Raw genomic sequence first — 108,839 nt, 5'->3', positions numbered from 1 at the left:
ATCGAGCTGGAGGACATCACGGCGGTCCGGGAGTGGGCCGTGGCCTCGGGCCTCGCGGATCCGGCGCGGCTGGTGCTGTCGGGCGGGTCCTGGGGCGGCTACCTGACGCTGCTCGGCATCGGCATGCGGCCCGACGACTGGGCGGTCGGGCTGGCCGCCGTACCGGTGGCGGACTACGTGACGGCGTACCACGACGAGATGGAGGCGCTGAAGGCCCTGGACCGCACGCTCTTCGGCGGCACCCCGGAGGAGGTCCCGGAGCGGTTCGAGGCGTCCTCGCCGCTCACGTACGTGGACGCGGTGAAGGCGCCGGTGCACATCGCGGCGGGCGTCAACGACCCGCGCTGCCCGATCCGGCAGATCGACAACTACGTCGACCGGCTCGCGGCCCGCGGCGCGGTGCACGAGGTGTACCGCTACGACGCGGGACACGGCTCGCTGGTCGTGGAGGAGCGCATCAAGCAGGTCCGGATGGACCTCGAATTCGCCCTGAAGCACCTGCCTCAGGGCCTTCCGCGCTGACCCGGCCCCGGGCTTCCGGTGCACCCCCCGTACCGTTGGTGGGGTGCACCGGTTTCTCCTGACCCCGCGCTGGTGGGGGATCAACGTCTTCGTCGCGCTCGCCATCCCCTTCTGCCTGTTCATGGGGACCTGGCAGCTCGGCCGGTTCGAGGACCGCGTCGGCAGCCACAAGGAGGCGCAGGCCGAGCGGCCCGCCGACCAGGCGGCCGAACCGCTGGACTCGCTGCTCCCGGTGGACACGAAGACCTCCGGGCGGCCGGCTTCCACGGCCGGCGAGTACGGGCAGCAGCTGCTCGTCCCCGAACGGGACCTCGGCGGGAAGCCCGGCTTCTACGTCCTGACCCTGCTGCGGACCGACTCCGGGAAGACGGTCCCGGTGGTCCGGGGCTGGCTGCCGGGTACGGCCGACGCGGCGAAGGCGCCGGCCCCGCCGACGGGCCGGGTCGAGGTGACGGGGGCCCTCCAGTCCTCGGAGAACTCGGGCACCAAGGGCGTGCACGCGCAGGGCGGCCTGCCGCCGGGCCAGCTCGGGGTGATCGGGGCGGCCACGCTGGTCAACCTGGTGCACGAGCCGCTGTACGACGCCTGGCTGACGGTACAGACGCCGGTGGACGGGATGACCCCGGTGCCGGCGAAGGCGCCGAACAACACCGGGCTGGACCTGAAGGCCTTCCAGAACCTCGGCTACACCGGCGAGTGGTTCGTCTTCGTCGCCTTCGTGCTCTTCATGTGGTTCCGGCTCTACCGGCGCGAGGTGGAGACCCTGCGCGACGCCGAGGCGGGACTGCTGCCCGCCGAGGCCCCCGCGTCCGCGGCCGCGGACGCCACCGGGAAGCCGGAGCCGACGCCGGAGCCGGCTACGGCGCGCCCGGCGGAATGAGGCCCGTGCGGTAGACCGTGCCGCCGCAGGCCGCCGGGATGGTGGTCTGGGTGACGGGGGCGCCGGTGCCCGGGGTGTGGGAGACCTCCACCCCGGTCGCCGCCGGGCTCCGGGAGCCGGTCTGCGGATCCTTGGCCGGGGCCGCGTCGGCACCCGCCGGCTCGGTGGCGCCTGCCGTACCGCCCGCCGCACCGCCCTCCCTGCCGGCCGTGGGCTGCGCCGCACCGCCCTCCTGCTGGGACCCCAGCGAAGGCGCCGGCTTCGCCACCGGGCAGGACTGCCCGGAGGGCACCCAGGCGAACCGCACCTCGTACGCGGTGTTGGGCTGGAGCAGCACGACCGGCGCCTCGGCGGACGGGTCGGGCAGCAGCGCGCTCGCCGGGTCCCCCGCCGTGTGGCCCGTCACCGTCACCGGCGGTGCGGCCGGCTGGGCGGGCGGCGGGCCGACCGAGGCCACCGAGGCGGCGGTCACGGTGTCCGGGCCGGCGACCGTGCAGCCCCGCGCGGAGACGTTGGTGACCTTGAAGCTGCCGAAGACCTTGCCGTCCGTCTCGGGGGCGCGGGCACTGCCCGACACGCCCAGCTGGTCGGCCGTGCACCCCGGCGCCACACCGGGGGCCGCGCCCACCGGGGGCAGAGGTCCGTGGCCGGCGCCGCCCGTGGGGGCGCCCGCCGCGGTACCGGAGGGGCCCGCGGACGTGCCGCCGGACGGGGAACCGCCCGTGCGCGGGGACGGCTGCGTGCCGCCGCCCGTGGTCTGGCCGCCGCCCGGTGACCCCACCGGCCGGGGCCCGGCCACGGCGTCGGAGCCGTTCTGCCGCGGGTCGGAGGCGTCGGCCGCCTTGGGGCCCTGCGACTCCCCGTGGCCGGCCATGGCCGAGTGCCCGGCCACCGCCCCCTCGTCGGCGTTCAGGTGCAGCGCGGCCGGGATCGCGGTGCCGCCCAGCAGCGCCACCGCGGCCGCCGCCAGCAGGGCCTGCCGCTTGCGGGCCCGGCGCGCGGGCACCGCGTGCCGCAGCCGCTCCAGGGCCCCGTCGGAGGGCTCCAGCCCCTGAACGGCTCCGGCCAGCAGGCCGCGCAGCAGCTGCTCGTCGGCCGTGGCCTCGCCGGCCGGGCCGGGCAGGTTCTCGTGGTCGTCCCTCATGACTGCGCAGCCTCCATCGCCACCCGCAGCGCGGCAATGCCCCGCGATCCGTACGCCTTGACCGAGCCGAGCGAAATGCCGAGCGTCTCGGCGACCTGGACCTCCGTCATGTCGGCGAAGTAGCGCAGTACGAGCACCTCGCGCTGACGGCGCTGGAGCCCGCGCATCGCCCTGATCAGGTCGTCGCGCTCCAGCTGGTCGTAGGCCCCCTCCTCCGCGCTGGCCATGTCCGGCATCGGCTTCGACAGCAGCTTCAGACCGAGGATGCGGCGGCGCAGCGCGGAACGCGAGAGGTTCACGACGGTCTGGCGGAGATAGGCCAGGGTCTTGTCCCGGTCCCGTACCCGGTTGCGGGCCGAGTGGACGCGGATGAAGGCCTCCTGGACCACGTCCTCGCAGGAGGCGGTGTCGTCGAGGAGGAGCGCGGCCAGGCCGAGCAGGGAGCGGTAGTGGGCCTGGTAGGTCTCGGTGAGGTGGTCGACGGTGGTGCCGGCCACGACCGGCCGTTCGGCGTCGGCACCGGCTTCGACACCGGAGCCGACAGCGGCGTCGGCACCGGGCTTCAGGGCCCCGGGTGCCGGAGCCTCGGGTATCGCAGCGCCGGGCGCGGGCAGGGCAGCAGAGGGCAGGGCACCGGCGGGCAGGGCACCGGCCGGCTGCGGGCTCGTGGCGGTGTCCGCGCTATCGCGGGGCGAGGGCACTCGGCCGCCCCGGGTCGGTGGTGCGATGTGCGGCACGCTGGCCGGCGGGACGGGAACGATCACAGGGAATCCGCCGCCGGGCGCGCCTGGGCGCCGGCGCGAGGGAAGGATCCCGCTGCGCGCCGGTAGGACGACCGCGTCCAACAGTGCCTCTGCCACGCCCGTTGGACACGCGTCCCCCCGTCAGGGTTGTACGCGCCAGGCAGAGTATTCAGCAATTTCCCCATTGCCTTCATGCGTACCCGCTCTTCCCGATTGCCCCATTCATCCAGGCGGCAGTCGGGCCATCACCTTGATCACGGGATCGATGTCGATCCTACAAAGCGGATTACGCGAATTCACCCGCGATCAGTTCCGAGATCTGGGCGGCATTCAGCGCGGCACCTTTGCGTAGATTGTCCGCGCACACGAAGAATTCCAGGGCCCTCGGGTCGTCGAGCGAGCCCCTCAGCCGTCCCACCCAGGCGGGATCGGTACCGGCCGCGTCCGCCGGCGTCGGGAACTCCCCGGCCGCCGGATCGTCGACGAGGACCACCCCGGGCGCCGCCTCCAGCACCTCCCGGGCGTGCGCCGCGGCCACCTCCCGCTCGAAGCGGGCCCGTACCGTCAGGGAATGCCCGGTCACCACCGGAACCTGGACGCAGGTCACGGCGACCGGCAGCGAGTCCAGGCCCAGGATCCGCCGGGTCTCCGCCCGTACGGCCAGCTCGTGCGAGGACCAGCCGTCCGCGCGCAGCTCCCCGGACCAGGGCACCACGTTCAGCGCGAGCGGCGCCGCGAAGGGTCCGGTGTCCTCGCCCACGGCCCGGCGCACGTCCCCGGGCAGCTCCCCGAGGGGGCTTCCGGCGACCTGGGTCAGCTGCCTGCGCAGCGCCTCCGCGCCCGCGCGGCCCGAGCGGCTCGCGGCCTGGTACGAGGAGACGGCCAGCTCGGCCAGCCCGTACTCGGCGTGCAGCGCGCCCACGGCGGCGATCATCGCGGCGGTCACGCAGTCCGGGCCCGCGACGATCCCGCGCGGGCGGCCGCGTACGGCGTGGCCGTTCACCTCGGGCACCACCAGGGGCACCTCGGGGTCTTCCCGGAAGGCGGCGGACTGGTCCACCACGACGGCACCGCGCGCGGTGGCCACGGGGGCCCAGTGCGCCGACACCTCGGCCGGGGTCAGGAAGAGCACGACGTCGCCCGCGCCGAGGCCCTCGAAGGCGTCCTCGGTGAGGGCGAGCACCTCGGTCTCCTCGCCGCGGACGGCCAGCACGCGGCCGGCCGAGCGCGAGGAGGCGATCAGGCGGATGTCGCCCCAGACGTCCGCCCGCTGGGACAGGATCTGGAGCAGGATCGTTCCGACCGCCCCGGTCGCCCCGACCACGGCGAGCGCCGGGGCCGGGGCCGACCGGTGCGGACTCATCGTCCGGTGCCTCCGTAGACGACGGCTTCGTCGCTGTCGGAGTCGAGGCCGAAGGCCGTGTGGACGGCGATGACGGCCGCGTTGACGTCGTCCTGGCGGGTCACGACCGAGATGCGGATCTCGGAGGTGGAGATCAGCTCGATGTTGACGCCCGCGTCGGACAGCGCCTGGAAGAAGGAGGCGGTGACGCCCGGGTTGGTCTTCATGCCCGCGCCGACCAGGGAGATCTTGCCGATCTGGTCGTCGTAGCGCAGGGAGTCGAAGCCGATCTGCGCCTTCGCCTTCTCCAGGGCGTCGATGGCCTTGTGGCCCTCGGTCTTGGGGAGGGTGAAGGAGATGTCCGTCAGGCCCGTGGAGGCCGCCGACACGTTCTGGACGATCATGTCGATGTTGATCTCGGCGTCCGCGATGGCGCGGAAGATCGCCGCGGCCTCGCCCGGCTTGTCCGGAACGCCGACGACAGTGATCTTGGCTTCGGAGACGTCATGGGCGACTCCGGAGATGATGGCGTGCTCCACCTGCTCGTCCCCTTGCGACTCGGGCTTCTCGTTGCTGACCCAGGTACCCGGCAGTCCGGAGAAGGACGACCGGACGTGGATCGGAATGTTGTAGCGGCGCGCGTACTCGACGCAGCGGTGCAGGAGCACCTTGGAACCGGAGGCCGCGAGCTCCAGCATGTCCTCGGAGGAGATCCAGTCGATCTTCCGGGCCTTCTTCACGACGCGGGGGTCCGCGGTGAAGACGCCGTCGACGTCGGTGTAGATCTCGCAGACCTCGGCGTCCAGCGCCGCGGCGAGCGCGACGGCGGTGGTGTCCGAGCCGCCCCGGCCGAGGGTGGTGATGTCCTTGGAGTCCGCGGACACGCCCTGGAAACCGGCGACGATGGCGATGTTGCCCTCGTCCAGCGCGGTGCGGATGCGGCCCGGCGTCACATCGATGATGCGCGCTTTGTTGTGGACCGAGTCGGTGATCACGCCTGCCTGGCTGCCGGTGAACGACTGGGCCTCGTGGCCCAGGTTTTTGATCGCCATGGCCAGCAGGGCCATGGAGATCCGCTCTCCGGCGGTCAGCAGCATGTCGAATTCACGCCCGGCAGGCATCGGGGATACCTGCTCGGCGAGATCGATCAGCTCGTCCGTCGTGTCGCCCATCGCGGAAACCACGACGACCACCTGGTGGCCGTTCTTCTTGGCATCCACGATCCGCTTGGCGACGCGCTTGATGCCCTCGGCATCGGCTACGGAGGAGCCTCCGTACTTCTGCACGACAAGGCCCACGTGCGCTCCTCGCTCATTCCAGTACTGCGGTCGCCGGTCAGTCTAACGAGCGACCGCGATACGGCCGACGAGTACCACATCGTGAGATGAACAGTTCATCCCGTGATCACCCGTGGTCAGACGCGGTTCGCTAGCCGGTCGCCCGCCTGCCGGCCGCCCGCCTGCCGGCCGCCCGTCTACCGGTCGCCCGCCTGCCGGCCGCCCGTCTACCGGTCGCCCGCCTGCCGGGCGGCCGGACGGCGGCCCAGCCGGCCGAGCTCCTCGGCCATGACCGCGCCGGCCTGCTCCGCGAGTTCGTCCTCCGCCATGTCCTCGTCGGTGTCCAGGCCGTCCAGGGCCGCGAGCGGCTGGTTGAGGCGGACGTGGGCGATCAGCGACTGGAGGGCGCGCAGCATCGCCGAGGCCGTCGGGCCCCAGTTGGTGAAGTACGAGAACTGCCACCACCACAGGGCCTCGGTGACCCGGCCCGCCTGGAGGTGGATCAGCCCGTGCCGCAGGTCGGCGACCACGTCGGCCAGGTCGTCGGAGATCCGGTGCGCGACCGGGGCCTTGCGCGGCTCGTAGGGGTCGAAGACCTCGGAGTAGATGTCGACCGGCTCCAGCATCAGGGCGAACCGCTCGCGCAGGTCGTCCACGTCCGGTTCCGGGCCCAGGTCGGGCTCGTAGCGCTCCTCGGGCAGGACGTCCTGGTACGCGCCCAGCCGGCCGCCCGCCAGCAGCAGCTGGGACACCTCCAGGAGGAGGAAGGGGACGGCGCTGTCCGGGTCCTCGCCCTTGGCCACCTCGGTGACCGCGACGATGAAGGACTCGATCTGGTCCGCGATCGAGGCGGCGAAGTCGTCCGGATCCTGTCCCAGGGCGTGCAGCGTTGCGTCAGACATCAAGAAGTCGCCTTCCTTCAAAGGCCCGCCCGAGCGTGACCTCGTCCGCGTACTCCAGGTCTCCCCCGACGGGGAGCCCGCTGGCCAGGCGGGTGACCTTAAGGCCCATGGGCTTGATCATGCGGGCGAGGTAGGTGGCGGTGGCCTCGCCCTCCAGGTTCGGGTCGGTCGCGAGGATCAGCTCGGTGACCGCACCGTCCGCCAGTCGTGCCAGCAGCTCGCGGATCCGCAGGTCGTCCGGGCCGACGCCCTCGATCGGGCTGATCGCCCCGCCGAGGACGTGGTACTTGCCCCGGAACTCGCGGGTCCGCTCGATCGCGACGACGTCCTTCGGCTCCTCGACCACGCAGATGACCGCCGTGTCGCGGCGCGGGTCACGGCAGATGCCGCACAGCTCCTCCTGCGCCACGTTCCCGCACACCGCGCAGAAGCGGACCCTCTCCTTGACCTCCAGCAGCGCGTGCGCGAGGCGCCGGACGTCGGTGGGCTCGGCCTGCAGGATGTGGAAGGCGATCCGCTGCGCGCTCTTGGGCCCGACGCCGGGCAGCCTGCCCAGTTCGTCGATCAGGTCCTGGACCACGCCTTCGTACAACGGACTGCCTTCTTTCGTTTCTGCGTGCTTCTGGGTGCGGGTGCGGGTGCGGGAGGTGCGGGTGCGGTCCGCCGGAGCGGTCCGCGGGAGCGATTAGAACGGAAGGCCGGGGATGCCGCTGCCGCCGCCCAGGGCCTGGGTCAGCGGTCCCAGCTTCTGCTGCTGGAGCGCCTGCGCGTTCTCGTTGGCCGCCTGGACCGCCGCGACCACCAGGTCGGCGAGGGTCTCGGTGTCCTCCGGGTCCACGGCCTTCGGGTCGATGACGAGGGCGCGCAGTTCACCGGAACCGGTGACGGTCGCCTTCACGAGGCCGCCGCCCGCCTGGCCCTCGACCTCGGCGACGGCCAGCTCCTCCTGGGCCGCGGCGAGGTCCTGCTGCATCTTCTGGGCCTGCTGGAGCAGCTGCTGCATGTTGGGCTGGCCACCACCGGGAATCACAGGTACTCACTCCGTACGTCGAAACGGCTGCGGATCGCCTTCGGGGAAGGCTCGGTCAATCCGAGCCTACGTGCTCCCCGGGCGCCGCGCCCTACGCCGGGAGGACCAACTCTTTCGGGTGAGAGACGGGGCGTGCGCGTACCTGATGGAGCCCTCCTTGTGGGCGGAAAACCCGGGATTCGTTGCCCATCGCGCGTCATTCGAAGGTAGGAAGAGCATGCGCACCATTGCGCACACGCGCACCACACGTCAGCGCAGGCAGAGGGAGTGCCGGGTGAGTCAGCCGGAGATGCAGCCCGAGGGGCCACCCCGGGATCCCGCAGAGGACGGCGACCTTACCGGCCGGCCGTTCCCTCTCGGGGACTGGGGAGAGCCCGCCGAGCGGCTCGACGAGCTCTACCGGCGGGTGGAGGCCGATGCGCTGCGCACGGCCGAGTGGTACCTGTCCGACCGTGCGTGGAAGCGCCGGGGGGCGCGGGCGCTGCGGGCCGGGGCGGCCGTGGGCGCCGTCACGGGCGCGGCCATGCCGCTGCTGGAGCTGACGGGCTCCGCGCCCGGCGCGGCCCCGTACGGCTACCTGTCGCTGCTGCTCGCCGCGGCCTGCATGGCCTGCGACCGCTTCTTCGGGCTGACGTCCGGGTGGATGCGGGACGTGGCGACGGCGCAGGCGGTGCAGCGGCGGCTGCAGACGCTCCAGTTCGACTGGGCCTCGGAGAACGTGCGCGAGGTGCTGGGCCCCACCGAGGGGACGGCCAGTGAGGCCGCCGAGCGGTGCCTGACAGTGCTGCGCCGCTTCTCGGAGGACGTCACGGAACTCGTGCGCTCGGAGACGGCCGACTGGATGGTGGAGTTCCGGGCCGGTCCGGCACCGCTGCTGATGCAGTCCATGGCCGGGGCGCCCGCCCGCCCGGACCCGGGGATCCCCCCGGCCCGTTTCCCGCTGCCGCCGGGCACCCGCCCGAACATGCCGCGCCAGCGGCCGCCGGAGCAGCCGCGCTGAGTCCCCGGGGCGCGCCGCTCACGGGGGTGGCGCGCTCCGGGGGCCGGGCCCGGGGGCCGGGCCTGGGGGATCCCCGGGTCCGGTCAGCATCAGCGTCAGCTGAAGATGATCATCGAGCCCTGGCCGAGGCTGCGGGTCGCCGCCGCGTGCAGGCCCAGCCACACGTGGCGCTCCCGCGCGAAGGGGCTCTCGTCGTACGGAATCGGCCCCGCGGGCTCCTCCAGCGCAGTCGGCCCCCCGGGCGGCGCGGGCGCCGCGGGCGGGTTCGCCGGGTCTATCCCGATCGCGGGGGCCACGAAGGCCAGCTCCCGCAGCAGCCCCTGCGCGGACCCCAGCGGGCCGCCGCCGGCCAGCAGCTCCTCGTTGGCCAGCGGAGCCCCGAAGTCCACCGGGACGTACGCGCCCGCGTGGTCGTAGTGCCACACCAGGTGCGACTGCTGCGCCGTGGCCTCGAACATCTCCAGCAGCTGCTCGTAGTCCCCGCCCAGCTCGTCCACCGGGGTCACCGGCAGCCCGCAGATCTGCAGCAGGTACGCCCGTCGCAGGAAGTGCAGGGCGTCGTAGTCGAAGCCGGCCACCGGGGCCACGTCCCCGCTCAGGCCGGGCATGTACGCGAACACGGGCACCGACGGCAGGCCCGCCTCGCCCAGCGCCTTGTCGTACGAGGCGATCTCTTCCGCGAAGGGGTTGTCGGGGCTGTGGCACAGCACGTCGACAAGGGGGACCAGCCACAGGTCACAGGCCACGCGGGCTCCGATCAGTCGTTGCCGCCGATCGGGCCAGAGTAATGCGCCGGACACGCTCCGCGAAGGGGTGCGCAGAACCCGGGCGGGCGAAGGTGCGGAGTCAGAGGCTCGCGGCCCAGTCCAGCCCGTGCTGGTTGTAGGCGCGCACGAGGCGGCGCACCTCGTCGGCGTCGGCCAGCGTCACCGCGTCCACCAGCTCGTTGTGCCCGTCCCACAGCGCGGCCCGCAGCTCGGGCGCCCCCTGGAGGTGCGGCACGGAGAAGACCCAGCACTGCACGCGGATGCGGTGCAGGAAGTCCGAGATGTAGGCGTTGCCGACCAGCCCGCTGAGCTCCCGCCAGAAGCGCAGGTCGTAGCCGATCAGCACTTCGAGCGAACCGCTGCGCGCGGCCCGCCGCGCCTCCTCCGCGCGGCGGCGCACGGACACCAGCAGTTCACCCGTGCCGGGCGGGGTGCCGCGTTCGGCGAGGCGGCGGAAGATGCCGTCGAGTATCAGCGTCCGGGCCTCGATCATTCCCCGGAAGTCGTCGACGGTGAAGATCCGCACCCGGAAGCCCCGGTGCTGCACCGACTCCAGCAGCCCCTGCGCGGAGAGGTCGACCAGCGCCTCGCGCACCGGGGTCGCGGAGACCTCGTACTGCTCGGCGATCTGTTTGACCGTGAACTCGGTCCCGGGCGGAAGACGCCCCGCGAGCACCTCGTCACGCAGCGCGTCCGCGATCTGCTGCCGAAGGGTGTTGCGGGTGACACCTCCGCTCCGGCTGCCTGGCATAGGGGTCCGTCTCCTCAATAGGTCATCGGACACCTTAGGCCAGGCAGCGCGGCTGAAACCGATCGGTCTACGGCCGGAATGCGGATGTGACGTCCGCTGTCCGGACCGTCAGGCGCCGCTGGTGTGCCGGTCGGCCACCGTGAGCGCCTCGTCGAGCAGGGCCAGGCCCTCCTTGGCCTCGGCCTCCGTGACGGTGCACGGGGGGACGACGTGCGTCCGGTTCATGTTGACGAACGGCCACAGCCCGGACGCCTTGCAGGCCGCCGCGAATTCGGCCATGGGGGCGTTGTCGGCGCCCGCGGCGTTGTACGGGACGAGCGGCTCGCGCGTCTCCTTGTCGCGTACGAGTTCCAGCGCCCAGAAGACGCCGAGGCCGCGGACCTCCCCGACGGAGGGGTGGCGCTCGGCGAGGTCGGCCAGCCCGGGGGCGATGACCTCGGCCCCGATGCGGGCGGCGTTCTCGACGATGCCCTCCTCCTCCATCGCGTTGATCGTCGCGACGGCGGCGGCGCAGGCCAGGGGGTGGCCGGAGTACGTCAGCCCGCCCGGGTAGGGGCGGGTGGCGAAGGTCTCGGCGATGGCGGCGGAGATGGCGACGCCGCCGAGCGGCACGTAACCGCTGTTGACGCCCTTGGCGAAGGTGATCAGGTCGGGGGTGACGTCCCAGTGCTCGGCGGCGAACCACTTGCCGGTGCGGCCGAAGCCCGACATGACCTCGTCGAGGATGAAGACGATGCCGTGGCGGTCGCACAGCTCGCGCACGCCGGCCAGGTAGCCGGGCGGCGGGGTCATGATCCCTGCGGTGCCGGGCACCGACTCCAGGATGATCGCGGCGATGGACTGCGGGCCCTCGAAGGCGATCGTGTCGGCGAGGTGCGCGAGGGCGCGCTCGCACTCCTCCTGCTCGGTGGTCGCGTGGAAGGGCGAGCGGTAGAGGAACGGGCCCCAGAAGTGGACGACACCGGCGGAGGCGGTGTCCGAGGGCCAGCGGCGCGGGTCGCCGGTCAGGTTGATCGCGGCGGCGGTGGCGCCGTGGTACGAGCGGTAGGTGGAGAGCACCTTCTGGCGGCCGGTGTGCAGCCGGGCCATGCGTACGGCGTTCTCCACGGCCTCGGCGCCGCCGTTGGTGAAGAAGATCTTGTCGAGGTCGCCGGGGGTGCGCTCGGCGATGAGGCGTGCGGCCTCGGAGCGGACGTCGACGGCGAAACCGGGCGCCAGGGTGCAGAGCTTCGCGGCCTGCTCCTGGACGGCGGCGACCACCTTGGGGTGCTGGTGGCCGATGTTGGTGTTGACCAGCTGGGAGGAGAAGTCGAGGAAGCGGTTCCCGTCGTAGTCCCAGAAGTACGAGCCCTCGGCGCCGGCGACCGCCAGCGGGTCGATCAGGGCCTGGGCGGACCACGAGTGGAAGACGTGAGCGCGGTCGGCGGCCTTGACGGTCGCGCCGGTGACATGAGGGGTCATGTCGTCACGCTAGAAGTGCGCAGGTGGGAAGGGATATCGGCGGACTGTATGGGGGTGGGGGGCCGCCCTCGGCAGTCTGTCTGCCCGACGCCGCCATTGACAGCACACTGGCATGATGACAGTCTTCTGTCATAGCTTTCGTCCTGCCAACTGGAGGCGAGCACCATGACCGAGACCCCCGCCAAGCCCGTCCACCTCGCGGTCTACGACACGTGGGCGGACTGGGAGACCGGACACACCACCGCGCACCTCACCCAGCACGGCCACCGGATCCGCACGGTCGGCTTCTCCGCCGGCACCCCGGTGACCACGATGGGCGGGCTCCGGGTGCTGCCCGACCTGTCCCTCGGGGACCTGCGCCCCGAGGACTCCTCGATGCTGATCCTCACCGGCGCCGAGCTCTGGGACTCCGGCGACGAACTCGCCCCGTTCGCGGCCAAGGCCCGCGAGTTCCTGGCCGCCGGGGTACCGGTCGCGGCCATCTGCGGAGCCACGGCGGGCCTGGCCCGCGAGGGTCTGCTCGACGACCGCCCGCACACCAGCGCGGTCTCGTTCTACCTCGCCGAGCAGCCGGGGTACGCGGGCGCCGGGCAGTACGTGGAGGCCGACGCCGTGACGGCGGGCGACCTGATCACGGCGGGTCCGACCGAACCGGTGGCCTTCGCCCGGGAGGTCTTCGCCCGGCTCGGCGTCTACAAGCCGGACGTCCTCGACGCGTGGTACCGGCTCTTCCACGACTCCGACGCGAGCGCGTTCCCGGTCCTGATGGCGGCGGCGGAGGCGGGCGATGCCTGACCCCCTGACTGAACCCCTGGCTGAACCCCTGACCGAACCGCTGACCGGGCGGGAGCGGCAGGACCTGCTCAGCCGTACCGCGCTGGGCGTCTTCCACCTCAACGGCCAGTTCCTCTCGGTCTCCGAGGAGCTGGCCCGCCCGGCCGGGCTGACGGCCGCGTGGTGGCAGGTCCTGGGCGCGGTGCTGACGGAGCCGCTGCCCGTGGCGGGCATCGCCAGGACCATGGGCATCACCCGCCAGAGCGTCCAGCGCGTGGCGGACCTGCTGGCCGCCCGGGGCCTCGCCGAGTACGTCCCCAACCCGGCCCACCGCCGCGCGAAGCTGCTCCGCCCGACGGAGGCGGGCCGCGCCGCGGTCGCCCGCATCGATCCGGGGCACGCGGAACTGGCCGACAGGCTGGCGGAGGCCCTCGGCGAAGCCGGCTTCGCCGAGGCGGTCGCGGTCCTGGACCGCCTCTCGGCGGCGCTGTCGGCGATCGCGTCGGAGGCCTGAGGGGGCGGGGACGGGGTGGTACCGGACGGGTGCCGGACAGGTGCCGGACGCCGAAGCCCGTCGCGGACGGCACCCCACCCCGTCCCCGGCACCGGCCCGCACCCCGCGCCGCACCCCGGAACGGACCCGCCGGGACAACGGCCAGAGCACCGGCCAGGGCACCCGCCGGGCCACCCGCCGGGGCCACCGGCCGGGGCAACCCCTCCCCCCGCGGAGCGCCCCGCACTACGCTCGGCCCGTCCGGTCAGCCCAGGGGGAAGGGACCACCCGGCGATGGAGCAGCTCCACCCCACCGACCCGCACCACGTCGGCCCGTACCGCCTCCTGTCCCGCCTCGGGGCCGGCGGCATGGGCCAGGTCTACCTCGCCCGCTCCGACCGCGGCCGTGCCGTCGCCGTCAAGCTCGTCCACCCCGGCCTGGCCCTCCGCGAGGAGTTCCGCTCCAGGTTCCGCCAGGAGGTCTCCGCCGCCCGGCGCGTCGGCGGCGCCTGGACCGCGCCCGTCCTCGACGCCGACACCGAGGCGCCGGCCCCGTGGTTCGCCACCGGCTACGTCGCCGGGCCGAGCCTGCGCCAGGTCGTGGCCCGGGACTTCGGGCCGCTGCCCGCCCGCACGGTACGGATCCTCGCGGCCGGACTCGCGTACGCCCTCCAGGACATCCACCGGGCCGGCCTGATCCACCGCGACCTGAAGCCCTCCAACGTGCTGCTCACCATCGACGGCCCCCGCGTCATCGACTTCGGGATCGCCCGCCCCCTCGACGATCCCGACGGCGGCCTGACGCGGACCGGGCAACTGGTCGGCTCCCCCGGCTTCATGGCCCCCGAGCAGGTGCGCGGCGGGCCGGTCACCCCGGCCTGCGACGTCTTCTGCCTCGGCGCCGTCCTCGCCTACGCGGCCACCGGACGGCTGCCGTTCGGCGACGCGGAACACCCCGGCGGGACCGCCGGGCTGCTGCTGCGCATCGTCGAGGCCGAACCGGACCTGGACGGCGTACCGAACGGGCTGCGCGAGCTCGTCGCGGACTGCCTGCGCAAGGACCCCGCCGCCCGGCCCGACCCGGCGACGGTGCTGGCCCGGGTGGGGGCGGGCGACACGGTGGCCGACGGCCGGGCTCTGGAACCCTGGCTCCCGGCACCGCTCGTGGCCCAGCTGGGGCGGCAGGCCGCACAGCTCCTCGACCGCGAGGACGCCGGCCCGGCGGGGGCGCCCCCGCCCTCGGCCCCGGCGCCGCCCTTCACGCCGACCGCCCCGCCCTTCACGCCGACCGCCCCGCCCGTCGCACCGCCGTCGCCGCCCTTCGCCCCCGTACCGTCCGTGCCGCGCCCCGTCCCCGCCACCCTCGCGGCGCCCGTCACCGCCGGCCCCCCGGTGCCCGTGCCGCCGGTGCCCGTCCAGCCGTACGAGCCGCCTCCCGCGGCGCCCCCGGCCCGCCCCGGCACCGTGTCGACGGCGTTGCTCGCCGTGGTGGCGGTCGTCGTCGCGGCGGCCGCGGGCGGCACGGTGTACGCGGTGATGAGCGGGGGCTCCGCGCCCCGGCCCCCGGTCACGGCGCCCTCCGGGCCCGCGGGCGGCCCCTCCGCGGGCTCCGGATCCGCTTCCGCCCCCGCCTCCGGGAGCCCCGGAAGCGGAACCCGGGCGGGCCGGCTCCCCCAGTCCTACGCCGGCACCTGGCGGGCCACGTCCGGCTCCGCCGACTGGCGCCTGACCCTCACCCCCGGCGCCGTCGGCGACTCCGTCATGACCCTGCGCGTCGAGCACCCCGGGTACGCCTGCTCCTGGCGGGCCGCCCTGCGCAGCGCCCCCGACCCGGTGGAACTCGACGCCTCCGCCGTCACCTCCGGGACCCCTCCCACCTGCACGCCCGGCGGCTGGAGCCGGCTGCGGCTACTGCCCGACGGAAGCCTGGTCCGCGAGCTGAGCGGGGGAGACAGCCCCCCTCTCACGTATTACAGGGAGTAGTCGACGGCCGTTTGTGTCGAAGTCAATAAGCCTGCAAACAGAGCTTGTTGCCTGAGACGGGCCCGCCGCACACTGCCGCACATGGAGCCCTTGAAGGTAGTGGCACGACTGTGGGAGCGGATCGAGGCACGCGACTGGGACGGCGTGGCCGGGCTCGTCGCCGAGGACGCCGTCATCGAATGGCCGGTCAGCGGCGAGCGGATCGTCGGCAGGGCCAACTTCATCGCCGTGCTCCGTGACGAGGAGGACGACACCGGCGGGCGGTCCATCGGCTCCGTCGAGGTCCTGCGCATCCTCGCCGACGGAGACCTCGTCGTCACCGAGGTGGAGATACCCGAGGACCACGTCCTCTACCGGGCCGTATCACTGTGGACGGTGCACGGAGGACAGGTCGTCGGCGCCCGGGAGTACTGGACGAGCCCTGGACAGGACCCTGCGCCCCGCTGGAGAGCCGTTTACGTCGAACCCCTGGTGGCAGACTGAGCCGTGTGCTCACGCAACTCGCCGCGGCGACCGGCGTCCTGGCCCTGCTGACCCTCGTACCCGGCCCCGACATGGCCATCGTGACCCGGCGCGCCGTCTCCCGCGGGCGGGCCGACGGGCTGCGCACGGTGGGCGGGATCGCCGTCGGGCTGCTGCTGTGGGGCGCCCTGACGGCGGCCGGGCTCGCTGCGCTGCTCGCCGCCTCGGCCGAGGTGTTCCTCGTGGTCAAGCTCGCGGGTGCGGCGTACCTCTGCTTCCTCGGCGCGCAGGCCCTGCGCCGCCCGGGTGCCGGGACGGCCCTGGACGGGACGGCCGGTGACCCGGCGGACCGCCCCGCGACCGGCCGCGGCCGCGGCGGCAGTGCCTGGCGCACCGGCCTGGTCGCCAACGCCCTCAACCCGAAGATCGCCGTGTTCTACACCGGCCTGCTGCCCACCCTGGCGCCGCCGGGCCTGCGCCCGGCGGCGGGGATGGCGCTCCTCGTCCTGGTCCACGTCCTGCTGACGCTGGCCTGGCTGAGCACGTACGTCTACGTCCTCTCGCGCGCCCGGCGCTTCTTCACCCGGCCGCGCGTCCGCCGGACGATGGACCGGGTGACGGGCGTCGTCCTGATCGGCTTCGGGGTGCGCGTGGCCACGTCCGCGACGTAGCTCCGAGGTAGGGGGCGGAGCCGGCCCGCTACGGGAGGAGGCGGTCGAGCTCCTCGGTGACGGCGGCCCGTATCCCGTCGTGGCGGGGCGCGAGCGCGTGGCGTTCGCCGCGCCAGCACTCCTCGTCCTCGTAGAGCCAGACCGGCATCCGGACGAGGTCCTCGGGCTCCCAGTCGTAGCGCGGCCAGATGTGGGCGTGCAGGTACGGGTCGGTGTTGCCGAGGATCTCGATGTTCACGCGGCGGAAGGCCGGGTCGAGCCGCGCGCAGGCCCGCTCGACGGCCTCGGCGAGCCGCTCCAGGTCGGTGAGGTAGGCGATCCGGCGCGCCGGGGGCAGGTCCGAGAGCCGGGTCACGGCGGGGTCGTCGGTCAGCAGCACCGAGTACCCGGGCAGGAACTGCCGGTCCCCGATGGCCGCGAATCCGGAGTCGAGGCGGCGCAGGACGGTGGGGTTCAGCCCCCGGTGCGCGCTGCCGATGCGGTCGTGTCGCCAGTCGGTGTCGTTCATCTCCGGACCCTAACGGAGGCCGGTGGAGGGAGATTTGCCGGTGTCGGCCGGGGCGGCCGGGGCGGCCGGGGTCGGCCGGGGTCGGCCGGGCGCACCGATGCCCGCCCGGCGCTCGCGGACCGGTGGAGAACCGCTGTCGGCTGGCTCTCAGGTAGCGGTGGTCATACCTGAGAGCTACCTGCGAAGGCCGCTCCGCAGCGTGACGCCGACGAGGGGGGCCGATTCCTAACTTCGTTACCAGAGCGGGCGCCTGCCCGCCGGACCGAAGGACAGGAAGAGGAATCCGAGATGAGCACTGGCAGCCGCCTCCGCCGCACCCTGCTGGCCGGCCTCGTCGCCGCGGCCGTCGTGCTCCCCGTGTCCGCCGCCGCGTCCCCGCGGATCCCGGCGCCCGTCCCGGAGGCGGTCCCCGAGTCCGCCTCCCTGGAGAGCCGGTACGCGGCCTCCCTCGCGGGCATCGCCGGTGCGGCCCGTACGGCCGAGGCGTCGGGCCACTCCGGCCGGGCCGCGAGACTGCGGGCCATGGCCGGGAGCGGAGCCCGGTTCCTCGCCTTCGACGGCCGCGGCCAGGGCCGCGCCGTGGAGGTGTTCGGCGACCTGGACGGCGCGGACCGGATCGCGGTCCTGGTGCCGGGCTCGGACACGAACCTGGACACCTACCAGCGCTTCCGGGAGGGGGCCCGCTCCCTCCAGCAGCGGCTCCAGGCCGGGCACCCGCGCTCCGCGGTGGTCGCCTGGCTCGGCTACGACACCCCCGGCACGGTCAGCACCACCGTCCTGACCGCCGACCGCGCCGACCGGGCCGCAGCCGAACTCGGGCCGTTCCTCTCCGGGTTGCGGAAGCTGACCCCGGACGGCGCCCGGATCTCCCTGCTCTGCCACTCGTACGGCTCGGTGGTCTGCGGCCGGACCAGAACCGGCCCGGAAGTCACCGACATGGCCCTGTACGGCAGCCCGGGCACGGGAGCGGCGACCGCGGGGGAGCTGCCGACCACCGCCCGGGTGTGGGCCGGCCGGGGCTCCGGGGACTGGATCGGCGGTGTTCCCCATGTCCGGCTCGGCGGGGTCGGGTTCGGTACCGATCCCGTGGATCCCGCCTTCGGCGCCCGCGCCTTCCCGGCCGGCTCCGCCGGGCACAGCGACTACCTCAAGCCCGGCACCGAGTCCCTCGGCAGCCTGGCCCGCATCGTCCTCGGAGCGGAGGCCCCGCATGCGTAGCCCGCTCGCCCGCTGGTCGGCGCTGGCCGACCGCGTCGACGGGGCGACCCCGGCGGACCGGGACCGTTCGGTGGACGCCCTGCGGGCCCTCGCGATCCTCGGCGTGGTGCTCGGGCACTGGCTGGTGACCTCGCTGACCAGTACGGACGGCGGCCTGCGCGGGGTGAGTCCGCTGGCCCACATGCCCTGGCTGGCCCCGGTGTCCTGGGTGTTCCAGACGCTGGCCGTGTTCTTCCTGGTCGGCGGGCACGTCGCGGCCCAGGGGTACGCGTCGGCGCGGGCGCGCGGGGTCGCGTACGGGAGCTGGGTCCGGTTGCGGCTGGGGCGGCTGTTCCGCCCGGTGGCGGCGGTGCTCGCGCTGTGGGCGGTCGTGGCGGGCGGGCTGCTGCTGGGCGGCGCCGAGCTGGACACCGTCCGGACCCTGCTCCGGCTGGTGTGGTCGCCGCTGTGGTTCCTGCTGGTGTTCGCCGCGCTGACCGCCGCCACCCCGCTGGTGGTCCGGCTGAGCCCGCTGTGGCCCGCGCTCGTGGTGGCGGCGGTCGACGTGTGGCGGTTCGGTCTGGGCGGGCCCGAGTGGATCGGCTGGGTCAATGTCGCCGCGGGCTGGCTCGTCCCCTACACCCTGGGGGCCGCGTGGGCTCGGGGTGCGTTCGCCCGGCGCCGTCCGGCCCTGCTCCTGCTGGGCGGGGGCGCGGCCGGTGCGGCCGCGCTGGTCCTGTGGGGCGGGTACCCGGCCTCGATGGTGGGGGTGCCGGGGGCGGCGGTGTCCAACCTGAACCCGCCGACACTGGCCGCCGTCGCCTTCGGGCTGGCCCAGTGCGGGCTGGCGCTGCTGGCGCGCGGGCCGCTGGCGCGGGCCATGCGCCGGCCCCGCACCTGGGCGAAGGTCGCCCTGATGAACCTCTCCGCGATGACGGTGTTCCTCTGGCACCAGACCGCGATGATGTCCGTCACCGCCCTGGGGCTGCTGGTCTCCACCGATCTGCCCGGGCTGCACACCGTGCCCGGTACCGCGGGCTGGATAGCCGCCCGGCTCCTGTGGCTGCCGGTGTTCGCGGCCGCCCTGGCCGTCTGCTGGGCCGCCTTCCACACCTACGAGCGGGCCCCCCGGCCGCGGAAGGCCGCGGGGACACCGCGCGACCGGCGACCGGCATCCACGAGGGAGATCTCCCATGCCTAGGGTGGACGACGTGCACGAGCAGAGAGAGACCGCGGCCGAGGGGCCCGGCCAGGACGTCCCCGCCGCGCGCGGTGTGACCCGGCAGCTGTTCTTCCTCGGGCGGGATCCGCTGCCCCCGATGAAGCGGCCCCGCTGGCTGAACCGGCTGCCGCACGCCCTGGTCGTGTACGTCGCGGTCCTCTTCGGCTTTCTGACGTTGACTCAGGTCCAGGACCACTACCACGTGCGCGATCCGAGCGTCATCGTGCTGTGCCTCTTCACCGGCTTCTCCATCGTGGCCGCGATGTTCCGGCCGGTCGCCGCCTGGTGGCTCGGCCTGGTGACCTACGGCTTCATCGCCGCCGCGATCCACGGCCACGTCGGGCAGGGCCAGACCTGGCCCTGGACGCCGATCGGGCCCTTCGCCTTCGCCCCGCTGGTCCTGCTGGTGGCCCTGCGCGTGCCGCCCAGGGTGACGGCCGCGGTCGTCTCCGTCTCCGTGGCCTGCACCGGAATCGCCGAAATGCTCTTCAAGCCGGAGCACAGCCAGAGCAGCACGGTCGGCGCGCTCCTCGTCTTCGGCTTCGCCGGCCTCCTCGGGTACGCGCTGCGGGCGACGCGGCTGGCCCGCGGCCAGCTCGTCGCGCAGGAGACCCTGACGGAGGAGGAGCGGGCACGGCGGACGCTGCTGGAGGAGCGCAGCCGGATCGCCCGTGAGCTGCACGACGTCGTCGCGCACCACATGTCGGTGATCTCCATCCAGGCCCAGGTGGCCCCGCACCTGGTGGAGAACCCGTCTCCGGAGCTGAAGGAGAACCTCGCCGGCATCCGGCAGAACGCCCTGGAGGCCCTCACCGAACTGCGGCGCGTCCTGGGCGTGCTGCGCTCCGAGCACGCCGACGACCCGGCGAACCCGCACCACCCGCAGCCCACCCTCGCCGAGCTGGACGCCCTCGTGGACAACGTGCGCGCGGCCGGACTGGACGTCACCACCGAGACGGCGGGGATACGGCGGCCGCTGACCCCGGGCGCGGAGCTCACCGCCTACCGGATCGTGCAGGAGGCGCTGAGCAACTGCCTGCGCCACGCCCCCGGTTCCCGTGTGGAGGTCGGCATCGCCTACGGGCCGCGCGAACTGCACCTGTGCGTGGCGAACTCGGCGCCGACCCGGCCGGCCCCGCCGTCGCCCGGTGCGGGGCACGGGCTGCTCGGCATGCGGGAGCGGGCGGGCATGCTGGGGGGAGAGCTGGCGGCCGGCCCGCGCCCTGACGGCGGGTACGAGGTGAGCGCCGTGCTCCCCATGGATCCGCCGGGCGGTTCCGTCTCCGAGAAGAAGAAGGACGCATGAGCACTCCGATCAGGGTCATGATCGCCGACGACCAGATGATGGTCCGGCAGGGCTTCACCGTCCTGCTGAACGCCGAGCCCGACATCGAGGTGGTGGGCCAGGCGATAGACGGCGCCGACGCGGTGGCGAAGACCGGGGAACTCGCGCCGGACGTGGTCCTGATGGACATCCGCATGCCGGGGATGGGCGGCATCGAGGCCACCTCCGTCATCACGGGCACGCCCGGCTCGGCGGTGAAGGTCCTGGTGCTGACCACCTTCGACCTGGACGAGTACGTGTACGAGGCGCTGCGCGCGGGTGCTTCTGGATTCCTCCTGAAGGACGCCTCGGCGGACCAGCTGGCCGAGGCCGTGCGGGTGGTCGCGGCCGGCGAGGCACTGCTGTCGCCGAACATCACGAAGCGCCTGATCACCGAGTTCTCGCGGCTGGGCGCCCCGCGTGCGCCGTCCAGGGCGCGGATCGAGGAGCTGACGGAGCGGGAGACCGAGGTGCTGTCGCTGATCGCCCAGGGCCTGTCGAACGGGGAGATCGCGACGCACCTGGTGGTGGCCGAGCAGACGGTGAAGACCCATGTGGGCCGGATCCTGGTGAAGCTGGGCCTGCGGGACCGGACCCAGGCCGCGGTGTTCGCCTACGAGACGGGTCTGGTCCGTCCGGCGGGCTACTGAGGGCCCCGTGTAGTACCTGAGGGGGACCCCGGGAAATCCCCTTCGGCGGCGACGCGGTCGAGGGAGGCACCGGCCTACGGTTTGGACATGACCGAGACGACCACCGGGGCGACCCCCCGGCCTCCCGAACTGCGGATGGCTTCGGGCCTGCTGCAGAGCCTGCGCGACGAGCTGATCACCGACGCCTTCGCCTACCGGCCGCTGCCGCCGATGCGGACGGACGGGCCGCTGGTGCGCCGGCTTCCCGAGGGCATACGGCCGAAGGCGGCCTACCTGCCGCATGCCGTGGTGGTCGTGACGGCGTTCATCGTGACCATGCTCGCGAGTACCGACAACCAGTTCGGCGGGCCGCCGGTCCAGTTCGTGGTGCTGGGCCTGCTGGCGGCGGGTCCGGTGCTGATGACCCTGGTGCGTCCCGCGGGGGCGTTCTGGGTGGTGCTGGCGCTGACCACGGCCCTGTCGGTGGTCTCCGACCGGACCCTGTCCTGGCCGTGGTCGCCGAGCACGTTCGTGGCGACCCTCGCCGTCATGACCTTCGTGGCGATGCGGCTGAGGCCCCGGGCCGCCGCCTGGATGTGGGTCATCACCCTCGTGTACGGAACGGCCCTGCCGATCCTGGTCGGCGGCGCGGACGGCGGCGCCGTCGCGCCGATGGCCTTCTTCTCGGCGGTGGCCCTGCTGGTGGTGACGGTCCGCAACACGCGCAGGGAGGCCCGGCGCGAGGTGATCGCGGAGCGGGAGGTGACGGCCGTCGAGCGGGACCGGCGGACGCTGCTGGAGGAGCGGACGACGATCGCGCGGGAGCTGCACGACGTGGTCGCGCACCACATGTCGGTGGTGGCGATCCAGGCGGAGGCGGCCCCGTACCGGGTGAAGAATCCGCCGCCGGAGCTGGAGGCGGCCTTCGCGACCATCCGGGAGAACGCGGTGGCGGCCCTGACGGAGCTGCGGCGGGTGCTGGGTGTGGTGCGGTCCGCGGACTACGAGGCCCCGGAGGCCCCGCAGCCGACGCTGGCCGCCCTGGACGGGCTGCTGGCCAATGTGCGGGAGGCCGGTCTGCGCGTGGACAAGACGGTCACGGGTGCGGTGCGCGAGCTGCCGCAGGGCGTGGAGCTGTCGGCGTACCGGATCGTCCAGGAGGCCCTGAGCAACAGCCTGCGGCACGCGCCGGGGGCGCCGGCCGAGGTGGAGGTCTCGTACGTGCTGGGCGGGCTGGGGATACGGGTGGTCAACGGTCCGGCGGACGGGGACGTCCCGCCCTCGCCGGGCGCCGGGCACGGGATCACGGGGATGCGGGAGCGGGTGGCGATGCTGGAGGGGGAGATGACGGCCGGGGAGACCGGTGCGGGCGGGTACGAGGTGGCCGTGTTCATACCGGTGCGCAGCCGGCCGCAGCCCGAGGAGGAGCCGGCATGACGATCCGGGTGCTGATCGTCGACGACCAGATGATGGTCCGCGAGGGGTTCTCCGTCCTGCTGAACGCGATGGAGGGCATCGAGGTCGTCGGGGAGGCCGTCGACGGCAGGCAGGCCATCGCGCAGGTCGCGGCCCTGAGGCCGGACGTGGTGCTGATGGACATCCGGATGCCGGAGATGAACGGTCTGGAGGCGACGCGGCAGATCGTGGCGGCGGACACGGACGCGAAGGTGCTGGTCCTGACGACCTTCGACCTCGACGAGTACGTGTACCAGGCGCTGCGTGCGGGGGCGTCCGGGTTCCTGCTGAAGGACGCCTCCGCCCGGCAGCTGGCGGAGGGGGTGCGGGTGGTGGCGGCCGGGGAGGCGTTGCTCGCCCCGTCGGTGACGAAGCGGCTGATCTCGGAGTTCTCGAAGCTTTCGGAGGTGCAGAGGGCGGCGGACCCTTCGGGGGTGTCGGAGTTGACGGAGCGGGAGACGGAGGTGCTGGTGCTGATCGCGCAGGGCCTGTCCAACGGGGAGATAGCGGACCGGCTTCTGGTGGCGGAGTCGACGATCAAGACGCATGTGAGCCGGATCCTGGTGAAGCTGGGCCTGCGGGACCGGACCCAGGCCGCGGTGTACGCCTACGAGACACGGCTGGTGACGCCTGCTTAGGGAACGCAGCGCCTAGGGTGCTGGGATGCGCTTTGATCCTTGGGATGCCGCGTTCGTAGCCGATCCGTACCCCGCCTACCGGGAGTTGAGGGAGCAGGGGAGGGCGGTGTGGTGTGAGGCGACGGGGCAGTGGCTGGTGCCGCACTACGCCGATGTGAGCGCGCTGCTGCGGGACCGGCGGCTGGGGCGGACCTACCTGCACCGGTTCAGCCACGAGGAGTTCGGGCGGGAGGCTCCGCCGCCGGAGCACGAGCCGTTCCACGTGCTCAACGGGAACGGCCTGCTGGACCTGGAGGATCCCGCGCACGCCCGGGTGCGGCGGCTGGTGTCGAAGGCGTTCACCCCGCGCATGGTGGAGCGGCTCGCGCCGTCGGTCGAGCGGCTGGCGCGGGAGCTGGCGGGCGGGCTGCGGGCCGCCGGGGGCGGGGACCTGCTCACCGCTGTCGCCGAGCCGCTGCCGGTGGCGGTGATCGCGGAGCTGCTGGGGGTCCCGGAGGGGGACCGGGGGCTGCTGAGGCCCTGGTCGGCGGACATCTGCGGGATGTTCGAGCTGCGGCCGGACGCGGAGACCGCGCGGCGGGCGGTGACGGCGAGCGTGGAGTTCAGCGCGTACCTGCGGGAGCTGATCGCCGAGCGCCGCAAGGAGCCCGGCGCGGATTTGATCTCCGCGCTGATCGCCGCCCACGATGAGGAGGGCCGGCTCAGCGAGCAGGAGATGATCTCGACCTGCGTCCTCCTGCTGAACGCCGGGCACGAGGCGACCGTGAACACCACGGTGAACGGCTGGTGGGCCCTGTTCCGCAATCCCGTTCAGCTCGCCGGCCTGCGCGCGCACCCCGGTCCGGCGCGCGCGGAAAAGTTGTCCACAGCTGTGGATGAACTGATGCGCTACGACACGCCCCTCCAGATGTTCGAGCGCTGGGTGCTCGACGACATCGAGATCGGGGACGTGCTGATCCCCCGCGGGGCCGAGGTGGCGCTGCTCTTCGGGTCCGCGAACCGGGACCCCGCGCGTTTCGAGGAACCCGACGTGCTCGACCTGGGGCGGGCCGACAATCCGCACCTGACCTTCGGGGCCGGTATCCACTACTGCCTGGGCGCGCCCCTGGCCCGGCTGGAGCTGGCCGCCTCGTTCGGGGCGCTGCTCGACGCGGACGGGCCGCCGATGCGGCTGGTGAGGGAGCCGCGGTGGCAGGAGGGCTATGTGATCCGGGGGCTGCGGGAGCTCCTGGTGGAGTTCTAGGCGGGCGGCGGGTCCTCCGGTGGCGGGCTGCCGGAGGGCTGCCTAGCGTGAAGCGAAGCCGGCCTCCGCCCACCCCACCCTGCCCCGCCCCGCAGCGAGAAGAGGCACGTCCCCATGCCCGAAAAGCCCGCCATCGTCCTGGTCCACGGTTTCTGGGGCGGCGCCGCCCACTGGTCCAAGGTCATCACCGAGCTGCACCGCCGCGGCTTCCGCGACCTGCACGCCGTGGAGAACCCGCTGACCTCGCTGGCCGACGACGCCGAACGCACCCGCAAGATGGTCCGGCAGATCGACGGGCCCGTGGTCCTGGTGGGCCACTCGTACGGGGGCGCCGTCATCACCGAGGCCGGCGACCTGCCGAACGTCTCCGCGCTGGTCTACGTCGCGGCCTTCGCGCCCGACGCCGGGGAGAGCCCCGGCGCGCTCACCGAGCAGCGCCCTCCGGCGGCCTTCCCCAACATCGCGCCGGACTCGGACGGCTACCTCTGGCTCAAGCAGGACAAGTTCCACGAGAGCTTCGCGCAGGACCTGACGGCCGACGAGGCCCTGGTGATGGCCGTCACCCAGAAGGCCCCGCTGGGGTCCACCTTCGGCGACGCCATCACCGCCCCGGCCTGGCGGGCAAAGCCGTCCTGGTACCAGGTGTCCACCCAGGACCACATGATCCACCCGGACAACCAGCGCATGATGGCCGAGCGGATGAACCCCCGCAAGACGGTCGAGCTGGACAGCTCGCACGCCTCCCTGGCCTCCCAGCCGGGCCCCGTCTGCGACCTGATCGAGGCCGCCGCGAACGAGACGGCCGGCCGCTAGGGCCTGTCGTCCCGGGCGGAGCCCCCGGGACGCCTCACCTCGGCAGCGTCAGCGCCCAGGCCGCCCGCCGCACCGTCCACGTGCGCCGCCGCACCGGGCCGGCCAGGGCGTGGTCCGCCCGGTAGCGGAAGTCCTCACCGGACGCCCCGACCAGCGCGGACACCGTGACCGCCTCCGCGCAGCCCCTCAGCGGCGGCGCGCCCGACAGCCGCACCACCACCTCCGCCGGTCCCGCGCCGCCCCCGGCGGTCCGTACGGCCACGTCCTCCACCGGGCGGTCCCCGTCGGCGACCACGACCCCGTCGACCTCCACCCGCAGCCGGTGCACCGGCCCCACGGGCGGCGCCGGGCTCGGCAGCAGGGTCCGCAGCAGCGAGCGGTAGCCCCCGCCGCGCCGCACGGCCGACACCGGCGGACTGATCCGCAGGCCGCCCAGCACCACCCCACCGCCGTCGTCCACCAGCAGGTCCCGCGGCCGCGCCACCCCGTCCAGTGCCGTCCTCGCCGCCAGCACCGCCGACAGCGGCACGCCGAGCGACCGGGCCAGCACGAGCGACCCCGCGGGCCCCACCGGAATCAGCGACACCACCCGCTCGCCGGGCTCCCGCTCCCGGTGCAGCAGCCCCACGGCCCGCACCAGTGCCCGGTCGTCTCCCACGACCACCGGCCGCCGATGACCGCGGCGGGCGAGGGCCCGCGCAAATTCCTCCTGCGAATCCGGGAGGCAGATTTTCGCCGCTGCTCCCGCTGACAACACATCCTTCGCGATTCGCACGGACTCGCCGTCAAGACGGCGGGCGACCGGGTCGACGAGCACGAGCAGGCCGCCTACCGGCGCGCCCGCATGGCTCATGGCGGGCTCTGGAGCCGACACCTCGGTCCTTCCTCGGGTAGCATCTTTGTGCAAGAGGCCCTTGCGCTATTGCGCCAGGGCCTTCGTCTATTCCGGGGCACCGGTCCGACGGCTCAGCATGCGGTGTACATCGTCGTACGCCCCCTGACCTTGGACATGCCCCATCCGGAAGAGGTGTACGCCTGTGCCCGCTCTTGTGCTGCTCGGAGCTCAGTGGGGTGACGAGGGCAAGGGAAAGGCCACCGACCTGCTCGGTGGATCCGTTGACTATGTGGTGCGCTACCAGGGCGGCAACAACGCCGGCCACACGGTCGTCGTAGGCGACCAGAAGTACGCGCTCCACCTTCTCCCTTCCGGCATCCTCTCCCCCGGATGCACCCCGGTCATCGGCAACGGTGTCGTCGTCGACCCGGCCGTCCTGCTCTCCGAGCTGCGCGGTCTGAACGAGCGCGGCATCGACACCTCCAAGCTGCTCATCAGCGGCAACGCGCACCTGATCACGCCGTACAACGTCACCCTCGACAAGGTCGGCGAGCGCTTCCTCGGCAAGCGCAAGATCGGCACGACCGGCCGCGGCATCGGCCCGACCTACGCGGACAAGATCAACCGCGTCGGCATCCGCGTCCAGGACCTGTACGACGAGTCGATCCTCACCCAGAAGGTCGAAGCGGCCCTGGAGGGCAAGAACCAGCTCCTCGCGAAGCTGTACAACCGCCGCGCGATCGAGGCCTCCGCGATCGTCGAGGAGATGCTCCAGTACGCGGACCAGATCAAGGGCTACGTCGCCGACACCACCCTGATCCTCAACAACGCGCTGGACCAGGACAAGGTCGTGCTCTTCGAGGGCGGCCAGGGCACCCTGCTCGACGTCGACCACGGCACGTACCCCTTCGTCACCTCCTCGAACCCGACCGCCGGCGGCGCCTGCACCGGCACCGGCGTCGGACCGACGAAGATCAGCCGCGTCATCGGCATCCTCAAGGCCTACACGACCCGCGTCGGCGCGGGCCCGTTCCCGACCGAGCTGTTCGACGAGGACGGCGAGGCGCTGCGCCGCATCGGCGGCGAGCGCGGCGTGACCACCGGCCGCGACCGCCGCTGCGGCTGGTTCGACGCCCCGATCGCCCGCTACGCCACCCGCGTGAACGGCCTGACGGACTTCTTCCTCACCAAGCTGGACGTGCTGACCGGCTGGGAGGAGATCCCGGTCTGCGTCGCGTACGAGATCGACGGCAAGCGCGTCGAGGAGCTGCCCTACTCGCAGACCGACTTCCACCACGCGAAGCCGATCTACGAAACCCTCCCGGGCTGGTCCGAGGACATCACCAAGGCCAAGACCTTCGCCGACCTGCCGAAGAACGCGCAGAACTACGTGAAGGCGCTGGAGGAGATGTCGGGCGCCCCGATCTCCGCGATCGGCGTCGGCCCCGGCCGCACCGAGACGATCGAGATCAACTCGTTCCTCTAGGCACCGCCGCCCGAAGGGGCGGGGAGCGCACCGCGCCCCCGCCCCTTCGGCGTATTCGGCCTGGCGCGCGCAGACCCGCGCGAACACGTACCGCGTCCGGTGGATCACGTTCGGTACAGTCGGGGGACCTTCATCCAGGCTGGGGATTGCAGATGCACGACCTCCGCGCGCCGGCGCTCCCGGCCACCCGAGGCGAGGCGCTCGACGCCGACGCCTACGCCGAAGAGCTGCTGGAACGCCGTGCGTCGGTCCGCAACGGCGAGTCCTGGCGGCTGGAGCGGCTCCAGCACTTCGAGGAGGCCGGCAACCCGGCCCGGGACGCGCTGCGCCGCGGCGACTGGCGGGAGGTGCTCCGGCTGATCGAGGCCGAGCGCACCACCGCGCGCCGGGCCGCCGACGACGACAGCCGCACCGGCTCCCCCTTCCGCCGGCTGCGGGTGGTGGAGCAGCCGCTGTCCCCGTACCTGCGCTGGCAGCTGCACTGGCTCCACATGCGCGCCGAGGCCGGGCACCAGACGCGGGTGCTGTCCGCCGAGGAGTTCTCCTTCGCCGAGGCGGCCGGCGGCGGCCGGCTCCCCGAGATCGTGATCGTCGACGGCCGCGTCCTGTACGAGCTCCTCCACACCCCCGCAGGCGTCCACACCGGCAGCCGCCGGTACGAGGACCCGGCGGTCGTCCGGCCCTGGGAGGTGTACGTGAAGCGGGCCTACGCGATGGCCGAGGACCTGCGGAACTACTTCACCCACTCCGTCGCGCACCTGCCGCCGCCCCCGGCTGCCTGAAAAAAACTTTCCCCGGGCCTGTCACATCCGCGCCCTCCCGCGGGTCAGTGCTGTGAAGACACCGACCGAAGGAGAGCAGCAGCCATGACGAACACCCCCTCCTCGATCTCCCGGATGCCCAACCCGGGCGAGTTCGTGCCCGAGCTGAACGACATCAGCGCCGCCCTCTTCCGCGCCACCGGCAACCGCTCGGTCCCGCGCACCACGGTCAGCCTGGTGCACCTGCGCGCCGGCCAGATCGTCCACAACACCTACCTGACCGTCCTGAACACCGCCTTCCTCCGCAAGGCCGGCGAGTCCGAGGAGCGGATCACCGCCGTCTCCTCCTGGCAGGACGCGCCCTACTTCACGCCGGCCGAGCGCGCCGCGCTCGCCCTGGTGGAGGCCACCCTCCAGCCCGCCCCCCGCGGCCAGGAGCGCGTCCCGGACGAGCTGTACGCCGAGGTCGCGGAGCACTACGACGAGAAGGCGCTGGCCACCCTCACCATCGCGATCGGCCAGATCAACTTCTTCATCGCGCTGGCCGTGATCGGCAAGCCCCAGCCGGTCGCCTCCCTCGCCGACCAGCAGTGGGACTGACGGCCGGCGGCCCGCACCGGGTCAGGACACCAGGGTCTGCTCCTCCAGCTCGGTCAGCCGTACCGTGCACAGCCCGCCGCGCTCGGTCCTCACGTCCGTGACCTTCAGCTGCGTTCCCGGGGAGAGGATGAACTCCTCCTCCTCGGTGAACGCGGAGAAGGCCCGGATGCCGACCGCACGGGCGGGCACCACCTCGAAGAGCGTCCGCTTGCCGCGGCTGCCGAGGAACCCCCGCGCGACACCGAGCTTCGGCGTGCAGGAGGACACGCCCCACCAGGTGACGGTGCGGCCCAGCGGGTACTGCGCCCGCAGGTCCAGCGCCACGCCCCGGTACAGCGGCTCGGTACGCGCGGGCAGCCCCGACACAGCCGAGAACAGCAGCCGCAGGTAGGGCAGGTACGGGACGAGCCTGGAGCGGTCCGGGGAACGCAGGACGGCGTTGATCTCCCGGTAGAACGCGGACTCGCAGGTGTAGAGGTAGAGCGCGGAGACCGCGTCGGCGGACAGCCCGGCGGCCGCCCCGTCCGGCCCGGCCGGCCCGTCCGCCCGGGTCTTGCCGAACTCGTACGACCGGTCGACGTGCCGGCCGAGTCCGGACAGCAGCTCGGCGACGGGCGCGACGGCGTCCCGGAAGTCCATGAGCGGGGTGTCGAACACACCGGTGATGGCGTCAAGGACGAGGCCCTCGTCCTTGACGCTGGAGAGGCGCTCCAGATACAGCTGGTGCAGCTCCATCGTGGAGGCGATGAAGGCGCCCATGCGTGCCGCGACGTCCTCGCCGCCCGCACCGCCGGCCTCTTCGGCGGGCTCGTTCCACCCCTTCTCCGGGAGCCAGTCGACGGGGGCCGCGCCCACGGACGCGAGTGCGTCGTTGACCGTCGCGAAGTGGTCGCCGTCGCAGAAGATGTCGCCCTGCGCCGCGGGATTGGCGTGGTCGATGTGCCGGACCTCGACGCCGGGGTACTTCTTCTGGAGTTCGAGGACGACCTTCTTCAGGCTGCGCGCGTGGGCGCCCCACCAGGCGAAGACGACCCCCCGGTCCTCCTCGTCGGCGTCCTGCTTGGCCTTGAGGATCTCCTCGACGATGCGTTCGGCGACCGGCCGCCAGAAGGCGGTGTGCGGATCGGCGCCGCCCCGGGTCCCGTCGCTGCTCGCGGTGAGCGCGGCGTTCAGCAGGAGCACGCCCTGGGTGAGCATCGCCTGGAACCATTCCGGCGGCTGCACGGTGTCCCGCTCCCTGAGGAGCGCGCGTATGTCGGCGATGGGGGTCTTCTTGGGAATTCCGTGCTTCCACATCGCCGCTGCCTTGATGATGCAGCGAATGCTGACGACCCGGCCGAACTGACTGTCCTTCCAGTCGTGGAAAGTGTTGTCGAACATCGCTATGCCGGTGGCGCTTTCCGGCCGCGGATAGGGGTTCTGTCCGAAGACGACGACCTTCCACTTGTGCGGTGGATTCGGCTTGAGCGCCTGGAAGGTCAGCTCGCGGACCGGTACGACTTCCGGCCCGCGGCCCGGTCCGATGAACGCGGCGGCGTTCGACTGGGCCTCGACAACGGGCTTGAGCAGGGGCAACCAGGGCTCGCCACCACCCTTGAACAATTCGGCGAGGGCCAGCGGGTCATTCGGGTCGGACTGGGCGGGATTGGCCGGGGAATTGCTTTCGGGCATGGCAGAACTCCGAATTTCAGAACCGGACTTCGAGTCTTTCCGCAGGCTAGCAGCGGGCACTGACAACGCCTCCGGAAGCACTGATCCACCGTCACCGGCCGCTGCCCCGAAGCCGATTGTCAGTGCCCGCCGCTAGCGTGGTGAGTGGTCGGAAAGACCGGTTCCCGATTGGAGTGGACGATGACCGAGGACCTCGTACAGCCTGCGCTCAGGGTCGTGCTGACCGACGTCAACGCCGAGGTGGTGGAGTCGTGGCGGGCCGCCTTCGCGGACACCCCCGGCATCGAGATCCGTCAGGGCTCGATCCTCGACGAGGACGTCGACGCGTGGGTGAGCCCGACCAACTCCCGCGGCCGGATGGACGGCGGGGTCGACGCCGCCGTGAAGCGGTTCCTGGGAGCGGGGATCCAGCTGCGCGTGCAGCGGGCGATACGCGACCGGTTCGCCGGCAGCCTGCCGGTGGGCAGCGCGGTGTGCGTGCCGTCCGGGGCCGTCACCCCGCGCTTCCTGATCTCGACGCCGACGATGGAGACGTCCGCGCAGAACGTCAGCCAGACGCTCAACGTGGCCCTGGCCTGCGCGGCCGCCTTCCAGGCGGTCCACCGGCAGAACGGCGAGAAGCCCGGCAGCATCCGCTCGGTGGCGCTGGTCGGCATGGGCGCCCGGACCGGCCGGGTGCCGGCGCGGGTCTGCGCGAACCTGATGTGGACCGGCTACACCCTCTTCAACGACCACCGCTTCGAGGACTACGACGACCTGCGCGCCACGATCACGGCGCAGCTGGACGACATAGAGAGCGCACCCGCCGCCAAGCGGGTGCGCATCACCCCGCCGAAGCGGGCCGCGTCCCGGCGCTGACCACCCGGGGGCGGCTACCAGGCGAGTTGGGAGATCTCCTCCGCGACCACCGCGCAGGCGTCCGCGGCCGGGTCGATCAGCGGGAAGTGGCCGACGCCCTCGACCAGGGTCAGGCCGACCATCTCGCCCGCCTTCGCCGCCGCGGCCACGTACGACTCCGCCACCGCGGGCGGGACCACGATGTCCTCGCGCCCGTGCACCACGGTGGTGGCGATGCCCGTCGGGAGGAGCGCCGCCGGGTCGGCGCAGGGCAGCCGGGCCTCCCAGTGCTCCGGCCCGCCCAGCAGCTGTGCCGACGCGCCGCCGCAGACGCCGAGTTCCTCCGCGGCCGCGAAGTCCGCGATCGGGGCCAGCGCCACCACACCGCGCAGCGGCGGCGGGGCGGGCAGCCGCCAGGGGGAGCCGGCCGGGAGCACGTGCCGCGCCGCCGCCCACAGCGCGAGCTGTCCGCCCGCCGAGTGGCCGGTCACCACGGTCCGGCGGAAGTCGGCGGCGGGCAGCGCGGCCGCGGCCAGGGCGGGCAGGGCGTCCATGGCGGCGGCCACGTCGTCGAAGGTCTCGGGCCAGCGGCCGGCCACCGGCCCGTCTCCACCCTGGTGGGGCAGGGAACCGCCGCGCCGGTACTCGACGTTGGCGACGGCGAAACCGCGCCGGGCCAGCAGGTCCGCGAAGGGGGTGACGTGCTGCCGGTCGTAGGGGGCCCGCCAGGCACCGCCGTGCAGGACCACGACCAGCGGCGCGGAGCCCTCGGACTCCCCGCGCGGGGCGTAGAAGTCGATGACCTGGTCGGGGTGGTCCCCGTACGCGGCGCTCGCGTCGGGCGCGACCGGGGGGTGCGCGAAGGCCGAGGCGGCCTCGGCGGCGTCCCGTTCGACTGCGGGGTCCGTCATCGGCTCAACCTCTCGGTAACGCGTGGGACAAGGGGGACAGATGTTCCGGTGTTCCGACTGAGCGGGACCGTACCAGGCCGACACGCGCCGCCGGCCTCCGGAAGGGGGCCGCACGAAGGCGGGCGGAGCCGTAGCCCCGCCCGCCCCGTGGTGTGACGTTTCGCTACCGCGTCACCCGAAAATGTGACCCAGTGTGCGCGCGGCGCGCTCCACGTCGGCGAAACCGACGTAGAGCGGGGTGAACCCGAACCGCAGGACGTCGGGGGCGCGGAAGTCGCCGACGACCCCCCTGGAGATGAGCTCCGCCATCACCTCGCGGGCGCCCTCGGCGCGCAGCGAGACCTGGCTGCCGCGCCGGCCGTGCTCGGCCGGGGTGACCGGCTCGACCCGGCCCTGCGGCACGTACGCCGCCACGCATTCGAGGAAGAAGTCCGTCAGCGCGAGCGACTTGGCGCGCACGGCCTCGACGTCCACGCCCTCCCAGGCGTCCAGGGCCGACTCCAGCGCCAGCATCGACAGGATGTCCGGGGTCCCGACGCGCATCCGGGCCGGCCCCTCGGCGGGGACGTAGTCCGGGGTCATCGCGAAGGGCTCCGCGTGGCCGTTCCAGCCGGGCAGCGGGGAGTCGAAGGCGCCCTGGTGCCGTTCGGCCACGTAGATGTAGGCCGGGGACCCGGGGCCGCCGTTGAGGTACTTGTAGGTGCAGCCCACCGCCAGGTCGACGCCGTGCTCGTCGAGCCCGACGGGCAGGGCCCCGGCGCTGTGGCACAGGTCCCACACGATCAGCGCGCCCGCGGCGTGCGCGGCCGCGGTGAGACCGGGGAGGTCGTGCAGCCGGCCCGTGCGGTAGTCGACGTGGTTGAGCAGCACCACCGCGGTGTCGTCGCCGAGGGCGCCGGCCGCGTCGGAGGGGTCGACCGGGACGAGTTCGAGGCCGGTCATCCGGGCGGCGGACGCGGCGATGTAGCCGTCCGTCGGGAAGGTGGTGGCGTCGACCAGCATCCGGGTCCGGCCGGGCGCCGCCAGGCGGGCGGCGCCGACGAGCGCCTTGAAGAGGTTGACGCTGGTGGAGTCGCCCACGGTGACCTGGCCGGGGGCGGCGCCGATCAGCGGGGCGATGCGGTCGCCGATCCGCTGCGGGGCGGTCCACCAGCCGCTCTCGTCCCAGGAGCGGATGAGGAGCTCGCCCCACTGGCGGTGCACGACGTCGGCCACCGCGCCGGGGACCCCGGCCGGCAGCGCGCCGAGGGAGTTCCCGTCGAGGTAGACGACGCCGTCGGGCAGGGTGAAGCGCTCGCGGAGCTTGCCGAGGCCGTCCTCGGCGTCGAGGCGCGCGGCCCGCTCCCGCAGCTCCGGTATCAGGTTCGGGTTCGGGTTCGGGTTCAGGTTCGGGTCCAGGGCGGCGTCAGACATGGCTGCGGGCCGTCCAGAGCTCGGGGAAGACGTTCTTCGTGGCGCGCTTCTCCAGCCAGGTCACCCCGGCCGAGCCGCCCGTGCCCGTCTTCGCGCCCATCGCCCGGCGCGTCGCGACCAGGTGGTCGTTGCGCCAGCGCCAGACCAGCTCGGCGACGTCCGTGAGCACCTCGCCGAGGCGGTGCAGGTCGGCGTGCCCGCCGGCCGGGTCCGCGTAGAGCTCCGTCCAGACGGCCTCGACCTCGGCGGAGGGCTCGTACCGCAGGGCGAGGTCCCGGTCCAGGACCGCCTTGGGAACCGGAAGGCCGCGGCGGGCCAGCAGGCGCAGCGTCTCGTCGTACACGCTGGGCTCGTGGAGGGCCTTCTCCAGCTCGGCGTGGACCCGCGGGGCGCCCCGGTGGGGGACCAGCATCGACGCGGACTTCTCGCCCAGCAGGAACTCCATCCGGCGGTACATCGCCGACTGGAAACCGGAACCCTCGCCGAGGGCGGCGCGGTACGAGTTGAACTGGCCGGGGGTGAGCTGGGCCAGCGGCCGCCAGGAGGCGTTCAGGGCCTCCAGCTCACGGAGGGATCGTTTCAGCGCATCCATCGCCACCGGGACGTCGTCCTCGCGCAGGGCGCGGGCGGCGGTCTCCCACTCGTGGACGATGACCGTGAACCACAGTTCCATGACCTGGGTGGTCACCAGGAACACCATCTCGCCGGGGTCGTCCGAGCGCAGGTGCTGGAGGTGGGTGAGGACGTCCGCCTGGACGTAGTCCTCGTACGGAGTCGTGCCGGCGAAGTCGAGGTTCGGGGTGTCCGAACCGGCTCCGGAGGCATCAAGGGCGTGCGACATTTCTGTCTCCTCGACACGTGCTTCCGGGTAGCGGTCCGCTCCTTCCGATGAGGTAAGTGGAGCCCCGGTCCCCTGCTCCGCATCATAAGCAGGGGATCCGGAACCCCTCTAGGGCGCTCCTGGAGAGCGTTATGCGAGCGTGTCCGCCGCCGTCTGGGAGGAATCGCGCAGGAACGTCGAGCAGCGCTCGTACTCCTCCTTCTCGCCGATGGCGCCGGCGGCCCGCGCCAGGGCGTGCAGGGCGCGCAGGAAGCCGCGGTTCGGCTCGTGCTCCCACGGCACCGGGCCGTGGCCCTTCCAGCCGGCGCGGCGCAGCGCGTCGAGGCCGCGGTGGTAGCCCGTACGGGCGTACGCGTACGACTCGACCGCGTGGCCGGCCTCGAAGGCCCGGTCGGCGAGGGCGGCCCAGGCGAGGGAGGAGGTGGGGTGCGCGGCGGCCACCTCGGCCGGGTCGGTACCGGCGGCGAGGGCCTCGCGGGGCGCGGGCTCGTCGGGCAGGTGGGTGGGGGCGGGGCCCCCGAGCAGGTTCTGGTGAATCGACATGGCCTCAGTCTGGCCGACGCGACCGCCGCCCGGCGTCCGGGCCCCGGACACGGGCCGGCGCGCCCGGATCACCCGGCCGCGACGCGCCCCGGCCCCGTCGCCGGGTGGCGGGGCCCCGGGGGGACGGACGCCGGGCGGGAGGCGGCCAGCTCCCGGCGCAGGACCGGCACGATCCGCTCGCCCAGCACGTCGACCTGCTCCAGGGCCGCCGCCGCCGGCAGCCCGGCGTGGTCCACGGCGAACAGCTGCCGCTGGTAGTCCCCGTACGCCTCCCGGAAGCCGAGGACCTTCTCGATCACCTGGTCCGGACTGCCCACGGCCAGCGGCGTCCGCGCCACGCACTCCTCCAGCGAGTAGCGCCCCCCGTGGAACCGGGACCGGTCGAAGTACGGGCGGAACTCCCGTACCGCGTCCTGCGAGCGCGCCCGTACGAAGACCTGCCCGCCGAGCCCGACGACGGCCTGCTCGGCGGTGCCGTGGCCGTGCTCCTCGTACCCGGCCCGGTACAGCTCCACCAGCCGGGCGTACTGGTCGACCGTCCCGAGGAGGTTGTCCGCGAAGAAGCCGTCGCCGTAGTACGCGGCCTGCTCCGCGGTCTCCGCCGAGCGCACCGACCCGTGCCACACGAAGGGCGGTACGCCGTCCAGCGGGCGGGGCACGGAGGTGAAGCCGTCCAGGCGGGCCCGGAAGCGGCCCTGCCAGTCGACGTCCTCCTCCCGCCACAGGCGGTGCAGCAGGGCGTAGTTCTCCCGGGCCAGCGCGCTGCCCTGGCGCAGGTCCTGGCCGAACCACGGGTAGCAGTTCGGGGTGTTGCCCCGGCCCGTGATCAGGTCCAGGCGCCCGCCCGCCAGGTGCTGGAGCAGCGCGTACTCCTCCGCGACGCGGACCGGGTCGTTGGTGGTGACCAGGGTGGTGGCGGTGGACAGGATCAGCCGCCGGGTGCGCGCCGCGAGGTAGCCGAGCAGGACCGGCGGCGCGGAGGTCACGTAGGGCGGGTTGTGGTGCTCGCCGGTGGCGAACACGTCGAGCCCGGCGTCCTCCGCCCGCAGGGCGAGCGCGGTCATGGCCAGGATCCGGTCGTGATCGGTCGGCATGCGCCCCGTCGACGGGTCGGGCACGACCTCGCCGATCGAGAAGACGCCGAACTGCACCCCGCCCCTCCCGTGTCGACACCGCCGCCGCGCGGAGAGCGGCGCCGGGGGGCAGGCCCCGGCCCGCGGCTCGCGGCCCCACCGGCAGACCGTGCCCGATTCGCGGCGGTCCGGCCAGGTCCGCCCCGGCAGTCCGTCAAGTCACCCGGGGTGGTGGCGCCCCCACCACGATCCGGCCGAGTGCGGTGACCGGCACACCTCCCCGGAAGAGGGGTGCTCGGCCGACGGTAGAGGTGCAGTGGACGCACGCCGAGGGGGCATGTCGTGAAAGCGGTCATGAGCAGCATCAGCAGCATCAGCGGGGGCACCGGCACGGGTACGGTGGCGCCGGTCCGGCGGGACCCGGCCCGGGAGGCGGCCGACGACCTGTGTTCCGCCGTCCTGTCCTCCCTGCGCCGCAAGGACCAGCGGGAGAAGGGCCGGCAGTACGTGCGGGGGCTCCTCGCACTGCCCGGCCGCAAGTCGATGCGGGGCATCGCGGGGCAGGTCGGGGGCGGGGCGGCCGAGCAGAGCATGCACCACTTCATCTCCGGCTCCACCTGGGACTGGGAGCCGATCCGGGCCTCGCTCGCGGGGTTCCTCCAGGCGTCCACCCCGCTGACCGCGTGGGTGGCGCAGCCGATGGCCATCCCGAAGGGCGGGGAGCACTCGGTGGGGGTGGCGCACCGCTTCGACCCGCACCAGGGGCAGATGTTCCGGGGGCAGCAGGCCTTCGGGACCTGGTTCGCCTCGGCGGGCCTGGTCAATCCGGTCGGCTGGCGGATGCACCTGCCGGAGGACCACGCCCCGGGCGCACCCGGCGCCTTCGACGCCTTCGACGCCGCCGACGCGCAGGCCGCGTACGAGGAGTCCGCGGCGGACGCCGTCATCGGGACGGTGCGGCGCAGCGGCAACCGGCGGCCGGTGGTGCTGGACATCCAGCGGATCGGCACCCGGTCCACGATGAACCGCTTCGCCGAGGCCGGACTGCCCGTCATCGCCCGCGTCGCGCCGTCGACGCCGCTGCTCGTCACCGACCCCGCGCTGCCCGGCCACGGCGCCGGGGCGCGCCCCGCGCGGGAGATCCTGCAGTCGGTGAAGGGGCTGTGCACCCCGGTGGAGTGGACCGACCCGGACCCCGCGCTCCCGGGCGGCCGCCACCGCAGCACCCTGTCGGTCGCGGTGCGGGTGATGATGCCCGACCCGTCCCCGGCCCGCCGCCGCCACCTGCTGCTGGTCGGGGAGTGGACGGACCCGCGCCGCCCGCCGGCGCAGCTGTGGGTGACGGACCTGGTGCGGCTGCCCGTGGGCCCGCTGCTGCGGCTGACCAAACAGGGCCGGCGGGTCGCCTTCGCCGCCGAGCACAGCGGCCGGGAGGCGGGGCTGCGCGATTTCGCCGGGCGGGCCCTGCCCGGCTGGCACCGGCACGTCACGCTGGCCTCGGTCGCGCACGCGGCCCGCGCGCTGACCGGTACGGAGCACTGCGCGGCGGCGTAGGCCGGGGGGCCCGCTACACCGCGTCCGAGCGGTCGGCGGCCGTGCGGCGGTCGTGCAGGACGGTGCGGGCCTTGCGCAGCCGCAGGGCCATCTGGATCTCCAGCGCCCCGGCGGGCTTCTGCCAGTCGGGGCCGAGGAGTTCGGCGATGCGGTCCAGCCGGCGGGAAACGGTGTTGGGGTGCACGTGCAGGGCCTCGGCTGCGTGGGTGGGGCTGGCGCCCGAGGCGAAGTACGCCTCCAGGGTGCGGGTCAGCTCCGTCAGCCGGTCCGCGTCGTACTCCAGGACGGGGCCGATGGTCGCCGCGACGAACGACTCCACGTCGTGGTCGGCGGACAGCAGCATGCCGAGGAAGCCCAGTTCGCGCAGGGAGGCGGTGCCGCCCACCCCGTCGAGCGCGGTCAGCGCGTCCAGGCAGCGCACGGCCTCGGCGTAGACGCGGGCCACCTCGCCCGGGCTCCCGGTGGGGCCCGCGGCGCCGGTGGACACGGCGTGGCCCAGCAGCGGCGACAGCTCGCCGGAGACCCGGTGCGCGGCGGCGGAGGCGTCGGTGCCGGGCAGGACGAGGACGATGCAGCCGCGGCGGACGCCCTTGAGCCCGCCCATCCGGTACGCGTACGAGGACGCCCAGGCCACGGCCCTGCCCAGCTCGCCGCCCTCCGGCCGGGCGACGACCACCACGTGCGGCCCGTCCAGGTCGATGCCGAGGCGGCGGGTGCGTTCCAGCAGGTGGAGGTCGACGGAGTGCGGGCGGTCCAGCAGGTCGGCGAGGAGTTCGTCGTGCACGGGGCCCTCGGCGGCGACCGTGCCGCGCTGGATCAGCATCAGGGAGGCCACGGACTGCGCGGCCAGCTGGAGCAGTCGTACGTCCTCCTCGGCGAGGGGTTCGGAGGCGCTCAGCAGCAGCACCCCGAGGTCCTCGGCCCCCGCCAGTACCGGGGCGAGCCACAGGTCGCCGGGCAGGCGCACCGGGCGGCGGTCGGTGAGGGCCTGGAGGGCGCCCTTGGTCACCGCGTCCTCGTCCAGGCCGGGCAGTTCCCCGGTCGCGGTCAGCGGCCGCCCGCCCGGGTCCCGCACCTGGAGCACGCCGTCCAGCGCGTCGGCGGTGGCCCGGGCGAGGGTGGCGAGGCCGGCCCCGTCCAGGACCAGCCCGGCCAGCCGGGCGTGGCACTCCCACAGGTAGCGGACCCGGGTGAGGGCGGTGTTGGTGCGCGAGCCGAAGGCCGCCAGTTCGGTGACCTCGTCGCGGGTCTGCTCCAGCAGCCGGGCCTTCTCGATGGCGACGGCGGCCAGGTCGGCGAGGGAGAGCATGATGCCGATCTCGTCCGGGGTGAACTCCCGTACGGCGCGGTCGGATCCGTAGAGCGCGCCGAGGGTGGAGTTCCCGCGCCGCAGCGGGACCGCGATGATCGCGTGCAGTCCCTCCGCCCGGACCACGGCGTCGATGCCGGGGGCGTGCGCGATGGAGGAGTCGGCGAGGTAGTCGGGGGTCCACACCGGGGAGCGGCGGGCCTGCGCGATGCTGCCGAGGCCCCGGCCGGTGCCGAGTTCGAGGCCGACGTTGAGGGCGGTGGTCTCGCCCTCCGAGGTGCGCACGTACGCCGAGCCGTCCGGGCGGCTCAGCGACAGCCAGGCCATGTCGAAGCCGAGGAGCCGCCTGGCCCGGCGGGTGATCAGGCGCAGCAGGCCGTCGATGTCGTACGGGGAGGTGAGGTCGTGGGCGGTGTCGACGAGGGCGGTGAGGGCGGCCTCGCGCTGCTTGCCGCTGCTCGCGCGGGCCCGTACCGAGGCGGCCAGGTCCACGGCCCGGGTGAGGTCGGCGAGTTCGGCTCCCGAGGCGCCCGCGGCGCGGGCCTCGACGAGGAGGGTCTCGTACCGGCTCTGCGGGGCGTCCTGCGCGAGCAGCTCCAGTACGGCCAGCGGGCCGCTCCCGTCCCCGCGTCGCATACCGCCGCTCCCCCCACCCCGACCAGCTGCTTTACGTCCCCGGCACCGAACCTAGGTTCCGTCGGGCGAGGGGTCAAGCAGGGGGCCGGGCGCGGGCGCGGCCCGGGCGGGGGCCCGGGCCCCGGGTCAGCCGCGGGCGGCGCCGGTCAGGGAGGGGCCGGGGGCCGGGCGGGTCCTGCGGGCGGCCTCGACGCGGGCCTCGGCCCGGCGCAGCGCCGCGAGGTAGGCGCCGCCGGGGCGGCCGGCGCCGGAGCCGCGCAGGACCGCGAGTGCGAGGCGCAGCTCGCGGTGGCGTCCGAGGGCGAGTTCGGCCTCGGCCCACTGGCCGAGCACGGAGACCCGGTCGGCGTCCAGGCAGGCGATGCGGCCGCGGAGCCACGTCCCGGCGTCGATGCCGTCCAGGGCGGGGCCGGTCCACAGGTCCAGCGCCCGGCGGAGCCGCGCGGCGGCCTGCCCGTAGTCGCCGCGTCCCATGGCCCGGTATCCGGCGCCGGCCTCGCGTTCGAAATCGCGGACGTCGCAGCGGCCGCCGGCGGTGTCGAGAAGATACCCGCCGGGCCGGGTGGAGAGCACGGCTTCGGGAGTTCGTACCGAGCCGGCCCCCAGGGCTTCCGCGAAACGCTCGCGCAGCCGGCGTACGGCGGTGTGCAGGGCGGCGTGGGCGTGCTCGGGCGGGACGCGGCGGACCAGTTCGTCCGCGAGCACGGAAACGGGGACGACCCGGTCGGGACAGGCCGCGAGGACCGCCAGGACGTGCCGGGACTCCGGCGTGGGGGCGGTGATGGGCACGCCGTTCTCGGTGACCCGCGGTGTGCCGAGTACCTCAATGTCCACAGTGATCTCCCTGGGCAGGCCAGCGAAAAAATAATACCCGGGAGGATCTTTTTGGGAAGAGGGAGGGGCCGGTCGGGTCAGGCGGGGCCGGCCGGGGTCAGGCCCCGTCCAGCGGGGCCACCCCGCCCGCGCAGCCGTGCCGGCACCCGTGCGTGGCCTGCGGCCCGTACAGCGCCCGCGCGCCCCGGCCGGGGGCGGTGTCCAGCCGGATCGCCACGGCCGGGACCACCACACTGGGCATCACGTGCGTGTAGAGCTCCGAGACCTGGACGTCCATGTCCAGCCCGAGCGTGTACGACATGGTGTTCATGCCCGCGTACGCGCCCACGATCAGGCGCGCCGGCACCCACGGGTCCACGTTCGGCAGCAGTTCCCCGCGCCGCTGGGCCTCTTCCAGCAGCGGGACGTGCAGCTCGATCCAGGTCTGGTACGGGGTCACCCGGTCGAGGCCCCGGCCCGCGTGGTCCAGCGTGAGCCGGGTGCTGGCCCGCATCAGGGCGTCGTGCCGCAGCTGGTGCGAGAAGACCATGCCGATGTCCACGAACTCCTGCGCCTTGAACTGCTGCGGCAGCATCTGCGGCTGCGCCTCGTTCTGCGCGTCGATGACGGCCTGGGCCAGGCCTTCCTTGGACTCGAAGTGGAAGTACAGCGCGCCCTTGGTGACGTTGGCGATCTTGACGATGTCCGAGAGTTTGGCCGTGTCGTAGCCGTGCTCCTCGAAGACCAGCGCGGCCGCCTCCAGGATGGCCCGGCGCGTGCGCACCGCCCTCTCCTGCTTGACCTGGGGTCGCTCTGTCCTCATCGCTGGCGTCGCCTCTCCTGGCCCGCCGGTCTTACATCCCCACGGGTACGTTTCTCTGGGTAGTAGATTCCACACCATCGCGACGCCGCGCGTCCACCGGCGTATGTCACCTCGGGCGAATTCACCCCGAATCCACCCCGCCGCACGCAGAGAGGGGTCCGCCGGTCCGTGACGGACCGGCGGACCCCTCTCTCGGGTCCCGGCGGACCCTTCCGGGTCCTGGGTGCCTACTTCAGCTTGGTACCCGTGGAGCGCAGGTCGGCGCAGGCCTGGGTGACGCGCTTGGCCATGCTCGCCTCGGCCAGCTTGCCCCAGGTGCGCGGGTCGTAGGTGGACTTCTTGCCGACCTCGCCGTCGACCTTCAGGACGCCGTCGTAGTTGCGGAACATGTGGTCCGCGACCGGGCGGGTGAAGGCGTACTGGGTGTCGGTGTCGAGGTTCATCTTCACGACGCCGTTCTCCAGCGCGGTGGCGATCTCCTCGGGCGTGGAGCCCGAACCGCCGTGGAAGACGAAGTCGAACGGCGAGGCCTTGCCGAACTTCTCGGCGACGCCGGCCTGCAGGTCCTTGAGCAGCTCGGGACGCAGGACGACGTTGCCCGGCTTGTAGACGCCGTGCACGTTGCCGAAGGAGGCGGCCAGCAGGTAGCGGCCCTTCTCGCCCAGGCCCAGGGCCTCGGCGGTGCGGATCGCGTCCTCGACGGTGGTGTACAGCTCGTCGTTGATCTCGTGGCTGACGCCGTCCTCCTCGCCGCCGGTCGGGGTGATCTCGACCTCAAGGATGATCTTCGCGGCGGCGGCCTTGGCGAGCAGCTCCTGGCCGATGGCCAGGTTGTCGGCCAGGGTCTCGGCGGAGCCGTCCCACATGTGCGACTGGAAGAGGGGGTTCAGGCCGCGGGCGACGCGCTCGGCGGAGACCTCCAGGAGCGGACGTACGTAGCCGTCCAGCTTGTCCTTGGGGCAGTGGTCCGTGTGCAGCGCGACCGTGACGTCGTACTTGGCGGCGACGACGTGCGCGAACTCGGCCAGGGCGACCGCGCCGGTCACCATGTCCTTGCTGTACTGGCCGCCCAGGAACTCGGCACCGCCGGTGGAGATCTGGATGATGCCGTCGCTCTCGGCCTCCGCGAAGCCGCGCAGCGCGGCGTGCAGGGTCTGGGTCGAGGTGACGTTGATGGCCGGGTAGGCGAACTTGCCTGCCTTCGCCCGGTCGAGCATCTCGTTGTAGACCTCGGGGGTTGCGATGGGCATCTGTCCGCTCCTTGGATGTGCGGGGAGTGTGCTTATTGCTGGCCCTGACCTGGGGGCGACGTCGCCGTCGCGCCTATCTTTCCAGACTCGGCGCAACACTCCACCCCGCCTGTCACCCCCCGGTCACCGAAGCGGGCGGAGTGTTTCACGTGAAACACCCCGCCCGTCCGGAAAGCCGCAGGTCAGGACCGGAGCAAAGGCTTCCGGGACCTTGGTCACCAGTTGTCCCGCACCCGCTCCCCGGCCCGCCCGTCACCCCCGCGCGACCACGATCCGAGACGACCGGGCCGGAGCGGGAGGGCTCAGGCGAGGCCCAGGTCCCCGAGCTGGTAGCCGGTGAGGTAGGGCAGGCCGGCGGCGGCGATCGCGTCGGACGCGCCGCGGTCCACGATGGTGGCGACGGCGACGACCTCGCCGCCGGCCTCGCGGACCGCCTCGACGGCGGTCAGCGGGGAGCCGCCGGTGGTCGAGGTGTCCTCGACGACCAGGCAGCGCTTGCCCTTCACGTCGGTGCCCTCGATGCGGCGCTGCATGCCGTGGGCCTTCTGCGCCTTGCGGACGACGAAGGCGTCCAGGCGCGCGCCGCGCGCGGCGGAGGCGTGCAGCATCGAGGTGGCGACCGGGTCGGCGCCCAGGGTCAGGCCGCCGACGCAGTCGAACTCCAGGTCGGCGGTGAGGTCCAGCATGACCTGCCCGACCAGCGGGGCGGCCTCGCCGTCGAGGGTGATCCGGCGGAGGTCGATGTAGTAGTCGGCTTCCTTGCCGGAGGAGAGCGTCACCTTGCCGTGCACGACGGCCTTGTCCTTGATCTGCTGCAGAAGCGCATCGCGTACGTCAGTCATGGCGTCGAGCTTAGTTGCGCCCTAGCCCAGCCGCCGCCAGGTCCAGGTGGTGGAGATCTCCAGCGGGTCCACCGGCGTGACCAGGCGCGGGAGGGTGTTGAGGCCGTTCGGCGGGCCGGACTGCGGCTCGACGCAGACGGCCTCGGGCTGCTCGTCGTACACGACCACCCATTCGGCGGGGCTGGTGACCTTCAGCTCCAGCTGACCGGGCCAGGTGAGGGTGACGTCGACCCCGTAGGGCATGCCGAAGCAGTCGTCCCACGGGCCGGGCTTCGGGTCGGTGCGGCGGCCGGTGGGGATGTGGTCCTCGTCCCGCTCCTCCTGCCAGGCCGGGTCGAAGCCGATCCGGGCCGGCTCGCCGCCCTCGGTCAGGACCCGGTTGAACCAGGGGTGCCAGCCCGCCTGCGCCGGGAAGGAGTCCTGGTACGTCTCCACGCCCAGCCGGATCGTCAGCGCGTCCGGCCCCAGCTCGAAGAGCTGCGTCACCCGGCCGGAGTAGGGCCAGGGGTCGGTGAGGTCGTAGGTGAAGGCCGCGGTGGTCCCGGTCGCCGAGGCCGTCTTCCAGGGTGCGTCCCGGGCGAAGCCGTGGATGGCGTGCGGCGGGTGGTTGAGCGGCAGCTGGTGGACGGCGGCGCCGTCGTGGAAGCGCCCGTTCGCCGTGCGCCCGCACCACGGGACCATGGGGAAGGCCCCGTACTTGGGGCCCTGCCGCAGCAGCTCGATGCCGTCTACGCGCAGACCGCTGACCCGGCAGCCGTTTTCCTGATCGATGGTGATTTCGGCGCCGCCGGCGCTCAGTCGCGTAGTCATACGGTGACCCTACGGCTCGTCAGCGACGGCGGCGCAACGCCCTTCCGACCACGACCGCCGAGGCGAGGGCCAGGGCCGCGGCCGGGGCGATCCAGCGCAGGCCGTTGCCGCCGTCGGAGGCGGAGGGCGCCGGGACCGGGGCGTAACGGCCGCGCGGGGGCGCGTGGTCGACCTCCTCGGCGCTGCGGCCGATCATCGTGCGGCGGGCGTGGGCGGCCTCGGCCGGCGGACGTCCGGGGCCGGCGGGGCCCGCGCCCGGCGTTTCCTCCTCCTCCGGCTCGGCGAAGGCGGCGAAGTCCGCGAACTCGCCCTCCAGGAACGGGTCGAGGGAGGGCGGCGGCACCTCGGCGTCGAACACGGACGGCGCGGACGGCGCGGGCGGCACGGGCGGCACGGCCCCGGCGGGTCCGGCCCCGTCCTGCCCGGTCCCGGCGGCGGCCTCGCCCGCGGTGCCGGCCGCGCCGGCCAGGTTGGCGGCGAAGCGGTCGAGGAGCCGTCCGGCGGCGGTGGCGGTGGCCGCCGGGTCGAAGGCGGCGGCCCGGCCGTCGGCGGTGGCCCCGCCGCTGAACTCCAGCAGGGTCCCGCCGTCGTGCGGGACCAGCCGCAGCACGAGCGCGAGGGTGACGGCGCCGCTGCCCCGCACCTCGGCGCCCTCGCCCTGCGCGGCGAAGTGGTCGGGGTCCCGCTCGGTGAGGGCCAGGGCGCCCCGGTAGGTCACGGTGTGGCCGCCGACCCGCACCTTGAGCCGCCCGGCGAGCGGCCCGGACGCGGTGTCGGCGTCCTGCTGGAGCCCGGGGACGCAGCGGGCCACCCGGGCGGGGTCGCGCAGCACGGCGCGGACGTCTTGTGCCGGTACCGGAACGAACACCTGATGCTCCATGCGGCCGAGCCTACCGAGGCTGCCCGCCCCTGCACACGGACACGACGCCACGGGTCAGTGGTATCGCGGATGCGGCAGCGTGGACGGCGGGAGCCCGGCGGCCGGCCTGCTGCGGGCCGCGTCCCGGGCCGCGTCCTGCAGCCCCCGGGTGGACACGGCCCGCAGGGCGGGGGTGTCGCGGTCCACGCGCAGCTCGGGGACCCGGTCGCGGGCGGCGAGCACGAAGCCCCAGTCCTGCGGCGGCGCGTCGGCCGCGCCCTGGGCGCGGTCGGGCCCGGCGGCGAAGCCGGAGAGCCGGCCGCCCGTGCTGTACGGGGTGGTGAGCAGCCCGGCCGCGCGCAGCGTGGACTCGACGGTCCAGTACGTGCGCGGCCTCGTGGTGAGGGGTCCGGCGTGCACCGCGATGCGCCCGCCCGGCTTCAGGGCCCGGGCGGCGAGCCCGTAGAACTCCTGCGAGTACAGCTTCGTGCTCGGGGTGATGCCCGGGTCGGGCAGGTCGGAGACGATGACGTCGAAGCGGTCCCGTGCGGCGGGCCCCCGCAGCCAGCGGAAGGCGTCCTCGGTGACGACTCCGAGGCGCGGGTCCGCGTACGCCCGGGCGTTGAGCGCGGAGAGCATCGGGTCGGTGCGGGCGAGGCGGACCACGCCGGGGTCGAGCTCGACGACGGTGACGGAGGCCACGTCCCGGTAGCGCAGCACCTCGCGGGCGGCGAGCCCGTCGCCGCCGCCGAGGACCAGGACGCGGGCGTGCGGGCCGGTCATCGCGGGGTGGACCAGGGCCTCGTGGTAGCGGTACTCGTCGTAGCCGCTGACCCGCAGCCGCCCGTCGAGGAAGAGGTCCAGGGAGCGCGGGGAGCCGGTCGACGGCCCGGTCAGCACCAGTTCCTGCACCCCGGTCTGCGTGGCGATCCGCACCTCGGCGCCGTAGACGGCGGTGCGGGCGGCCCGCTCGAAGTCGTCGACGAGGACGGTGGCGGAGGCGAGCAGGGCGAGGACGGTCGCGTTGGCGGTGACGAGCAGCCAGCGGCAGCGCCTGCTGAGGTCGCGGCGGAACAGCCACAGGACGAGTCCGCCGCCGACGACGGCGTTCACGGTGCCGGTCAGCATGGCTCCGGTGAGCTGGCCGAGCACGGGCAGCAGCAGGAAGGGGAAGGCGAGCCCGCCGGCCAGGGCGCCGACGTAGTCGGCGGCGAAGAGGTCGGCGACGGCCCCGCCGGCGTCCTGTCTGCGGATGCGCTGGATGAGGACCATCAGCAGCGGGATCTCCGCGCCGATGAGGACCCCGATGCCGAAGGAGAACGCGACGAGGGCCGGCCGGGACTCCCCCAGCCAGGCGAAGCTGGCGTACAGGGTCATGGCGGAGAAGCCGCCGAGCAGGGCGAGCGCGGCCTCGATGGCGCCGAACCCGAAGGCGGGCCGGTGGCGCAGGCGTTTGGCGAGGAGGGAGCCGACGCCCATGGCGAAGACCATGACGGACAGGACGACCGACGCCTGCGTGACGGAGTCGCCGATGAGGTACGAGCCGAGGGCGAGCAGTTCCAGCTCGTAGACGAGCCCGCAGGCGGCGCAGACGAACACCGTGGCCAGCACGAGGAGTCGGCCGGTCCGGGGGCGTACGGGCAGGGCGGCCTGGACGGTCTGCACGCCCCGCGGCTCCGCCGCCGGGAGCACCCCGCGGGGGGCGGAACGGTCGATCATGCAGCGAACCGTACGTCACCGCCCACCGGCACCCTGTCACCCACATGGGTGCAAGTACCTTGTTGATCAGGCCAGTTGGCGTAATCGCACCGGGTCCCCGGCCGGGGCTGATCCGGAAGAGACCCCTAGACGGGGGCGCCCATGCGTACGCCCACCCGGGTGCGGGTGGCCACCAGCTGCCCCTCCTGCGGATAGGCGTGCCAGGTGCGCCAGCGGACCTGGCCCTCGTGCCGCTGCGCGAGCATCGCGGTGAACGCGTGCGGGTCACCGGGGAAGGTGCCGGCTAGCCCGTTCGGGTGATCCGCGACCAGCGCGAGCAGCTCCTGCGCCCGCCCGGCGAAGGACCCCCGGGAGAGGGTCTCGACCCGCGCGGCGAACTCGTACTCCCAGTCGCCCACCCGCTTCGCCACGCCGAGCGGCAGCGGCGTACTGCTGCCGGGCATACAGGCGACCGTCTCCGAACAGAGCACCTCACCCTCCTCCAGGAGCACCTGGTGAGAGGCCCCGAGCAGGCGCAACTCCACCTTCGCGTCCGCGAGCTGGAGGTTCAGTACGGCCAGGGCGGGCAGCCGGTCGCGTCCCAGGGCCCAGGCGAGATCGGCGGCACGCGTGTCGGTGTAGGTGGTCTGGAGGGTCGTGAGCATGAGTCGGCTCCGCAAACGCGCGAGGGAGATGGGCCGGGGCCCGCCAGCGGTAGTCAACGGGTGGGGGGACACCGGCACGGGTCCACAGGAAGTCCCGGGAGGTCCGGAGACTGGTCTACTCAACCGAGGGAATCATGAAAGGCACGGCACTCACAGCGTTTTTACCCAACTTGACGGGGTTTACATCCCCCCGGGGGCTTCACGGTTCACGTGTTCAACACCACGCCGCCCGTACGCCGTAGTGGCCGTCCGAACAAGAAGACGCCCGAAGGAAGTTGTCCCCGCCGGGCGTCTTGTCCACACGGGGTACGCGCGCCTTCCGCACACGGCGCGGATCGCGGACCTCGGCCCGCGGCGCACGTACCAGTGTCAGCTGGACCCGCAGCCCCCGCCACCGCAGGAGGACGAGGACCCGCACGACGAGGACGAACCGCAGGACGAGGACGAGGACGAGGAGCCCCCGCCGCCGGCCCACCAGCTGCTCCCGGAACCGCCGGACCCGCTGCCGCCCGACCTGGACAAACGCGCCACCAGGACGACGAAGCCCACGACCGCCACCATCACGAGAATCAGGACGAGGGACACGGCCCCGCCTCCTTCCCCACACCCCGGTCGCCCGGGTCGCGGTACCCCCGTGGCCCGCGTGCAGGGGGGATGCCCGCAGGCCAAAGCCTCGAAAGCACACTTGAGCAACTCCAGAGGTTCCCCCGAGGATGACGCCCATGAGCGCACCCGCGGGCAACAGCAGCCGCCCCTACCTCAACCGCAGCCTCGCCGCCTTCGGCACCACGATCTTCGCGGAGATGTCGGCGCTGGCCGCCACCACCGGGTCGATCAACCTGGGCCAGGGCTTCCCCGACACCGACGGCCCCGCCGAGATCGCCGAAGCGGCCGTACGCGCGATCCGCGACGGCCGCGGCAACCAGTACCCGCCCGGCCCGGGCATCCCCGAACTGCGCACCGCGATCACCGCCCACCAGCAGCGCTTCTACGGCCTGTCCTACGACCCGGACACCGAGGTCCTCGTCACCGCCGGCGCCACCGAGGCCATCGCCGCCTCCCTCCTCGCCCTCCTCGAACCGGGCGACGAGGTCATCGCGCTGGAGCCGTTCTACGACTCCTACGCCGCCTGCATCGCCATGGCGGGCGCGGTCCGCGTCCCGCTCACCCTGCGCGCCCCGCACTTCCGCCCCGACCTCGACGCCCTGCGCGATGCGATCACCCCGCGCACCCGGCTGCTCCTGCTCAACACCCCGCACAACCCCACGGGCACCGTCCTGACCCGCGAGGAACTGGCCGTCATCGCCGAACTCGCCGTCGAGCGCGACCTCCTCGTCGTCACCGACGAGGTGTACGAGCACCTCGTCTTCGAGGGCGCGCACGTGCCGCTGGCCTCCCTGCCCGGCATGCGCGAACGCACCGTCACCATCTCCTCCGCCGGCAAGACCTTCTCCTTCACCGGCTGGAAGGTCGGCTGGATCACCGCCCCGCCCGCGCTGGTCTCGGCGGTCCGCTCCGCCAAGCAGTTCCTCACCTACGTCTCCTCCGGCCCCTTCCAGTACGCCGTCGCCGAGGCCCTCGCCCTCCCCGACTCCTACTTCGACGGCTTCCGCGCCGACCTCGCCGCCAAGCGCGACCTCCTCTCCGACGGGCTCGCCGCCGCCGGCTTCGAGGTCTTCCGCCCGCAGGGCACGTACTTCATCACCACCGACGTCTCACCCCTGGGCGAGAAGGACGGCCTCGCCTTCTGCCGCGCCCTGCCCGGGCGGTGCGGGGTCGTCGCCATCCCGAACCAGGTCTTCTACGACGACAAGTCCGCCGGTGCCACCCAGGTCCGCTGGGCCTTCTGCAAGCAGACCGATGTCCTCCAGGAGGCCGTGGACCGCCTCCGCCGGCTCTGAGGCCCGGCATGGACGCGCCGACGAGACAGGTGGCGTCCGCCCCCGGGCGGACCGGACGAAGACGGGGGACGGCCTGGTCGGCCGGGGTCGCGCTCGGGGCGTTCGCCGCCGTGCGCGGGACCGGGGCGCTGGTCGTCGCCCTCGGCGCCTGGTGGGCCGGCAAGGACCCGGTGAAGGTGCTCGGCAGCTCCTGGGACTCCTTCTGGTACCTCTCCATCGCCGCCCGCGGCTACGGCCGCACCCAGATGTGGCCCGCCTCCGACTCCATCCAGAGCGACTACGCCTTCTTCCCGCTGTACCCGCTGCTGGTGGACCTCACCGGCGGCGGCCCCGTAGCCGGACTCGTGGTGTCCTGGACGGCCGCCGCCGCTGCCGCCGTCGGGGTGTACCGGATCGGGGAGCTGCTGCTCGGGGCGCGGGGCGGGGTGCTGCTCGTCGCCCTGTGGGCCTCGCTGCCGCACGCGGTGGTGCTGGGCATCGCCTACACCGAGCCCCTGCTGTGCGCGCTGGCCGCCTGGTCGCTGTACGCGCTGCTGCGCGGGCGCTGGCTGTGGGCGGCCTCCCTGGCCGCCCTCGCCGGGCTGACCCGGCCCACCGGGATCGCCGTCGCCGCCGCCGTGACCGTCCTGGCCCTGCGGGAGCTGCTGGTACGGGGCAACCGCGCGCCCGCGGTGTGGGCGGCCGGGCTGCTCGCGCCCGCGGGCTGGGCCTCGTACGTCGTGGCCGTCGGGGCGCACCGCCACGACCCCCTCGGCTACTTCACCGTCCAGCGGCAGTGGGGCTCGCGCTTCGACTTCGGCGGCGGGACCGTGGAAACGGCCTGGAAGGCCCTGTCCGGCGGGTTCGTGACCATCCCGGTCGCGGTGACGCTGGCCGTGCTCGCCGCCGCCGGGCTGCTCGCGGTGGCGGCCGTCCTGGACCGGACGCCGCTGCCGCTGCTCGTGTACACGGCGACCCTGCTGGTGATCACGTTCGGCGGGGCGGGCTTCTTCGAGTCGAAGCCGCGCTTCCTGCTGCCCGCGTTCCCGCTGCTGCTGCCGGTGGCGGCCGCCATGGCGAGAGCCCGGCCGCGCACGGCGGTCGCGGTGACCGCCGGCCTGGCCGGGCTCTCGTGGGGCTACGGGGCGTACCTGCTGCTCATGGCGGAGGTACCCCTGTAAGGCCGCAGGGGCCGCAGGGGCCGCAGGGGCCGCGGGGCCCCTGGGAGGAGGGGGACGGCTACTCGCCGTCCTCCTCCTTCTTCTCGTCGTCCTCGGAGGAGTCGACGTCCTTCTCCAGGCCGAGCTGCTCCAGCAGCCACTTGTCGAACTCGATCGACGCGCGGACCCAGCTGACCGTGGAGGACACGAAGTGCTCCAGGCTGACGCCGGTGCCGATCAGCATCTGCGCCTCGCCGATCAGGCGGACCGAGCCGTCGTCGTGCGTGTGGCTGTAGACCTTGGGCCACAGGGTGCGGCGGTTCCAGTCGTCGATCGACTCCAGCAGCTGCGGCTTGTCGTCGATGGCGTGCGGGCGGTCGTAGAAGGTCCGCACGGAGAAGACCTGCTGCTCGCCCTCGCCGCGGAACATGAAGTAGGTGCGGAAGTCCTCCCACGGCGCCGCGAGGTCACCCTCGTCGTCGACGACGTACTTCAGCTCCATCTGCTCCAGGAGCTGCTTGACCAGGTCCTGGTCGGGGACGACGGGGCCCGCCGGTCCTTGGCCTTGCGGTTCGGGCTGACCCCCGAAGTTCGGAATCGAGGCCGGGTCGATGCTCACCGTGTACTTCCCTTCGTGCGGATGACGCCATCCTCCCCCATCTCGCCTACCCCGTGTCCAGCCCCGCACCCGCGATCCGCTCCCGGCGGACACGGGGCCGCGGCGGCCCTTACAGGGCCCGGCCGACCAGCAGGTCCTCGCCGGCCACGTCGACCCGTACGGTGTCGCCGTCGCGGACCTCGCCGGAGAGGATCTCCTTGGCGAGCCGGTCGCCCACGGCCGTCTGGATCAGGCGGCGCAGGGGGCGGGCGCCGTACGCCGGGTCGTTGCCCTTGTCCGCCAGCCAGGCCAGGGCCTCGGGGGTGACGTCCAGGGCCAGCCGGCGGTCGGCGAGGCGCTTGGCGAGCCGGGCGATCTGGAGCTCGGCGATGTGCGCCAGCTCGTCGCGGGTCAGCGCCGAGAAGACGACGAGGTCGTCGAGGCGGTTGAGGAACTCGGGCTTGAAGCTCGCCCGGACCACGTCCAGGACCTTGGCCTTCTTGTCCTCGTCCGAGGTGACCGCATCGACCAGGAACTGACTGCCCAGGTTCGAGGTGAGGATCAGGATGGTGTTGCGGAAGTCCACCGTCCGGCCCTGGCCGTCGGTGAGGCGGCCGTCGTCGAGGACCTGGAGCAGGATGTCGAAGACCTCCGGGTGGGCCTTCTCGACCTCGTCCAGCAGCACCACGCTGTACGGGCGGCGGCGGACGGCCTCGGTGAGCTGGCCGCCCTCCTCGTAGCCGACGTAGCCGGGCGGGGCGCCGACGAGCCGGGCCACGCTGTGCTTCTCGGAGTACTCGGACATGTCGATGCGGACCATGGCCCGCTCGTCGTCGAAGAGGAAGTCCGCGAGGGCCTTGGCTAGCTCGGTCTTGCCCACGCCCGTGGGGCCCAGGAAGAGGAACGAGCCGGTGGGGCGGTCCGGGTCGGCGATGCCGGCCCGGGTGCGGCGCACGGCGTCCGCCACGGCCCGTACGGCCTCGCCCTGGCCGATCAGGCGGCGGCCCAGCTCCTCCTCCATGCGCAGCAGCTTCTGGGTCTCCCCTTCGAGGAGCCGGCCGGCCGGGATCCCGGTCCAGGCGCCGACCACGTCGGCGATGTCGTCGGGTCCGACCTCGTCCTTGACCATGGTGCCCTTGGACGCCTCCGCCTCGGCCTCGGTGGCCTCCGCCAGCTCGCGCTCCAGCTGCGGGATCTCCCCGTAGAGCAGCTTGGAGGCGGTGTCGAAGTCGCCGTCGCGCTGGGCGCGCTCGGCCTGGCCGCGCAGGTCGTCCAGGCGCTCCTTGAGCTCGCCGACGCGGTTGAGGGACTGCTTCTCCTTCTCCCAGCGGGCGGTGAGGCCGCGCAGCTCCTCCTCCTTGTCCGCGAGGTCCTTGCGGATCTTGTCGAGGCGTTCGAGGGAGGCCGGGTCGGACTCGTTCTTCAGCGCCAGCTCCTCCATCCGCATCCGGTCCACGGAGCGCTGGAGCTCGTCGATCTCCACGGGCGAGGAGTCGATCTCCATGCGCAGCCGGGAGGCCGCCTCGTCGACGAGGTCGATGGCCTTGTCGGGCAGGAAGCGGGAGGTGATGTAGCGGTCGGAGAGGGTGGCGGCGGCGACGAGGGCGCTGTCGTTGATGACGACCTTGTGGTGGGCCTCGTAGCGGCCCTTGAGCCCGCGCAGGATCGCGATGGTGTCCTCGACGGTGGGCTCGGCGACCAGCACCTGCTGGAAGCGGCGCTCCAGCGCCGGGTCCTTCTCGATGCGCTCGCGGTACTCGTCCAGGGTGGTCGCGCCGACCATGCGCAGCTCGCCGCGGGCCAGCATGGGCTTGAGCATGTTGCCCGCGTCCATGGCGGAGTCCCCGCCGGCCCCGGCGCCGACGACGGTGTGCAGCTCGTCGATGAAGGTGATGATCTGGCCCTCGCTCGACTTGATCTCGGCGAGGACGGTCTTCAGGCGCTCCTCGAACTCGCCGCGGTACTTGGCGCCGGCCACCATCGCGCCGAGGTCGAGGGAGACGAGCCGCTTGCCCTTGAGGGACTCGGGGACGTCGCCCTTGACGATGCGCTGGGCCAGGCCCTCGACGACGGCGGTCTTGCCGACGCCGGGCTCGCCGATGAGCACCGGGTTGTTCTTGGTGCGGCGGGAGAGGACCTGGACGACGCGCCGGATCTCGTGGTCGCGGCCGATGACGGGGTCGAGCTTGCCGTCGCGGGCGGCGGCGGTGAAGTCGGTGCCGAACTTCTCCAGGGCCTTGTACTGGCCCTCGGGGTCGGGGGTGGTCACCCGCCGTGCTCCTCGTGCGTTCTGGAAGGCGTCCAGCAGCTTCTTCGCCGTGGCGCCCTGGGCGGAAAGGACCTCACCGGCCGGTCCGCCCTTGGCGGCGACGGCGATGAGGAGGTGTTCGGTGGAGAGGTACTCGTCGCCGAGGCGGCCGGCCTGGGAGTCGGCCTCGGCCAGTACGGCGAGCAGGTCGCGGCTGGGCTGCGGGGGCGCGACGGTGGAGCCGGTGACGCTGGGCAGGGCGGCGAGCAGGCGCTCCGCGCCGGCGCGGACGGCGGCCTGGTCGGCGTCGGTGGCGACCAGCAGGTCGACGACGTTCTCGTTGTCCTCGCCGGCGAGCAGCGCCAGCAGGAGGTGCGCGGGGGTCAGGTCGGCGTGGCCGTCCTTGACGGCCCTGCTCGTGGCCGCGTTCAGGGCGTCGCGGCTCTTGTTGGTCAGCTCGGCGTCCACTCTCGGGTTCTCCTCTCCGGCGGGCGTACGTGACGCGTCGCACCGGCCGGCTGGCCGGATGCGCACTCTGACAGATTCAGCATCTGCAAAGTTGAGTCTATTCCACTCAAGGCGTCGTTCGGGGCCATTCTCCCGACGGGCCCGCCGGGAGCGCGGGCGTACGCTTCGGCCCATGTCCCATGACGTACTCAACCCGACGCCCGAGTACCTCGCCTTCTGGCGGGAGCGGCACGTCTGCACCCTGACCACCCCGCGCCCGGACGGCACGCCGCACGTGGTGCCCGTCGGCGTGACCTACGACCCGGAGGCCGGGCTGGCACGGGTGATCAGCAACAAGCACAGCAAGAAGGTCCGCAACGTCCTGGCGGCGGCCGGCGGCGGCGCCCGGGTGGCGGTCTGCCAGATGGAGGGCAGGCGCTGGGCCACCCTGGAGGGGCGCGCGGTGATCCGTACGGACGAGGCGTCGGTCGCCGAGGCCGTCGCGCGCTACGCCGAGCGGTACGGGCGGACGCCCTCGCCCAACCCGGACCGGGTGGTCCTGGAGATCACCCTCGACCGGGCCATGGGCCGGGCCTGAGCCGACGGGTGATTGTCCGGTTCAACCACTGGACGCGGACAGCACAACGGCGCCATCGTGGTCAGGTCCACGATGGCGCCGTTGTGTGGGGGTAGCACCTGGAGCGATCTGCAACGACGGGGGAATCGCCTCAGGCACTGCGGGGGGTGGCGGTGGTGATATCGGGCTCGAACAGCTGGTGGTCACGCTGGTCGAGGTTGACGAAGACCATGCCGTACCGCACTTCGCAGCGGACGGGCTGCGGTGCGCCCCGGGGGCGGCGCAGGCAGCGGTAGGCGCGGACATCCTCGTCCTCTTCGCGCACGACGACGATCGGCTGGCCGAAAAGAGTGACCATCAACGAATCGCCGGCGTAGGGGATCGCCGTGGCGAGGTCTATGAACTGCCATCCGGAGCGGTACGCGGAGGCCATTTCGCGACGGAAGTCGCGGTCGTCGGGGGTCATCAGGAGACCTTCGCAGCGGCCGCGTCCCAGCCGAGGTCCGCCGGACTGGAGTCCCAGCCGAGATCGGTCTTGCCCTTGGGCTCGACCTGCGCGGCGCCACCCGCCTGAGCACTTCCCGCGTCGCCGCCGTTGCCGGCTACGACTGCTCCAATGACCGCGACGACGGAGAAAACAACGGCAAGCGCCGAGCGAAGCATTCTCTTATACATGGTCGGCTTCGTCCTCACTTGATGGAATCCTCTCCCCCGCACTGTCAGACGATGGCTCATTCAGGCACGTCAGTGCCACAGGGACGATGCATCATGTTCTTACATGTTCAGGACCCTGGGGGGTGGAGAATTGGTAAGAAGCGAGACAAACCCGACACATCCCCACCCCGTCACGGCGATGTGCGCGGAGGGCGCGCGACTGTACGCGGCGGCCCTGAGCACCGGCCGCGTCGCCCGCGGCGAGGTCCAGAACGCCCCCTGCCTGCTCGAATTCGCGCTCCTGCGACCCGACCCGGATGACGCCAACCAGCTGCGCGCGGTTCCCCCGTCCGTCGCCCTGGCACAGCGGCTCCATCCGCTCGAACGCGAGATCCAGGAACGCCGGCGCACGGCCGTAGATCTCACCGACACATTCGAGCCGTTCCTCACCATCAGCGCCCAGACCCCCTCCAACACCCACGCCATCACGGTCCTGGAGGGGATCGACCAGATCAACGCCGCCCTCGACCTGGCCACCGCCGAGTGCCACACGGAGGCCCTGACCGTCCAACCGGGCGGGGCGCGTTCGACGTTCGTCCTCAGCGAGGCCCTGGAGCGCGCCACTCCGCTGATCGACCGCGGGGTGAGCATCCGCACGCTCTACCAGCACACCGTGCGGCACAGCCAGGGGACGCTCGCCTACGTGGACCGGGTCTCGGCCGGAAAGGTCGAGATCCGCACGCTGGAGGAGCTGATAGAGCGTCTCATGATCTTCGACCGCACGGTGGCCTTCATACCCGCCAGCGACGACCGCCGGGTGGCCCTGGAGCTGCGGCACCCGGGGCTCGTGGACTACCTCATCAAGGTCTTCGAGCAACTCTGGCGCAGGGCCGTGCCGTTGGGCGACGAGGTCACGTACACGCACAACCCGGATGGTATCTCCGGAGTGCAGCGTTCCATCGCACAGCTGCTGATCGAGGGCCACGTCGACGAGGCCATCGCCCGCCGGCTGGGGATGAACGTACGCACCTGCCGCGCGCACATCGCGAAGCTGGCCGCCGCCCTGGGCAGCGGCAGCCGGGCCCAGCTGGGCTACCTCATCGCCCAGTCCGGGATCCTGCACGGCTCGAACCCGGCGCAGCTCCCCGAGGGCTGACAGGGGCCCTCAGACGGCCCCCAGGAGCCCCGGGACACGCCGAAGGCCCCGTCCCGGACCCCTCCTGTGCGGGAGGGGCCCGACGGGGCCTTCACGGCGTGCTCCGCGGGCCGGCCGGTCAGTCGCCCGGGCGCTTGGTGGGGCGCCAGACGACCAGCGCGTTGCCCGGCACCGGCGGCTGGTACGGGACCAGGTCGCGGCGGTACGAGGCGTGCACCTGGGCCTCGCGGGCCTGGAGGGCGGCGGCCGCCCCGTCCACGGCGGCGGACAGCTCGGCGACGCGCTGCTGGAGCGCGGCCACCTGGTTCTCCAGTTCGATGATCCGCTTGATGCCGGCCAGGTTGATGCCCTCGTCCTGGGACAGCTGCTGCACCGTGCGGAGCAGCTCGATGTCCCTGGCCGAATACCGCCGGCCGCGGCCGGCGGTACGGTCCGGCGAGACCAGACCGAGGCGGTCGTACTGGCGCAGGGTCTGCGGATGCAGGCCCGAGAGCTGGGCGGCCACCGAGATCACGTAGACCGGGGTCTCGTCGGTGAGCTGGTAGGCCCCCTCGCCGAAGCGGGGCTGTCGTCGGCGGCCGTCCATGTCATGCTCCCTTCGCGGACTCGAACAGGAGGGCGCGCGGGTCCTCGGACCCGGTCGCGTCGCGGTACATCTCCAGGGCCTCGCGGGCCTTGTCGGACAGCTCCGCCGGCACCGCGACCTCCACCGTGACGAGCAGGTCGCCGCGGGTGCCGTCCTTGCGGACCGCTCCCTTGCCGCGGGCCCGCATCGTACGGCCGGTCGGGGTGCCCGGGGGCAGCTTCAGCGTCACCGCCGGGCCGCCCAGGGTCGGGACCTTGATGTCGGCGCCGAGGGCCGCCTCCGCGATCGTGACGGGCACGGTCACCGTGAGGTTGTCGCCCTTGCGGCCGAACACCGGGTGGCTGCCGACGTGCACGACGACGTACAGGTCGCCGGCCGGGCCGCCGCGCTCGCCCGGGGCGCCCTTGCCGCGCAGCCGGATCCGCTGGCCGTCGGAGACGCCCGCCGGGATCCGGACCTGCATGGTGCGGGAGGACTTGGCGCGCCCGCTGCCCTTGCAGACCTCGCAGGGGTTCTCCGCGATCAGGCCGCGGCCCTTGCAGTCCGCGCAGGGGTCGGTCAGCGAGAAGCCGCCGCCGCTGCCCCGGGAGACCTGGCCGGTGCCGACGCAGGTCGGGCACACGCGGGGCGTGCCGTTCGTGTCGCCGGTGCCCGAACAGGCCTTGCAGGGGGCCTGCGAGGACATCCGCAGCGGCACGGTCGCACCGTCCACGGCCTCCGTGAAGGAGAGCGTGACCTCCGACTCGATGTCCTGGCCGCGGCGCGGCTGGGTGCGGGTGCCCGCACCGGCGCCGGCGCCGCGGTTGAACAGGCCGCCGAAGACGTCGCCCAGGCCGCCGCCGAAGCCGCCCTGGCCGCCGGCCTGGGTGCCCCCGAAGAGGTCGCCCAGGTCGAAGTTGAACGAGCCGCCGCCGCCCGGACCGGCGCGGAAGCCGCCGTTCCCGAACAGCGCGCGGGCCTCGTCGTACTCCTTGCGCTTCTTGGCGTCGCCGAGGACGTCGTTCGCCTCGGAGATCTCCTTGAAGCGCTCCTCGGCCGAGGCGTCGCCCTTGTTGGCGTCCGGGTGGAACTCGCGGGCGAGCTTCCGGTACGCCTTCTTGATCTCGGCCTCGGTGGCGTCCTTCGGGACACCGAGGACCTTGTAGTAGTCCTTCTCGACGAAGTCCTTCGTGCTCATCCCCGGTGTCCCTCCTCTCGGATCCCTACATGGTGTGCGTCAGCCCTTGTCGGGGGCATCCGTGTCCTTGTCGGACGGCGTGTCGCCGTCGCCGGACTCGGACTTGGCGGCGGGTGCCGCGCCCGGCTGGGGCTCGGCCACCGCGACCCGCGCGGGGCGGATCGTGCGCTCGCCGATCCGGTACCCCGGCTGCAGGATCGCCACGCAGGTCGTCTCGGTGACGTCCGGCGCGTACGAGTGCATCAGGGCCTCGTGGATCGTCGGGTCGAAGGGCTCGCCCTCCTTGCCGAACTGCTGCAGCCCCATCTTGGCCGCGGCGGTCTCCAGCGACTCGGCCACCGACTTGAAGCCGCCGACCAGCTCGCCGTGCTCGCGGGCCCGGCCGATGTCGTCCAGCGTCGGGAGGAGCTCCGTCAGCAGGCTCGCGACCGCGATCTCCTTGACGGCGACCCGGTCCCGCTCCACGCGGCGACGGTAGTTCTGGTACTCGGCCTGGAGCCGCTGGAGGTCCGCGGTGCGCTCACCGAGCGCGGTACGGGCCTGGTCCAGCTGCGCCAGCAGCGCAACATCCTGAGCCTTGTCCCCGGCCGGGGCCGCCTCGTCCTCCTTCTTGGAGGAGTCGGCGGCCTTCGGCTCCGCGTCGTCAGCGCCGGCGCCGGTGGGGACTTCGGGCTCCTCGTCGAAACCCGGGGTCTCCTCCGACATCAGGCAGCGCCGCCCTTCGGCTTCTCGTCGTCGACGATCTCGGCGTCGACGACGTCGTCGTCGGCCTTGGCCTGGCCCGCGTCACCCGCGCCGCCGGCGGCCTGGGCGGCCTGGGCGTCGGCGTAGATGGCCTGGCCGAGCTTCTGGCTGACCGCGGCGAGCTTCTCCGTCGCGGTGCGGATCTCGGCGGTGTCCTCGCCCTTGAGCTTGTCCTTCAGCTCGGTGATGGCCGTCTCGACCTCGGTCTTGACCTCGGCCGGGACCTTCTCCGCGTTGTCCGCGAGGAACTTCTCCGTCTGGTAGACGAGCTGCTCGCCCTGGTTGCGGGACTCGGCGGCCTCCTTGCGGCGGAGGTCCTCCTCCGCGTACTGCTCGGCCTCCTGGCGCATGCGGTCGACCTCGTCCTTGCCGAGCGAGGAGCCGCCGGTGACGGTCATCTTCTGCTCCTTGCCCGTGCCAAGGTCCTTGGCCGTGACGTGCATGATGCCGTTGGCGTCGATGTCGAAGGAGACCTCGATCTGCGGGACGCCGCGCGGGGCCGGCGGCAGGCCCGTCAGCTCGAACATGCCGAGCTTCTTGTTGTACGCCGCGATCTCGCGCTCGCCCTGGTAGACCTGGATCTGCACGGACGGCTGGTTGTCCTCGGCCGTCGTGAAGATCTCCGACCGCTTGGTCGGGATGGTCGTGTTGCGCTCGATGAGCTTGGTCATGATGCCGCCCTTGGTCTCGATGCCGAGGGACAGCGGGGTCACGTCGAGGAGCAGGACGTCCTTGACCTCACCCTTGAGGACACCGGCCTGGAGGGTGGCGCCGATGGCGACGACCTCGTCCGGGTTGACGCCCTTGTTGGCGTCCTGACCGCCGGTGAGCTCCTTGACGAGCTCGGCGACGGCCGGCATGCGGGTGGAGCCGCCGACCAGGACCACGTGGTCGATCTCGGACAGCGCGATGCCGGCGTCCTTGATGACGTTGTGGAACGGGGTCTTGCAGCGGTCGAGCAGGTCCGCGGTGAGCTGCTGGAACTGCGAGCGCGTGAGCTTCTCGTCCAGGTGCAGCGGGCCCTCGGCGGAGGCCGTGATGTAGGGCAGGTTGATCGAGGTCTCCGTGGAGGAGGACAGCTCGATCTTCGCCTTCTCGGCGGCCTCGCGCAGGCGCTGGAGCGCCATCTTGTCCTTGGACAGGTCGACGCCGTGGCCGTTGGCGAACTGCTTCACCAGGTAGTCGACGACGCGCTGGTCCCAGTCGTCGCCACCGAGGTGGTTGTCACCGTTGGTGGCCTTGACCTCGACGACACCGTCGCCGATCTCCAGGAGCGACACGTCGAAGGTGCCGCCACCGAGGTCGAAGACGAGAATGGTCTGGTCGTCCTTGTCGAGGCCGTACGCCAGGGCGGCGGCGGTCGGCTCGTTGACGATGCGCAGGACGTTCAGACCGGCGATCTCGCCGGCCTCCTTCGTCGCCTGGCGCTCGGAGTCGTTGAAGTAGGCAGGAACGGTGATGACCGCGTCCGTGACCTTCTCGCCCAGGTACGCCTCGGCGTCGCGCTTCAGCTTCTGCAGGATGAAGGCGCTCATCTGCTGCGGGTTGAAGTCCTTGCCATCCAGGTTGATCTTCCAGTCAGTGCCCATGTGGCGCTTGACGGAGCGGATGGTCCGGTCGACGTTCGTGACCGCCTGGCGCTTGGCCACCTCGCCGACGAGGACCTCGCCGTTCTTGGCGAAGGCGACGACGGACGGCGTGGTCCTGGCACCCTCGGCGTTGGTGATGACGGTGGGCTCGCCGCCTTCGAGAACGCTGACGACGGAGTTAGTGGTGCCCAGGTCGATGCCGACCGCACGTGCCATTTCGATTCCTCCAGCTGACTTGAGTGGAACAGGCTCAAGAATGCCGTAACGCCGCGCTGGCGTCAACAGAGGTGAGTCTGGGCGACTCAACCTTTAGGCTGCCCTTACGCTCAGGGCGACACCGCGGGCGGCGAGATCCGGCCCCACCTGGGGGCACGTCCCAGCGGTAGCCGGGGGAGATTGCGGCGCGGAGGTCCGGGGGTCCGGGGGCGGCCGTCCGGGGGTCCGGGCGCGGAGCCCCGGGGGGGGGGGGGCGGGGGGGGGGGGGGGGGGGGGGGGGGGGGGGGGCGGGGGGGGGGGGGGCGGGGGCGCCCCCGCCCGCCCCCCCCCCCCCCCCCCCCCCCACGGCCGGGCCGCACCCGAACGGGTTCCCGGCGGGGCCCGCGGCCGCGCGGCGCGGCGGGGGCGCCGGAGGCCTCCGGCACGGTGCTGGCATGCCTCTGCTGACCACCCCCACCACCCGGCCGGGGCCCCGGATCCGGCCGTTCGGGATCCGGGGCCGGGTCCGGGTCCGGATGCCGGCGCGATGGCCGGCCAGGCCCCCGGCCAAGCGGGTCTTCGACCTCGTCGGAGCCGCGGTCCTGCTGCCCCTGTGCGCCGCCCCGGCACTGGCTGCGGCCGCCGCGCTGTACGCGGCGACCCGCGCGCGGGTCCTCGTACGCGAACCCGCGCTCGGCCTCGGCGGACGCCCCTTCCTCGCCTGGCGGCTGCGCACCGAGGGCGCGGGGCGGGCCGGCGCGCTGGTGCGGCGGTGCGCACTGGAGGGGCTGCCGCGGCTGCTCAACGTGGCGCGCGGCGAGATGTCGCTGGTCGGGCCGCGCCCCGAGGCCCGTACCGACCACCCGGAACGGCTGCTCGTACGCCCCGGTATGACCGGATTGTGGCAGGTCAGCGCGCGTTCCGACCTCCCCTGGGAGGAGATGGCCCTGCTGGACCGGCACTATGTGGAGAGCCATTGGCTGGGGATGGATCTCGCGATCCTCGCGCAGACCCCTCGGGCGGCCTACCGACAGAGGCATGCCTGAGCGACACAGATCACCGCACGCTCACCTACAGTGCGGCGCGGGAACTGGGTAACCTCAAGCCTTGACTCAATAAGTTACCGCTTAGTAAGTCCCGCCCGAGGAGCCCTCCCATGCAACTCGCCGCGATCATCGTGTCGCTGGTCCTGACCGTGGTCGGCGTCGCGCTGATCGCCCGAGCCGTGGCGCAGATCTACCGGTTCGTGAAGCTCGGCCAACCCGTACCGGCAGGCAGCCGCACGGACCGCCCGAAGGACCGAACGATCACCCTGGTCCGGGAGTTCCTCGGCCACTCCCGGATGAACCGGTGGGGGATCGTCGGCTTCGCGCACTGGTTCGTCGCGATCGGCTTCCTGACGCTGCCGCCCACCCTGGTGCAGGCCTTCGGCCAGCTCTTCCAGGCCGACTGGCTGCTGCCGATCGTCGGCGACTTCCTGCCCTTCGAGCTCTACACCGAGTTCATCGGCGTGATGACCGTCGTCGGCATCGTCGTCCTGATGGCGATCCGCCTGCTCAACCTCCCCTCGCGGGCCGGTCGCAAGTCCCGCTTCGCCGGCTCGAAGGCCTGGCAGGCGTACTTCGTCGAGTACGTGATCCTCACCATCGGCCTCGCGATCCTCGCGCTGCGCGGCCTGGAAGGCGCCATCCACGGCGTCGAGTCGTACGAGCCCGCGTACTTCGCCTCGTACCCGCTGGTGCTGGCCTTCAAGGGGCTCTCGATCAGCGGCATCCAGAACGCCATCTACTTCACCGCGATGGTGAAGATCAGCGTCTCCTTCATCTGGATGATCACGGTCTCGCTCAACACCAACATGGGTGTGGCCTGGCACCGCTTCCTCGGCTTCCCGAACATCTGGTTCAAGCGCAACGCCGACGGTTCGACGGCGCTCGGCGCCCTCCAGCCGATGACGAGCGGCGGCAAGGAGATCGACTTCGAGGAGCCCGGCGAGGACGACGTCTTCGGCGTCTCCCAGGTCGAGCAGTTCTCCTGGAAGGGCATCCTCGACTTCTCCACCTGCACCGAGTGCGGCCGCTGCCAGTCGCAGTGCCCCGCCTGGAACACCGGCAAGCCGCTGTCCCCGAAGCTCCTGATCATGTCGCTGCGCGACCACGCGCACGCCAAGGCCCCGTACCTGCTCGCGGGCGGCGGCAAGGACATGGAGGGCAACGAGAAGGCCACGGCGGAGCAGCTGAAGGACGTCCCGGCGGCGGCCCTGGCCGAGGCGGAGCGTCCGCTGATCGGCACGGTCGAGGAGAACGGCGTCATCGACCCGGACGTGCTGTGGTCCTGCACCACCTGCGGTGCGTGCGTGGAGCAGTGCCCGGTCGACATCGAGCACATCGACCACATCGTCGACATGCGCCGCTACCAGGTGATGATCGAGAGCGCGTTCCCGTCGGAGGCGGGCACGATGCTCAAGAACCTGGAGAAGAAGGGCAACCCCTGGGGCCTGGCCAAGAAGCAGCGCGTGGAGTGGACGAAGGAGGTCGACTTCGAGGTCCCGATCATCGGGAAGGACGCGGAGGACCTCTCGGAGTTCGACTACCTGTACTGGGTCGGCTGCGCCGGCGCCCTGGAGGACCGGGCGAAGAAGACCACGAAGGCCTTCGCGGAGCTCCTCAACATCGCGGGCGTCAAGTTCGCGATCATGGGCGGCGACGAGAAGTGCACCGGTGACTCGCCGCGCCGCCTGGGCAACGAGCCGCTGTTCCAGCAGCTGGGCCAGGAGAACGTGGCCATGCTGAACATGGCGTTCGGCGAGGACGACGAGGACCCGTCGACGAAGAAGCCGAAGTCGGCGAAGCGGATCGTCTCCACCTGCCCGCACTGCTTCAACACCATCGCGAACGAGTACCCGCAGCTGGGCGGCGAGTACGAGGTCATCCACCACACGCAGCTGCTCCAGCACCTGATCGACGAGGGCCGGCTGACGCCGGTGACGCCGGTCGACGGCCTGATCACGTACCACGACCCCTGCTACCTGGGCCGGCACAACAAGGTCTACACGCCGCCGCGCGAGATCATGTCCGCCGTGCCGGGCCTGCGGCAGCAGGAGATGCACCGCCACAAGGAGCGCGGCTTCTGCTGTGGCGCCGGTGGTGCGCGGATGTGGATGGAGGAGCGGATCGGCAAGCGCATCAACAACGAGCGCGTCGACGAGGCCCTGTCCCTGAACCCGGACATCGTCTCGACGGCCTGCCCGTTCTGCCTGGTGATGCTGACCGACTCGGTGAACGGCAAGAAGAACGACGGCCAGGCGAAGGAATCCGTCCAGGTCGTGGACGTGGCGCAGCTGCTGCTGGAGTCGGTGAAGGCCCCGGAGCCGACGGAGGAGGAGCTGGCGGCACTGGCGCAGGCCGAGGCCGAGGCCGCTGCCGCCGCGGAGGCCGAAGCCGCTGCCGCTGCCGCTGCCGCTGCGGAGGCGAAGGCCAAGGCGGAGGCCGAAGCCAAGGCCAAGGCGGAGGCCGAGGTGGCTGCCGCCGCGGAGGCGAAGGCCAAGGCGGAAGCGGAGGCCGAGGCTGCCGCCGAGGCCGAGGCCGCCGCCGCCGAGGTGGAGGCGAAGCCGGAAGCCGACGCCGAGGCGCCCGAGGCGGAGGCGGAGGCCGACGACAAGGCCGAGGCGGAGCCGAAGGCCGAAGAGGAGCCCGCGGCCGCCGACGAGGCGCCCGCGGCGAAGCCGGAGACCGAGACGGACGCCGAGGCCGACGCGGAGCCGAAGGCCGAAGACAAGCCCGCCGCGGCGGCCGAGGCCGAGCCCAAGGCTGAGGCGGAGGCCGAGGCGGCGGACGCGGCCAAGCCGGAGGCCGGGGCCGACGAGGCCAAGCCGGAGGCCGGGGCCGACGCGGCCAAGCCGGAGGCCGGGGCCGAGGCGGCTGAGGACGGCAAGGGCGAGGCGAAGCCCGAGCCGGCCAAGTAGCACCGGCCCAGGCCGGACGGCACGCACAGAACGGCCGGTCCCCTCACGGGGGCCGGCCGTTCGGCGTGTGCGTGTCAGTCGTTGGTGCGGTTCCGGCGGAGCATCGCGAAGCCGAGGCCCGCCGCGCCCGTCGCGGCCATGCCGCCGCCCGCGGCCAGCAGCAGCGGGGTGTCGGCCTGCGCCCCGGAGCCCCCGGCGCCGGCGTTCACGCCGCCCTTCGGCACCACCCGCTCGATCTTCGACGGCTCCGTCTTCACACCCGCGTTCGTCGCCGGCTTCGCCGGCCCGGCCGGCTTCTCCGCCCTGTACCGCTCGATCAGCTTTCCGGTGGAGAAGTCGTACACCCAGCTGTCCCCGCCCCCCTTGCCGTCGATGACGACGAACTTCACGCGCTTCCCGTCCTGGACGAGCTTGTACGTCCAGCCGTCGTTCAGCGCGCTGCGGTGCTTCATGTCGATCGTGCCGAGCAGGTTCCCGTTCGGCATGGAGATCTCGGCGCGCTTGCCCTGCGGGCCGTCGACCAGTCGCGCGATGCGCCCGTCCGGCATGGTGATCCGTACCCAGGTCTCCTTCTTGACCTGCGGCTTCGGCTTCTCGACGGGCTTCTCGACGGGCTTCTCGACCGGCTTGCGGGAGCCGCCCTCGACCCACGAGGTCACGGTGCCGTTCGGCTGGAGGACGACGTGCAGGCCGTTGTTCTGCCCGTACGCCGGCTTTCCGTCCTTGCTGACCAGGGTGTCCAGCTTGACGCCCCGGGCGAAGACGTCGGCCTCGAAGTGGCGGTCGCCGAGCTTGTAGACCTTGGCGACCGACCCGTCGGCCAGCCTCACGGTGGTGACGTACGCCCGCCCCTTCGACGGCTTCTCGACGGGCTTCTCGACCGGCTTCTCGACCGGCTTCACGGGCGGCTCGACCGACGGCTCGACCGACGGCTCCACCGACGGGTCCACCACCGGCTGCTCGACCCCCGGCAGCACCTCGGGCTCCGGCACCGTCGGCGAGTCCGCGAAGGCGGATCCGACGGGCAGCGCCAGCACGGCGGCGGCGCCGGTGAGGACTGCGGCGGTACGAAGGGTGGTGCTGCGGCGGGTACGGCGCATGACTGGGTTTCCGTTCTGGTTCGTGACTCCGTGGCGGCGACATTCACGAAGCTACGGACCCGATACGTACGCATTCCGTCGGCCGCGTAACGAACCACCACAGAAGCCCCCGCAACCGTGTAAATCACCCTCCCCGGGCTCCCCCTAGGGGATGTCACAGGTCAGCCGCAAAGGCCGCCCGTTCCGGCGGCCCGGCCACGGCCACCCGGCGGAGCAGGTACTTTCGATCACGTGGCTGGATTCAGGATCGGACGCGGCAGGGACGACAACCACCCTCCGCAGCAACCCCCGCACACCCCGCGGCAGCAGCCGTACGGTCAGCAGCAGCAAGCGTCGCAGGCACCGTACGGTCATCAGCCCTACCCGCCCGCAGGCCCGCCGCCGCAGCAGCACTGGCCGGCCCAGGGCGGCGCGGGCGACCAGGGCGAGCCGGAGTACTTCGACCCGTACTCCCAGCAGCCGCACCCGCACGCGCACCCGCAGCCCCCGCAGGACCCGTACGCGGGCCGGCAAGGGGCCTCGTACGCGAACGACCCGGGGTACACCCAGGCCTTCTCGGTCGGCGAGGACCCGTACGGCCAGGGCGCGACGTACCAGGCGGGCGCGGCCCCCGTCGGACCGCGGCTGCACTGGAAGGACCTGCTGCGCGGCATCGTGCTGCGCCCGGGACCGACCTTCCTGCAGATGCGGGACTACCCCGTCTGGGGCCCGGCGCTGGTCGTGACCTTCGTCTACGGCATGCTCGCGGTCTTCGGCTTCGACAAGGCCCGCGAGGACGCCATCAAGGCGACCCTCACCCAGGTGATCCCGATCATCCTCAGCGCCGGCGTGGCCTTCGTCCTGTGCGGCCTGATCCTCGGCGCGGTGACCCACACCCTGGCCCGCCAGCTGGGCGGCGACGGCGCGTGGCAGCCGACCGTGGGCCTGTCGATGCTGGTCATGTCCATCACGGACGCGCCGCGCCTGCTGGTGGCGGTGTTCCTGGGCGGCGACAACATGTTCGTGCAGGTGCTGGGCTGGGTGACCTGGCTGGCGGCCGGCGCGCTGTTCACCTCGATGGTGAGCAAGTCGCACGACCTGCCCTGGCAGAAGGCGCTGGGCGCGTCCGCGATCCAGCTGGTCGCGCTGCTCTCGATGATCAAGCTGGGCACGCTCTAGCCGCCCCGTACAGGGACGACACACACGGGAAGGGCCCGCCGCGCATGCGCGGCGGGCCCTTCCGACATCCGTTCCCACATCCGTCAGGCGTCGAGGACCTGGCCCTCGCGCTTCACCACGGGCGGCTGGACCGACCAGGGGAACTCGATCCAGTCGTCGGTGCGCTTCCACACGTACTCGCACTGGACGAGCGAGTGGGACTTCTCGTAGATGACGGCGGAGCGCACCTCGGCGACGTGGCCGAGGCAGAAGTCGTGGACGAGCTTGAGCGTCTTGCCCGTGTCGGCCACGTCGTCGGCGATCAGGACCTTCTTGTCCGTGAAGTCGATCGCCTCGGGGACGGGCGCCAGCATGACCGGCATCTCCAGCGTGGTGCCGACGCCGGTGTAGAACTCCACGTTCACCAGGTGGATGTTCTTGCAGTCGAGCGCGTACGCCAGACCGCCGGCGACGAAGACGCCGCCGCGGGCGATGCTCAGGATGATGTCCGGCTCGTAGCCGTCGTCGGCGATGGTCTGCGCCAGCTCGCGGACGGCGCGCCCGAAGCCCTCGTAGGAGAGGTTCTCGCGTACTGCGTCACTCATGCTTCGTGCCTCACCTGGGTACGGTGGAAGTTCTGGAAGGAGCGCGAGGCGGTCGGCCCGCGCTGCCCCTGGTACCTGGAGCCGTACCGCTCGCTGCCGTACGGGAACTCCGCGGGCGAGCTGAGGCGGAACATGCACAGCTGCCCGATCTTCATGCCCGGCCAGAGCTTGATCGGAAGGGTGGCCAGGTTCGACAGCTCCAGGGTCACGTGCCCCGAGAACCCGGGGTCGATGAATCCGGCGGTCGAATGCGTCACCAGACCCAGGCGCCCCAGGCTGGACTTCCCCTCCAGTCTGGAGGCGATGTCCTCGGGGAGCGAGATGACCTCGTACGTCGAGGCGAGCACGAACTCACCCGGATGCAGGATGAACGCCTCGTCGCCCTCGGGCTCGACCATGCGGGTCAGGTCGGGCTGCTCGATGGCGGGGTCGATGTGCGCGTAGCGGTGGTTCTCGAAGACCCGGAAGAACCGGTCGAGGCGTACGTCGATGCTGGAGGGCTGCACCATCGACTCGTCGAACGGGTCAATGCGAACCCGTCCGCTGTCGATCTCGGCCCGGATGTCTTTGTCGGAGAGAAGCACGTCCCGAGGATACGCAGAGCGCGCGGGCCACCCCCAATCGAGAAGGCCCCCGCGCGCCCGCACGGCCACCGGGTCGCCCCGCGCCCTACCGCTTGACGCCGCCGACGGGCACCGCGTGCCTCAGCCGCGCGCACCGCGGACACCGCAGCAGCCGCCCGGGCCCGATCCGTCCGGCACCGAGGTGCTGCAACGGGAACGAAGCGGTGTTGAAAACATGCCCTTCGGCACAACGGACGACTGTGTGCTCCATCGAGTCCCTTTCCCCAACGAGCCGTAACGCGATGAATCGCCACATTAGGGGATGATCGGGACCCACTCCAGCCGCCGCTCCGCACCCCAACGGTACGCCCCAACTCCCGCCCCCACGAACCCTCCTGCACCGCGGACACGGCGACGACCCCGACGGGAGAATTCACCGGGGGTCGATCATGGGGTACAGTGTGCAACGGTAGGGATCCAGGCAACTGGACCACTGCGCGGATGTAGTTTAATGGTAGAACATGAGCTTCCCAAGCTTATAGCGCGGGTTCGATTCCCGTCATCCGCTCTTGAACGAAGGCCCAGGTCACAGACCTGGGCCTTCGTCGTTGCCGGGACCTGTCTTCCGATCTCGCCGCGCCCTCCGCGTGCCGCAAGTCGCCGCTCACCGCAACGAGTTCAGCCGGGCTGCCGGAACTGGTCCTACCGGAAGGCCGGCAGGTTGCGCGCGACCCAGTCGCCGAAGGACCCGGCCGGACGGTGGAGGACCCTCTCCACATCGGGGCTGATCTCCCGCTCGGCCGGCAGCGGGACGCCGAGGACGTCCAGCGTGCCGCCGATGACTTCCTCGGGCATGAACTGCGCCATGTGGGCGTGCGCGTCCTCGCGGGACAGTTCCACGAAGGCCACGTCCTCGCCCAAGGCCCTGGAGATCACCGCGGCCTGCCGCCGGGGGCTGATCGCCTCGGGGCCGGTCAGCTCGTAGGTACGGCCCGCGTGGCCGTCCTCGCGCAGCGCGGCAGCAGCGACCCCGGCGATGTCCGCCGGGTCGATGACGGGCAGCGCCACGTCCCCGAACGGGGCGAAGACCGCGCGCTTCGTGCGGACCGACTCGGCCCAGGCGGAGGCATTGGAGGCGAAGCCGCCCGGGCGCAGGATGGTGAAGTCGGGCCCGGACGCGCGCACGGCGGCCTCGAACTCGCGAAGGCGGGTGTGCGAGAGGACCTCGGGGCGGGTGGAGTTGATCTGGGAGGAGAGCAGGACGACCCGCTTGACCCCGGCCTCCTCGGCCGCGTCCAGCAGGGCCTCCGGGCTCTCGCCGTGGCCGTTGAGCTCGCCGCCCAGCAGGATGAAGAAGGCGTCGGCGCCATCGAGGACCGGCCTCATGCCCGCGGCATCTCCGACGTCGGCCTGAGCGTGCCGAACGCCGGCCCGGAGCCCAGCGGGATGCGGCTGCCGCGAGACGGCCACGACCTCCTCGCCGGCCTCGGCCAGCAGCGGCACCAGCGTCCGCCCGATGTTGCCCGTCGCACCCGTGACCACGATCATCGGAATCCCCCGAGTTAGTTAGTTGGCTGACTTGACTGGACCCTAACACGGCCATCCCGGGCGCTGTCTATAGTTGGTTAGGTGACTGACTCAGTGAAGCCCCGAGCGCGGGCCACCGACAAACGCCGACGGCTCACGGCCGCGGCGGCTCAGGTCCTGCACGAGCAGGGTGTCGAACGGACCACTCTCGCCGACATCGCGCGGGTGGCCGACGTCCCCGTCGGGAACGTCTACTACTACTTCAAGACCAAGGACGAACTGATCCAGGCCGCATTGTCCGAGCACAGCGCCCACCTGGACGGACTCACCGGTCGGCTGGACCGACTGCCCGACCCGCTCGACCGCCTCAAGGCCCTGATCGAAGCCTGGGTCGGCCAGCGCGACATCGCCGCCCGCTACGGCTGCCCCACCGGGACCCTGGCCGTCGAACTCGACAAACGCGCGGACGGCAGCCTCGACGCGGAGGCCGGCGCAGTGATCCGACGCCTGCTCGACTGGACCGGACAGCAGTTCCGCGCCCTGGGCCTGCCCGACCCGGACGACCTCGCCGTCACCCTCGTTTCCGGCTACCAGGGCATGTCGCTCCTGGCCAACGCCCTGCGCGACCCGGACATCATGACCCGCGAGGGAGCCCGCCTGCTCAGCTGGCTCGACTCCCTGAAGGCTCCCCGCCAGCCCCTCTGACCAGCGAGCACGACGGACACATCCCGGTCCGCCGTGCGACTGCCGGCTGCCGGCTGCCGGCTGCCGCATCGGACCGTGGTCTGATGCGGCAGCCCGGACAACGGCCGGGTCGGACCTGGGGCTGACGGCGGGAAGTGGACCGTACTCCGACGCGGCGGGCCCCTCCCGCGCGGGACCGTTCACGGCATGACGACAACCCCGAGCACACCCCTCGCCCATGGCACCCCCACCCTGGCGGCGGCCCGGCTGCTGCCGGTGGAGTGGTCCGGCGACGCGCCCTTCCCCGGCCGGTGGACCGGCGGGGTCTCGCTGGTGGCCGGCCCCCTGCTGCTGGGAACCGGCGTCCTGCTGCGGCTGCCTTTCCACTTCTTCTTCCCGGACCAGCTCGCCGCCCGCGTCGAACACCCCGGCCTCATGGCCTGGGCCTATGGCGCCTTCGCCGCCGGCACCGTCCTGCTGTGGCCCGCCCTCGTCACCCTCGCGTCCCGCATCGGCCGCCGCAGCCCCGGACTGGCCCTGTGGGGCGGGATCCTCGCCGCCCTCGGGCTCTTCGCCCGGACGTTCCACGCGGGGGTGGACCACCTCGCCTTCCAACTCGCCGACCGGCAGGGCGCGGCGACCGCCACCCGGTTCGTCGGCGAGACGTACGGCGCCTTCCACGTCTTCAGCGCCCTCAACCTCGCCATCACGGGCGGCTGGCTGCTCCTCGCGGTCGGCGCCTGGCGGGCCCGGGTGGTCGGCCCGGTGCGCGCCCTCGCCCTCGCGGCGACCGCCGCGCTGCCGCTCGGCGTGCTCAAGGGCACCACGCCGCTGTCGGTCGTGGCCGTCGCCGGACTCTGCCTCGCACTCGTCCCGCTGGGCGTCACCGTGCTCCGCGACGGCCCCGCGCCCCGCCGGGCCACGGTCCTGCGCTGGACCGCCACGATCACCGCCACGGCAATGCTCATGACCCTGATCGGGCAGGTCGGTTGACGATGTACGGTCGGATGATGCGTCTTCTGCGGCGGCCCCACGACGGGCACCTGCTCGCCCTCGACCTGGCCGCCGCGTTCCTCATCACCGCCGCGTACACCGGTTTCGCCCGGATGTCCGGCAGCGAGGGCCAGCCCGCCTACACGGGACCGGCGTGGGCGGGCGTGCTCGTGGCCGCGCTGGTCGGGCTCCCGGTCGCCGCCCGCAGGCGGTGGCCCGTACCGGCGGCGCTGACGGCCCTCGCCGGATCCGTCGCCGCCGGCCTCCTGGACATCACGCGCGAGCCTTACGCCGCCGTCGGCCTCACCCTGTACCTGGTCGCCCTCGCCGAACTCCCGCGCCGGTCCGTCCCCGTACTGGCCGCCGCACTCGCCTTCTCGGCGGCCGCCGTCCTCGCCGGGGAGGCCGCGGTCACTCCTGCCGAGACCTGGCGCGGAGCAGTCGGCGTCGTCGCCGTCGTCTGGCTGGTCGTGGGCGGCGGCTGGGCCGCGGGCTTCGCCGTACGTGCCCGCCGAGCCCGGGAAGCGGACCGCGCCGCCCGCCGCACGGAAGGCGCCATCGCCGGCGAACGGCTGCGGATCGCCCGCGAGTTGCACGACATCGTGTCGCACAGCCTCAGCCTGATCGCCGTGAAGGCGGGCGTCGCCGCGCATGTCGCGCAGCGGCGCCCCGAAGAGGCCGTGGACGCGCTGCGTGTCATCGAGCAGACCAGCCGGGCCGCCATGACCGAGATGCGCCGCACCCTCGGCGCGCTGCGCGCCGACACCGCCGAAGCCCCGCTGGCCCCGGCACCAGGCATCGACGCCCTCCCGCTGCTGGCCGATCAGGCCCGGCAAGCCGGCGTGGCGGTCGACCTGACGGTCCTGGTTCCGGCCGGAGGCCTGTCGGCCGGAATCTCGTTGGCCGTGCACCGGATCGTCCAGGAGTGCCTCACCAACACGGTGAAGCACGCGGCTCCCGCCCGCTGCCGGGTGACGGTCGAAGCGGACCCCCGCGACGTACGGATCGATGTCACGGACGACGGAGTCCGCGGTGGCGGCCGGATGCCGTCCGGCGGGCACGGCCTGATCGGCATGCGGGAACGGGCGACGATGTACGGCGGAACGTTCGACGCGGGCCCGCGTCCCGAGGGGGGCTTCGCGGTCTCCGCCCGCCTCCCCCTGGACGGTACGAGGAGAACCGAATGACCGACACCACCCGGGTGCTGCTCGTCGACGACCAGGTGTTGCTGCGGGGCTCCTTCCGGATCCTCGTGGAGAACGAACCCGGTCTCACCGCTGTCGGAGAGGCGGGGGACGGAGCCGAAGCCGTCGAGCTGGCCCGTCTGAACCGACCGGACCTGGTCCTGATGGACATCCGGATGCCCGGCATGGACGGCATCGAGGCGACCCGACGGATCTGCGGCTCCCCCGAGACCGCCGGCGTACGGGTACTGATCCTGACCACGTTCGACCTCGACGAGTACGTCTACGCGGCTCTGCGGGCCGGCGCGTCGGGCTTCCTCCTCAAGGACGCCCCACCGGCGGAGGTACTGGCCGCGATCCGGGTCGTCGCCGCGGGGGACTCCCTGCTGGCGCCGTCGGTGACCCGCCGCCTCATCGAGGACTTCACCAGCCGCCCCGGCCCTGCGCCGGCCAGGGTCCCGGCCCCTTTGACAGGGGTGACGGAGCGGGAGCGCGAGGTACTGGAGCTGATCGCCCGGGGTCTGTCGAACGCCGAGATCACAGCCCGTCTGCACCTGAGCATGGGCACGGTGAAGACCCACATCGGCCGCCTGCTGGCCAAACTGGCCGCCCGCGACCGCGCCCAACTGGTGATCGCGGCCTACGAGTCCGGAGTCGTGTCGGCATCCGGCGGGGGCCCGGGAGCGTATTGAGGCGGCTCCCCCCAAGTACGGCTGCACCGCGCAGAATGCCGAGCGGCATGGATTCCGCAGCTTGTAGCGCGGGTTCGATCCCTACCGCGTTCCGCGGGTCCGGCGCAGGTAGTAGGAGCGGGTGACCACGGCGAGCAGCGGGCCCCACGCCAGGATCGGGATGTAGCAGGCCCACAGCGCCCAGGCGCCCGGTCCGCTCGTGGGGAACGCCTCGCCGGTGTCGTTCAGCGGCGGGACGAAGTGGAAGAAGTAGTTGAGCGTGGCGTAGGCGGACAGTGCTGTGGCGAGGAAGGCGCCCACCGAAGCCGGCACGACGACGGCGCGGACCGACAGCGCGCGTCCGCCGGCGAACGGGAGCCGGTCGGGGAGCCGTTCGCCCCACGGCTTGACCAGCCCGAGCGTGAGCAGCGCCAGACACTCCGCGATCAGCGACAGCGAAACGACGTAGGGGCGCTCGCCCGGCAGCCATGCGTGGCCCGCGTACCAGTCGGGCCAGCCCGAGACGAGAGCGATGCGCCACAGCCCCGACGGCAGTGCGCAGAGCGGGACCGCGTGCGCCGCCCACACGACGGCGCGGGACACCTGCGGCACGCGCGCCGCGGCGTCCGCGCCGGCCGTGACACCCGCCCTGGCCAGGGTCTCGGTCAGGGTCTTGGTCTCGGTCACGCTCATCGCCGTCTTCCTTACGCCGGGGACATCCCGGGAGCCGGACAGAGCCCGGGAGTTGCTGCCGCCCCCATGCTCCGGCGCCCTACCGCAGCCGGGCGTCCGTCCCCGGTCCCGACCGTCTCCCCCGCACGGGGGAAGAAGCGCCGCTGTTGCGCCAGTACCCGTAGCGCTTGAGGACGTAGTACGGGTTCTCCTGCGCCTGCCGGGAACGCGTGAGGACCGGGTCGTTGACGAAGGGGAACGGGACCAGCGCCGAGCCGACGACCTTCTCGGCGGTCCGGTCCTTGGGCGGCGTGTCTGCGGGTACTGCGGCGGCGGGACGCGCCGGGCCGGTCGTACGCGGGGGCCCGGGTCTGCGACCCGGGCCCCCGGCGCCGTACGGACGTCATGGACCGGCGGCTCCGGTGGGGTGGGCTACCACCAGGCGCTGTTGTTGGGGCCGAGGAGCCAGAGGCGGTCGGTGGAGGGGTAGGAGTAGTCCAGGCGGATGGTGTCCCACTGGTCGTTGTTCGTGTTCTGGATCGTCATGGCCACGTTGACGTTGGCCAACGGACGCCAGATCCACCACCGTTCGGCGTTGCCGCCACCCGTCTCCAGGCGCAGGCTCCACTTCTGCCGGTCGGATCCGTCACAGGAGCGCACGACGACGCGGTTGCCGCGCGCGGCGGCCGAGGTTTCCGGCTCCAGGCAGCGGTTGGAGGCGCGGTTGCGCAGGGTCGCCGTCCACAGCTTCGCGTTGCTGTCGTAGGTGCCCTCGAAGTCCCAGGCCTCGGTGATGTAGGAGTCCCAGCGGGTACCGCGCAGGGCGATCACCTCGGCCCCGTCGGCGGTGCTGTCGCTGCCGAGGGCCAGGCGGCTGCCGTTCATCTTGTTGACCAGGTCCTGGTTGACGGACGTGTCCGCCGCCGCCGGGCCGGATCCGGCGAGGACGAGCGGGACGGCCGCGCAGACGGCGGCCAGCAGGGGGATCAGACGCTTGCGCATGACGGAGCGCTCATTTCCGTGAGGGGGTGCGGGCAGGGCGGCGCAGCCCGGCAGGGGCCGGGGCAGGAGGTTGCCGCTCGGGAAGTCCGACGACCGTCCCACGGCGGACCGGCGCCGGTCACGCCCCTCGGGCCGCCGTCCACCGGAGAAACGATCTTGTGTGGGCCCGTCGGCCCAACTGGTACGCCGACCGGCGCACACAAGATCGTTTCTTCCGGGCGCGTCCCGCCCCGACGCCTCCGCGAGGGGCCGGGCCACCCCGGCCTCCTGGGGGCAGGCCCAGGTCGGTGACCTGGGCCTGCTTCGTCCGTCAGCCGGTGACGGGGATCTTTGCGGGCTGGGGCTGGGGCGGGGCGGGGGTGGGGGTGGTGAGGGATTTGAGGAGTTGGGGGAGGTCCACGCCCGTTGTGGCGGTGAGGAGTTCCATGCCCTGGGCGACGTTGTCGGCCACCGTGCGGGGCAGTCTGCCCGCGCCGTCGGTGGAGATGACGGTCATCTTGTCGATGGCGCCCAGCGGTTCGGCGGCCTTGGCGACCACCTGCGGGAGCGCCTCCACCAGCATCTGGATCACCGCCGCCTCGCCGTAGGCCTCGAAGGCGTCCGCCTTCTTCTGCATCGCCCCGGCCTCCGCCGCGCCCTTCGCCGTGATGGCGGCCGCTTCGGCGTCGCCCTCCATCCGGACGGCGTCGGCGATCGCCGCGCGGCGGGCGCGCTCGGCATCGCCGCGCTTGGCGCCCTCGATCGCCTCGGCCTCGGCGAGGGCGGAGCGGCGCTGCTTCTCGCCCTCGCCGGTCAGCCGGGCCCGCTCGGCTTCCGCCTGGGCGGCGGCGATGGCGGCCAGGCGTTCGGCCTCGGCCTGCTTCACCCGGGCGACCCTCTGGGACTCGGCCTCCTGTTCGGCCTGGTACCGGCGGGCGTCGGCGGGCTTGCGGATCTCGGTGTCGAGCTGGCGGTCGGTCAGCGCGGCCTGCCGTTCGGCGACCTTCTCCTGCTCGGCGAGGATCTGCTGCTGCCGGTCGGCCTCGGCCAGCGGGCCGGCGGCGTTCGCCTGGGCCGTGGCGGCGTCGGTCTCGGCCTTGATCTCGGCCTGACGCAGGTAGAGGGTGCGCTGCGCGACCGCGATCTCCTCCTCGGCCTTCAGCCGGGCCTGCTCGGCGGCCTGGCGGGCATTGGCCTCCGCGATGTCCGCCTCCCGCTTGGCACTGGCGGCTTCGGGGCGGCCGAGGTCCTCCAGGTAGGAGCCCTCGGTGGTGATGTCCTGGATCTGGAAGGCGTCGAGGACCAGGCCCTGGCCGGACAGGCTGGCCTCGGCCTCCTCCGCGACCTGTCCGGCGAACGCGGCCCGGTCGCGGATGATGTCCTCGACGGACATGCGGCCGACGATGGCGCGCAGGGCGCCGGAGAGGACTTCCTGGGTGAAGCCGACGATGCCGTCCTGCTGCTGGAGGAAGCGCTGCGCGGCGGCGCGGATGGCGTCCTCGTTGCCGCCGACCTTGACGATCGCGACGCCTTCGAGGTTGGCCTTGATGCCGCGCAGGGTCACCGCGCCGCGGACGGCGATCGGGATGTGCCGGCTGGACAGGTCGAGGGTGTAGCGCTGCTGGACGAACGGGACGACGAACACCCCGCCGCCGACCACGACCTTCTGGCCGCTGTTGTCGGTGAAGACCTGCCCGGTCGCCGGATCGGTGGACTTCTTGCCGCGCCGGCCCGTGATGATGAACGCCTCGCTGGGGCCGGCGACCTTGTAGCGGGTGACGACGGCGAGGGCGAGCAGGACGAGGAGTACGACCACTCCCACGACCGCGATGACGACTGGACTCATGAGGCATCTCCGCTGCCCGCGCGCAGGGGGGCAGATCTGTGATCGGTGAGCTGGTGGTTCACGGCGCGGACGGTGACCGAGGTGGACGACGGGACCGCCGTCACCCACACCTCCGCGCCCAGGGGCAGCGGGCCGTCGGCCGTGGCCGCGCACTTGACCGGCTGGCCGCCCAGCCGCAGCAGGACTTCGCCGTAGCCGGCGGCCGGGACGGGGGTGACCACGTACCCGGCCGAGCCGACGAGCTCGGTCCGGCGCGGTGCGGCGGCGCCCTGGTCGCGGGCGAGGGCCCGGCCCAGCCGGTACGCCGACCAGCCCGCGCCGGCTCCGGTGGCACCCCCCAGGGCGGCTGCCGCTCCCGGTCCGAGACCCGTGGTCCCGAGCACGATCGCCCCCGTGAAGCCGAGCATCGCGACGAAGCCCGCGATCACCGGAAGCGACAGCCAGCCGTCGAAGAGGCCTTCGAGCACCCCGTCGAACGCCAGCGAGCACACCAGCAGGACGATCCCCCCGCTGCCGAGGCCGAGAAACAGGGCCATGCGCACCTCCCCGCCGAACACGTGTTTCCGCTGGACAGCCGGATCGTGTCAGGGGGAGGGGACGGCGCACATTGCCTGCCGTCGGCAGTCTTTACGCGTCTTTGACGCAGCGGGGGTCGCTCACGCCCGCTACGGGCTCGCCCGCTCATGCCCCCGCGTCGGGCCAGCCCAGCAGCCGTGCGCCGATCGCCGCCGTCTGGAGCGTGTACCGGTGCCGCGGATCCATCGGGTCCGCACCGCAGAGCGTGTGGATGCGCTCCAGCCGGTAGGTCAGGGCCCGTACGCTCAGCGAGAGCCGGCGGGCCGTCTCGGTGGCCACGCAGCCGCTGTCGAAGTAGGCGGTGAGCGTGTCCAGCAGCGGCCGGGGGCCGCCGCGTGCGCCGCGGAGCGGCCCCAGGGCGCTCTCCACGAGATCGGCCATGGCCTGCCGGTCGCGGGTGAGGACGGGGTAGACGAGCAGGTCGGCGGCGTGCAGCACCGGCCCTTCCAGGCCCATCCGCTCGGCGAGGTCGAGGACGCCCAGCGCCTCCTCGTACGAGTGGACGACCCCGCCGGGGCCCGGATGGGAGCGGCCGATCGCGGCCCGGCCGCCGTCGGTGGCGGCGTACGCCTGCTCGGCGAAGAAGGCGAGGACGTCGGGCTGGTCGCCCGGGGCCACGCAGACGAGCCGGCCGTCCTTGGTGGCGAGCAGGATCAGCCGGTTCCCGAACCGGCCCAGCACCGCCTCCTCGATGCGGCGGGCCACGGGATAGCCGTCGCCGTAGGGCTCCGGCCCGACGGCGACCGCCACCGCGTGCGCCTGCGAGAGCCGCAGTCCGTACCGCTCCGCCCGCTCGGCCAGCCGGCCCAGCCCGCCCCGCCCGTACAGCAGGTCGTCGATGAACTCGCGGCGCGCGGCCTCCTCCTGGCGGACGGCCTGGCGCTGGGCCCGCTCGTAGCCCTCGACGAACGCGTCCACCGCCTGCTCCACGGCGGCCAGCAGCGGCCCCGCCGCCCGCGACGCAGGCACGGCCCCCTGGGCCGTGGCCAGGTGGACCCGTATCAGGTCCCGCAGCGGCAGTCCCGCGTCCGCGGCCCGCTCCCCTTCCGCCCGCCGGGCTTCCACCTCGGCACGGGTGAGCCGGCGTCCGGTGGCACTCGCGTCGCGCAGGATGTCGGTGTACCCCGCCAGATGGCCCGCCGCAGCCGCCCTGTCCGCCACGCCACTCCCCCTATATCCGTTTCAGTGCATACATGCCCTTTGCACGAGAACAGGGTGCCATGTACACGCACCCTGGAGGGGTGCCGTGCGGGGGCGGCGGCGGGGCCGCCCGCCGGTCAGGGCGTGGTGCGGGTCACCGGGATCCACAGCTGGGCTTCGGACGGCGTCCCGGGCTCCTGGGGGCGGGCGCGCAGGATCTCCGGGCCCGGGCGGTACTCGTACGGGTTGGACGGCATCCACTGGGCGGCCACGTCGGCCCACAGCTGCTGAAGCGCCTCCGGGAACGGCCCGGTGTTCTCGAACACGGCCCAGGTGCCCGCCGGGCAGTCCAGCACGTCGAGGTCCTCGGGCGGCTCGGCGGCCGTGGTCACCGCGGCCAGGTAGAAGTCGAGCTCTGCGCCCTCCTCGAAGCCGTCCGAGAGGCGCACGGTCGCCGACACCACGCCCTGCGGTTCCTGGTCCGAGAGGCTCGCGATCCGACGCGCCGTCTCGGGCGGGATGCCCTGGACGTGCTCGGCGATGTGCGGGTTGACCCCCTGGTGGATCAGCGGGACGCGGGCTTTCCTGCCGACGACCCTGAACGCTTCCTTCTCCACAATTCGGTACCGCATGGTGCTGTTCCCTTCGACGGTGAGGCGGAAGGAGAGCCGGGGCTGCGACCTCAGAGCGGCGCCGGTGCGCCTGGCCTCGCCGGGACCGACGCCGTGCACCGCGCGGAACGCCCGCGCGAACGCCTCGCCCGAGGCGTAGCCGTAGCGGAACGCGATCTCCAGCAAGGTCGGTTCGCCGGCCAGCACTTCGGCGCCCGCGACGGTGAGCCGCCGGCGTCGGACGTACTCCGACAGCGGCATCCCCGCCAGCGAGGAGAACATCCGCCGGAAGTGGTACTCCGACGTGACCGTGATCCGGGCCAGTTCGGACACGTCGAGGTGCCGGTCGAGGTGGCTCTCGACGTACTCCATGGCCTGGTTCAGCCGATCCAGCAATCCCGGGCTCCTTCCCTTTCGCTCACCCACGCTAGGAGGGGCCAAGCCTGCCGCACCCGACATCCCGTGCCCGCTCCGGTCGGGTCGGGTCGGGTCCGGTCCGGTCCGGTCGGGTCCGCCTGCCGGACGGCCTCGACAGCCGTACCCGTACCCTGAACCAGCCCTGGCCCGCGCCCACTTGACGGAGGACCGACCCCATGACGACCGCACCGCCGCGCGAACGTGACGAGAGGCTCCGGGACACGCGCAAGCGGTTCGAGGAGGACGTCGACCTGTGGCTCGCCTCCTCGGGCGCCCCGGGCGGGGCGCACCTCGTGCCGCTGTCGTTCCTGTGGGACGGTACGGCGTTCCTCGTGTCGACCCCGCGCGCCTCGGTGACCGGCCGGAACCTGCTGGCCGACGGGCGGGTGCGGCTCAGCCTCGGGCCGACGCGGGACGTCGTCATCGTCGAGGGCACCGCCGAGGCGGTGGACCTCGCCGGCCTGCCGCCGGGGACCGGGGAGACGTTCGCCGCCAAGACCGGCTTCGACCCGCGCGACCTGGACGCCTACCAGTACTTCCTCGTCCGGCCGCACCGGATCCAGGCCTGGCGGGAGGCCAACGAGCTGCGCGGGCGCGACCTCATGCGCGACGGCCGCTGGCTGGAGGAGCCCGCATGACCTGGGCGGAGCGCGTTGCCGTCCGGGACGGCGTCCGGCTCTCCTGCCGGGACTGGGGCGACCCGGGCGGCTCGGGGCCGGCCGTGGTCCTGCTGCACGGTCTGGCCGGACACGCGGGGGAATGGGACGCCGTCGCCCGTGCGCTGAGCCCCCGGCACCGGGTCGTGGCCGTGGACCAGCGCGGCCACGGCGCCTCCGAGCGGCGGCCGCGGGACGTGTCCCGGGCCGCGTACGTCGAGGACGCCGTCGCCGTGTGCGAGGGGCTCGGCCTGCGGGAGCCCGTCCTGGTCGGCCAGTCGCTGGGCGGCCACACCGCCATGCTCGCCGCCGCCGCGCACCCCGGGCTCTTCCGCGGGCTCGTCCTGGTGGAGGCCGGGCCGGGCGGGCCCAGCCCCGGCGTGCAGGCGGAGATCGGGGGGTGGCTCGACTCCTGGCCCACCCCGTTCCCGTCGCGGGAGGCCGCCGTCGGGTTCCTCGGCGGCGGCCCGGTCGGCGAGGGCTGGGCGGCCGGCCTGGAGGAACTCGACGGCGGCTGGTGGCCGCGCTTCGAGCCCGACGTGATGGTCGGGTCGCTCGCGGAGAACGCCCGGCGGGCCTTCTGGGACGAGTGGTCGCGGGTGTCCTGCCCGACCCTGGCCGTGCTCGGCCAGTCCGGCACCATCGCGCCCGACGAGGTCGGCGGGATGCTGCGGCTGCGGCCGGAGGCGGTGGCGGTGAGCGTCCCCGGGACGGGGCACGACGTCCACCTCGAACGGCCGGACGTCCTGCTGGACCTGCTCCGCGGATTCCTGCAGGACGTCGGGGACGGGAGGGAGGACCTCAGGGACGGCCGGTACGGCCGGGATTTCAGGGACGGCAGGGGCGTCAGGCCTGCGGCGGGTTCTCCGGAGGCCGGTCCGTCCCAAGCTGCTCGTTGATCTTCTGCTGGGCCATGTCGACCTGGCTCTGGTACTTGTTGCCGGTCTTCGCGTCGAAGGCGTCACCCGCCTTCTCGATTCCCTGCCGGGCCGTGTCCTCGTGGCCCTTCAGCATGCCCTTGAGCTTGTCCAGCATCGACATGGGTTCCTCCTAGCGGACGCCGGCCTGCCGTGAGCACGGCCGGCACCACCAGGATCCGCGCCTTCGCCTGGAGCCGCACCCCGGAGGGGCGTCAGGGCAGGTCGGGGCCGGCCACCCCGCAGGCCGCCTCGACGAAGGCCCGTACGCGGGCGCTCTCGCCGGCCGTCGGCCAGAAGAAGCCGTAGTCGACGGTCGGGGCGTCGCTGAAGGGGATCCACGCCACGTCGGGCCGCGCGTAGTAGTGCTCGGCGCTCCTGCTGGCCGGCGAGACCCCCTTGCCCCGGCCGATCAGGCTCAGCAGCTCCGTCCAGTACGTGACGGCGGGCGCGTGCGGGACGGTCCGGCCCCGCGGGGTGTGCCGGGGGTAGTGGTGGTCCAGCCAGTGCCGCGGCACGGCCTCCCCGGAGACGGCCAGGAGCTGCGCCTCCGCGAGGTCCTCCAGGGACACGGACGCGCGCCGCGCGAAGGGGTGGCCGGCCGGGACCATCAGTACGCGGTGTTCGCGCCGCAGCAGCGGGCCGACGGTGAAGTCGGGCTCCTCCACCGGGAGTTCGCTGACCTGGAGGTGCACCCGGCCGCCGCGCATCGGCCCGAACGGGTCGGAGAGCTGCACCTCGTGGATCTCGACCTCGCAGTCGGGATACCGGGAGCGGAACGCGTCGGCGCCCCTCAGGAGCATCTCGGCGACCATGGGGCTGGAGTACCCGACGCGGAGCACGCCCGTGAAGCCCCGGCCCGCGGCCGTCGCGCGGTCGACGGCCCGCCGCAACTGCTCCTGGACGGGCAGCAGGTCGTCGCGCAGCTGCCGTCCCACCGGGGTGAGGGCGACGCGCCGGCTGGTCCGTTCGAACAGGGCGGTGCCGATGCGCCGCTCCAGCTTCTTGATGGTCTGGCTGACCCGGCCCTGGGCCAGTCCGAGCCGCTCGGAGGTGCGCCTGAAGTGCAACTCCTCGGCCAGCGTGAGGAATGCCTCGATCTCGTGTCGTTCCACCGCCCGGCCTCCATCGGTGAGTTCCGGTCACCGATCGTAGATCAGATCGGTCTTGTTCGGCCCTCCCCTCCGTTCGAAAGTGGGCCCATGACCAGCGTCTTCGACACCTTCCGTCTCGGTGCCCTACAGCTGCCCAACCGCCTGGTGATGGCGCCGATGACCCGTAACCGCGCCGCCTCCGACGGCGTTCCGACGCCGCTGATGGCCACGTACTACGCGCAGCGCGCGTCGGCGGGGCTGATCATCGCCGAGGCGTCGACGCCGAACGCGGTGGGGCAGACGTACCCGGACATCTCCGCGATCCACGACGACGCGCACGTCGCCGGCTGGCGGCGCGTCACGGAGGCGGTGGGCGCCGCCGGCGGGCGGATGTTCCTGCAGATCCAGCACGGCGGCCGGATCGGCCACCCCGACAACAGCGGCGGCCTGGCGCCCGTCGCGCCCTCGCCGGTCGCGCTGCCCGGCACGATCTTCACCCCGGGCGGGCACCGGCCCACCGTGGTGCCGCGCGAGATGACCGCCGCCGAGATCCGCGCCACCGTGGCCGACTTCGCCGCCGCCGCGCGCCGGGCGGTCGACGCCGGGTTCGCCGGGGTGGAGGTGCACGGCGGCAACGGCTACCTGCTGCACCAGTTCCTGGCCACCGGGACCAACCGGCGCACCGACGGCTACGGCGGCTCGGTGGAGGGCCGCACCCGCTTCGTGCGGGAGGTGGTCGAGGCCGTCGCCGCCGCGGTCGGACCGGAGCGGGTGGGCCTGCGCGTCGCCCCCGGGGTCACCGCGAACGGCATGCACGAGGACGACCCCGAGGAGGTGTACCCGGCGCTCGTCGACGCCCTCTCCGACACCGGCCTGGCCTATCTGCACGTCGTCTTCGCCGACCCGGACCAGCCCCTCTTCCAGCGCATCCGCAAGCAGTGGGAGGGCACGCTGATCGCGAACCCGGCGCTGCCGTGGCCCGGCCCGCTGCCCGCCGACGGCGGCCGGCACGAGGCCGAGCGGCTGCTCGCGGCCGGCGCCGACCTGGTCTCCCTCGGCCGCGCCTTCCTCGCCAACCCCGACCTGGTGGAGCGGCTGCGCGCCGGCGCCGCCCTGAACCCCCTGCGGGAAGAGGGCCTGATGTACGTGGGCGGCGCGGACGGGTACACCGACTACCCCGCGCTGTCGGCCTGAGCCCGCCGGTCCGCGTACGTACGGGAGTGCAGGCGGCGGGCCGCCCGGGGCGCGGGGACGACGGCGAAGCCGTGGGTGGCCGCGACGGCCCGGGTGTGGTCCGCCGAGAGGGAGCCGTGCCGTTCGAGGGTGAGGACGGGCAGGCCCGAGCGGCTGCGGCCGGGCGCGTGGTGGAACGACAGCACCGTGGTCGGCATCGGGGCGTGGTGCGGGTGCCGGCGTCGGGCCGCGGGCTCGTCGTCGTGCACGAGGATCCTGACGTCCTCCTCGTGGCCGAAGTCGGCGATCACGCCCTCGGCGCGCCAGTGGGCCGGCTCCTGCTCCGCGCCGGCCAGGTGGCGGGAGCGGCTCACGGAGGTGACGGACAGCAGGGCGTCCCCGGTCCGGTCCAGCGCCTCGGCGAGGAACCCGTTGGACGGGCAGCGGTAGCCCGGGCCGATGAGCTGCACGGTCGCCACCCCGTCCCGGACGGCCGTCAGGTGGTCCGGCACGTGTGCGGCGGCCGGCCCCCGGAAGCCGAACGGGCCGAGCAGGAAGAGCTCTTCGACGAGCTGGCGGAGCTGCCGGCGCGGCAGGGCGGCGGGGAGCAGCGTCCAGTCGAAGAGCGACGGGACCCGGTCGGGGACCGTGGTGACGCTGCCTACCCGCCCGTCGGGGCGGCCCTTCAACCGGTTGACCCGGGCGACGGCGGCCCGGTCGGGGCGCGCGGTGACGGCGTAGGAGTTCCCGAACCCGTGGGCCACCACGCAGCCTTCCGCGAGTGCGCCCGCCGCGGCCCGTACGTCCTCCGCGTCGTCCAGGACCGGATGCCGCCCGCTCGTCCTCGTCCGCTGTCCGTTCACTGCCGGCCCTCCGCAACGTGATCCTTTACGAACGGCAACGAGGGGGCCCCGGACACGTCACCGGCCATCCGGATGTGACGCGGGTCACGGGGAATGTTCCGGTGCTCCGCCCGCTCTTCCTGCCGAGACCTCGTCAAGGAGGAAGCAATGGGGATCCCCTGGAGCAGAGCGGTCCGGCGCGGGTGGTGCGCGGCGGCGGCCGGGGCGGTGCCGGCCGTACCGGAGGCGTACGCGGCGGCGGCCGGGGTGGACGCGGCCGGACCGGCGGGGCGCGACGCCTTCCTCGACGCCCCCGGGCCGTTCCTGACGGGGCTCGGCGAGCGGTGAGCACCACGACCGTGCCGGACACCGACGTCGCCGCGCTCGTGCGCGCCGCCCAGCGGGGCGACCGGATGGCCGTCCAGGACCTGCTCGACCTGCTGACCCCGTACGTGGGCCGGCTGTGCGGGCCCATCGCCCTCCAGGACGGCCCGGACGCCACGCAGGAGGCGCTGATCGCGGTCTTCCGCAAGCTGGGCCAACTGCGCGAGCCCGCCGCCCTGTTCGGCTGGGTGCGGGTGATCGCCGTGCGGGAGGCGGTCCGGGTCGCCCGCGCGGCGGCCCGCGCCGTCCCGGATCCGCTCGACGACGTCCCCGCCGCCGGGGACCCCCAACTCGCCGCCGACGTGCGGGACGTGCTGGAGCGGCTCACCCCGGCCCACCGCGCCGTCCTGGTCCTGCGCGACCTGGAGGGCATGGACGAGCGCTCCGTCAGCGCACTGCTCGGCGTACCCGAGCCCACCGTACGGACCCGGCTGTTCCGGGCCCGCCGCAACTTCCGGAAGGCGTGGGGACGTTGAACGAGGACTGGCCCGTCGCCGAGCTCGACGCGGTCCGCAGGCTGCGGGTCGTCGCCCGCACCACTCCGGCCGCCGGTTACGCGGAGCACCTGGTCCCGGCGCCCTTCGACCGGGTCTGGGGGCTGGCCTCCGATCTGGAGGAGCAGCTGCCCCGGCTGATCACCGACATCAGCGCCTTCACCGTGACCTCGGTGCACGGCGACCGCCTGGAGGCCAGGGCGCGCAGCCCGCTGGGCATGCGGGCGCGCTTCGACGTGGTCCTGCGGCCCGGCTGGTGCCTGATGCAGAGCCGGTTCGTCCTGGGCGGGATGGCCGCCGTGCCCGAGGGGGAGGACACCCGCTTCGCCTTCTTCGGCGCCCTGCGGATCCCGGGCGTCCGGTGGCTGGACCGGGCCCTGCACCCCCTGGTGGACCCGCTGGGCGCCAAGGCCCTCAGGCGGCTGACCGACCAGCTGGACCTCCCCTGAGGGGTGTGGGCGGCGGGAACCGATCCGGTCAGGATTCGAGAAGCGCCCTCCGGGGCCCGCAACTAACGTGGCGGGCATGGACATCACCATTCACACCACGGCCCTCCCGCACGACGACCCGGACGCCTCGGTGGCCTTCTACCGCGACGTCCTCGGCTTCGAGGTCCGCAGCGACGTCGGGCAGGGCAAGATGCGCTGGATCACCGTCGGCCCCGTCGGCCAGCCCGGTACGTCGATCCTGCTGGCGCCGCCGGCCGTCGACCCGGGCATCACCGAGGCCGAGCGCCGGACCATCCTGGAGATGATGGCCAAGGGCACCTACGGCTGGATCCTGCTGGCCACCCCGGACCTGGACGGCACGTTCGAGAAGGTGCAGGCCACCGACGCCGAGGTGGTCCAGGAGCCGACCGACCAGCCGTACGGCGTGCGGGACTGCGCGTTCCGCGACCCGGCGGGGAACCTGGTCCGGATCCAGGAACGGCGCTGATGTGCCGCCCCGGGTGGGCGCGCGCGCTCACCGAGGCCCAGCACCTGAGGACGCTCGAACGGCTGCGCCGGGTGCGTGACCGGATCGACCGGGAGTACGCGCGGCCGCTGGACGTCCTGGCCCTCGCGCGGTCCGCGGGCATGGCGGCCGGGCAGCTCGGCCGCGAGTTCGAGCGCGCCTACGGCAGCTCCCCGTACGCCTACGTGACCGAGCGGCGGGCGGCCGTGCGCCGGGCGGCAGCGGCCGCGGCGGGCTGACGGCGGCGGGCTGAGCGCGCGGCGGGCCGGCCGCGGCGGGCCCGCCGCGCTCTAGAGCGGCGCGGTGTCGTCCGCCGGGAAGGCGGGGCCGTGGCCGGGGACGATCACGTCCGCGGCCGCGAGCACCCGCTCCCGGGAGGCCCGCAGGACGTCGTGGTCCGGGGCGACCGGGTCGTCGACCGGGCCGTTGGGGCGCCACCACAGGTCGCCGACGAAGGCGACGACCCCCTCGTCCGTGCCGGCGAGCAGCGTGATGTCCTCTCGGCTGTGGCCCGGGGTGCGGATCAGCCGGAGCGAGGGGGCCAGTTCGTAGCCCTCGGCGTCGCGGTCGGTCCACTGGTCGTTCTCGTAGATCGCCTTGTGGTCGTGGACCCGGGCGTGGCCGAAGAGGCCGACGTTCATGGTGTTGTCGGGGTGGTGGTGGCTGAGGACCACGTCGGTGATGTCGTCGGGGCCGAGCCCCATCTCCGCCAGCGGGCCGAGGATCCGGTCGCGGCCGGCGACCATGCCGGGGTCCACGATCACGTGGCGGTCGCCGTCGCGGACGTAGGAGACGGTGGCGGCCACACCGGGGCCGGTGGAGAGGGTGTAGCCGGTGGTCAGGATGCGGAAGCGGGCGGTGGCGCCGAGCGGTGCGTTCGTCATGCCCCCAAGTCTTCGGTGTGGCGGGCCCCTTCACGAGTGGCCGTGCTGCCACTGATCGCGGGAATCGTGCCACCGCGGCGGCCGTCCGCGTGCCAGACTGCGCGCATGCCGCCCTTCGTGTCCGTCGCCGCGTACGCCCCTCCCGGGGTCGGGATGCTGGGGGCGGGGATCGTCTCCGAGGTGTTCGACGAGCGCGGACAGGGGCTGCCCCGGTTCGACTTCGCGCTCTGCACGGACCGGCCCGGGGCGGTGCGCAGCGATGTCGGGCTGCCGCTGATGGTGGAGCACGGCCTGGACCGGCTGGCCTGCGCCGACCTGGTGATCGCCCTGCCCTGGGCGGACTTCCGCACGCCGCCGCCCCCGGCCGTGCTGGAGGCCCTGGCCGCCGCACGGGGGCGGGGCGCGCTGGTGGCGGCGCACTGCGTGGGGGCGTTCGCGCTCGCGGCGGCCGGGCTGCTGGACGGGCTCCGGGCCACCACCCACTGGCGGTTCGCCGGGCTGCTGGCCGAGCGCCATCCCGGGGTGCGCGTCGAACCGGACTCCCTGTACGTGGACGAGGGGGCGGTCGTGACGGGCGCGGGCGCCGCCGCCGGCTTCGACCTGTGCCTGCACCTGCTGCGGCGGGAGTACGGGGCCGCGACGGCCAACGCGGTGGCCCGGGACCTGGTGCTGCCCTCCCACCGCGACGGCGGGCAGGCCCAGTACCTGGCGACGCCGGTGCCGGAGGACTGCCGGGACGAGAAGCTGGCCGAGGTGCTGGCGTGGGCGCGGGAGCACCTGGCCGAGCCGCTGCCGGTGGCGGAGCTGGCCCGCCGGGCCCTGATGAGCCGGCGTTCCTTCGCCCGCCGCTTCGCGGCCTCGACCGGCACCACCCCGCACGCGTGGCTGCTGGGGCTGCGGATCAGCCGTGCCGAGGAGCTGCTGGAGACCACCGGCCTGCCGGTCGAGGAGATCGCCCGGCTGGTCGGCTTCGGGAGCGCGGCGGTCCTGCGCGAGCAGTTCGTACGGCGGCGCGGGGTGCCGCCGCGCTCGTACCGCAGGGCGTTCAGCCGCGTCGCGCCGTGAGGGAGTCGGCGTCCTCCATGAAGGAGAGCATCCGGGAGTTGACCACGTCGGGGTGGTCGATCTGCGGGCCGTGGCCGGTCGCGCTGATGATCTCGGCGCGGGCGCCGGGTATCAGCCGGGGGACGCGCTCCAGCTGCCGCTTCGGGTGCACGAGCAGGCTGTGCTTGCCCATGATCAGGTAGAGCGGGGTCCGGATGGTGCGCAGCTCGTCCTCGGCCAGCGGCAGGGGGGGCGGGGCGGCGGATCCGGTAGGCGCGGGCGCCGAGCTGGATCCACGGGCGCATCTCGGGGACGGCGAGGACGGGCTGGTCCAGCCACTTGGCGAGCCGGGGGCGCAGCGCCTTGGGGGCGAAGGTGGCGAACAGGCTCACGAAGACCCAGCCGAAGAAGCGCAGGCCGACCTTCTCCAGGCCGCCGGGGTCGAGGGCGGTGACGGAGGCGAGCCGTCCGGGCCGCAGGTGGGCCTGGTTGAGCACGAGCCAGCCGCCGTAGGAGGAGCCGACGAGGTGGACCCGGTCGAGGCCGAGCGCGTCGAGGGCCTCGTCCATCCACTGCGCGGCGCGCTCGGGCTGCCACATGGGCTCGCGGTGGACGCTGCGGTTCGCGTCGCCGGGGGTGTCGAGGGCGTAGACGGGGCGGTCGAGGCTGAGCCCGGGGGTGTTGGGGTACCACATCGCGGAGCCGTAGCCGGCGCCGTGGATCAGGACGATCGGGGTCCGGGACTCGGCGGCGGGGTCCGCGGGGCCGTACCGGTAGACGTGGGTGGTGCCGAAGCTCGTCTCCACGTCCGTTTCGGAGCGGACCGGCGCGCCCATCGAGAAGAGGACGTCGGCGGCGGCGAAGTAGCGGTCGCGCAGGGTGTCGTTGACGTAGCGGCCGACGTCGCGGCGTACGCGGGTCGTGCTCTGGGTCGCAGCGGTCTCGGGCACGGCGGCACCTCCTGGGAAGATCCGTTCTTCGTGATACGAACGTACCATGTTGTTGGTACAGCGGTACCATCAAGGCGGGGGCAGGCGACGGACGGAGACACGAGGACATGCCGAAACGCGTTGACCACGAGGAACGGCGCGGCCAGATCGCCGAGGCGCTGGTCCGGGTCGCCGGACGGCGCGGGCTGCACGCCGTCGGCATGCGCGACGTCGCCGCAGAGGCCGGGGTCTCCCTCCGGCTCGTGCAGTACTACTTCGAGACCAAGGAGAAGCTGCTCCTGCACGGGCTCCAGCACCTCACCGACCGCTTCACCGCGCGGGTCGGCGCCCGCCTCGCCGCCGCCGGTCCCGCCCCGGGCCCGCGCGCGACCGCCGAGGCGCTGCTGCTGGCGTCGCTGCCCACCGACGAGGAGGGCCGCACCTTCCACCTGCTCTACAGCTCGTACGCGATCCTGTCCGTGACGGACGAGGCGCTGGCCGCGCAGCCGTTCATCGACAACCCCGACGCCGCCGAGGAGGCCCTGGCCGGGCTGCTCGCACAGGCCCGGGAGGCCGGCCTGACCGGCCCGGACATCGACGCGCGCACGGAGGCCATCGGCCTGCTGGCCATGGCGGGCACCCTCGGCACCAGCATCCTGGTGGGCCAGCGCGGACCCGACTCGGCGGTGGCGGTGCTGCGCCACCACCTGGACCGGATCTTCACCCCGCCGCCCGCCGAGGCGGGGCCCCTGTAGCCGGTCGGGTGACCGACTCACCGGGATCCCGAACGGCACGGCCGGCCGCCAAGCGCCGGCGGCTCGGGCCCCGGGGGCCGGGCTCACCGGCGGGCCAGGCCACGGGGAGCGGGCCAAGCTCCCGGCGGCTCAGGCCGCGGGGGCCGCGCCGGGCTCCCCGGCGGGCCAGGCCGGGGGCCGGGCCGGGCTCCCCGGCCGCTCAGGCCGCGCTCCGGCGACGGCCCGCCCGCAGGCCCGTCACCGCCCCCGCCGTCCACAGCACCGCCGCGCAGCCGATGCCCGGCACCGCCTGCCAGACGCCGGCCGGCGCCCCCGGCAGCAGCACGGCGGCCAGGGCCGCGAGGCCGACGGTGGCGATCATCGCCACGCCGACCACCTTCAGCACCGGCGCCCCCAGGATCCGGGCCATCGGGAAGAAGTGCGCCCCGACCACCAGCGCCGACCAGCTCAGCATGAGCTCCGGCCGGTGCAGGGAGCCGCGCACGAAGCCGTTGCCCACGCCGAGCGCGACGGCCTGGACGAGCACCACCGTGAGGAACCTCGGCCCGCCGGCCGGGACGGCGGGCATCGGCAGGCCCGCCTCGTCGGCGGGGGTGCGCCGAGCCAGCACGAAGAGGCGTACGACGGCGGCCGCGCTCGCCGCCAGCAGGAGCAGCCCGGCCCCCAGCACGGCCGGACGGGCCGCACCCTGGACGGCCGGCTGCCCGAGCGCGAACCACATCAGGCCGAAGGACGTACCGATCAGCGCCCCCCTGCCGCCGTTGCGGAGCTGCTGCCGCCGGGTGCGGACGGCAGGGCGGGCGGCAGGGCTGACGCCCGGGCGGGCGAGGGTCTTCTCCACGGATTCGGTCTCCTTGTCTCCGCGTCCACCCTCGCCCACGCGGGGCGCCGGGCGGAAGCGGATCCGCAGGCAGGAAGGACCACCTGGCAGGTCGGTGCCAACCCGCCGCCGCTCCCCTCCCGGAACCGTCCGAACTGGCGACCGGACCACGGCGTCTCATAAATTGGACGCTTCGGCGCGGCTCGGGCAGGAAGAGTGCGCGGGGGACCGGACGGGGAACGCCCATGCTGGAACTACTGGGGCTCGACGCCGGGACGGCCGCGGTCTACGAACTCGTGCTGGCGGACCGCACCTGGGGCGAGGCCGAACTCGCCTCCCGCCTGGCGCTGCCGGCGGCCGCCGTCCGCGCCTCCCTGGCCAAGCTCACCGAGCTGCGGCTCCTGCACCGCTCCCCGCTCGACGACGAACTCCGCCCCAGCGACCCGGCCGTGGGACTGCGCGACCTCTTCGGCCACCACAAGCGCGAACTGGAGCGGCAGCAGGAGGCGATCGCCCGCTGCGAGGCCGACATGGCCGCGGCCCTCGCCACCTACTCCGACCTGTACGCCGGTCAGACCCGGCGCGTGGCACGCCAGTTCCTCGGCATGGCGTCCGTACAGAGCCGGATCCGGGAGCTGTCCGCCGGGACCGGCTCCGAGTGCCTCACCTTCAACCCGGGCGGCGCCCAGTCCCGGGCCAGCCTGGAGGCGAGCAGGGACCTGGACCGCGAAACGCTCGGCCGGGGCGTCCGGATGCGGACGGTCTACCTCGACAGCGTCCGCAACGACGCCGTGACCCGCGAGTACGCGGAGTGGCTCACCGGCCTCGGCGGCGAGGTCCGCACCGTTCCCACGCTGCCCGTGCGGATGCTGCTCTTCGACCGGAGGACCGTGATCGTGCCGGCCGACCCGGACAACACCCGCAAGGGCGCGGTGGAGCTGTCCGAACCGGGCGTGGTCGCCGGGCTCGCCGGACTCTTCGACCGGGTCTGGGAGTCGGCCGCCCCCCTGGGCACGAGCCCGGACCGCGACGACCAGGGCCTGACCGGGCAGGAGCGGGAGCTGCTGAAGCTGCTGGGCCGCGGCCTCACCGACGAGGCCGCCGGCCGCCAACTGGGGCTGTCCCTGCGCACGGTGCGCCGGATGATGGCCGAGCTGATGAAGCGCCTCGGCGCCGGCAGCCGCTTCGAGGCGGGCCTGCGGGCCGCGCAGCGCGAATGGATCTGACGGCGGCCCGCGGCCGAGGCGCTCCCGGGTCAGGGGCGCTCGTACTCCTCGAGCGTGATGGCGTTGGCCGCCCGGTGGATCGGCTCCAGGACCTTCGCCATCATCTTCTCCTTGCCCGGCAGCCGGTTCATCAGCGCGAGCAGCTTCAGCTGGATCCAGACCTGGCCCCTGGTCCGCATCACCATGTGCTTGATGTTGGCGGGGCCCAGCTTCTGGTTCTCGTCCACGAAGGGCCGCATCGCGCTCTCGTACGCGGCGAAGGCGGCCTCGTGGTCGCCGTCCGCGGCGGCCAGCTCCCCGGCGAGGACGTAGCCGCCGACCAGGGCCAGGCTGGTGCCCTGGCCCGAGGCGGGCGAGGCGCAGTGGGCGGCGTCGCCCGCCAGTACGGTGCGCCCCTTCGACCAGCGGTCCATCCGGACCTGGCTGAGGGAGTCGAAGTAGAAGTCGGGGGCCTCCCCGACCGCCGCCAGCAGCCGGGGCACCTCCCAGCCCTCGCCCGCGTACGCCTCGGCCAGGAGCCGCTTCTGCGCGACGGGGTCGCGGCGGTCGTACTCCAGCGGCCCGGAGGCGAAGAGGAACATGGCCTTCGCCCCCGTGTCCTTGGCGGTGCTGTAGGTCAGCGCCGTCCGGTTCGGGGAGACGTAGGTCAGCTCCCACCGGTCGAGGTCGAGGTGGTTGGGGACGCTGTAGATGGAGACGTAGTAGCCGAGGTCGTGGACGAAACGTTCCTCCGCCCCGAAGGCCAGCGCCCGGGTGTGGGAGTGCAGTCCGTCCGCGCCGACCACCAGGTCGAACACCCGCCGCCCGCCGCTCTCGAACACGGCTTCCACCCCGTCCGGCCCCTCCTCCAACGAGACCACCGAGTCGTCGAAGAGGTACTCGGCCTCTCCCTTGGTGAGGTCGTACAGGATGCGGTTCAGATCGCCGCGCAGGATCTCGGCGTCCTCCCCCTCGCGCCCGCCGAAGGTGTCGCCGTCCATGCTCGCCACCCGCTTGCCGGTGGCGGTGACGACGGATCCGCCCCGCACGTCGGTGCGTTCGCGGCGGACTTCCGCCATGACGCCCATCCGCTTGACGACCTCCAGGGCCGCCCCCCGGACGTCGATCTTGTACCCGCCCTCGCGGAGGGCGGGCGCCCGCTCCACCACCGTGGGCTCGAAGCCGTGCCGCAGCAGCCAGTAGGCCAGCGTGGTGCCCGCGATGCCCGCACCGGACACCAGCACACGCCGGTTCTTCACCTGCTCCATGGATCCCCCGATCGTCCGACCGCAGACCGCCGGTCGTCGGCGACCGGCGGCACGCCCCGTGTGCGGCAGGGCGCCTGGACCCTATGCTCCGAAGACACCTTCCGGCCATGGTTTCGGCCAACTCGGCGCGATCAATTGCGCGCCAGCAGCGACGGGTTGAGGCGCGCGAAGGCCTCCTGCCGCTCGTACGGGAAGTACGGGTACGGCGCGGGCCGGTGGCCGGCGGAGTCCAGCCGGGCCACCTGCCCGGGGGTCAGCTCCCACCCGACGGCCCCGATGTTCTGGCGCAGCTGCTCCTCGTCGCGGGCGCCGATGAGGACGGTGGAGACGGTGGGGCGGCGCAGCAGCCAGTTGATGGCGACCTGCGGGACGGTCCGGCCCGTCTCCAGTGCGACCTCGTCGAGGGCGTCGACCACGTCGTAGAGGCGCTCCTCCTCCACCGGCGGGCCGTAGTCGGCGGTCTCGTGCAGCCGGCTGCCGGCCGGCAGCGGCCGGCCGCGGCGCACCTTGCCGGTGAGCCGCCCCCAGCCGAGGGGGCTCCAGACGATCGCGCCGACGCCCTGGTCGTGGCCGAGCGGCATCAGCTCCCACTCGTAGTCCCGGCCGACGAGGGAGTAGTAGACCTGGTGGGCCGCGTAGCGGGGGAAGCCGTGCTTCTCGGCGGCCGAGAGGGACTTCATCAGCTGCCAGCCCGCGAAGTTGGAGACCCCGGTGTAGCGGACCTTTCCGGAGCGGACCAGCTGGTCGAGGGTGGACAGCACCTCCTCGACGGGGGTGGCGGCGTCGAAGCCGTGCAGCTGGAAGAGGTCGATGCGGTCGGTGCCGAGCCGGCGCAGGGCGTCCTCGACCGCCCGGATCAGCCGGGAGCGGGAGGTGCCGTACTCGCCGGGGCCGTCGCCGGTGGGCAGGCCCGCCTTGGTGGAGATGAGCACCTCGTCGCGGCGGCCCTTGACCGCCTGCCCGAGGACCTCCTCCGAGGCTCCCGCCGAGTAGACGTCGGCGGTGTCGAACAGGGTGATGCCGGCGTCCAGGCAGATGTCCACCAGCCGGCGCGCCTGCTGGGCGTCCGTGCTGCCCCAGGCGCCGAAGAGGGGGCCCCGGCCGCCGAAGGTGCCGGCTCCGAAGCCGAGCGCGGGGACCTTCAGACCGGACGCGCCGAGCTGCCTGTACTCCATGACGGACTCCTCCCGTAAGCGGTAATGGAACCGCAGACCCTTTAAGGTGATCCCAACGTAACAGCCGATCACCGTTAATGGAACCGGAGACCCGTTATGACTTCGCCGAGTGAGGCCCCGGAGGGCACCGAGCCGGGAACCGTGCGCCCCGGGGGCCGGACCGCCCGGGTGCGGGCCGCCGTGCTGGAGGCGGCCGGGGACATGCTGGCCGAGCAGGGCTTCCACGGACTGGACCTCGCCGAGGTCGCCCGGCGGGCCGAGGTCGGCAAGACCACCGTCTACCGGCGCTGGGGCACCGTGGCCGGCCTGGTCGCCGACCTGCTGACGGACATGGCCGAGCAGTCGCTGCCGCGCACCGAGACGGGCTCGCTGGAGGAGGACCTGCTGGCCAACGCCCGCCTCGTCCGGCGCACCCTGTCCGACCCGCGCCAGGGCCCCCTGTTCAGGTCGGTCATCGCCGCGGCCACGGGCGACGCCCGGACCGCCGAGGCCCTCCACCGGTTCTACGAGGTCCGGGTCGCGGAATGGGCGCCCTGCGTCCGGGAGGCCGTCGAGCGGGGCGAGCTGCCCGAGGGCACCGACGCCGCCGAGGTGGTCCGCGCCGTCTCCGCCCCGCTGTACTACCGGCTGCTGACCACGGACGCCCCGCTGGACGAGGACGCCGCCCGGCGGGCGGCCGCGGCGGCGGTGGCGGCGGCCCGCGCGGGGGCCTTCGTACGAACCCCGTAGCCGTCGGCGGCGGTTGTTAGCCTGCGGCGGTGGGACTGGACATCACCGTGGTCGCGGCCGACTGGGGACACCTCGCCCGGATACCGGCGGACGAGCGCCTGGAGGCCCTGAGGGACGCCGTGCACCCGTACTTCTGCTGCGACGCCTGCGAAGAGGCCGACCGGGCGGTCCGGAGCGGCTGGGCCTCGCCGCTCGGGGTCCCGTGGTGCGCCGAGTACCGGTTCGCCGGGACGACCGGCACCTACGCCTGGCACTTCTGGCTGGCCGAACTCTGGCAGGTCGTCAGGGGCTCCGCCGAGCCCGGACTGCGGGAGGGCCTCGACGTCTTCCTCGGCGGCCTGGTGTGGGACGGCCCGGACTACGCCGAGGACCCGGACGCCGAGGACCCGCCGGCCCTGCGCGGCTTCCCGGACGACCCCGGGCCGTGGCGCCCGCGGCTGCTGGTCGGCCGGACGCCGGACGAGGTGCCGGCGCTGGCCGGCGCCTGGCAGGAGGTCGCGCCCCGGCTGGCGGAGCTGCGCGGACCCGTCGCCGCCGCGGACTTCGACGGGCGGGTGTGGCCCGACGCCTTCGAGGGGGCCACCGCGCTGATGCGCGAGTGGGGCGAGGCCGTCACGGGCGCCGCCGCCCGGGGCTGGGGGCTGGTCGGCCTGCCGTTCTGAGGCCGGGGCGACACCGCGGCCGGGGAGTACGGCGGCCGGGGAGTACGGCGGCCGGGGAGTACGGCGGCCGGGAGCGTGCCGGGGCCGGGTCTCAGGTGCGGTCGACGAAGACGCTGGTGGACTTCACCCGGGCGGTGGCGCGCATGCCGACCTCCAGGCCCAGCTCCTCCACCGCCTCACGGGTCAGCAGCGACACCACCCGGTGCGGACCCGCCTGGATCTCCACCTGTGCGCTGACCGAGCCCAGCCTGATGCCCGTCACGATGCCGGGGAAGGCGTTGCGGGCGCTGGTGTACGGGGCCTCGTCGTCCTCCCCCGCCTCCTGGGCCACCTCGACGCAGAACGCCGCCAGGTCCGGCCCGTCGACGATCCTGCGGTTGCCCTCGCGCCGGGTCGGGAAGCGCTCGGCGTCCGCCCAGCGGCGGGCGGTGTCACTGCTGACGCCGAGCAGCCGCGCTGCCTGGCCGATCGTGTAGGACTCCATGGACCGCAGCCTAGGCGGTGCCGGGCTCGGGCGGCGATCAGGGCGGCGGCGGGCCGCGGCCACAGCTGTGACCAGGGATTTCGCCCCCGGGACGGTTTCACGTGAAACATCGGGAAGGAGAAAGAGCGGGTATCGACCCATATCGGGGGGTATATCCACCTGGACGGTGCCGGCCCCACCAGCGCATGACCTCGGCCCGCGACCCGGGGCCCTCCGTCGGAGGAGCGCAGAGCGATGGACCGTACCGAGCGCGACCGCACCCACCCCACGGTCCGCGACGACGGCGCCGAAGGCACCGGGCGCGCGGACCATACCGACCGCATGGACGCGGCCACCCTGGAGGCCAGGGCCCTCTCCACGGCCCTGTTCCACCGGCTCGCCGAACTGGACGAGGGGACGGCCGACTACTCGTACGTCCGCAACACCCTGGTCGAGCTGAACCTCAGCCTCGTGAAGTACGCCGCCCGGCGCTTCCGCGGCCGCAGCGAGCCGATGGAGGACATCGTCCAGGTCGGCACGATCGGACTGATCAAGGCCATCAACCGGTTCGACCCCGAGCGCGGGGTGGAGTTCACCACCTTCGCGATGCCGACGATCAGCGGGGAGATCAAGAGGTTCTTCCGCGACACCAGCTGGGCCGTGAAGGTGCCCCGTCGGCTCCAGGAACTGCGGATCGACAGCGCGAAGGCCCACGACGCGCTGGAGCAGGACCTCGGCCGCGAGCCCACCGACGCCGAGATGGCGCGGGAGCTGGACGTCACGCCGGAGGAGTTCAGCGAGGGCCGCAAGGCGGCCGGCGCGTACTCCGCGCGTTCCCTGGACGCACCCGTGCAGGAGGACTCGGAACACGACCCGGCCGCGGAGCGGGCCTCGCTCGGCGAGGAGGAGCCCGCGTACGACCGCATCGAGTGCCTGGAGTCCCTCAAGCCCATGCTCGCCGTGCTGCCCGAGCGGGAGCGGGAACTGCTGTCGCTGCGGTTCGGGCAGGAGCTGACCCAGTCCGAGATCGGGGCCCGGCTGGGCCTGTCCCAGATGCACGTCTCACGGCTGCTGAACCGCACCCTGACCCGGCTGCGCGGCGGCCTCCTCACCGAGGCGTAGGCCAGGCCACGCGGCGGATCGGGACCGGACCGGGGGCGGCCCGGGCGGCTCGGGGGCCCGGGCGGAGGGGAACGGGGGCATCCGGGGGGAGGGGGCCGTGGTCAGAGGGCCGCCGTCAGGGGGCCGCCGTCAGGGCCTGTGGGGGGGGCGGGGGCCGTCACCTCCAGCCAGACCGTCTTGCCGGGGCGGCCGTCCGGCGCCGGCACGGAGCCCCAGTTCTTCGCGAGGCGCTCCAGCAGCACCAGCCCGTGTCCGCCGGGCCGGGAGCGGTCCCGCACCGCCCGGCGCACCGGCACCTCGGGGCTGTCGTCGCTCACCTCGACCCGCAGCAGGCCGAGGCCGTGCCGCAGCACCAGCTCGCGGGGGCCGCCCGCGTGCAGGCAGGCGTTGGTGACCACCTCGGAGACCAGCAGGAGCAGGTCCTCCTCGGCCTCCGATCCCTCGGGCCAGAGCCAGTCGGTGAGGGCCCGCCGGGTGAAGTCCCGGCACCGGGCCACGACCCCTGCCGTGGCGCCGCCCAGGACCAGCCGCCGCGTCTGCTCCGCCACAGGCTCTCCCGTCTCCGACACCGCTCCCCCCGGCGCCGCACCTACCCCCGGCCGGGACGGACAAATCCCGCGCGGACCCCACGCTACTGCCGAGTCGGCGCCCGGAGCGTGACGCGCGGCGGCGAGGGGTCGCGGCGGGGCCGTACGGGGGTCGCGGGGGGGCCGGCGGGCGGCTGGAGGGCGGACGGACGGCGGACGGACGGCGACCGGAGGCGCGCCGGGGCGGCACGGGGCCGCCCCCGACGCGCCGGGTGGCGCCGCAAGGGGCTCCCACCTCGGGTTTTCCGCCGCTCTCCCCCGTGGAGCGGCCGGCCCGACGGACGCTATGCGCATGGTCCGGACCGGTCGAGGACCCGCCCCGGGATCCGTCAAGTCGCCGGCGCGGGCTGTCGTACCCGAGGCACCCCGGGGTCCACATCCTGGACAACTACCCTCGATATATGAACGCAGAAGCCGACGCCCTCGCGGCCGTGAAAGACGCAGTGAAAGAAGCAGACCGAAACCACGTTTTCCATTCGTGGTCGGCTCAGGAGCTCATCGACCCGCTCGCCGTGGCCGGTGCCGAGGGCTCGTACTTCTGGGACTACGACGGCAACCGCTACCTCGACTTCTCCAGCGCGCTCGTCTACACCAACATCGGCTACCAGCACCCCAAGGTGGCCGCGGCCATCGCGGAGCAGGCGACGAAGCTCTGCACGCTCGCGCCCGGCTTCGCCGTCGACGTCCGCTCCGAGGCGGCGCGCCTGATCGCGGAGCGCACCCCCGGCGACCTCGACAAGATCTTCTTCACCAACGCCGGCGCCGAGGCCGTGGAGAACGCCGTACGCATGGCCCGGCTGCACACCGGCCGGCCCAAGGTGATGTCCGCGTACCGCTCGTACCACGGGGCGACCACCACCGCGATCAACCTCACCGGCGACGCCCGCCGCTTCGGCAACGACGGCGCCACGGCCGGCGTCGTCCACTTCTGGGGCCCGTTCCTCTACCGCTCGCCCTTCCACGCGGCCACCGAGCAGGAGGAGTGCGAGCGGGCGCTGCGCCACCTGGAGGACACGATCGTCTTCGAGGGGCCGCAGTCCATCGCCGCGATCATCCTGGAGACCGTCGGCGGCGCCCCGGGCGTGCTCGTGCCCCCGGCCGGCTACCTCAAGGGCGTGCGCGAGCTCTGCGACCGCTACGGCATCGTCTTCATCCTCGACGAGGTCATGGTCGGTTTCGGGCGCACCGGCGCGTGGTTCGCCGCCGACCACTGGGACGTCACCCCCGACCTCCTCTGCTTCGCCAAGGGCATCACCAGCGGTTACGTGCCGCTCGGCGGCGTCGCCATCTCCGCCGCCATCGCCGAGACCTTCGCCCGCCGCCCCTACCCGGGCGGTCTGACGTACTCCGGGCACGTGCTGGCCTGCGCCGCCGCCGTCGCGACGGTCAACACCATGGCCGAGGAGGGCATCGTCGAGCAGTCCGCGCGCACGGGCGCCGAGCTGCTGGGCCCCGGTCTGCGCGAGATCGCGGAGCGGCACCCGTCCGTCGGCGAGGTCCGCGGCATGGGCACCTTCTGGGCCCTGGAGCTCGTGAGGGACGCGGAGACCCGCGAGCCGCTGGTCCCGTACAACGCCTCGGGCGCCGACAACGCCCCGATGGGCGCCTTCGGCGCGGCCCTGAAGAAGGGCGGACTGTGGCCGCTCCTCGCCGGGAACCGCATCCACGTCGCCCCGCCCTGCAACATCTCGGCCGACGACGTGGCCAAGGGGCTGGCGATCCTCGACGAGGCCCTGTCGGTCACGGATGCGCACATGTCCTGACCTGCATGCTTGTGCGGTCGCCCAATCCGTGGGTGCTGGTGTTCGGATGTTCCGTGCGGTGGTTAACCCGCCGTACACATGGTGCAATCCCGTCAGTACTTCAGTACGAATCAGCACCTACGGACCGGGATGCACGTCAGTCCCGGGGCGGTCCTGCGGGGCCGAACGGCGGGGAGCGGGACGTCCTCCAGGAGGGCGGGCGCTGGACGCCGGGCGTACGGGATCCAGAACAACGGACTCCGTGTTCCCGAGTACCCGAAGGAAGACAGCATGAGCAAGCACGTCCTGGGCCAGAACCAGTACGGCAAGGCCGAGAACCGCATCGTCGTGGTGACCCGCAAGGGCAGCGACGGCTCCTGGGCCGAGATCCGCGACCTGAACGTCTCGGTCGCCCTGCGCGGCGAGTTCCGCGACGTCCACCTCACGGGCGACAACGCCAACTGCCTGCCGACCGACACCACCAAGAACACGGTGTACGCCTTCGGCAAGGAGCACGGCATCGCCTCCCCCGAGGCCTTCGGCATCCTCCTCGCGAAGCACTTCGTCTCCTCCCAGGCCCCGATCCGCGAAGCGCAGATCCGCATCGAGGAGTTCGCCTGGGAGCGGATCCCCGTCCCGACCCGCAAGGAGCAGCACTCCTTCGTCCGCAAGGGCCAGGAGGTGCGCACCGCGCAGATCACCTACAGCGAGACCACCGGTCTGCAGGTCATCTCGGGCCTGAAGGACCTGACGGTGATGAACTCGACCAACTCCGAGTTCCACGGCTTCATCAAGGACAAGTACACGACCCTCCAGGAGGCGTACGACCGCATCCTGGCGACCAAGGTCACCTCCCGCTGGGCGCACTCGGCGCTGGCCGGCGACGACGCCGGCTACGACTGGGACCAGTCGTACAAGAAGGTCCGCAAGCACATGCTCGAAGCCTTCGCGGAGACGTACTCCTACTCGCTCCAGCAGACCCTGAACCAGATGGCCGAGCGGGTGCTGGACAACTGCCCCAAGGTCAACGAGGTCCGCCTCAACCTGCCCAACAAGCACCACTTCCTCGTCGACCTGGAGCCCTTCGGCCTCAAGAACGACAACGAGGTGTACTTCGCCGCGGACCGCATGTACGGCCTGATCGAGGGCACCGTCCACCGCGACGGCGTGCAGCCGGTCATCGCGACCTCCGACTGGATCGTCGCGTAGGGGCCGCCGCCCCAGCCGTTTCGGACGGCCCGGACCGCGTCGCGGGGTCCGGGCCGTCCGGGTTTCCCGCGGGGCGCTACCGGGGCTGTCCGACGAGGAGGTTCCAGCGGCCGGCGCGCCCGCTGAGGGAGGTCACGGTGTCCGGCCGGACGTCCAGCCGCCAGAAGGCCGCGGCCGGCAGCTCCAGCGCGGCCACCACCGCCGCCCGTACGACGGCCTGTGCGACCACCGCGTGGTGCCGGCCGGGGCCCAGGCCCGCCAGGTACTCGCCCGTACGGGTGATCAGCGCCGCCACCGGCTCCCCGCCGCCGGGGGGCGCGTAGCCGGGGTCGGTGAGCCAGTGCCGGATGCCCTCCGGGTCCTCGGCGGCCACCTCGTCGAGGGTGCGGCCCGCCCAGTCCCCCATGGCCGGCCCGGCGAGGCCCGGGTGGCCGGGGCACGGCTCCCCGTACCCGAACCGCCCCTGGCGGGCGTCGTCGTCGAGCGGGGGCGTGGCGAGGTGTACGCGTACGGATGGCATGTGGGGAGCGTAGAGCGCACGCCCGGGGGCGCGGAACGGCGGCCGCGCGCCGTGGTGTTCAAGCCACGAGAGCGGTACGGTCTCGGACGACATGACGAAGGTATGACGGAAGCACCGGTGAGAGTCCGGCACGGTCGCGCCACTGTGAATCCTCCCGCAGCGCCCTGGGAGGGAAGTCAGACCCGCCGCCTTCGAACACAGAGCACCACTGACCGGGACGCGTGTTCCCCCTGGAGGTTCTGCAATGGCCCACACCGCCGTGTCCGCTTCGGCGCCCGCCACCATCGCCCCCATCTCCCTCTCCGCGCTGGCGCCCTGGGCCGCCTTCGCCGCGGTCCTGGCCCTCGTCCTGCTGTACTTCGTCGGCATCGAGCAGGGCGCCACCGCCGTGTTCCAGGGCGAGACCGTCCACGAGTGGCTGCACGACGGCCGCCACCTGCTCGGTTTCCCCTGCCACTGACCCCCTTCCGATCTCCCTCACGATCACTCGGATCACTCGGATCACTCAAGGGGTCATGCGTGAACACCGTCTCCCCCCGCGTCCTGCTGGTGCGGGGCATGCTGGCCGGCCTGCTCGCGGGTGTCGCCGCCTTCCTCGTCGCGTACCTCCTCGGCGAGTCCAAGGTGGACGCGGCGATCGCCATCGAGGAGGCCGGCCATCTCGCGGCCGGCCATGACCACGGCGCCGAGGACGCCCCGGTCAGCCGGGCCCTCCAGGCCACGGCCGGCCTCGGCACCGGCGTCCTGCTCTACGGGGTCGCCCTCGGCGGCATCGCCGCGCTCGTCTACTGCTTCGCCCTGGGCCGGATCGGCCGCTTCGGCGCCCGGGCCACGGCGGCCCTGGTCACCGGCGCCCTGTTCGTCACCGTGACCCTGGTGCCGTTCTTCAAGTACCCCGCCAACCCGCCGGCCGTCGGGGACCCCGACACGGCCGCCCGGCGGACCGCCCTCTACCTGCTGATGATCGCCCTGAGCGCGCTGCTGGCGGCGGCCGCGCTGATCCTGGGGCGGCGGCTCGCGCCGCGCCTGGGCAACTGGAACGCCTCGGTGGTCGCCGCGCTGGCCTTCGTGGCGGCGGTGGGCCTCTCGTACGCGCTGCTGCCCGGGATCAACGAAGTGCCCGCCGACTTCCCGGCCGCGCTGATCTGGCAGTTCCGTCTCGCGTCGCTGGCCATCCAGACAGCGCTGTGGACGACTTTCGGCCTGGCCTTCGGTTTTCTAGCCGAACGCGCTCTTGCCCCGGCCGCCGCACCCAAGGAGGCTGTACAGCCGACGAGTTGAGCGCGACACCTGTTGCGCGTGTGACGGGTGTGGAGGTGGGATCCGGCGATGCAGTACGCGATCCGGGAATGGCGGGGCTGGACCGGTGCCGCGCCGTTCTGGCTGAACTCGGTACTGCTGGCCCTGTCCCCCTTCACCGCCGCCACCCTCCTCGCCCAGATCGGCGTGATCAGCGCCCTGGCCGCCCTCGGCGGGCTGGCCCGCCAGCTCTGGTTCGGGGACTACGGCCACCCCGCGATGCACCTCGCCGCCGCCCTCATGGGGGCGGCGGCGGTGGCGTTCGTGGTGGTCTGACCCCTCCTCAACTCCCGTCCCTTCGCCCGGAACGACGCCCTCCCGATCGAGTTGATCTTGGTCCGGGGGAGAATGGCGGTCCTTTTTCGAGCGGAGCGGACCGGGGAGCTGGTGTGGGGTCAGGGCGGGACATACCCGAGGAGTATCTGGACGGGTACGTACGCATGCTCGCGGACGCGTCGGCCACCGGCCGGCCCCCCGCCCTCAAGGAACTCGACGCCCGCCGCGCACTCGGCGAGCGGGCCGCCGGGGCCGGTCTCGGGCTGCGGAGCCTGATCGGCGCGCACCTCGCCGCCACCCGCACCGCCATCGGCGGACGCCTCGCCCCCGACCACCTGCTGACGGTCGTGGAGCAGGCCGTGGACGCCTTCGCCGAGGGGTACGAGCAGGCAGCCCACGGGCCGGCCGCACACCGGGAGGCCGCCGCCCGCAGGGAGTTCGTCGACGACCTGCTGCTCGGCGGCGGCGACCCCGGCCGCCTCGGCGAACGGGCCGCCCGCTTCGGCCTGGACCCGCTGCGGGCGCACGCCGTGGCCGTCGCGCACGACCCCGGACCGTACGAGGACGGGGGCCCGGAGCAGCGCCGGCTCCAGTCGGCCCTGGCCGACCGCTTCGGGGACCGGGACTTCCTGATCGCCACCAAGGACGGCCGGCTGGTCTGCGTGGCACCGGGCGGGCGGGACGACATCCCGGTCCGCTTCGCACGGCTGGCCCACGCGGAGTCCGAAGGGCGGGGGCTCGTCGCGCTCGGGCGCCCGCACCCCGGCGCGGGCGGGGCCGCGGCCTCGTACGCGGAGGCCCTGGACGCGCTCGGCGTCGCGGACCGGCTCGGACTCGGGGGCCCGCTGCTGCGCGCCGCCGACCTGCTGGTCTTCCCGGTACTGACCCGCGACCGGGCGGCGATGGCCGAGCTGGTGCTGGCCGCGCTCGGGCCGCTGCGGGCCGGGCGCGGCGGGGCGGCACCCCTGCTGGACACCCTGACCGCGTACTTCGACTCGGGGTGCGTGGCCGCGGAGGCGGCCCGGCGGCTGAACCTGAGCGTGCGGGCGCTGACCTACCGGCTGGAGCGGATCCACCGGCTGACGGGCACCGACCCGGGCGACCCCGTGCAGCGGTACACCCTCCAGACGGCCGTGATCGGCGCCCGCCTGCTGGACTGGCCGGCCCGGCCGCTCCAGCCGGTCGCCTCCTCACCCGTTCGGGGGTAGCGGCCCGATCGGGCGCGTACGGCCCGCGCACCCGCCGCCAGCTGCGAGGACGCGGACGCCGAGGCCCGGGAGGGACGTGACGCGCCGTCATTTCCGGTACGGGCGGCGATGTGCGGGCGAGCGGGGAGCGGTCCACTGCTCCCAGGAACCGGCCGCCCGAGCCGGACAGGAGGAACGCCATGCCCCGCGCCCGGTGGGCCGCCGTCGCACTGACGGCCACTCTGCTCTGCACCGGTATCGCCCTGTTGCGCGACAGCTCGGGCGCGGAGCCCGCCGCCGCGAGCGTCACCGACGCGCTGCCCTCCCGGGCGCTGGGCCTGTCCGGGCACCGCCGCCTCGTCCGCGGGCTGGAGCAGTCCGGGGTGCACGGCCCCGCCGCGGACCGCCGGACGGTGGCCGTGCCGCCGATGCGGGCAGCACGGCCGCTGCGGCTGCGCATCCCCAGCCTGGGCGTGGACCTCCCGCTGGCCGGGGGCCCGCAGGACGGCGGCGGCGCGGCCGGCTGGGACACCGAGGGCCCGGCCCCGGGCTCCGCCGGCACGGCCGTGGTCACCGGCGACGGGCTCCCGCTCGCCGGGCTGCGACGGGGCCGTGTCATCGAGATCCCCCGCGCGGACCACCGTACGGCCGTGTTCACCGTCGAGCGGGTCTCCCCGCACGCGGTCACGGCGTCGGCCGGGGACACCGGCCTCGCCCGGCTGCGGCTGGTCAGCGGCGAAACCTCCGTCCTGGCCCGGCTGACGGGGCCGCGGCGCACCGGCCGAGTCAGCCGTGGGGGGTGACTTCGTCCCCCGGTCGGGGGCTTCTCGGGTGTCCGCGGAAAGTTGCCGGGCGTGTCGGGGCATGCAGGCCCCATGAACAGTGCGCGGTACGCGCGGACGGCGCTGGCGCGGGCCCTGACGGTGGCCTGCGTCGCTCTGCTGTGCCTGTTCGGTGTCGGTCCGGCGGCGACGGCCACGGCGGGCGCGGAGCCGCGCCCCGGCTCCTCGGCGCCGGCCGACCCCACCGAGGGACAGTCGGAGCCGGCCGGGGATCCCGTCGGCCGCTCGGCACTGCGGACGGTCGCGCGCACCGCACCGGTCGCGCGGCGGCTGCCGCAGCGGATGTTTCACGTGAAACACGTGTACGAGCCCGCCCGCGCGGCCTCGTACGGAACGGCCTCACCGGTCCTGCCCCGGCTGGCGGCACGGAGTGTGGTCCTGCGCTGCTGAGCGGGCCGAGCAGCGTACGCGACCCCCCACACCCCCCGAAGCACCGTGAGGTTCCGCCATGCCCATCGACCCGTACGCCGCCCTGAACGCCATGCTCCGCGCCGAGGCCGCCCGCTTCTCCCCGCCGGCCCGGAAGGAGGGCCAGGACCGCCCGCGCGCGGACCGGACCCCCGCCGACCGGACCGTCCCGCAGCCCGCCACCGCCGGGCGCGACCCCGAGTCCGCTTCCGCGGGCGAGCAGCCGCAGCAGGACCAGCCCGCCGGTTCGGCGGCGTAACGCCGGACGGCACACGGCGGCGCCGGTCCCCGCACCCTCCCAGTGGGTGCGGGGACCGGCGCCGGTCCCACGCGCGGCGCTCAGTCCTCCCGCGTGTAGTACCGGTAGAAGGCCGCGAGCCCGACGCCGATGCCCACGAAGAGGCCGACGGTGGTGGCGCGGAGCACGGACTCGTTGGTCAGGCTGTGGAGGTAGCCGGCGGCGATGCCGGCGAAGACCCCGTACGAGGCGGCGTGCAGCTCCCGCTTCAGCTTCGGGCCCACCCGCGCGAGGGTGAACATGACGGCCGCGAAGATCACGCCGCACAGGATCCCGTAGAACACGTTGCCCGCGTCGACCGGGCCCATCTGGCGCTTGATGAAGGCCGCCCAGACCCCGTAGACGAGGCCCATGAGCAGCGCGCGGATCAGGCGGTTCCGGTCGGTGTGCCGGTCCGCGTCCGCCGACGTCATCGGACGGTGCCGCCGGGGGGCGGTGGGTGCCGCATGTGCCATGGCGGGGCTCCTCTCTTCCACCCTCAAGGGCACACCCGGCACCCGGGAGCGGCAAGTGGATCACTCGTCCGGGCGGTGCGCACCGCGCTCCCCGAGGGAATCGGGGCCCCCGGACGCAGCAGCAGCGGTGGCGCCCCGCACGGCACCCGGCTTTCCCTGGTGACGTGCGCACCTACCTGTCGGCGGCCCTCATCGTGCTCGTGGCCCTGCTCGTGCCCGCGAGCGCGGTCGCGTACTGGGCCGACCGCCGGCTCGGCGACGCCGACCACTACACCGCGGCCATGGCCCCGCTCGCCAAGGACCCGGCCGTGCAGGAAGTGGTCGTCACCCAGGCCACCCGGGCCCTCTCCGGGCAGATCGACGCGGGCCCCTTCCAGGGCGCCGTGGACGCCCTCCTCGCCGACGCCCTGCGGTCCTTCGCCGGCACCCCCGCCTACCGGACGGCCTGGGAGACGGCCAACCGAGCCGCGCACACCGCCTTCCTCGACGCCCTGAACACCGGCCACGGGGACGCCGTCACCGTGGACCTCGCGCCCGTGATCGCGCAGGTCAAGGAGGAGCTGATGGCGGACGGCGTGCCCTTCGCCGACCGCATCCCGGAGACCCACCTCTCCGTGAAGGTCATGGAATACGACAACCTCGGCGCCCTCCGGGAGGGGTTCCACGTGCTCCAGATCGCCGGAGTCTGGCTTCCCGTACTGACCGTGCTCCTCGCGGTGGCGGCCGTGGCCGTCGCCGTCCGGCGCCGGCGGGCCGTCCTCGCCACCGGAGCCGGACTCGCGGTCGGCGCCGTCCTGCTGTGGGCCGCGGTGGGCGTGTGCCGCCGCATCACGCTCGACGACCTGCCGTCCGACGTCGACCGGCCCGCCGCCGCTGCCGTGTACGACGCGCTCACCGCCTTCCTGCGGACCACAGCGTGGGTGGTGCTCGCACTCGGGCTGGCCACCGCGCTCGCCGCATGGCTGGTGGGCCGGCTACGCCGCACCCCATAAGCTCGGAAGGTACCCATCCTCCGCAGAACTCCCCAGAACGACCGATTCGCGAGCGGCGACACGGAAGCGGAATGACCACCGAACGACGCACCGAGCACATACCGTCCGGGCGACCCCGGACCCACCCCCTGGCTCCCCCCACCTGGCTGCTCGCGGGACTGCGGCCCAGCAGCGCACCGATCCCCTGGGCGGCCGCCGCCCGCGCCGGGATCGCGATGGCCGTCCCGCTCGCCGTCGGCTTCGCCGTCGACGAGCCCGAGTACGGCGCCCTCGTCTCCATGGGCGCCCTCGCCGGAGTGTTCGGCGACACCGCCGACGCCTACCGGATGCGGGTCCTGAACATCGCCGTCCCGCAGGCCTTCGGCGCCGTCGGCGTGGCCGTGGGCACCCTCGTCTACGGGCAGGGCTGGCTCGCCGTCGCCGTCCTCACCCTCGTCGCCCTCGTCTCCGGGATGGTCTCCTCGATCGGCACGGTCGCCTCCGTGTCCGGACTGCTGCTCCTGCTCAACGCCGTCGTCGGCGCCGGCCTGCCGATGCCCCGGCCCTGGTGGACCGCGCCGCTGCTGCTCACCGCCGGCGGCCTGTTCGTGCTCGCACTGACCCTGCTGGCCTGGCCCCTGCGCGGCCGGCAGCCCGAACGGGCCGCCGTCGCCGCCACCTACCGGGCACTGGCCGACGCCCTCGAAGCCTGCGGCGGACCCCAGGACGTCTACGACGAACGCCGCCAACAGGTCACCCAGGCCCTCAACCAGGCCTACGACCTCGTCCTCGGCCGCCGGGCCCGGGTCCACGGGCGCAGCCCCTCCCTGGTACGGATGCTGGCCCAGCTGAACGTGCTGATCCCGATCGCGGAGGCCGCGCCCGCCGCCCACCTGCGGGGCCGCCCGCTGCCGGCCGAGATCCCGGCGGCCGTACGGGAGCTGGCCGCGGCCGTCGAGGACGGCCGCACCGGAACCCCCGTCCTCACCCTGCCCGCCCCGCACACCCCGTCCGAGCGGGCCATCGACTCCGCGCTGCGGCACGCGGCGGCCATCGTGCACCTCGCCGAACCGGACCCGTACAACGTCGACGACCGCCTCGGCCGGCCGGCCGCACTGCGCGTCCGGGCCCGGCGCGGGGTGCGCGACATGATGCTGTCCGAGGCCTCCTGGCGGTACGGGCTGCGCCTCGCCCTGTGCATCGGCCTCGCCCAGTCCCTCGTCTCCCTGATCGAGGTGGAACGCTCCTACTGGGTGGCCCTGACCGTCACCTTCGTCCTGAAACCGGACTTCGGCTCGGTCTTCTCCCGCGCGGTCCTGCGCGCCCTGGGCACGGCGGCCGGGCTGGTCCTCGCCGCCGCCGTCCTCTCCGAGGTGCCGCGCGGCTGGTGGGACGTACCGGTGATGATGGTGCTCGCCGCGCTGATCCCCGTGTTCTCCGCCAAGGGGTACGCCTTCCAGACCGCGGCCATCACCCCCGTGATCCTGCTGCTGTCGGACCAGCTCAACCACGAGGGCTTCGACCTCATCCTGCCCCGGCTCCTCGACAGCCTGATCGGCTGCGCGATCGTCCTGGTCGCCGGCTACCTGCTGTGGCCCGAGAGCTGGCACACCCGCATCGGGGACCGGCTCGCCGACGCCGTGGACGACGCCGCCCGCTACGTGGAACGCGCCTTCGCCCCCGTCGCGGACGACGCCGAGCTGCGGGCCGCCCGGCAGTCCCGCCTCCAGGCGCGGCGCCGGATCTACCGCGACCTGTCGGGGGTTCGGAGCGAGTTCCAGCGGGCCCTGACCGAACCGCCGCCCACCGGGAACCGGGCGGCGGCGTGGTGGCCGCTGGTGGTGGCCGTGGAACGCATCGTGGACGCCACCACCGCCGCCCGGGTCCGCGTCAACCACGGCGCCGAGCCGCCTGCGGCGGGCGAGGTCGACCGGATCGCGCGGCAGCTCCGCGAGCTCGCCGAGCGCGTGCGCAGCAACCCGATGCCGGTTCGCGTGGACGCGCCGCCGGAGCCCGACGAAGGCGGCGTCCTGGCCCCGGTCCACCACGAACTGGCGGCAGCCCGAGCCATCTCCCATCGCGGCAGCTCCTCCTAACGCGCCGCTCGCGCGGCTCGGCCGCGGGCGGCCTCCCCGGCTTCGCGCCGCTGCGCCGGCCTCCGGCCGTCGGGTGCGGGGCGGGGGCGGTTCGGTTGGCCGTTGCCGGTGGGCGTGTGCGGGTGGTGGGCCGCTGCGCGGGCTGGTCCCCTACCCGCCCTTCCACCGTTCCCAGGGGCTCCGCCCCTGACCCCGGTCCTCAAACGCCGGACGGGCTATAGACAGCCCCGCCGGCGTTT

The 108,839-nt window shown here is 73.3% G+C and carries 111 protein-coding genes, 1 tRNA gene and 4 pseudogenes (1 of these 116 running past the window's edge); 58 read left to right on the top strand and 58 right to left on the bottom strand.

What is annotated here, in order from left to right:
• Window positions 1–522, top strand: the final stretch of a protein-coding gene (locus ACQKM2_RS10275) for a prolyl oligopeptidase family serine peptidase (RefSeq protein ID WP_427708295.1). It extends 1,314 nt beyond the left edge of the window; only the last 522 of its 1,836 coding nucleotides appear in the window; its start codon lies beyond the left edge, outside the window; its stop codon occupies window positions 520–522.
• Between the two features lie 43 nt (window positions 523–565).
• A complete protein-coding gene (locus ACQKM2_RS10270; RefSeq protein ID WP_427708293.1) occupies window positions 566–1,402 on the top strand; it encodes an SURF1 family protein in 837 nt (278 codons plus the stop codon).
• On the opposite strand, the gene ACQKM2_RS10265 is transcribed toward ACQKM2_RS10270, so the two are convergent.
• The 7 genes from ACQKM2_RS10265 to ACQKM2_RS10235 all read right to left on the bottom strand — a co-directional run bounded on the left by ACQKM2_RS10265 (window position 1,380) and on the right by ACQKM2_RS10235 (window position 7,840).
• Window positions 1,380–2,546, bottom strand: a complete 1,167-nt coding sequence (locus ACQKM2_RS10265) for a hypothetical protein (RefSeq protein ID WP_427708291.1) — start codon at window positions 2,544–2,546, stop codon at window positions 1,380–1,382. The genes ACQKM2_RS10270 and ACQKM2_RS10265 overlap by 23 nt on opposite strands.
• Complete coding sequence (locus ACQKM2_RS10260) at window positions 2,543–3,247, bottom strand: SigE family RNA polymerase sigma factor (protein ID WP_427708289.1); 705 nt, start codon at window positions 3,245–3,247, stop codon at window positions 2,543–2,545. Before ACQKM2_RS10260 ends, ACQKM2_RS10265 begins: the two co-directional genes overlap by 4 nt.
• 328 nt (window positions 3,248–3,575) lie before the next feature.
• Complete coding sequence (locus ACQKM2_RS10255) at window positions 3,576–4,652, bottom strand: aspartate-semialdehyde dehydrogenase (protein WP_427708287.1); 1,077 nt, start codon at window positions 4,650–4,652, stop codon at window positions 3,576–3,578.
• The gene (locus ACQKM2_RS10250; RefSeq protein ID WP_007264986.1) at window positions 4,649–5,929 is read right to left on the bottom strand and encodes an aspartate kinase; all 1,281 of its coding nucleotides are present in this window, start codon (window positions 5,927–5,929) and stop codon (window positions 4,649–4,651) included. The genes ACQKM2_RS10255 and ACQKM2_RS10250 overlap by 4 nt, the downstream gene beginning before the upstream one ends.
• A gap of 206 nt (window positions 5,930–6,135) precedes the next feature.
• Window positions 6,136–6,810, bottom strand: coding sequence for a DUF5063 domain-containing protein (locus ACQKM2_RS10245; protein ID WP_427708285.1), 675 nt, complete (start codon window positions 6,808–6,810; stop codon window positions 6,136–6,138).
• Entirely contained in the window at window positions 6,803–7,402 is a 600-nt protein-coding gene (gene recR, locus ACQKM2_RS10240) for a recombination mediator RecR (RefSeq protein WP_125813190.1), read from the bottom strand. The genes ACQKM2_RS10245 and recR overlap by 8 nt, the downstream gene beginning before the upstream one ends.
• Window positions 7,403–7,495: 93 nt before the next feature.
• The gene (locus ACQKM2_RS10235; protein ID WP_427708283.1) at window positions 7,496–7,840 is read right to left on the bottom strand and encodes a YbaB/EbfC family nucleoid-associated protein; all 345 of its coding nucleotides are present in this window, start codon (window positions 7,838–7,840) and stop codon (window positions 7,496–7,498) included.
• 274 nt (window positions 7,841–8,114) lie between these two features.
• Here ACQKM2_RS10235 and ACQKM2_RS10230 point away from each other — a divergent pair, with 274 nt between their 5' ends.
• Window positions 8,115–8,840, top strand: coding sequence for an SLATT domain-containing protein (locus ACQKM2_RS10230; protein WP_427708281.1), 726 nt, complete (start codon window positions 8,115–8,117; stop codon window positions 8,838–8,840).
• Window positions 8,841–8,935: 95 nt separating this feature from the next.
• Here ACQKM2_RS10230 and ACQKM2_RS10225 read toward each other — a convergent pair whose 3' ends face one another.
• The 3 genes from ACQKM2_RS10225 to ACQKM2_RS10215 all read right to left on the bottom strand — a co-directional run bounded on the left by ACQKM2_RS10225 (window position 8,936) and on the right by ACQKM2_RS10215 (window position 11,819).
• Window positions 8,936–9,586 (bottom strand): hypothetical protein, encoded by a 651-nt coding sequence (locus tag ACQKM2_RS10225; RefSeq protein WP_427708279.1) that lies wholly within the window; start codon window positions 9,584–9,586, stop codon window positions 8,936–8,938.
• A gap of 100 nt (window positions 9,587–9,686) precedes the next feature.
• A complete protein-coding gene (locus tag ACQKM2_RS10220; protein WP_427708277.1) occupies window positions 9,687–10,358 on the bottom strand; it encodes a GntR family transcriptional regulator in 672 nt (223 codons plus the stop codon).
• A gap of 108 nt (window positions 10,359–10,466) precedes the next feature.
• On the bottom strand, window positions 10,467–11,819 hold the full coding sequence (locus ACQKM2_RS10215) for an aspartate aminotransferase family protein (RefSeq protein ID WP_427708275.1): 1,353 nt from the start codon (window positions 11,817–11,819) through the stop codon (window positions 10,467–10,469).
• A 165-nt stretch (window positions 11,820–11,984) separates the two neighbouring features.
• On the opposite strand from ACQKM2_RS10215, the gene ACQKM2_RS10210 reads away from it, so the two are divergent.
• The 5 genes from ACQKM2_RS10210 to ACQKM2_RS10190 all read left to right on the top strand — a co-directional run bounded on the left by ACQKM2_RS10210 (window position 11,985) and on the right by ACQKM2_RS10190 (window position 16,202).
• The gene (locus tag ACQKM2_RS10210) at window positions 11,985–12,614 is read left to right on the top strand and encodes a DJ-1/PfpI family protein (RefSeq protein ID WP_427708273.1); all 630 of its coding nucleotides are present in this window, start codon (window positions 11,985–11,987) and stop codon (window positions 12,612–12,614) included.
• Window positions 12,607–13,107 (top strand): MarR family winged helix-turn-helix transcriptional regulator, encoded by a 501-nt coding sequence (locus ACQKM2_RS10205; protein WP_427708271.1) that lies wholly within the window; start codon window positions 12,607–12,609, stop codon window positions 13,105–13,107. The genes ACQKM2_RS10210 and ACQKM2_RS10205 overlap by 8 nt, the downstream gene beginning before the upstream one ends.
• 273 nt (window positions 13,108–13,380) lie before the next feature.
• On the top strand, window positions 13,381–15,069 hold the full coding sequence (locus tag ACQKM2_RS10200; RefSeq protein ID WP_427708269.1) for a serine/threonine-protein kinase: 1,689 nt from the start codon (window positions 13,381–13,383) through the stop codon (window positions 15,067–15,069).
• Window positions 15,070–15,150: 81 nt separating this feature from the next.
• Window positions 15,151–15,552, top strand: a complete 402-nt coding sequence (locus tag ACQKM2_RS10195; protein WP_427708267.1) for a nuclear transport factor 2 family protein — start codon at window positions 15,151–15,153, stop codon at window positions 15,550–15,552.
• A gap of 5 nt (window positions 15,553–15,557) precedes the next feature.
• A complete protein-coding gene (locus ACQKM2_RS10190) occupies window positions 15,558–16,202 on the top strand; it encodes a LysE family translocator (protein ID WP_427708265.1) in 645 nt (214 codons plus the stop codon).
• 28 nt (window positions 16,203–16,230) lie between these two features.
• Here the strand turns inward: ACQKM2_RS10190 and ACQKM2_RS10185 are convergent, their stop codons facing one another.
• The gene (locus tag ACQKM2_RS10185) at window positions 16,231–16,710 is read right to left on the bottom strand and encodes an HIT family protein (RefSeq protein ID WP_427708263.1); all 480 of its coding nucleotides are present in this window, start codon (window positions 16,708–16,710) and stop codon (window positions 16,231–16,233) included.
• A gap of 288 nt (window positions 16,711–16,998) precedes the next feature.
• Between ACQKM2_RS10185 and ACQKM2_RS10180 the strand changes: the two genes are divergently transcribed.
• From ACQKM2_RS10180 to ACQKM2_RS10145, 8 genes are all read left to right on the top strand, one after another.
• Entirely contained in the window at window positions 16,999–17,928 is a 930-nt protein-coding gene (locus tag ACQKM2_RS10180) for an alpha/beta hydrolase (protein WP_427708261.1), read from the top strand.
• Complete coding sequence (locus ACQKM2_RS10175) at window positions 17,921–19,108, top strand: acyltransferase family protein (RefSeq protein WP_427708259.1); 1,188 nt, start codon at window positions 17,921–17,923, stop codon at window positions 19,106–19,108. The genes ACQKM2_RS10180 and ACQKM2_RS10175 overlap by 8 nt, the downstream gene beginning before the upstream one ends.
• A gap of 10 nt (window positions 19,109–19,118) precedes the next feature.
• Entirely contained in the window at window positions 19,119–20,435 is a 1,317-nt protein-coding gene (locus ACQKM2_RS10170; RefSeq protein WP_427708257.1) for a sensor histidine kinase, read from the top strand.
• Window positions 20,432–21,103: a response regulator gene (locus ACQKM2_RS10165; protein ID WP_427708255.1), complete on the top strand. Its 672-nt coding sequence runs from the start codon at window positions 20,432–20,434 to the stop codon at window positions 21,101–21,103. Before ACQKM2_RS10170 ends, ACQKM2_RS10165 begins: the two co-directional genes overlap by 4 nt.
• 87 nt (window positions 21,104–21,190) lie before the next feature.
• Window positions 21,191–22,519: a sensor histidine kinase gene (locus tag ACQKM2_RS10160; protein ID WP_427708254.1), complete on the top strand. Its 1,329-nt coding sequence runs from the start codon at window positions 21,191–21,193 to the stop codon at window positions 22,517–22,519.
• Entirely contained in the window at window positions 22,516–23,175 is a 660-nt protein-coding gene (locus ACQKM2_RS10155) for a response regulator (protein WP_285547313.1), read from the top strand. Before ACQKM2_RS10160 ends, ACQKM2_RS10155 begins: the two co-directional genes overlap by 4 nt.
• 25 nt (window positions 23,176–23,200) lie before the next feature.
• Window positions 23,201–24,418 (top strand): cytochrome P450, encoded by a 1,218-nt coding sequence (locus ACQKM2_RS10150; RefSeq protein WP_427708251.1) that lies wholly within the window; start codon window positions 23,201–23,203, stop codon window positions 24,416–24,418.
• 114 nt (window positions 24,419–24,532) lie between these two features.
• Entirely contained in the window at window positions 24,533–25,231 is a 699-nt protein-coding gene (locus tag ACQKM2_RS10145; RefSeq protein ID WP_427708249.1) for an alpha/beta hydrolase, read from the top strand.
• A 34-nt stretch (window positions 25,232–25,265) separates the two neighbouring features.
• Here the strand turns inward: ACQKM2_RS10145 and ACQKM2_RS10140 are convergent, their stop codons facing one another.
• On the bottom strand, window positions 25,266–26,084 hold the full coding sequence (locus ACQKM2_RS10140) for a diacylglycerol kinase (RefSeq protein WP_427708434.1): 819 nt from the start codon (window positions 26,082–26,084) through the stop codon (window positions 25,266–25,268).
• Window positions 26,085–26,268: 184 nt separating this feature from the next.
• Between ACQKM2_RS10140 and ACQKM2_RS10135 the strand changes: the two genes are divergently transcribed.
• The 3 genes from ACQKM2_RS10135 (at window position 26,269) to ACQKM2_RS10125 (ending at window position 28,913) form a co-directional block, all read left to right on the top strand.
• On the top strand, window positions 26,269–27,552 hold the full coding sequence (locus tag ACQKM2_RS10135; protein WP_427708247.1) for an adenylosuccinate synthase: 1,284 nt from the start codon (window positions 26,269–26,271) through the stop codon (window positions 27,550–27,552).
• Between the two features lie 152 nt (window positions 27,553–27,704).
• Window positions 27,705–28,334, top strand: a complete 630-nt coding sequence (locus ACQKM2_RS10130; RefSeq protein ID WP_427708245.1) for a DUF6879 family protein — start codon at window positions 27,705–27,707, stop codon at window positions 28,332–28,334.
• 84 nt (window positions 28,335–28,418) lie between these two features.
• Window positions 28,419–28,913: a carboxymuconolactone decarboxylase family protein gene (locus ACQKM2_RS10125; protein ID WP_427708244.1), complete on the top strand. Its 495-nt coding sequence runs from the start codon at window positions 28,419–28,421 to the stop codon at window positions 28,911–28,913.
• 21 nt (window positions 28,914–28,934) lie between these two features.
• On the opposite strand, the gene ACQKM2_RS10120 is transcribed toward ACQKM2_RS10125, so the two are convergent.
• The gene (locus ACQKM2_RS10120) at window positions 28,935–30,584 is read right to left on the bottom strand and encodes an ADP-ribosyltransferase domain-containing protein (protein WP_427708242.1); all 1,650 of its coding nucleotides are present in this window, start codon (window positions 30,582–30,584) and stop codon (window positions 28,935–28,937) included.
• Window positions 30,585–30,764: 180 nt separating this feature from the next.
• Here ACQKM2_RS10120 and ACQKM2_RS10115 point away from each other — a divergent pair, with 180 nt between their 5' ends.
• Entirely contained in the window at window positions 30,765–31,442 is a 678-nt protein-coding gene (locus ACQKM2_RS10115; protein WP_427708240.1) for a macro domain-containing protein, read from the top strand.
• Between the two features lie 14 nt (window positions 31,443–31,456).
• Here ACQKM2_RS10115 and ACQKM2_RS10110 read toward each other — a convergent pair whose 3' ends face one another.
• The 5 genes from ACQKM2_RS10110 to ACQKM2_RS10090 form a co-directional block, all read right to left on the bottom strand.
• On the bottom strand, window positions 31,457–32,332 hold the full coding sequence (locus ACQKM2_RS10110) for an alpha/beta hydrolase family protein (protein ID WP_427708238.1): 876 nt from the start codon (window positions 32,330–32,332) through the stop codon (window positions 31,457–31,459).
• Window positions 32,333–32,503: 171 nt separating this feature from the next.
• Entirely contained in the window at window positions 32,504–33,691 is a 1,188-nt protein-coding gene (gene kynU / locus ACQKM2_RS10105; protein WP_427708433.1) for a kynureninase, read from the bottom strand.
• A gap of 46 nt (window positions 33,692–33,737) precedes the next feature.
• Window positions 33,738–34,586: a tryptophan 2,3-dioxygenase family protein gene (locus tag ACQKM2_RS10100; RefSeq protein WP_427708236.1), complete on the bottom strand. Its 849-nt coding sequence runs from the start codon at window positions 34,584–34,586 to the stop codon at window positions 33,738–33,740.
• Window positions 34,587–34,715: 129 nt separating this feature from the next.
• Window positions 34,716–35,129, bottom strand: a complete 414-nt coding sequence (locus ACQKM2_RS10095; RefSeq protein WP_427708234.1) for a DUF3151 domain-containing protein — start codon at window positions 35,127–35,129, stop codon at window positions 34,716–34,718.
• Between the two features lie 68 nt (window positions 35,130–35,197).
• Complete coding sequence (locus ACQKM2_RS10090) at window positions 35,198–36,280, bottom strand: CE1758 family FMN-dependent luciferase-like monooxygenase (RefSeq protein ID WP_427708232.1); 1,083 nt, start codon at window positions 36,278–36,280, stop codon at window positions 35,198–35,200.
• Between the two features lie 276 nt (window positions 36,281–36,556).
• Here ACQKM2_RS10090 and ACQKM2_RS10085 point away from each other — a divergent pair, with 276 nt between their 5' ends.
• Window positions 36,557–37,756, top strand: a complete 1,200-nt coding sequence (locus tag ACQKM2_RS10085; RefSeq protein WP_427708231.1) for an IS701 family transposase — start codon at window positions 36,557–36,559, stop codon at window positions 37,754–37,756.
• Between the two features lie 13 nt (window positions 37,757–37,769).
• Here the strand turns inward: ACQKM2_RS10085 and ACQKM2_RS10080 are convergent, their stop codons facing one another.
• From ACQKM2_RS10080 to ACQKM2_RS10040, 9 genes are all read right to left on the bottom strand, one after another.
• The gene (locus ACQKM2_RS10080; RefSeq protein WP_427708229.1) at window positions 37,770–39,701 is read right to left on the bottom strand and encodes a helix-turn-helix domain-containing protein; all 1,932 of its coding nucleotides are present in this window, start codon (window positions 39,699–39,701) and stop codon (window positions 37,770–37,772) included.
• 126 nt (window positions 39,702–39,827) lie between these two features.
• Window positions 39,828–40,535, bottom strand: coding sequence for an AfsR/SARP family transcriptional regulator (locus tag ACQKM2_RS10075; protein WP_427708227.1), 708 nt, complete (start codon window positions 40,533–40,535; stop codon window positions 39,828–39,830).
• 97 nt (window positions 40,536–40,632) lie between these two features.
• Entirely contained in the window at window positions 40,633–41,337 is a 705-nt protein-coding gene (locus tag ACQKM2_RS10070) for a ScbR family autoregulator-binding transcription factor (protein WP_427708225.1), read from the bottom strand.
• Window positions 41,338–41,564: 227 nt separating this feature from the next.
• A complete protein-coding gene (gene fbaA, locus ACQKM2_RS10065) occupies window positions 41,565–42,587 on the bottom strand; it encodes a class II fructose-bisphosphate aldolase (protein WP_007265022.1) in 1,023 nt (340 codons plus the stop codon).
• 302 nt (window positions 42,588–42,889) lie between these two features.
• Window positions 42,890–43,429 carry an orotate phosphoribosyltransferase gene (gene pyrE / locus ACQKM2_RS10060; RefSeq protein ID WP_427708222.1) on the bottom strand — a complete coding sequence of 180 codons (540 nt, stop codon included), beginning with the start codon at window positions 43,427–43,429 and terminating at the stop codon, window positions 42,890–42,892.
• A 21-nt stretch (window positions 43,430–43,450) separates the two neighbouring features.
• Window positions 43,451–44,239 carry an aldose 1-epimerase gene (locus ACQKM2_RS10055; RefSeq protein WP_427708221.1) on the bottom strand — a complete coding sequence of 263 codons (789 nt, stop codon included), beginning with the start codon at window positions 44,237–44,239 and terminating at the stop codon, window positions 43,451–43,453.
• Between the two features lie 19 nt (window positions 44,240–44,258).
• Entirely contained in the window at window positions 44,259–45,119 is an 861-nt protein-coding gene (locus ACQKM2_RS10050; RefSeq protein WP_427708219.1) for an SRPBCC domain-containing protein, read from the bottom strand.
• A gap of 54 nt (window positions 45,120–45,173) precedes the next feature.
• Window positions 45,174–46,817 carry a polyamine aminopropyltransferase gene (locus tag ACQKM2_RS10045; protein ID WP_427708217.1) on the bottom strand — a complete coding sequence of 548 codons (1,644 nt, stop codon included), beginning with the start codon at window positions 46,815–46,817 and terminating at the stop codon, window positions 45,174–45,176.
• A 125-nt stretch (window positions 46,818–46,942) separates the two neighbouring features.
• Window positions 46,943–47,461, bottom strand: coding sequence for a DUF2617 family protein (locus ACQKM2_RS10040; RefSeq protein WP_042801168.1), 519 nt, complete (start codon window positions 47,459–47,461; stop codon window positions 46,943–46,945).
• A gap of 713 nt (window positions 47,462–48,174) precedes the next feature.
• On the opposite strand from ACQKM2_RS10040, the gene ACQKM2_RS10035 reads away from it, so the two are divergent.
• The gene (locus tag ACQKM2_RS10035) at window positions 48,175–49,362 is read left to right on the top strand and encodes a pyridoxal phosphate-dependent aminotransferase (protein ID WP_427708215.1); all 1,188 of its coding nucleotides are present in this window, start codon (window positions 48,175–48,177) and stop codon (window positions 49,360–49,362) included.
• Window positions 49,363–49,370: 8 nt separating this feature from the next.
• Window positions 49,371–50,522 carry a hypothetical protein gene (locus ACQKM2_RS10030; RefSeq protein WP_427708213.1) on the top strand — a complete coding sequence of 384 codons (1,152 nt, stop codon included), beginning with the start codon at window positions 49,371–49,373 and terminating at the stop codon, window positions 50,520–50,522.
• A gap of 58 nt (window positions 50,523–50,580) precedes the next feature.
• On the opposite strand, the gene ACQKM2_RS10025 is transcribed toward ACQKM2_RS10030, so the two are convergent.
• Entirely contained in the window at window positions 50,581–51,120 is a 540-nt protein-coding gene (locus tag ACQKM2_RS10025) for a YbjN domain-containing protein (RefSeq protein WP_427708211.1), read from the bottom strand.
• 109 nt (window positions 51,121–51,229) lie between these two features.
• Window positions 51,230–53,815, bottom strand: coding sequence for an ATP-dependent chaperone ClpB (gene clpB, locus ACQKM2_RS10020; RefSeq protein ID WP_427708209.1), 2,586 nt, complete (start codon window positions 53,813–53,815; stop codon window positions 51,230–51,232).
• Window positions 53,816–53,987: 172 nt separating this feature from the next.
• Here clpB and ACQKM2_RS10015 point away from each other — a divergent pair, with 172 nt between their 5' ends.
• Window positions 53,988–54,392, top strand: coding sequence for a pyridoxamine 5'-phosphate oxidase family protein (locus tag ACQKM2_RS10015; RefSeq protein WP_427708207.1), 405 nt, complete (start codon window positions 53,988–53,990; stop codon window positions 54,390–54,392).
• Between the two features lie 130 nt (window positions 54,393–54,522).
• Here ACQKM2_RS10015 and ACQKM2_RS10010 read toward each other — a convergent pair whose 3' ends face one another.
• Together ACQKM2_RS10010 and ACQKM2_RS10005 are read right to left on the bottom strand one after the other, a co-directional pair.
• Window positions 54,523–54,837, bottom strand: a complete 315-nt coding sequence (locus ACQKM2_RS10010) for a hypothetical protein (protein ID WP_030228709.1) — start codon at window positions 54,835–54,837, stop codon at window positions 54,523–54,525.
• On the bottom strand, window positions 54,837–55,046 hold the full coding sequence (locus ACQKM2_RS10005; protein WP_427708205.1) for a hypothetical protein: 210 nt from the start codon (window positions 55,044–55,046) through the stop codon (window positions 54,837–54,839). The genes ACQKM2_RS10010 and ACQKM2_RS10005 overlap by 1 nt, the downstream gene beginning before the upstream one ends.
• A 103-nt stretch (window positions 55,047–55,149) precedes the next feature.
• On the opposite strand from ACQKM2_RS10005, the gene ACQKM2_RS10000 reads away from it, so the two are divergent.
• Window positions 55,150–56,181: a helix-turn-helix transcriptional regulator gene (locus tag ACQKM2_RS10000; protein ID WP_427708203.1), complete on the top strand. Its 1,032-nt coding sequence runs from the start codon at window positions 55,150–55,152 to the stop codon at window positions 56,179–56,181.
• Window positions 56,182–56,299: 118 nt separating this feature from the next.
• Here the strand turns inward: ACQKM2_RS10000 and ACQKM2_RS09995 are convergent, their stop codons facing one another.
• Genes ACQKM2_RS09995 through dnaK form a run of 4 tightly spaced genes read right to left on the bottom strand, consistent with a single transcriptional unit; the run spans window position 56,300 to window position 60,493 of the window.
• Window positions 56,300–56,767, bottom strand: coding sequence for a heat shock protein transcriptional repressor HspR (locus ACQKM2_RS09995; RefSeq protein ID WP_427708201.1), 468 nt, complete (start codon window positions 56,765–56,767; stop codon window positions 56,300–56,302).
• A gap of 1 nt (window position 56,768) precedes the next feature.
• Complete coding sequence (gene dnaJ, locus ACQKM2_RS09990) at window positions 56,769–57,944, bottom strand: molecular chaperone DnaJ (protein WP_427708199.1); 1,176 nt, start codon at window positions 57,942–57,944, stop codon at window positions 56,769–56,771.
• A 39-nt stretch (window positions 57,945–57,983) separates the two neighbouring features.
• Window positions 57,984–58,649 (bottom strand): nucleotide exchange factor GrpE, encoded by a 666-nt coding sequence (grpE, locus tag ACQKM2_RS09985; RefSeq protein ID WP_427708197.1) that lies wholly within the window; start codon window positions 58,647–58,649, stop codon window positions 57,984–57,986.
• The gene (gene dnaK / locus ACQKM2_RS09980) at window positions 58,649–60,493 is read right to left on the bottom strand and encodes a molecular chaperone DnaK (RefSeq protein ID WP_427708195.1); all 1,845 of its coding nucleotides are present in this window, start codon (window positions 60,491–60,493) and stop codon (window positions 58,649–58,651) included. Before dnaK ends, grpE begins: the two co-directional genes overlap by 1 nt.
• A gap of 434 nt (window positions 60,494–60,927) precedes the next feature.
• Here dnaK and ACQKM2_RS09975 point away from each other — a divergent pair, with 434 nt between their 5' ends.
• Window positions 60,928–61,518, top strand: a complete 591-nt coding sequence (locus ACQKM2_RS09975; protein ID WP_427708193.1) for a sugar transferase — start codon at window positions 60,928–60,930, stop codon at window positions 61,516–61,518.
• A 110-nt stretch (window positions 61,519–61,628) separates the two neighbouring features.
• Window positions 61,629–63,890 (top strand): annotated as a pseudogene (locus ACQKM2_RS09970) (heterodisulfide reductase-related iron-sulfur binding cluster); the annotation flags it as partial.
• Between the two features lie 617 nt (window positions 63,891–64,507).
• Here ACQKM2_RS09970 and ACQKM2_RS09965 read toward each other — a convergent pair.
• Window positions 64,508–65,533, bottom strand: coding sequence for a hypothetical protein (locus ACQKM2_RS09965; RefSeq protein ID WP_427708191.1), 1,026 nt, complete (start codon window positions 65,531–65,533; stop codon window positions 64,508–64,510).
• Between the two features lie 231 nt (window positions 65,534–65,764).
• Here ACQKM2_RS09965 and ACQKM2_RS09960 point away from each other — a divergent pair, with 231 nt between their 5' ends.
• Complete coding sequence (locus ACQKM2_RS09960) at window positions 65,765–66,691, top strand: Yip1 family protein (RefSeq protein WP_427708189.1); 927 nt, start codon at window positions 65,765–65,767, stop codon at window positions 66,689–66,691.
• 83 nt (window positions 66,692–66,774) lie between these two features.
• Here the strand turns inward: ACQKM2_RS09960 and ACQKM2_RS09955 are convergent, their stop codons facing one another.
• Window positions 66,775–67,275 (bottom strand): phosphoribosyltransferase, encoded by a 501-nt coding sequence (locus ACQKM2_RS09955; RefSeq protein ID WP_125603639.1) that lies wholly within the window; start codon window positions 67,273–67,275, stop codon window positions 66,775–66,777.
• Complete coding sequence (gene dcd / locus ACQKM2_RS09950) at window positions 67,272–67,859, bottom strand: dCTP deaminase (RefSeq protein ID WP_007265045.1); 588 nt, start codon at window positions 67,857–67,859, stop codon at window positions 67,272–67,274. The genes ACQKM2_RS09955 and dcd overlap by 4 nt, the downstream gene beginning before the upstream one ends.
• Before the next feature lie 476 nt (window positions 67,860–68,335).
• Here dcd and ACQKM2_RS09945 point away from each other — a divergent pair.
• Window positions 68,336–68,406 (top strand) — tRNA-Gly (locus ACQKM2_RS09945).
• 134 nt (window positions 68,407–68,540) lie between these two features.
• Here ACQKM2_RS09945 and ACQKM2_RS09940 read toward each other — a convergent pair.
• Window positions 68,541–69,386, bottom strand: coding sequence for an SDR family oxidoreductase (locus tag ACQKM2_RS09940; RefSeq protein WP_427708186.1), 846 nt, complete (start codon window positions 69,384–69,386; stop codon window positions 68,541–68,543).
• 81 nt (window positions 69,387–69,467) lie between these two features.
• Here ACQKM2_RS09940 and ACQKM2_RS09935 point away from each other — a divergent pair, with 81 nt between their 5' ends.
• The 4 genes from ACQKM2_RS09935 to ACQKM2_RS09920 all read left to right on the top strand — a co-directional run bounded on the left by ACQKM2_RS09935 (window position 69,468) and on the right by ACQKM2_RS09920 (window position 72,918).
• The gene (locus ACQKM2_RS09935) at window positions 69,468–70,070 is read left to right on the top strand and encodes a TetR/AcrR family transcriptional regulator (protein ID WP_427708184.1); all 603 of its coding nucleotides are present in this window, start codon (window positions 69,468–69,470) and stop codon (window positions 70,068–70,070) included.
• A 186-nt stretch (window positions 70,071–70,256) separates the two neighbouring features.
• Window positions 70,257–71,042: a hypothetical protein gene (locus tag ACQKM2_RS09930; RefSeq protein ID WP_427708182.1), complete on the top strand. Its 786-nt coding sequence runs from the start codon at window positions 70,257–70,259 to the stop codon at window positions 71,040–71,042.
• Between the two features lie 17 nt (window positions 71,043–71,059).
• Window positions 71,060–72,229 (top strand): sensor histidine kinase, encoded by a 1,170-nt coding sequence (locus ACQKM2_RS09925; protein WP_427708181.1) that lies wholly within the window; start codon window positions 71,060–71,062, stop codon window positions 72,227–72,229.
• Window positions 72,226–72,918, top strand: coding sequence for a response regulator (locus ACQKM2_RS09920; protein ID WP_427708179.1), 693 nt, complete (start codon window positions 72,226–72,228; stop codon window positions 72,916–72,918). Before ACQKM2_RS09925 ends, ACQKM2_RS09920 begins: the two co-directional genes overlap by 4 nt.
• An 81-nt stretch (window positions 72,919–72,999) precedes the next feature.
• Here the strand turns inward: ACQKM2_RS09920 and ACQKM2_RS09915 are convergent, their stop codons facing one another.
• The 7 genes and pseudogenes from ACQKM2_RS09915 to ACQKM2_RS09885 form a co-directional block, all read right to left on the bottom strand.
• On the bottom strand, window positions 73,000–73,590 hold the full coding sequence (locus tag ACQKM2_RS09915; protein WP_427708177.1) for a hypothetical protein: 591 nt from the start codon (window positions 73,588–73,590) through the stop codon (window positions 73,000–73,002).
• A gap of 79 nt (window positions 73,591–73,669) precedes the next feature.
• Window positions 73,670–73,840: pseudogene (locus tag ACQKM2_RS09910) on the bottom strand (hypothetical protein); the annotation flags it as partial.
• Between the two features lie 161 nt (window positions 73,841–74,001).
• The gene (locus tag ACQKM2_RS09905; protein WP_427708175.1) at window positions 74,002–74,571 is read right to left on the bottom strand and encodes an RICIN domain-containing protein; all 570 of its coding nucleotides are present in this window, start codon (window positions 74,569–74,571) and stop codon (window positions 74,002–74,004) included.
• Between the two features lie 310 nt (window positions 74,572–74,881).
• Complete coding sequence (locus ACQKM2_RS09900; RefSeq protein ID WP_427708173.1) at window positions 74,882–76,396, bottom strand: flotillin family protein; 1,515 nt, start codon at window positions 76,394–76,396, stop codon at window positions 74,882–74,884.
• Window positions 76,393–76,932 carry a hypothetical protein gene (locus ACQKM2_RS09895; RefSeq protein ID WP_427708171.1) on the bottom strand — a complete coding sequence of 180 codons (540 nt, stop codon included), beginning with the start codon at window positions 76,930–76,932 and terminating at the stop codon, window positions 76,393–76,395. Before ACQKM2_RS09895 ends, ACQKM2_RS09900 begins: the two co-directional genes overlap by 4 nt.
• A gap of 145 nt (window positions 76,933–77,077) precedes the next feature.
• Complete coding sequence (locus ACQKM2_RS09890) at window positions 77,078–78,133, bottom strand: PucR family transcriptional regulator (protein WP_427708169.1); 1,056 nt, start codon at window positions 78,131–78,133, stop codon at window positions 77,078–77,080.
• 116 nt (window positions 78,134–78,249) lie between these two features.
• Window positions 78,250–79,119, bottom strand: coding sequence for an AraC family transcriptional regulator (locus ACQKM2_RS09885; protein WP_427708167.1), 870 nt, complete (start codon window positions 79,117–79,119; stop codon window positions 78,250–78,252).
• Window positions 79,120–79,316: 197 nt separating this feature from the next.
• On the opposite strand from ACQKM2_RS09885, the gene ACQKM2_RS09880 reads away from it, so the two are divergent.
• Together ACQKM2_RS09880 and ACQKM2_RS09875 are read left to right on the top strand one after the other, a co-directional pair.
• Window positions 79,317–79,778, top strand: a complete 462-nt coding sequence (locus ACQKM2_RS09880; RefSeq protein WP_427708165.1) for a pyridoxamine 5'-phosphate oxidase family protein — start codon at window positions 79,317–79,319, stop codon at window positions 79,776–79,778.
• On the top strand, window positions 79,775–80,695 hold the full coding sequence (locus ACQKM2_RS09875; RefSeq protein WP_427708164.1) for an alpha/beta fold hydrolase: 921 nt from the start codon (window positions 79,775–79,777) through the stop codon (window positions 80,693–80,695). The genes ACQKM2_RS09880 and ACQKM2_RS09875 overlap by 4 nt, the downstream gene beginning before the upstream one ends.
• Here ACQKM2_RS09875 and ACQKM2_RS09870 read toward each other — a convergent pair.
• Both ACQKM2_RS09870 and ACQKM2_RS09865 read right to left on the bottom strand, forming a co-directional pair.
• Window positions 80,643–80,837, bottom strand: a complete 195-nt coding sequence (locus ACQKM2_RS09870; protein ID WP_427708162.1) for an antitoxin — start codon at window positions 80,835–80,837, stop codon at window positions 80,643–80,645. The two genes, ACQKM2_RS09875 and ACQKM2_RS09870, sit on opposite strands and share 53 nt — an antisense overlap.
• A 91-nt stretch (window positions 80,838–80,928) precedes the next feature.
• The gene (locus tag ACQKM2_RS09865; RefSeq protein WP_427708160.1) at window positions 80,929–81,828 is read right to left on the bottom strand and encodes a LysR family transcriptional regulator; all 900 of its coding nucleotides are present in this window, start codon (window positions 81,826–81,828) and stop codon (window positions 80,929–80,931) included.
• An 87-nt stretch (window positions 81,829–81,915) separates the two neighbouring features.
• Here ACQKM2_RS09865 and ACQKM2_RS09860 point away from each other — a divergent pair, with 87 nt between their 5' ends.
• Window positions 81,916–83,001, top strand: coding sequence for an alkene reductase (locus tag ACQKM2_RS09860; RefSeq protein WP_427708158.1), 1,086 nt, complete (start codon window positions 81,916–81,918; stop codon window positions 82,999–83,001).
• Here the strand turns inward: ACQKM2_RS09860 and ACQKM2_RS09855 are convergent.
• Entirely contained in the window at window positions 82,980–83,843 is an 864-nt protein-coding gene (locus tag ACQKM2_RS09855; RefSeq protein WP_427708156.1) for an L-threonylcarbamoyladenylate synthase, read from the bottom strand. The two genes, ACQKM2_RS09860 and ACQKM2_RS09855, sit on opposite strands and share 22 nt — an antisense overlap.
• A gap of 147 nt (window positions 83,844–83,990) precedes the next feature.
• Here ACQKM2_RS09855 and ACQKM2_RS09850 point away from each other — a divergent pair, with 147 nt between their 5' ends.
• From ACQKM2_RS09850 to ACQKM2_RS09830, 5 genes and pseudogenes are all read left to right on the top strand, one after another.
• Window positions 83,991–84,170: a hypothetical protein gene (locus ACQKM2_RS09850; RefSeq protein WP_427708154.1), complete on the top strand. Its 180-nt coding sequence runs from the start codon at window positions 83,991–83,993 to the stop codon at window positions 84,168–84,170.
• Window positions 84,167–84,682: an RNA polymerase sigma factor gene (locus ACQKM2_RS09845; protein WP_427708152.1), complete on the top strand. Its 516-nt coding sequence runs from the start codon at window positions 84,167–84,169 to the stop codon at window positions 84,680–84,682. Before ACQKM2_RS09850 ends, ACQKM2_RS09845 begins: the two co-directional genes overlap by 4 nt.
• Window positions 84,679–85,149, top strand: a complete 471-nt coding sequence (locus tag ACQKM2_RS09840) for a hypothetical protein (RefSeq protein ID WP_427708150.1) — start codon at window positions 84,679–84,681, stop codon at window positions 85,147–85,149. The genes ACQKM2_RS09845 and ACQKM2_RS09840 overlap by 4 nt, the downstream gene beginning before the upstream one ends.
• 76 nt (window positions 85,150–85,225) lie before the next feature.
• Entirely contained in the window at window positions 85,226–85,636 is a 411-nt protein-coding gene (locus ACQKM2_RS09835) for a VOC family protein (protein ID WP_125813259.1), read from the top strand.
• Window positions 85,636–85,878, top strand: a pseudogene (locus ACQKM2_RS09830) (AraC family transcriptional regulator); the annotation flags it as partial. The gene ACQKM2_RS09835 and the pseudogene ACQKM2_RS09830, both read left to right, overlap by 1 nt.
• Before the next feature lie 66 nt (window positions 85,879–85,944).
• Here the strand turns inward: ACQKM2_RS09830 and ACQKM2_RS09825 are convergent.
• Window positions 85,945–86,538, bottom strand: a complete 594-nt coding sequence (locus ACQKM2_RS09825) for an MBL fold metallo-hydrolase (RefSeq protein WP_427708148.1) — start codon at window positions 86,536–86,538, stop codon at window positions 85,945–85,947.
• A gap of 105 nt (window positions 86,539–86,643) precedes the next feature.
• Between ACQKM2_RS09825 and ACQKM2_RS09820 the strand changes: the two genes are divergently transcribed.
• Entirely contained in the window at window positions 86,644–87,603 is a 960-nt protein-coding gene (locus ACQKM2_RS09820; RefSeq protein WP_427708146.1) for a GlxA family transcriptional regulator, read from the top strand.
• Here ACQKM2_RS09820 and ACQKM2_RS09815 read toward each other — a convergent pair.
• Window positions 87,584–88,580 (bottom strand): annotated as a pseudogene (locus tag ACQKM2_RS09815) (alpha/beta fold hydrolase). The gene ACQKM2_RS09820 and the pseudogene ACQKM2_RS09815 overlap by 20 nt on opposite strands.
• Before the next feature lie 59 nt (window positions 88,581–88,639).
• Between ACQKM2_RS09815 and ACQKM2_RS09810 the strand changes: the two are divergent.
• The gene (locus ACQKM2_RS09810; protein ID WP_427708144.1) at window positions 88,640–89,266 is read left to right on the top strand and encodes a TetR/AcrR family transcriptional regulator; all 627 of its coding nucleotides are present in this window, start codon (window positions 88,640–88,642) and stop codon (window positions 89,264–89,266) included.
• A gap of 199 nt (window positions 89,267–89,465) precedes the next feature.
• On the opposite strand, the gene ACQKM2_RS09805 is transcribed toward ACQKM2_RS09810, so the two are convergent.
• Complete coding sequence (locus ACQKM2_RS09805; RefSeq protein ID WP_427708142.1) at window positions 89,466–90,107, bottom strand: hypothetical protein; 642 nt, start codon at window positions 90,105–90,107, stop codon at window positions 89,466–89,468.
• A gap of 224 nt (window positions 90,108–90,331) precedes the next feature.
• On the opposite strand from ACQKM2_RS09805, the gene ACQKM2_RS09800 reads away from it, so the two are divergent.
• A complete protein-coding gene (locus ACQKM2_RS09800) occupies window positions 90,332–91,312 on the top strand; it encodes a LuxR C-terminal-related transcriptional regulator (protein WP_427708140.1) in 981 nt (326 codons plus the stop codon).
• A 29-nt stretch (window positions 91,313–91,341) separates the two neighbouring features.
• Here ACQKM2_RS09800 and ACQKM2_RS09795 read toward each other — a convergent pair whose 3' ends face one another.
• Together ACQKM2_RS09795 and ACQKM2_RS09790 are read right to left on the bottom strand one after the other, a co-directional pair.
• Entirely contained in the window at window positions 91,342–92,559 is a 1,218-nt protein-coding gene (locus ACQKM2_RS09795) for an FAD-dependent monooxygenase (RefSeq protein ID WP_427708138.1), read from the bottom strand.
• A 131-nt stretch (window positions 92,560–92,690) separates the two neighbouring features.
• The gene (locus tag ACQKM2_RS09790; RefSeq protein ID WP_427708136.1) at window positions 92,691–93,734 is read right to left on the bottom strand and encodes an aldo/keto reductase; all 1,044 of its coding nucleotides are present in this window, start codon (window positions 93,732–93,734) and stop codon (window positions 92,691–92,693) included.
• A 96-nt stretch (window positions 93,735–93,830) separates the two neighbouring features.
• Here ACQKM2_RS09790 and ACQKM2_RS09785 point away from each other — a divergent pair, with 96 nt between their 5' ends.
• Both ACQKM2_RS09785 and ACQKM2_RS09780 read left to right on the top strand, forming a co-directional pair.
• The gene (locus ACQKM2_RS09785) at window positions 93,831–94,463 is read left to right on the top strand and encodes a TetR/AcrR family transcriptional regulator (protein WP_427708134.1); all 633 of its coding nucleotides are present in this window, start codon (window positions 93,831–93,833) and stop codon (window positions 94,461–94,463) included.
• Between the two features lie 29 nt (window positions 94,464–94,492).
• Window positions 94,493–95,125, top strand: coding sequence for a hypothetical protein (locus tag ACQKM2_RS09780; protein WP_427708132.1), 633 nt, complete (start codon window positions 94,493–94,495; stop codon window positions 95,123–95,125).
• A 91-nt stretch (window positions 95,126–95,216) separates the two neighbouring features.
• Here ACQKM2_RS09780 and ACQKM2_RS09775 read toward each other — a convergent pair whose 3' ends face one another.
• Window positions 95,217–95,609 carry a TOBE domain-containing protein gene (locus ACQKM2_RS09775; protein WP_405979862.1) on the bottom strand — a complete coding sequence of 131 codons (393 nt, stop codon included), beginning with the start codon at window positions 95,607–95,609 and terminating at the stop codon, window positions 95,217–95,219.
• A gap of 234 nt (window positions 95,610–95,843) precedes the next feature.
• On the opposite strand from ACQKM2_RS09775, the gene ACQKM2_RS09770 reads away from it, so the two are divergent.
• A complete protein-coding gene (locus tag ACQKM2_RS09770; protein ID WP_427708131.1) occupies window positions 95,844–96,710 on the top strand; it encodes a SigB/SigF/SigG family RNA polymerase sigma factor in 867 nt (288 codons plus the stop codon).
• Between the two features lie 101 nt (window positions 96,711–96,811).
• On the opposite strand, the gene ACQKM2_RS09765 is transcribed toward ACQKM2_RS09770, so the two are convergent.
• A complete protein-coding gene (locus ACQKM2_RS09765; RefSeq protein ID WP_427708130.1) occupies window positions 96,812–97,258 on the bottom strand; it encodes an ATP-binding protein in 447 nt (148 codons plus the stop codon).
• A 440-nt stretch (window positions 97,259–97,698) separates the two neighbouring features.
• Here ACQKM2_RS09765 and ACQKM2_RS09760 point away from each other — a divergent pair, with 440 nt between their 5' ends.
• Both ACQKM2_RS09760 and pucL read left to right on the top strand, forming a co-directional pair.
• Window positions 97,699–99,060 carry an aspartate aminotransferase family protein gene (locus tag ACQKM2_RS09760; protein WP_427708129.1) on the top strand — a complete coding sequence of 454 codons (1,362 nt, stop codon included), beginning with the start codon at window positions 97,699–97,701 and terminating at the stop codon, window positions 99,058–99,060.
• 270 nt (window positions 99,061–99,330) lie between these two features.
• Complete coding sequence (gene pucL / locus ACQKM2_RS09755; protein WP_427708128.1) at window positions 99,331–100,248, top strand: factor-independent urate hydroxylase; 918 nt, start codon at window positions 99,331–99,333, stop codon at window positions 100,246–100,248.
• A 76-nt stretch (window positions 100,249–100,324) separates the two neighbouring features.
• Here pucL and ACQKM2_RS09750 read toward each other — a convergent pair whose 3' ends face one another.
• Window positions 100,325–100,768: a histidine phosphatase family protein gene (locus tag ACQKM2_RS09750; protein ID WP_427708127.1), complete on the bottom strand. Its 444-nt coding sequence runs from the start codon at window positions 100,766–100,768 to the stop codon at window positions 100,325–100,327.
• A gap of 244 nt (window positions 100,769–101,012) precedes the next feature.
• Here ACQKM2_RS09750 and ACQKM2_RS09745 point away from each other — a divergent pair, with 244 nt between their 5' ends.
• The 7 genes from ACQKM2_RS09745 to ACQKM2_RS09715 all read left to right on the top strand — a co-directional run bounded on the left by ACQKM2_RS09745 (window position 101,013) and on the right by ACQKM2_RS09715 (window position 105,039).
• Window positions 101,013–101,228, top strand: a complete 216-nt coding sequence (locus ACQKM2_RS09745) for a CbtB domain-containing protein (protein WP_427708126.1) — start codon at window positions 101,013–101,015, stop codon at window positions 101,226–101,228.
• A gap of 59 nt (window positions 101,229–101,287) precedes the next feature.
• The gene (locus ACQKM2_RS09740; protein ID WP_427708125.1) at window positions 101,288–102,049 is read left to right on the top strand and encodes a CbtA family protein; all 762 of its coding nucleotides are present in this window, start codon (window positions 101,288–101,290) and stop codon (window positions 102,047–102,049) included.
• 48 nt (window positions 102,050–102,097) lie between these two features.
• Window positions 102,098–102,343: a hypothetical protein gene (locus ACQKM2_RS09735; RefSeq protein ID WP_427708124.1), complete on the top strand. Its 246-nt coding sequence runs from the start codon at window positions 102,098–102,100 to the stop codon at window positions 102,341–102,343.
• A 164-nt stretch (window positions 102,344–102,507) separates the two neighbouring features.
• Window positions 102,508–103,551 carry a PucR family transcriptional regulator gene (locus ACQKM2_RS09730; RefSeq protein WP_427708432.1) on the top strand — a complete coding sequence of 348 codons (1,044 nt, stop codon included), beginning with the start codon at window positions 102,508–102,510 and terminating at the stop codon, window positions 103,549–103,551.
• A 179-nt stretch (window positions 103,552–103,730) separates the two neighbouring features.
• Window positions 103,731–104,333, top strand: a complete 603-nt coding sequence (locus tag ACQKM2_RS09725; protein ID WP_427708123.1) for a hypothetical protein — start codon at window positions 103,731–103,733, stop codon at window positions 104,331–104,333.
• A 72-nt stretch (window positions 104,334–104,405) separates the two neighbouring features.
• Complete coding sequence (locus ACQKM2_RS09720; RefSeq protein ID WP_427708122.1) at window positions 104,406–104,762, top strand: hypothetical protein; 357 nt, start codon at window positions 104,406–104,408, stop codon at window positions 104,760–104,762.
• A gap of 58 nt (window positions 104,763–104,820) precedes the next feature.
• Complete coding sequence (locus ACQKM2_RS09715; protein ID WP_427708121.1) at window positions 104,821–105,039, top strand: hypothetical protein; 219 nt, start codon at window positions 104,821–104,823, stop codon at window positions 105,037–105,039.
• Between the two features lie 80 nt (window positions 105,040–105,119).
• Here ACQKM2_RS09715 and ACQKM2_RS09710 read toward each other — a convergent pair whose 3' ends face one another.
• Entirely contained in the window at window positions 105,120–105,533 is a 414-nt protein-coding gene (locus ACQKM2_RS09710; protein ID WP_427708120.1) for a hypothetical protein, read from the bottom strand.
• A 164-nt stretch (window positions 105,534–105,697) separates the two neighbouring features.
• Here ACQKM2_RS09710 and ACQKM2_RS09705 point away from each other — a divergent pair, with 164 nt between their 5' ends.
• Entirely contained in the window at window positions 105,698–106,525 is an 828-nt protein-coding gene (locus ACQKM2_RS09705; protein ID WP_427708119.1) for a hypothetical protein, read from the top strand.
• A gap of 71 nt (window positions 106,526–106,596) precedes the next feature.
• Window positions 106,597–108,600 (top strand): FUSC family protein, encoded by a 2,004-nt coding sequence (locus tag ACQKM2_RS09700; protein WP_427708117.1) that lies wholly within the window; start codon window positions 106,597–106,599, stop codon window positions 108,598–108,600.
• Window positions 108,601–108,839: the final 239 nt, after the last annotated feature.

Origin of the sequence: Streptomyces sp. NPDC004126, assembly GCF_050275515.1 — a bacterium.
GTDB lineage: Bacteria > Actinomycetota > Actinomycetes > Streptomycetales > Streptomycetaceae > Streptomyces.
Note: the sequence above shows the minus strand (reverse complement) of the source record. Positions and strands in the feature narration are given on the sequence as shown.

Coding starts and splice junctions, on each gene's coding strand:
- ACQKM2_RS10155 (WP_285547313.1), top strand. CDS start 22,516: ATGACGATCCGGGTGCTGATCGTCGACGACCAGATGATGGTCCGCGAG.
- ACQKM2_RS10000 (WP_427708203.1), top strand. CDS start 55,150: ATGTTCAGGACCCTGGGGGGTGGAGAATTGGTAAGAAGCGAGACAAAC.
- ACQKM2_RS10100 (WP_427708236.1), bottom strand. CDS start 34,586: ATGTCGCACGCCCTTGATGCCTCCGGAGCCGGTTCGGACACCCCGAAC.
- ACQKM2_RS10045 (WP_427708217.1), bottom strand. CDS start 46,817: ATGATCGACCGTTCCGCCCCCCGCGGGGTGCTCCCGGCGGCGGAGCCG.
- ACQKM2_RS09915 (WP_427708177.1), bottom strand. CDS start 73,590: ATGAGCGTGACCGAGACCAAGACCCTGACCGAGACCCTGGCCAGGGCG.
- ACQKM2_RS10265 (WP_427708291.1), bottom strand. CDS start 2,546: ATGAGGGACGACCACGAGAACCTGCCCGGCCCGGCCGGCGAGGCCACG.
- ACQKM2_RS09975 (WP_427708193.1), top strand. CDS start 60,928: ATGCCTCTGCTGACCACCCCCACCACCCGGCCGGGGCCCCGGATCCGG.
- ACQKM2_RS10115 (WP_427708240.1), top strand. CDS start 30,765: ATGACCGAGGACCTCGTACAGCCTGCGCTCAGGGTCGTGCTGACCGAC.
- ACQKM2_RS09770 (WP_427708131.1), top strand. CDS start 95,844: ATGGACCGTACCGAGCGCGACCGCACCCACCCCACGGTCCGCGACGAC.
- dnaJ (WP_427708199.1), bottom strand. CDS start 57,944: ATGAGCACGAAGGACTTCGTCGAGAAGGACTACTACAAGGTCCTCGGT.
- ACQKM2_RS09700 (WP_427708117.1), top strand. CDS start 106,597: ATGACCACCGAACGACGCACCGAGCACATACCGTCCGGGCGACCCCGG.
- ACQKM2_RS10040 (WP_042801168.1), bottom strand. CDS start 47,461: ATGCTCACGACCCTCCAGACCACCTACACCGACACGCGTGCCGCCGAT.
- ACQKM2_RS09965 (WP_427708191.1), bottom strand. CDS start 65,533: ATGCGCCGTACCCGCCGCAGCACCACCCTTCGTACCGCCGCAGTCCTC.
- ACQKM2_RS09875 (WP_427708164.1), top strand. CDS start 79,775: ATGACCTGGGCGGAGCGCGTTGCCGTCCGGGACGGCGTCCGGCTCTCC.
- ACQKM2_RS10195 (WP_427708267.1), top strand. CDS start 15,151: ATGGAGCCCTTGAAGGTAGTGGCACGACTGTGGGAGCGGATCGAGGCA.
- pucL (WP_427708128.1), top strand. CDS start 99,331: ATGAGCAAGCACGTCCTGGGCCAGAACCAGTACGGCAAGGCCGAGAAC.
- ACQKM2_RS09730 (WP_427708432.1), top strand. CDS start 102,508: ATGCTCGCGGACGCGTCGGCCACCGGCCGGCCCCCCGCCCTCAAGGAA.
- ACQKM2_RS09835 (WP_125813259.1), top strand. CDS start 85,226: ATGGACATCACCATTCACACCACGGCCCTCCCGCACGACGACCCGGAC.
- ACQKM2_RS10150 (WP_427708251.1), top strand. CDS start 23,201: ATGCGCTTTGATCCTTGGGATGCCGCGTTCGTAGCCGATCCGTACCCC.
- ACQKM2_RS10245 (WP_427708285.1), bottom strand. CDS start 6,810: ATGTCTGACGCAACGCTGCACGCCCTGGGACAGGATCCGGACGACTTC.
- ACQKM2_RS09745 (WP_427708126.1), top strand. CDS start 101,013: ATGGCCCACACCGCCGTGTCCGCTTCGGCGCCCGCCACCATCGCCCCC.
- ACQKM2_RS09775 (WP_405979862.1), bottom strand. CDS start 95,609: ATGGAGTCCTACACGATCGGCCAGGCAGCGCGGCTGCTCGGCGTCAGC.
- ACQKM2_RS09995 (WP_427708201.1), bottom strand. CDS start 56,767: ATGGACGGCCGCCGACGACAGCCCCGCTTCGGCGAGGGGGCCTACCAG.
- ACQKM2_RS10015 (WP_427708207.1), top strand. CDS start 53,988: ATGTCCCATGACGTACTCAACCCGACGCCCGAGTACCTCGCCTTCTGG.
- ACQKM2_RS09930 (WP_427708182.1), top strand. CDS start 70,257: ATGACGACAACCCCGAGCACACCCCTCGCCCATGGCACCCCCACCCTG.
- ACQKM2_RS10070 (WP_427708225.1), bottom strand. CDS start 41,337: ATGAGGACAGAGCGACCCCAGGTCAAGCAGGAGAGGGCGGTGCGCACG.
- ACQKM2_RS09880 (WP_427708165.1), top strand. CDS start 79,317: ATGACGACCGCACCGCCGCGCGAACGTGACGAGAGGCTCCGGGACACG.
- ACQKM2_RS09710 (WP_427708120.1), bottom strand. CDS start 105,533: ATGGCACATGCGGCACCCACCGCCCCCCGGCGGCACCGTCCGATGACG.
- ACQKM2_RS09720 (WP_427708122.1), top strand. CDS start 104,406: ATGAACAGTGCGCGGTACGCGCGGACGGCGCTGGCGCGGGCCCTGACG.
- ACQKM2_RS10210 (WP_427708273.1), top strand. CDS start 11,985: ATGACCGAGACCCCCGCCAAGCCCGTCCACCTCGCGGTCTACGACACG.
- ACQKM2_RS10220 (WP_427708277.1), bottom strand. CDS start 10,358: ATGCCAGGCAGCCGGAGCGGAGGTGTCACCCGCAACACCCTTCGGCAG.
- fbaA (WP_007265022.1), bottom strand. CDS start 42,587: ATGCCCATCGCAACCCCCGAGGTCTACAACGAGATGCTCGACCGGGCG.
- ACQKM2_RS09825 (WP_427708148.1), bottom strand. CDS start 86,538: ATGACGAACGCACCGCTCGGCGCCACCGCCCGCTTCCGCATCCTGACC.
- ACQKM2_RS10010 (WP_030228709.1), bottom strand. CDS start 54,837: ATGACCCCCGACGACCGCGACTTCCGTCGCGAAATGGCCTCCGCGTAC.
- dnaK (WP_427708195.1), bottom strand. CDS start 60,493: ATGGCACGTGCGGTCGGCATCGACCTGGGCACCACTAACTCCGTCGTC.
- ACQKM2_RS09800 (WP_427708140.1), top strand. CDS start 90,332: ATGCTGGAACTACTGGGGCTCGACGCCGGGACGGCCGCGGTCTACGAA.
- ACQKM2_RS10080 (WP_427708229.1), bottom strand. CDS start 39,701: ATGCGACGCGGGGACGGGAGCGGCCCGCTGGCCGTACTGGAGCTGCTC.
- ACQKM2_RS09925 (WP_427708181.1), top strand. CDS start 71,060: ATGCGTCTTCTGCGGCGGCCCCACGACGGGCACCTGCTCGCCCTCGAC.
- grpE (WP_427708197.1), bottom strand. CDS start 58,649: ATGTCGGAGGAGACCCCGGGTTTCGACGAGGAGCCCGAAGTCCCCACC.
- ACQKM2_RS10165 (WP_427708255.1), top strand. CDS start 20,432: ATGAGCACTCCGATCAGGGTCATGATCGCCGACGACCAGATGATGGTC.
- ACQKM2_RS09725 (WP_427708123.1), top strand. CDS start 103,731: ATGCCCCGCGCCCGGTGGGCCGCCGTCGCACTGACGGCCACTCTGCTC.
- ACQKM2_RS09715 (WP_427708121.1), top strand. CDS start 104,821: ATGCCCATCGACCCGTACGCCGCCCTGAACGCCATGCTCCGCGCCGAG.
- ACQKM2_RS10095 (WP_427708234.1), bottom strand. CDS start 35,129: ATGTCGATTCACCAGAACCTGCTCGGGGGCCCCGCCCCCACCCACCTG.
- ACQKM2_RS10005 (WP_427708205.1), bottom strand. CDS start 55,046: ATGTATAAGAGAATGCTTCGCTCGGCGCTTGCCGTTGTTTTCTCCGTC.
- ACQKM2_RS09870 (WP_427708162.1), bottom strand. CDS start 80,837: ATGTCGATGCTGGACAAGCTCAAGGGCATGCTGAAGGGCCACGAGGAC.
- ACQKM2_RS09920 (WP_427708179.1), top strand. CDS start 72,226: ATGACCGACACCACCCGGGTGCTGCTCGTCGACGACCAGGTGTTGCTG.
- ACQKM2_RS09905 (WP_427708175.1), bottom strand. CDS start 74,571: ATGCGCAAGCGTCTGATCCCCCTGCTGGCCGCCGTCTGCGCGGCCGTC.
- ACQKM2_RS09820 (WP_427708146.1), top strand. CDS start 86,644: ATGCCGCCCTTCGTGTCCGTCGCCGCGTACGCCCCTCCCGGGGTCGGG.
- ACQKM2_RS10030 (WP_427708213.1), top strand. CDS start 49,371: ATGGACGCGCCGACGAGACAGGTGGCGTCCGCCCCCGGGCGGACCGGA.
- ACQKM2_RS10050 (WP_427708219.1), bottom strand. CDS start 45,119: ATGGAGCATCAGGTGTTCGTTCCGGTACCGGCACAAGACGTCCGCGCC.
- ACQKM2_RS09955 (WP_125603639.1), bottom strand. CDS start 67,275: ATGAGTGACGCAGTACGCGAGAACCTCTCCTACGAGGGCTTCGGGCGC.
- ACQKM2_RS09750 (WP_427708127.1), bottom strand. CDS start 100,768: ATGCCATCCGTACGCGTACACCTCGCCACGCCCCCGCTCGACGACGAC.
- ACQKM2_RS10160 (WP_427708254.1), top strand. CDS start 21,191: ATGACCGAGACGACCACCGGGGCGACCCCCCGGCCTCCCGAACTGCGG.
- ACQKM2_RS10205 (WP_427708271.1), top strand. CDS start 12,607: ATGCCTGACCCCCTGACTGAACCCCTGGCTGAACCCCTGACCGAACCG.
- ACQKM2_RS09940 (WP_427708186.1), bottom strand. CDS start 69,386: ATGATCGTGGTCACGGGTGCGACGGGCAACATCGGGCGGACGCTGGTG.
- ACQKM2_RS09760 (WP_427708129.1), top strand. CDS start 97,699: ATGAACGCAGAAGCCGACGCCCTCGCGGCCGTGAAAGACGCAGTGAAA.
- ACQKM2_RS10140 (WP_427708434.1), bottom strand. CDS start 26,084: ATGAGCCATGCGGGCGCGCCGGTAGGCGGCCTGCTCGTGCTCGTCGAC.
- ACQKM2_RS09850 (WP_427708154.1), top strand. CDS start 83,991: ATGGGGATCCCCTGGAGCAGAGCGGTCCGGCGCGGGTGGTGCGCGGCG.
- ACQKM2_RS10200 (WP_427708269.1), top strand. CDS start 13,381: ATGGAGCAGCTCCACCCCACCGACCCGCACCACGTCGGCCCGTACCGC.
- ACQKM2_RS09895 (WP_427708171.1), bottom strand. CDS start 76,932: ATGGCCCTGTTTCTCGGCCTCGGCAGCGGGGGGATCGTCCTGCTGGTG.
- ACQKM2_RS10085 (WP_427708231.1), top strand. CDS start 36,557: ATGAGCAGCATCAGCAGCATCAGCGGGGGCACCGGCACGGGTACGGTG.
- ACQKM2_RS10145 (WP_427708249.1), top strand. CDS start 24,533: ATGCCCGAAAAGCCCGCCATCGTCCTGGTCCACGGTTTCTGGGGCGGC.
- ACQKM2_RS09790 (WP_427708136.1), bottom strand. CDS start 93,734: ATGGAGTACAGGCAGCTCGGCGCGTCCGGTCTGAAGGTCCCCGCGCTC.
- ACQKM2_RS10215 (WP_427708275.1), bottom strand. CDS start 11,819: ATGACCCCTCATGTCACCGGCGCGACCGTCAAGGCCGCCGACCGCGCT.
- ACQKM2_RS10035 (WP_427708215.1), top strand. CDS start 48,175: ATGACGCCCATGAGCGCACCCGCGGGCAACAGCAGCCGCCCCTACCTC.
- ACQKM2_RS10180 (WP_427708261.1), top strand. CDS start 16,999: ATGAGCACTGGCAGCCGCCTCCGCCGCACCCTGCTGGCCGGCCTCGTC.
- ACQKM2_RS10175 (WP_427708259.1), top strand. CDS start 17,921: ATGCGTAGCCCGCTCGCCCGCTGGTCGGCGCTGGCCGACCGCGTCGAC.
- ACQKM2_RS09795 (WP_427708138.1), bottom strand. CDS start 92,559: ATGGAGCAGGTGAAGAACCGGCGTGTGCTGGTGTCCGGTGCGGGCATC.
- ACQKM2_RS10255 (WP_427708287.1), bottom strand. CDS start 4,652: ATGAGTCCGCACCGGTCGGCCCCGGCCCCGGCGCTCGCCGTGGTCGGG.
- ACQKM2_RS09785 (WP_427708134.1), top strand. CDS start 93,831: ATGACTTCGCCGAGTGAGGCCCCGGAGGGCACCGAGCCGGGAACCGTG.
- ACQKM2_RS09860 (WP_427708158.1), top strand. CDS start 81,916: ATGACCAGCGTCTTCGACACCTTCCGTCTCGGTGCCCTACAGCTGCCC.
- ACQKM2_RS10185 (WP_427708263.1), bottom strand. CDS start 16,710: ATGAACGACACCGACTGGCGACACGACCGCATCGGCAGCGCGCACCGG.
- ACQKM2_RS09900 (WP_427708173.1), bottom strand. CDS start 76,396: ATGAGTCCAGTCGTCATCGCGGTCGTGGGAGTGGTCGTACTCCTCGTC.
- ACQKM2_RS09735 (WP_427708124.1), top strand. CDS start 102,098: ATGCAGTACGCGATCCGGGAATGGCGGGGCTGGACCGGTGCCGCGCCG.
- ACQKM2_RS09810 (WP_427708144.1), top strand. CDS start 88,640: ATGCCGAAACGCGTTGACCACGAGGAACGGCGCGGCCAGATCGCCGAG.
- ACQKM2_RS10120 (WP_427708242.1), bottom strand. CDS start 30,584: ATGCCCGAAAGCAATTCCCCGGCCAATCCCGCCCAGTCCGACCCGAAT.
- pyrE (WP_427708222.1), bottom strand. CDS start 43,429: ATGACTGACGTACGCGATGCGCTTCTGCAGCAGATCAAGGACAAGGCC.
- ACQKM2_RS10055 (WP_427708221.1), bottom strand. CDS start 44,239: ATGACTACGCGACTGAGCGCCGGCGGCGCCGAAATCACCATCGATCAG.
- ACQKM2_RS10130 (WP_427708245.1), top strand. CDS start 27,705: ATGCACGACCTCCGCGCGCCGGCGCTCCCGGCCACCCGAGGCGAGGCG.
- ACQKM2_RS10125 (WP_427708244.1), top strand. CDS start 28,419: ATGACGAACACCCCCTCCTCGATCTCCCGGATGCCCAACCCGGGCGAG.
- ACQKM2_RS10110 (WP_427708238.1), bottom strand. CDS start 32,332: ATGACGGACCCCGCAGTCGAACGGGACGCCGCCGAGGCCGCCTCGGCC.